This window comes from Streptomyces sp. NPDC107528 (assembly GCF_055639295.1).
Genome location: NZ_JBVKAV010000016.1, coordinates 56,588 through 170,747 on the forward strand (window position 1 = coordinate 56,588; position 114,160 = coordinate 170,747).

At 70.4% G+C, this 114,160-nt stretch carries 100 protein-coding genes, 2 tRNA genes, 1 pseudogene and 1 riboswitch (2 of these 104 cut by a window edge); of the genes and pseudogenes, 56 read left to right on the forward strand and 47 right to left on the reverse strand.

What is annotated here, in order from left to right:
* Both ACZ7L5_RS39820 and ACZ7L5_RS39825 read left to right on the forward strand, forming a co-directional pair.
* A protein-coding gene (locus ACZ7L5_RS39820; protein ID WP_471523372.1) for an MMPL family transporter crosses the window boundary here: on the forward strand, positions 1-1,629 show its 3' portion. Its footprint begins 624 nt before the window's first position; 1,629 of the gene's 2,253 nt are visible here — the last part of the coding sequence; its start codon lies beyond the left edge, outside the window; its stop codon occupies positions 1,627-1,629.
* A 225-nt stretch (positions 1,630-1,854) separates the two neighbouring features.
* Positions 1,855-3,012, forward strand: coding sequence for a serine hydrolase domain-containing protein (locus ACZ7L5_RS39825; RefSeq protein WP_471523374.1), 1,158 nt, complete (start codon positions 1,855-1,857; stop codon positions 3,010-3,012).
* Between the two features lie 51 nt (positions 3,013-3,063).
* On the opposite strand, the gene ACZ7L5_RS39830 is transcribed toward ACZ7L5_RS39825, so the two are convergent.
* Entirely contained in the window at positions 3,064-3,339 is a 276-nt protein-coding gene (locus ACZ7L5_RS39830) for a DUF1876 domain-containing protein (RefSeq protein WP_328881094.1), read from the reverse strand.
* A 265-nt stretch (positions 3,340-3,604) separates the two neighbouring features.
* Between ACZ7L5_RS39830 and ACZ7L5_RS39835 the strand changes: the two genes are divergently transcribed.
* The 3 genes from ACZ7L5_RS39835 to ACZ7L5_RS39845 all read left to right on the forward strand — a co-directional run bounded on the left by ACZ7L5_RS39835 (position 3,605) and on the right by ACZ7L5_RS39845 (position 6,262).
* Entirely contained in the window at positions 3,605-5,116 is a 1,512-nt protein-coding gene (locus ACZ7L5_RS39835) for a purple acid phosphatase family protein (protein ID WP_471523376.1), read from the forward strand.
* A 19-nt stretch (positions 5,117-5,135) separates the two neighbouring features.
* Positions 5,136-5,849 carry a class I SAM-dependent methyltransferase gene (locus ACZ7L5_RS39840; protein WP_471523378.1) on the forward strand — a complete coding sequence of 238 codons (714 nt, stop codon included), beginning with the start codon at positions 5,136-5,138 and terminating at the stop codon, positions 5,847-5,849.
* Between the two features lie 137 nt (positions 5,850-5,986).
* Positions 5,987-6,262 (forward strand): hypothetical protein, encoded by a 276-nt coding sequence (locus tag ACZ7L5_RS39845; RefSeq protein WP_362384608.1) that lies wholly within the window; start codon positions 5,987-5,989, stop codon positions 6,260-6,262.
* 43 nt (positions 6,263-6,305) lie between these two features.
* Here ACZ7L5_RS39845 and ACZ7L5_RS39850 read toward each other — a convergent pair whose 3' ends face one another.
* The 7 genes from ACZ7L5_RS39850 to ACZ7L5_RS39880 all read right to left on the reverse strand — a co-directional run bounded on the left by ACZ7L5_RS39850 (position 6,306) and on the right by ACZ7L5_RS39880 (position 11,329).
* On the reverse strand, positions 6,306-7,151 hold the full coding sequence (locus tag ACZ7L5_RS39850; protein WP_471523380.1) for an EamA family transporter: 846 nt from the start codon (positions 7,149-7,151) through the stop codon (positions 6,306-6,308).
* Positions 7,148-7,654 (reverse strand): YbaK/EbsC family protein, encoded by a 507-nt coding sequence (locus ACZ7L5_RS39855; protein WP_328881099.1) that lies wholly within the window; start codon positions 7,652-7,654, stop codon positions 7,148-7,150. Before ACZ7L5_RS39855 ends, ACZ7L5_RS39850 begins: the two co-directional genes overlap by 4 nt.
* A 66-nt stretch (positions 7,655-7,720) precedes the next feature.
* Complete coding sequence (locus ACZ7L5_RS39860; RefSeq protein ID WP_328881100.1) at positions 7,721-8,170, reverse strand: organic hydroperoxide resistance protein; 450 nt, start codon at positions 8,168-8,170, stop codon at positions 7,721-7,723.
* A gap of 123 nt (positions 8,171-8,293) precedes the next feature.
* Positions 8,294-8,755, reverse strand: a complete 462-nt coding sequence (locus ACZ7L5_RS39865) for a MarR family winged helix-turn-helix transcriptional regulator (RefSeq protein ID WP_471523382.1) — start codon at positions 8,753-8,755, stop codon at positions 8,294-8,296.
* Complete coding sequence (locus ACZ7L5_RS39870; protein WP_471523384.1) at positions 8,752-9,513, reverse strand: energy-coupling factor ABC transporter ATP-binding protein; 762 nt, start codon at positions 9,511-9,513, stop codon at positions 8,752-8,754. Before ACZ7L5_RS39870 ends, ACZ7L5_RS39865 begins: the two co-directional genes overlap by 4 nt.
* On the reverse strand, positions 9,501-10,262 hold the full coding sequence (gene cbiQ / locus ACZ7L5_RS39875; RefSeq protein WP_471523386.1) for a cobalt ECF transporter T component CbiQ: 762 nt from the start codon (positions 10,260-10,262) through the stop codon (positions 9,501-9,503). The genes ACZ7L5_RS39870 and cbiQ overlap by 13 nt, the downstream gene beginning before the upstream one ends.
* A gap of 8 nt (positions 10,263-10,270) precedes the next feature.
* The gene (locus ACZ7L5_RS39880; protein ID WP_471523388.1) at positions 10,271-11,329 is read right to left on the reverse strand and encodes an energy-coupling factor ABC transporter permease; all 1,059 of its coding nucleotides are present in this window, start codon (positions 11,327-11,329) and stop codon (positions 10,271-10,273) included.
* 166 nt (positions 11,330-11,495) lie between these two features.
* On the opposite strand from ACZ7L5_RS39880, the gene ACZ7L5_RS39885 reads away from it, so the two are divergent.
* Positions 11,496-11,906, forward strand: a complete 411-nt coding sequence (locus ACZ7L5_RS39885) for an SsgA family sporulation/cell division regulator (protein ID WP_471523390.1) — start codon at positions 11,496-11,498, stop codon at positions 11,904-11,906.
* Positions 11,907-11,909: 3 nt separating this feature from the next.
* Here ACZ7L5_RS39885 and ACZ7L5_RS39890 read toward each other — a convergent pair whose 3' ends face one another.
* From ACZ7L5_RS39890 to ACZ7L5_RS39900, 3 genes are all read right to left on the reverse strand, one after another.
* Positions 11,910-13,583, reverse strand: a complete 1,674-nt coding sequence (locus tag ACZ7L5_RS39890) for a penicillin-binding transpeptidase domain-containing protein (RefSeq protein WP_384188373.1) — start codon at positions 13,581-13,583, stop codon at positions 11,910-11,912.
* Between the two features lie 106 nt (positions 13,584-13,689).
* On the reverse strand, positions 13,690-15,330 hold the full coding sequence (locus ACZ7L5_RS39895) for a penicillin-binding transpeptidase domain-containing protein (RefSeq protein WP_471523393.1): 1,641 nt from the start codon (positions 15,328-15,330) through the stop codon (positions 13,690-13,692).
* Between the two features lie 111 nt (positions 15,331-15,441).
* A complete protein-coding gene (locus ACZ7L5_RS39900) occupies positions 15,442-17,184 on the reverse strand; it encodes a dolichyl-phosphate-mannose--protein mannosyltransferase (protein WP_471523395.1) in 1,743 nt (580 codons plus the stop codon).
* A gap of 62 nt (positions 17,185-17,246) precedes the next feature.
* Here ACZ7L5_RS39900 and rsmI point away from each other — a divergent pair, with 62 nt between their 5' ends.
* The 11 genes from rsmI to ACZ7L5_RS39955 all read left to right on the forward strand — a co-directional run bounded on the left by rsmI (position 17,247) and on the right by ACZ7L5_RS39955 (position 31,289).
* A complete protein-coding gene (gene rsmI / locus ACZ7L5_RS39905; protein ID WP_471523397.1) occupies positions 17,247-18,095 on the forward strand; it encodes a 16S rRNA (cytidine(1402)-2'-O)-methyltransferase in 849 nt (282 codons plus the stop codon).
* Positions 18,096-18,286: 191 nt separating this feature from the next.
* A complete protein-coding gene (locus tag ACZ7L5_RS39910) occupies positions 18,287-18,703 on the forward strand; it encodes a hypothetical protein (protein WP_471523399.1) in 417 nt (138 codons plus the stop codon).
* A gap of 47 nt (positions 18,704-18,750) precedes the next feature.
* Positions 18,751-19,632 carry a TatD family hydrolase gene (locus tag ACZ7L5_RS39915; RefSeq protein WP_471523401.1) on the forward strand — a complete coding sequence of 294 codons (882 nt, stop codon included), beginning with the start codon at positions 18,751-18,753 and terminating at the stop codon, positions 19,630-19,632.
* 141 nt (positions 19,633-19,773) lie between these two features.
* The gene (locus ACZ7L5_RS39920; RefSeq protein ID WP_471523403.1) at positions 19,774-21,180 is read left to right on the forward strand and encodes a ubiquitin-like domain-containing protein; all 1,407 of its coding nucleotides are present in this window, start codon (positions 19,774-19,776) and stop codon (positions 21,178-21,180) included.
* Positions 21,181-21,236: 56 nt separating this feature from the next.
* Positions 21,237-22,148 (forward strand): 16S rRNA (adenine(1518)-N(6)/adenine(1519)-N(6))-dimethyltransferase RsmA, encoded by a 912-nt coding sequence (gene rsmA, locus ACZ7L5_RS39925; RefSeq protein ID WP_471523405.1) that lies wholly within the window; start codon positions 21,237-21,239, stop codon positions 22,146-22,148.
* A complete protein-coding gene (locus ACZ7L5_RS39930) occupies positions 22,149-23,066 on the forward strand; it encodes a 4-(cytidine 5'-diphospho)-2-C-methyl-D-erythritol kinase (RefSeq protein WP_471523407.1) in 918 nt (305 codons plus the stop codon). It begins immediately after the preceding gene.
* Between the two features lie 164 nt (positions 23,067-23,230).
* The gene (locus ACZ7L5_RS39935; protein ID WP_471523409.1) at positions 23,231-24,349 is read left to right on the forward strand and encodes a peptidoglycan recognition protein family protein; all 1,119 of its coding nucleotides are present in this window, start codon (positions 23,231-23,233) and stop codon (positions 24,347-24,349) included.
* Between the two features lie 113 nt (positions 24,350-24,462).
* Positions 24,463-26,274 (forward strand): ABC-F family ATP-binding cassette domain-containing protein, encoded by a 1,812-nt coding sequence (locus ACZ7L5_RS39940; RefSeq protein ID WP_471523411.1) that lies wholly within the window; start codon positions 24,463-24,465, stop codon positions 26,272-26,274.
* Positions 26,275-26,533: 259 nt separating this feature from the next.
* Positions 26,534-28,375: an outer membrane protein assembly factor BamB family protein gene (locus ACZ7L5_RS39945; protein ID WP_471523413.1), complete on the forward strand. Its 1,842-nt coding sequence runs from the start codon at positions 26,534-26,536 to the stop codon at positions 28,373-28,375.
* Positions 28,376-28,458: 83 nt separating this feature from the next.
* Entirely contained in the window at positions 28,459-30,294 is a 1,836-nt protein-coding gene (locus ACZ7L5_RS39950) for an outer membrane protein assembly factor BamB family protein (RefSeq protein ID WP_471523415.1), read from the forward strand.
* A gap of 320 nt (positions 30,295-30,614) precedes the next feature.
* On the forward strand, positions 30,615-31,289 hold the full coding sequence (locus ACZ7L5_RS39955; RefSeq protein ID WP_328881119.1) for a helix-turn-helix transcriptional regulator: 675 nt from the start codon (positions 30,615-30,617) through the stop codon (positions 31,287-31,289).
* A 282-nt stretch (positions 31,290-31,571) separates the two neighbouring features.
* Here ACZ7L5_RS39955 and ACZ7L5_RS39960 read toward each other — a convergent pair whose 3' ends face one another.
* Positions 31,572-31,904, reverse strand: a complete 333-nt coding sequence (locus ACZ7L5_RS39960; protein ID WP_328881120.1) for a hypothetical protein — start codon at positions 31,902-31,904, stop codon at positions 31,572-31,574.
* Positions 31,905-31,923: 19 nt separating this feature from the next.
* Positions 31,924-33,615: a sodium:solute symporter family protein gene (locus ACZ7L5_RS39965; RefSeq protein WP_471523418.1), complete on the reverse strand. Its 1,692-nt coding sequence runs from the start codon at positions 33,613-33,615 to the stop codon at positions 31,924-31,926.
* A gap of 161 nt (positions 33,616-33,776) precedes the next feature.
* Here ACZ7L5_RS39965 and galT point away from each other — a divergent pair, with 161 nt between their 5' ends.
* From galT to galK, 3 genes are all read left to right on the forward strand, one after another.
* Positions 33,777-34,862, forward strand: coding sequence for a galactose-1-phosphate uridylyltransferase (gene galT, locus ACZ7L5_RS39970; protein ID WP_471523420.1), 1,086 nt, complete (start codon positions 33,777-33,779; stop codon positions 34,860-34,862).
* Entirely contained in the window at positions 34,859-35,821 is a 963-nt protein-coding gene (galE, locus tag ACZ7L5_RS39975) for a UDP-glucose 4-epimerase GalE (RefSeq protein ID WP_471523422.1), read from the forward strand. Before galT ends, galE begins: the two co-directional genes overlap by 4 nt.
* Before the next feature lie 125 nt (positions 35,822-35,946).
* Entirely contained in the window at positions 35,947-37,110 is a 1,164-nt protein-coding gene (gene galK / locus ACZ7L5_RS39980) for a galactokinase (RefSeq protein ID WP_471523424.1), read from the forward strand.
* A 5-nt stretch (positions 37,111-37,115) separates the two neighbouring features.
* Here the strand turns inward: galK and ACZ7L5_RS39985 are convergent, their stop codons facing one another.
* Positions 37,116-37,571, reverse strand: coding sequence for a GNAT family N-acetyltransferase (locus ACZ7L5_RS39985; RefSeq protein ID WP_363049979.1), 456 nt, complete (start codon positions 37,569-37,571; stop codon positions 37,116-37,118).
* Positions 37,572-37,843: 272 nt separating this feature from the next.
* Between ACZ7L5_RS39985 and ACZ7L5_RS39990 the strand changes: the two genes are divergently transcribed.
* Positions 37,844-38,617: a response regulator transcription factor gene (locus ACZ7L5_RS39990; RefSeq protein ID WP_362384653.1), complete on the forward strand. Its 774-nt coding sequence runs from the start codon at positions 37,844-37,846 to the stop codon at positions 38,615-38,617.
* 166 nt (positions 38,618-38,783) lie between these two features.
* Here ACZ7L5_RS39990 and tamR read toward each other — a convergent pair whose 3' ends face one another.
* Entirely contained in the window at positions 38,784-39,281 is a 498-nt protein-coding gene (tamR, locus tag ACZ7L5_RS39995; protein ID WP_059196100.1) for a MarR family transcriptional regulator TamR, read from the reverse strand.
* 102 nt (positions 39,282-39,383) lie between these two features.
* On the opposite strand from tamR, the gene ACZ7L5_RS40000 reads away from it, so the two are divergent.
* The 3 genes from ACZ7L5_RS40000 (at position 39,384) to ACZ7L5_RS40010 (ending at position 40,813) form a co-directional block, all read left to right on the forward strand.
* The gene (locus ACZ7L5_RS40000; RefSeq protein WP_471523426.1) at positions 39,384-40,193 is read left to right on the forward strand and encodes a trans-aconitate 2-methyltransferase; all 810 of its coding nucleotides are present in this window, start codon (positions 39,384-39,386) and stop codon (positions 40,191-40,193) included.
* Positions 40,193-40,576 carry a VOC family protein gene (locus tag ACZ7L5_RS40005; protein WP_471523428.1) on the forward strand — a complete coding sequence of 128 codons (384 nt, stop codon included), beginning with the start codon at positions 40,193-40,195 and terminating at the stop codon, positions 40,574-40,576. Before ACZ7L5_RS40000 ends, ACZ7L5_RS40005 begins: the two co-directional genes overlap by 1 nt.
* A gap of 63 nt (positions 40,577-40,639) precedes the next feature.
* Positions 40,640-40,813 carry a CsbD family protein gene (locus tag ACZ7L5_RS40010; RefSeq protein WP_328881128.1) on the forward strand — a complete coding sequence of 58 codons (174 nt, stop codon included), beginning with the start codon at positions 40,640-40,642 and terminating at the stop codon, positions 40,811-40,813.
* 59 nt (positions 40,814-40,872) lie between these two features.
* Here ACZ7L5_RS40010 and ACZ7L5_RS40015 read toward each other — a convergent pair whose 3' ends face one another.
* Together ACZ7L5_RS40015 and ACZ7L5_RS40020 are read right to left on the reverse strand one after the other, a co-directional pair.
* Positions 40,873-41,550 (reverse strand): TetR/AcrR family transcriptional regulator, encoded by a 678-nt coding sequence (locus ACZ7L5_RS40015; protein WP_363039608.1) that lies wholly within the window; start codon positions 41,548-41,550, stop codon positions 40,873-40,875.
* On the reverse strand, positions 41,547-42,554 hold the full coding sequence (locus ACZ7L5_RS40020) for an acyl-CoA desaturase (protein ID WP_471523430.1): 1,008 nt from the start codon (positions 42,552-42,554) through the stop codon (positions 41,547-41,549). Before ACZ7L5_RS40020 ends, ACZ7L5_RS40015 begins: the two co-directional genes overlap by 4 nt.
* A 308-nt stretch (positions 42,555-42,862) precedes the next feature.
* Here ACZ7L5_RS40020 and ppc point away from each other — a divergent pair, with 308 nt between their 5' ends.
* Positions 42,863-45,595: a phosphoenolpyruvate carboxylase gene (gene ppc, locus ACZ7L5_RS40025; protein WP_365065542.1), complete on the forward strand. Its 2,733-nt coding sequence runs from the start codon at positions 42,863-42,865 to the stop codon at positions 45,593-45,595.
* A gap of 75 nt (positions 45,596-45,670) precedes the next feature.
* Here the strand turns inward: ppc and ACZ7L5_RS40030 are convergent.
* The 8 genes and pseudogenes from ACZ7L5_RS40030 to ACZ7L5_RS40065 all read right to left on the reverse strand — a co-directional run bounded on the left by ACZ7L5_RS40030 (position 45,671) and on the right by ACZ7L5_RS40065 (position 52,033).
* Positions 45,671-46,275, reverse strand: a pseudogene (locus ACZ7L5_RS40030) (LPXTG cell wall anchor domain-containing protein).
* Between the two features lie 3 nt (positions 46,276-46,278).
* The gene (locus tag ACZ7L5_RS40035; RefSeq protein WP_471523432.1) at positions 46,279-46,767 is read right to left on the reverse strand and encodes a hypothetical protein; all 489 of its coding nucleotides are present in this window, start codon (positions 46,765-46,767) and stop codon (positions 46,279-46,281) included.
* A gap of 65 nt (positions 46,768-46,832) precedes the next feature.
* Positions 46,833-47,435, reverse strand: coding sequence for an aminoacyl-tRNA hydrolase (pth, locus tag ACZ7L5_RS40040; protein WP_328881134.1), 603 nt, complete (start codon positions 47,433-47,435; stop codon positions 46,833-46,835).
* Between the two features lie 190 nt (positions 47,436-47,625).
* Positions 47,626-48,225, reverse strand: coding sequence for a 50S ribosomal protein L25/general stress protein Ctc (locus ACZ7L5_RS40045; RefSeq protein ID WP_471523435.1), 600 nt, complete (start codon positions 48,223-48,225; stop codon positions 47,626-47,628).
* A gap of 170 nt (positions 48,226-48,395) precedes the next feature.
* The gene (locus ACZ7L5_RS40050) at positions 48,396-49,376 is read right to left on the reverse strand and encodes a ribose-phosphate diphosphokinase (RefSeq protein ID WP_328881136.1); all 981 of its coding nucleotides are present in this window, start codon (positions 49,374-49,376) and stop codon (positions 48,396-48,398) included.
* A gap of 133 nt (positions 49,377-49,509) precedes the next feature.
* On the reverse strand, positions 49,510-50,958 hold the full coding sequence (gene glmU, locus ACZ7L5_RS40055; RefSeq protein ID WP_328881137.1) for a bifunctional UDP-N-acetylglucosamine diphosphorylase/glucosamine-1-phosphate N-acetyltransferase GlmU: 1,449 nt from the start codon (positions 50,956-50,958) through the stop codon (positions 49,510-49,512).
* A 124-nt stretch (positions 50,959-51,082) separates the two neighbouring features.
* Positions 51,083-51,158: transfer RNA gene (locus tag ACZ7L5_RS40060), tRNA-Gln, on the reverse strand.
* A gap of 14 nt (positions 51,159-51,172) precedes the next feature.
* Entirely contained in the window at positions 51,173-52,033 is an 861-nt protein-coding gene (locus tag ACZ7L5_RS40065; RefSeq protein ID WP_471523436.1) for a hypothetical protein, read from the reverse strand.
* Positions 52,034-52,200: 167 nt separating this feature from the next.
* On the opposite strand from ACZ7L5_RS40065, the gene ACZ7L5_RS40070 reads away from it, so the two are divergent.
* Positions 52,201-53,553, forward strand: coding sequence for a sensor histidine kinase (locus ACZ7L5_RS40070; protein ID WP_471523438.1), 1,353 nt, complete (start codon positions 52,201-52,203; stop codon positions 53,551-53,553).
* 51 nt (positions 53,554-53,604) lie between these two features.
* On the opposite strand, the gene ACZ7L5_RS40075 is transcribed toward ACZ7L5_RS40070, so the two are convergent.
* Together ACZ7L5_RS40075 and ACZ7L5_RS40080 are read right to left on the reverse strand one after the other, a co-directional pair.
* On the reverse strand, positions 53,605-54,099 hold the full coding sequence (locus ACZ7L5_RS40075; protein WP_328881139.1) for an SUKH-3 domain-containing protein: 495 nt from the start codon (positions 54,097-54,099) through the stop codon (positions 53,605-53,607).
* 96 nt (positions 54,100-54,195) lie between these two features.
* Positions 54,196-54,720: a YwqJ-related putative deaminase gene (locus ACZ7L5_RS40080; protein ID WP_471523440.1), complete on the reverse strand. Its 525-nt coding sequence runs from the start codon at positions 54,718-54,720 to the stop codon at positions 54,196-54,198.
* A gap of 308 nt (positions 54,721-55,028) precedes the next feature.
* Between ACZ7L5_RS40080 and ACZ7L5_RS40085 the strand changes: the two genes are divergently transcribed.
* The 3 genes from ACZ7L5_RS40085 to ACZ7L5_RS40095 all read left to right on the forward strand — a co-directional run bounded on the left by ACZ7L5_RS40085 (position 55,029) and on the right by ACZ7L5_RS40095 (position 60,003).
* A complete protein-coding gene (locus tag ACZ7L5_RS40085; RefSeq protein WP_467479903.1) occupies positions 55,029-56,054 on the forward strand; it encodes an SMI1/KNR4 family protein in 1,026 nt (341 codons plus the stop codon).
* Positions 56,055-56,062: 8 nt separating this feature from the next.
* Positions 56,063-58,855 carry an SUKH-4 family immunity protein gene (locus tag ACZ7L5_RS40090; protein ID WP_471523442.1) on the forward strand — a complete coding sequence of 931 codons (2,793 nt, stop codon included), beginning with the start codon at positions 56,063-56,065 and terminating at the stop codon, positions 58,853-58,855.
* A 260-nt stretch (positions 58,856-59,115) separates the two neighbouring features.
* Positions 59,116-60,003, forward strand: coding sequence for a DivIVA domain-containing protein (locus ACZ7L5_RS40095; RefSeq protein ID WP_383248794.1), 888 nt, complete (start codon positions 59,116-59,118; stop codon positions 60,001-60,003).
* 51 nt (positions 60,004-60,054) lie between these two features.
* On the opposite strand, the gene ACZ7L5_RS40100 is transcribed toward ACZ7L5_RS40095, so the two are convergent.
* The 3 genes from ACZ7L5_RS40100 to ACZ7L5_RS40110 all read right to left on the reverse strand — a co-directional run bounded on the left by ACZ7L5_RS40100 (position 60,055) and on the right by ACZ7L5_RS40110 (position 62,847).
* Complete coding sequence (locus tag ACZ7L5_RS40100; RefSeq protein ID WP_365065568.1) at positions 60,055-61,665, reverse strand: sodium/solute symporter; 1,611 nt, start codon at positions 61,663-61,665, stop codon at positions 60,055-60,057.
* Entirely contained in the window at positions 61,662-62,114 is a 453-nt protein-coding gene (locus ACZ7L5_RS40105) for a DUF485 domain-containing protein (protein WP_471523445.1), read from the reverse strand. Before ACZ7L5_RS40105 ends, ACZ7L5_RS40100 begins: the two co-directional genes overlap by 4 nt.
* Positions 62,115-62,340: 226 nt before the next feature.
* Positions 62,341-62,847 carry a GNAT family N-acetyltransferase gene (locus tag ACZ7L5_RS40110; RefSeq protein WP_471523447.1) on the reverse strand — a complete coding sequence of 169 codons (507 nt, stop codon included), beginning with the start codon at positions 62,845-62,847 and terminating at the stop codon, positions 62,341-62,343.
* Positions 62,848-62,947: 100 nt separating this feature from the next.
* Between ACZ7L5_RS40110 and ACZ7L5_RS40115 the strand changes: the two genes are divergently transcribed.
* Positions 62,948-64,147, forward strand: a complete 1,200-nt coding sequence (locus ACZ7L5_RS40115; protein ID WP_471523449.1) for an alpha/beta hydrolase family protein — start codon at positions 62,948-62,950, stop codon at positions 64,145-64,147.
* On the opposite strand, the gene ACZ7L5_RS40120 is transcribed toward ACZ7L5_RS40115, so the two are convergent.
* Entirely contained in the window at positions 64,109-65,668 is a 1,560-nt protein-coding gene (locus tag ACZ7L5_RS40120; RefSeq protein WP_471523451.1) for an MFS transporter, read from the reverse strand. The genes ACZ7L5_RS40115 and ACZ7L5_RS40120 overlap by 39 nt on opposite strands.
* A gap of 432 nt (positions 65,669-66,100) precedes the next feature.
* Between ACZ7L5_RS40120 and ACZ7L5_RS40125 the strand changes: the two genes are divergently transcribed.
* Together ACZ7L5_RS40125 and ACZ7L5_RS40130 are read left to right on the forward strand one after the other, a co-directional pair.
* A complete protein-coding gene (locus ACZ7L5_RS40125) occupies positions 66,101-66,889 on the forward strand; it encodes an ABC transporter ATP-binding protein (RefSeq protein ID WP_328881149.1) in 789 nt (262 codons plus the stop codon).
* The gene (locus tag ACZ7L5_RS40130; protein WP_471523453.1) at positions 66,886-69,456 is read left to right on the forward strand and encodes an ABC transporter permease; all 2,571 of its coding nucleotides are present in this window, start codon (positions 66,886-66,888) and stop codon (positions 69,454-69,456) included. The genes ACZ7L5_RS40125 and ACZ7L5_RS40130 overlap by 4 nt, the downstream gene beginning before the upstream one ends.
* Positions 69,457-69,555: 99 nt before the next feature.
* On the opposite strand, the gene ACZ7L5_RS40135 is transcribed toward ACZ7L5_RS40130, so the two are convergent.
* Positions 69,556-71,007 carry a DUF2079 domain-containing protein gene (locus ACZ7L5_RS40135; RefSeq protein ID WP_471523455.1) on the reverse strand — a complete coding sequence of 484 codons (1,452 nt, stop codon included), beginning with the start codon at positions 71,005-71,007 and terminating at the stop codon, positions 69,556-69,558.
* A gap of 364 nt (positions 71,008-71,371) precedes the next feature.
* Here ACZ7L5_RS40135 and mfd point away from each other — a divergent pair, with 364 nt between their 5' ends.
* On the forward strand, positions 71,372-74,902 hold the full coding sequence (mfd, locus tag ACZ7L5_RS40140) for a transcription-repair coupling factor (protein ID WP_471523457.1): 3,531 nt from the start codon (positions 71,372-71,374) through the stop codon (positions 74,900-74,902).
* A gap of 94 nt (positions 74,903-74,996) precedes the next feature.
* Here mfd and ACZ7L5_RS40145 read toward each other — a convergent pair whose 3' ends face one another.
* Together ACZ7L5_RS40145 and ACZ7L5_RS40150 are read right to left on the reverse strand one after the other, a co-directional pair.
* Positions 74,997-75,416 (reverse strand): SgcJ/EcaC family oxidoreductase, encoded by a 420-nt coding sequence (locus tag ACZ7L5_RS40145; RefSeq protein WP_471523460.1) that lies wholly within the window; start codon positions 75,414-75,416, stop codon positions 74,997-74,999.
* A 46-nt stretch (positions 75,417-75,462) separates the two neighbouring features.
* Positions 75,463-76,062 (reverse strand): TetR/AcrR family transcriptional regulator, encoded by a 600-nt coding sequence (locus ACZ7L5_RS40150; RefSeq protein ID WP_471523462.1) that lies wholly within the window; start codon positions 76,060-76,062, stop codon positions 75,463-75,465.
* Between the two features lie 161 nt (positions 76,063-76,223).
* Here ACZ7L5_RS40150 and ACZ7L5_RS40155 point away from each other — a divergent pair, with 161 nt between their 5' ends.
* Positions 76,224-77,105 carry an SCO6745 family protein gene (locus ACZ7L5_RS40155; protein WP_471523464.1) on the forward strand — a complete coding sequence of 294 codons (882 nt, stop codon included), beginning with the start codon at positions 76,224-76,226 and terminating at the stop codon, positions 77,103-77,105.
* 187 nt (positions 77,106-77,292) lie between these two features.
* Here ACZ7L5_RS40155 and ACZ7L5_RS40160 read toward each other — a convergent pair whose 3' ends face one another.
* Positions 77,293-77,478, reverse strand: coding sequence for an Rv0909 family putative TA system antitoxin (locus tag ACZ7L5_RS40160; protein WP_328881156.1), 186 nt, complete (start codon positions 77,476-77,478; stop codon positions 77,293-77,295).
* Between the two features lie 193 nt (positions 77,479-77,671).
* Here ACZ7L5_RS40160 and ACZ7L5_RS40165 point away from each other — a divergent pair, with 193 nt between their 5' ends.
* The 15 genes from ACZ7L5_RS40165 (at position 77,672) to ACZ7L5_RS40235 (ending at position 94,859) form a co-directional block, all read left to right on the forward strand.
* The gene (locus tag ACZ7L5_RS40165; RefSeq protein WP_471523609.1) at positions 77,672-78,439 is read left to right on the forward strand and encodes an HNH endonuclease family protein; all 768 of its coding nucleotides are present in this window, start codon (positions 77,672-77,674) and stop codon (positions 78,437-78,439) included.
* A 63-nt stretch (positions 78,440-78,502) separates the two neighbouring features.
* Positions 78,503-79,228, forward strand: a complete 726-nt coding sequence (locus tag ACZ7L5_RS40170) for a GNAT family N-acetyltransferase (protein WP_471523466.1) — start codon at positions 78,503-78,505, stop codon at positions 79,226-79,228.
* 188 nt (positions 79,229-79,416) lie between these two features.
* Positions 79,417-80,082 carry a hypothetical protein gene (locus ACZ7L5_RS40175; RefSeq protein WP_471523468.1) on the forward strand — a complete coding sequence of 222 codons (666 nt, stop codon included), beginning with the start codon at positions 79,417-79,419 and terminating at the stop codon, positions 80,080-80,082.
* A gap of 38 nt (positions 80,083-80,120) precedes the next feature.
* On the forward strand, positions 80,121-81,614 hold the full coding sequence (locus tag ACZ7L5_RS40180; protein WP_471523611.1) for a protein kinase domain-containing protein: 1,494 nt from the start codon (positions 80,121-80,123) through the stop codon (positions 81,612-81,614).
* Positions 81,615-81,829: 215 nt separating this feature from the next.
* The gene (locus ACZ7L5_RS40185; RefSeq protein WP_471523470.1) at positions 81,830-82,474 is read left to right on the forward strand and encodes a SurA N-terminal domain-containing protein; all 645 of its coding nucleotides are present in this window, start codon (positions 81,830-81,832) and stop codon (positions 82,472-82,474) included.
* 112 nt (positions 82,475-82,586) lie between these two features.
* Positions 82,587-83,567, forward strand: a complete 981-nt coding sequence (locus tag ACZ7L5_RS40190; protein WP_471523472.1) for a nucleoside triphosphate pyrophosphohydrolase — start codon at positions 82,587-82,589, stop codon at positions 83,565-83,567.
* Between the two features lie 69 nt (positions 83,568-83,636).
* Positions 83,637-84,953, forward strand: coding sequence for a cytochrome P450 family protein (locus tag ACZ7L5_RS40195; protein ID WP_471523473.1), 1,317 nt, complete (start codon positions 83,637-83,639; stop codon positions 84,951-84,953).
* A 166-nt stretch (positions 84,954-85,119) separates the two neighbouring features.
* On the forward strand, positions 85,120-86,172 hold the full coding sequence (locus ACZ7L5_RS40200) for a transglycosylase family protein (protein ID WP_471523475.1): 1,053 nt from the start codon (positions 85,120-85,122) through the stop codon (positions 86,170-86,172).
* A 206-nt stretch (positions 86,173-86,378) separates the two neighbouring features.
* Positions 86,379-86,577, forward strand: a riboswitch (cyclic di-AMP (ydaO/yuaA leader).
* Between the two features lie 4 nt (positions 86,578-86,581).
* Positions 86,582-87,265 carry a transglycosylase family protein gene (locus tag ACZ7L5_RS40205; RefSeq protein ID WP_363039658.1) on the forward strand — a complete coding sequence of 228 codons (684 nt, stop codon included), beginning with the start codon at positions 86,582-86,584 and terminating at the stop codon, positions 87,263-87,265.
* A gap of 317 nt (positions 87,266-87,582) precedes the next feature.
* Positions 87,583-88,872 (forward strand): phosphopyruvate hydratase, encoded by a 1,290-nt coding sequence (eno, locus tag ACZ7L5_RS40210; RefSeq protein ID WP_471523477.1) that lies wholly within the window; start codon positions 87,583-87,585, stop codon positions 88,870-88,872.
* A 125-nt stretch (positions 88,873-88,997) separates the two neighbouring features.
* A complete protein-coding gene (locus tag ACZ7L5_RS40215; protein ID WP_328881165.1) occupies positions 88,998-89,474 on the forward strand; it encodes an FtsB family cell division protein in 477 nt (158 codons plus the stop codon).
* Between the two features lie 56 nt (positions 89,475-89,530).
* Positions 89,531-90,124, forward strand: a complete 594-nt coding sequence (locus ACZ7L5_RS40220; RefSeq protein WP_471523480.1) for a DUF501 domain-containing protein — start codon at positions 89,531-89,533, stop codon at positions 90,122-90,124.
* Entirely contained in the window at positions 90,121-91,074 is a 954-nt protein-coding gene (locus ACZ7L5_RS40225; protein WP_471523482.1) for a Ppx/GppA phosphatase family protein, read from the forward strand. The genes ACZ7L5_RS40220 and ACZ7L5_RS40225 overlap by 4 nt, the downstream gene beginning before the upstream one ends.
* Positions 91,075-91,958: 884 nt before the next feature.
* Entirely contained in the window at positions 91,959-93,347 is a 1,389-nt protein-coding gene (locus ACZ7L5_RS40230; RefSeq protein WP_471523484.1) for an NAD(P)/FAD-dependent oxidoreductase, read from the forward strand.
* Between the two features lie 213 nt (positions 93,348-93,560).
* Complete coding sequence (locus tag ACZ7L5_RS40235) at positions 93,561-94,859, forward strand: class I SAM-dependent methyltransferase (RefSeq protein WP_471523486.1); 1,299 nt, start codon at positions 93,561-93,563, stop codon at positions 94,857-94,859.
* A 51-nt stretch (positions 94,860-94,910) separates the two neighbouring features.
* Here the strand turns inward: ACZ7L5_RS40235 and ACZ7L5_RS40240 are convergent, their stop codons facing one another.
* On the reverse strand, positions 94,911-97,445 hold the full coding sequence (locus ACZ7L5_RS40240) for an ABC transporter permease (protein WP_471523488.1): 2,535 nt from the start codon (positions 97,443-97,445) through the stop codon (positions 94,911-94,913).
* Entirely contained in the window at positions 97,445-98,215 is a 771-nt protein-coding gene (locus tag ACZ7L5_RS40245) for an ABC transporter ATP-binding protein (RefSeq protein ID WP_328881172.1), read from the reverse strand. The genes ACZ7L5_RS40240 and ACZ7L5_RS40245 overlap by 1 nt, the downstream gene beginning before the upstream one ends.
* Positions 98,216-98,608: 393 nt before the next feature.
* On the opposite strand from ACZ7L5_RS40245, the gene ACZ7L5_RS40250 reads away from it, so the two are divergent.
* From ACZ7L5_RS40250 to ACZ7L5_RS40260, 3 genes are all read left to right on the forward strand, one after another.
* Positions 98,609-98,692 (forward strand) — tRNA-Leu (locus ACZ7L5_RS40250).
* A gap of 149 nt (positions 98,693-98,841) precedes the next feature.
* Positions 98,842-100,017 carry a 4-hydroxybenzoate 3-monooxygenase gene (locus ACZ7L5_RS40255; RefSeq protein ID WP_471523490.1) on the forward strand — a complete coding sequence of 392 codons (1,176 nt, stop codon included), beginning with the start codon at positions 98,842-98,844 and terminating at the stop codon, positions 100,015-100,017.
* A gap of 214 nt (positions 100,018-100,231) precedes the next feature.
* On the forward strand, positions 100,232-101,125 hold the full coding sequence (locus ACZ7L5_RS40260) for a Bax inhibitor-1/YccA family protein (protein ID WP_328881174.1): 894 nt from the start codon (positions 100,232-100,234) through the stop codon (positions 101,123-101,125).
* 90 nt (positions 101,126-101,215) lie between these two features.
* Here the strand turns inward: ACZ7L5_RS40260 and ACZ7L5_RS40265 are convergent, their stop codons facing one another.
* Positions 101,216-101,446 carry a DUF4287 domain-containing protein gene (locus tag ACZ7L5_RS40265; RefSeq protein ID WP_030049879.1) on the reverse strand — a complete coding sequence of 77 codons (231 nt, stop codon included), beginning with the start codon at positions 101,444-101,446 and terminating at the stop codon, positions 101,216-101,218.
* Positions 101,447-101,540: 94 nt separating this feature from the next.
* On the opposite strand from ACZ7L5_RS40265, the gene ACZ7L5_RS40270 reads away from it, so the two are divergent.
* A complete protein-coding gene (locus ACZ7L5_RS40270; RefSeq protein ID WP_328881175.1) occupies positions 101,541-101,852 on the forward strand; it encodes a hypothetical protein in 312 nt (103 codons plus the stop codon).
* Positions 101,853-101,940: 88 nt separating this feature from the next.
* On the opposite strand, the gene ACZ7L5_RS40275 is transcribed toward ACZ7L5_RS40270, so the two are convergent.
* From ACZ7L5_RS40275 to ACZ7L5_RS40285, 3 genes are all read right to left on the reverse strand, one after another.
* Positions 101,941-102,723, reverse strand: a complete 783-nt coding sequence (locus ACZ7L5_RS40275; protein ID WP_328884421.1) for a hypothetical protein — start codon at positions 102,721-102,723, stop codon at positions 101,941-101,943.
* Between the two features lie 295 nt (positions 102,724-103,018).
* The gene (locus ACZ7L5_RS40280) at positions 103,019-104,239 is read right to left on the reverse strand and encodes an acetyl-CoA C-acetyltransferase (protein ID WP_365064442.1); all 1,221 of its coding nucleotides are present in this window, start codon (positions 104,237-104,239) and stop codon (positions 103,019-103,021) included.
* Positions 104,240-104,567: 328 nt separating this feature from the next.
* A complete protein-coding gene (locus tag ACZ7L5_RS40285; protein WP_328881177.1) occupies positions 104,568-105,602 on the reverse strand; it encodes an SGNH/GDSL hydrolase family protein in 1,035 nt (344 codons plus the stop codon).
* Between the two features lie 159 nt (positions 105,603-105,761).
* Here ACZ7L5_RS40285 and ACZ7L5_RS40290 point away from each other — a divergent pair, with 159 nt between their 5' ends.
* Complete coding sequence (locus tag ACZ7L5_RS40290; protein ID WP_383248852.1) at positions 105,762-107,150, forward strand: cystathionine beta-synthase; 1,389 nt, start codon at positions 105,762-105,764, stop codon at positions 107,148-107,150.
* Positions 107,151-107,538: 388 nt separating this feature from the next.
* Here the strand turns inward: ACZ7L5_RS40290 and ACZ7L5_RS40295 are convergent, their stop codons facing one another.
* Positions 107,539-108,369, reverse strand: a complete 831-nt coding sequence (locus ACZ7L5_RS40295) for a helix-turn-helix transcriptional regulator (protein WP_471523495.1) — start codon at positions 108,367-108,369, stop codon at positions 107,539-107,541.
* A gap of 156 nt (positions 108,370-108,525) precedes the next feature.
* Here ACZ7L5_RS40295 and ACZ7L5_RS40300 point away from each other — a divergent pair, with 156 nt between their 5' ends.
* Positions 108,526-109,287, forward strand: a complete 762-nt coding sequence (locus tag ACZ7L5_RS40300; RefSeq protein WP_363039680.1) for an SDR family oxidoreductase — start codon at positions 108,526-108,528, stop codon at positions 109,285-109,287.
* 23 nt (positions 109,288-109,310) lie between these two features.
* Here ACZ7L5_RS40300 and ACZ7L5_RS40305 read toward each other — a convergent pair whose 3' ends face one another.
* From ACZ7L5_RS40305 to ACZ7L5_RS40325, 5 genes are all read right to left on the reverse strand, one after another.
* Positions 109,311-109,748: a hypothetical protein gene (locus tag ACZ7L5_RS40305; protein WP_471523497.1), complete on the reverse strand. Its 438-nt coding sequence runs from the start codon at positions 109,746-109,748 to the stop codon at positions 109,311-109,313.
* Positions 109,749-109,830: 82 nt separating this feature from the next.
* Positions 109,831-110,763: an ABC transporter substrate-binding protein gene (locus tag ACZ7L5_RS40310; protein ID WP_471523499.1), complete on the reverse strand. Its 933-nt coding sequence runs from the start codon at positions 110,761-110,763 to the stop codon at positions 109,831-109,833.
* 39 nt (positions 110,764-110,802) lie between these two features.
* Complete coding sequence (locus ACZ7L5_RS40315) at positions 110,803-111,465, reverse strand: ABC transporter permease (protein WP_328881182.1); 663 nt, start codon at positions 111,463-111,465, stop codon at positions 110,803-110,805.
* A gap of 1 nt (position 111,466) precedes the next feature.
* Positions 111,467-112,108, reverse strand: a complete 642-nt coding sequence (locus ACZ7L5_RS40320; RefSeq protein WP_365064448.1) for an ABC transporter permease — start codon at positions 112,106-112,108, stop codon at positions 111,467-111,469.
* Positions 112,105-113,163: an ABC transporter ATP-binding protein gene (locus ACZ7L5_RS40325; protein ID WP_471523502.1), complete on the reverse strand. Its 1,059-nt coding sequence runs from the start codon at positions 113,161-113,163 to the stop codon at positions 112,105-112,107. Before ACZ7L5_RS40325 ends, ACZ7L5_RS40320 begins: the two co-directional genes overlap by 4 nt.
* A gap of 141 nt (positions 113,164-113,304) precedes the next feature.
* On the opposite strand from ACZ7L5_RS40325, the gene ACZ7L5_RS40330 reads away from it, so the two are divergent.
* Positions 113,305-114,160, forward strand: partial view of an aromatic amino acid ammonia-lyase gene (locus ACZ7L5_RS40330; RefSeq protein WP_471523504.1) — the 5' portion only. 662 nt of this gene lie beyond the right edge of the window; 856 of the gene's 1,518 nt are visible here — the first part of the coding sequence; its start codon is at positions 113,305-113,307; its stop codon lies beyond the right edge, outside the window.

Here is a 114,160-nt window from a genome sequence, read left to right on the forward strand (position 1 = left end):
GGTGTCGGTATCGGCATCTCGACGATCACGGCCCTGGCGAGCGCGCTGGAGCTGGGCTCCACGACCTCGACGCTGGCGATGATGATCGGCCTGGCGGTCGGCATCGACTACGCCCTGTTCATCGTCTCCCGCTACCGCGCCGAACTGGCCGAGGGCCGCGAACGCGAGGAGGCGGCCGGCCGGGCCGTCGGCACCGCGGGCTCCGCGGTGGTCTTCGCCGGTCTGACGGTGGTCATCGCGCTGGTCGGCCTGTCGGTCGTCAACATCCCGATGCTCACGAAGATGGGCATCGCGGCGGCCGGCACGGTCGTGATCGCGGTGCTGATCGCGCTGACGATGATCCCGGCCCTGCTCGGCTACGCCGGCAAGAAGGTGCAGCCCGCCGGGAAGAAGAGCCGGTGGATGGGCGGCAACCGGGCCGCGAAGAAGGCGGCCTCCGGCACCGGCGAGGCGGACAGGCCGGCCAAGCCGAACCTCGGCACCCGCTGGGCCAGCTTCGTCGTACGCCGTCCGATCGCCATCCTCCTCCTGGGCGTCGTGGGCCTCGGCGCCGCGGCCATCCCCGCGAGCTCCCTCGAACTGGGTCTCGGCGACGACGGTTCGCAGCCGACGTCCACCACGCAGCGGCGTGCGTACGACCTCCTGTCCGACGGCTTCGGGCCCGGCTTCAACGGCCCGCTGATGGTCGTGGTCGACGCCAAGGGCAGCGGTGACCCGGACGCGGCCTTCAAGCAGGTCGGCGACGACATCAAGGGCATCAAGAACGTCGTGGCGGTGACGCCCGCGGCGCCCAACAAGGCGGGCGACACGGCGACGATCACGGTGATCCCGGACGCCAAGCCGTCCTCCGTCACCACCGAGGACCTGGTCCACGCCATCCGCGACAAGGGCGCGGAGGTCAAGGCCGACACGGACGCGACCGTACTGGTCACCGGCTCCACGGCGATGAACATCGACGTCTCCGAGAAGCTGAACGACGCGCTGCTGCCGTATCTGGCGCTGGTGGTCGGCCTCGCCTTCCTGCTCCTGATCGTGGTCTTCCGTTCGATCCTGGTCCCGCTGAAGGCGGCGCTCGGCTTCCTGCTGAGCGTGATGGCGGCGCTCGGCGCGGTGGTCGCGGTCTTCCAGTGGGGCTGGTTCGCGGGCCTGATGGGCGTGGAGGAGACCGGCCCCGTGATGTCCATGATGCCGATCTTCATGGTCGGCGTGGTCTTCGGCCTGGCGATGGACTACGAGGTGTTCCTCGTGACGCGGATGCGCGAGGCGTACGTCCATGGCGAGAAGCCGAGCCAGGCGGTGGTGACCGGGTTCAAGCACGGCGCGAGGGTCGTCTCGGCCGCGGCCGTGATCATGATGGCGGTCTTCGCGGGCTTCATCGGCTCGTCCGAGTCCATGGTCAAGATGATCGGCTTCGGCCTGGCGATCGCGGTGTTCTTCGACGCGTTCATCGTGCGGATGGCCATCGTCCCGGCGGTCCTGGCCCTGCTCGGCAAGAAGGCCTGGTGGCTCCCGAAGTGGCTGGACCGGGCCCTGCCGAACGTGGACGTGGAGGGCGAGGGCCTGCGCACGGACGCCGAGTCGAAGGGATCCGAGGACCCCGACGAGGACCGGGCACTGGTGCGCGCCTGACGGGCCGCCGCTGACGTACCACCCTTGAAGTAACAGGCCGGCCGGTGAGGGCTCCGTGGGGACGGGTTGCCCTCACCGGCTTCTGTGCGGGGAGCGAACCGCGGCCTCAAGACCGGCGAGACGTCGGCCACATAACGGAATCCAAGGTCGCGCACCCGTGTTGGGATGAGTGTCGAAGGCGGACGAACCGGCCGCGGAACGAGACATTCGCAGGGGAGCACGGGCGTGGACGTGAACGGCACAGTGGCCGAGGGCTTCGAGCCGGTCCGGGAGGCGTTCATACGGAACTACGGCACCCTCGGGGAGCGCGGCGCAGCCGTCGCCGTGTACCGGGACGGGCGCAAGGTCGTCGACCTGTGGGCCGGCACGAAGGACGTCGACGGCACGCAGCCGTGGCAGCACGGCACCGCGCAGGTCGTGCGCTCGGCGACCAAGGGCGTCGCCGCCGCCGTACCCCTGATCCTGCGGCAGCGTGGAGAACTGGACCTGGACGCGCCCGTGGGTGAGTACTGGCCGGAGTTCAAGGCGCACGGCAAGGAGCGGCTGCTGGTCCGGCACGTGCTCAACCACCGCGCCGGGCTCCCGGTGCTCGACCGCCCGCTCACGCCCGAGGAGGCGCTGGACCCGCACCGCGGGCCCGAGGCGGTGGCGGCTCAGGCGCCCGCGTGGGTGCCGGGCACCGACCACGGCTATCACGCGCTGACCTACGGCTGGCTGCTGGACGAGCTGGTGCGCCGGGTGACCGGGCGGTGGGCCGGCGAGTGGCTCGCGGCGGAGATCGCCGGTCCGCTCGGCCTCGACCTGTGGCTCGGGCTGCCGGAGTCCGAGGCGGGCCGGGTGGGCCGTACCGGCCGGGTCGAGGGGCCCGAGCCGGCGGGCGGGCTCCACGCACGTCCGAAGCGCACGGTCACCGAGGCCTACGCGGACCCGGACTCCCTCACGCGCCGCGCCTTCGCCGCGATCACCCCCTTCCCCGACCAGAACGACCCCGCCTACCTCGCCGCCGCCCTGCCCGCGACGAACGGCATCGCGACGGCCGACGGTCTCGCCCGCTTCTACGCCGCGCTCATCGGCGAGGTCGACGGGGTGCGGCTCTTCGACCCGGCGACGGTGGAACTGGCGCGGGCGCAGGAGTCGGCCGGCCCGGACCGCGTCCTGGTGGTCAACACCCGTTTCGGTCTGGGCTACATGCTGCACGGCAGCGCGTCCCCGCTGCTGGGCCCGGGCTCCTTCGGCCACCCCGGCCGCGGCGGCGCCCTCGGCTTCGCCGACCCGGAGACGGGGATCGCCTTCGGCTATGTGACGAACGGCTTCCGCAAGACGGTGACGGCGGACCCGAGGGCGCAGGGGTTGATACGGGCGGTACGGGCGGCACTCGCCTAGCGTGCGGTGGTCGCGCGGCGTGCGGCTCAGACGGGGGCTCAGACGAGGGGCTCAGACGTGGATGGGGTGGGACGTACGCCCCGACGCCTGGTCGATCTCGCTGTGCGCCTTGGTGAGCATCTGCATCGCGAGCTCGTTCAGCGCACGGGCGCCGGCGATCTCCTCACCGACGCGTGGCTGATTCGCGTCCGTGTGGTGCCGTGCGGCGTGTCCGTGCGCGCGTACCTCGCTGCCGTCCGGGAGCCGCACCATCGCGACCGCCCTCGTGTGGGTCTCGTCCTCCTGGAACTCCATCTCGACATGCCATCCCACAGTGGTCTGCATCATGACGATCACCTCCGGAATCTCTGCTTCCAGGGTGCGCCTCGGAGGGTGCCGCCGCACAGTCAATATGGGGCGCCTGTTGCCGTAGGGGACGCCGGTGCGCAAAGAGCGCAACCCGGGATCAGTGAGACTCGGCACATCCGCTTCGAGGACCGGCTTCGCCCTGCTTCCATGGAGATGTCGCGTTCCATGGAGATGTCGTGCGCCGGACCTGGCCCCGCCGTCACCGCCACCTCCCCCGTTAACCGCACAGGGCCATATCGAGGACATGCGCTGCTGCTTCTCCGCCCACCTCCCCTCTCTCGCAGCACTGTCGGCCTTCCCCGGCCCCTGCGAGGTGCTGCGCTCCGGTGCCCGCCTCGCCCCCGCCCTGCTGCGCTCGGCCTCCGCCGCCATGCAGCGGGCCCGCTCGCACCACCCCGACGCCCTGATCGCCGTCAACCTCGAACTGGTCACCCTCACCGAGGACAGCGCCGTCATCACCTGGTACACCGGGATCCCCGGCACCGACGACGGCCTGGGCCACCCCCTGCCCGCGATCACCGAGGGTGAGGTCGTCTACGGCACCCACCCCTCCCGGCTCAACCAGACCGCGTCCGTCGACCGGCCGACCGCCCATCACCAGGTCGAGCTCACCGGCCTGGAGCCGGGGCAGACGTACTACTACCGGGCCCGCTCACGGGGCGTGGCCGCCACCCCCACCCCGCTGCACCTCGTGCGCGGCAACGCGGTGGGCACGTCGACGTTCGGGTTCGGCACGAGCGGCGGGCCGTACTCCTTCACCACCCCGCAGCCCCCGCCCGGCCGGCACCTGCTCTCGGTCGCGCTCTGCAACGATCTGCACCTCGGCGAGACCACCGCGGGCCTCGTCGGCGGGCTGCCCCTGCTGCGGGGGGTGCCGCAGCAACCGGGACGGGCGCCGTATCCCGAGCTGATGAGCCGCGCCCTGGTCGAGGAGGCCCGGCGGCGCGGGGCGGACCTGCTGCTGGCCGGGGGCGACATCTCGGCCGGCGGTGCGGCCCACGACCTGGGCGAGGCCCGGCGGATCCTGGACGGCTTCGGCACCCACGGGCAGGACTACTTCGTCGTACGCGGCAACCACGACCGCTCCGCCGACAACTCCACCTTCCACACCGCCTTCCCGGGCCTGACGGGCAGCGGCGGACCCGGATACTTCGCCCGTGACCTCGGCGGACTGCGGATCATCGGCCTCGACACCTACGTCAAGACCGGCAACGGCGCCGACGCGGGCGGCCTCGGGCCCGATCAACTCGCTTGGTTCCAGGCCAGGTTGAGGGAGGAGCCGGACCAGCCGACGGTGGTGTTCGGCCACCATCCGCTGACCGTGCGGGACTCCGTCTTCCCGGTGACCCGCGGCCAGTGCCTGGAGCGCCGCCAGGCCCGCACCGTCGTCGACGCCTACGCGAACGCCCCCGGCGTCTTCCTCCACCACGCGGGCCACACCCACCGCAACAAGCGCACCGTGCTGGTGCGCGCCCCGCATGTCACCCAGCAGGAGGTCGCCGCCGCCAAGGAGTACCCCGGCGGCTTCACCCTGCTGCGCATCCACTCCGGCGGCTACGCGCTCAACCACTACAAGGCCGGCGACCTGGCGGCCCGGCAGTGGAGCGAGCGCAGCCGCCGGGTGGCCGCGGGCCTGTGGCCCCACCATGCCCTGGGCCGCTCGGTCACCGACCGCAACAGCGTTGCGGCACACGACCTCTCGGGCGTCACGCCGCTCCCACCCCTCTCACGGAGCGTGAATCGCGGGCAACGGTGAGTGTCCGTAGCATCGGAGCATGGCGACCCTCTGGGACCTCATGCGGGACTGCATCCCCGACGACCACGCCCGTCAGGTCACCTCGCGGTACTACGTCGACGAGGTGATGAGCGCCCCCGGCGCGCCCGGGCTGGTCGTCGACCTGGGATGCGGACGCGGCACGTCCGCCGCCCTCTTCCGCAAGCACGACCCCGAGGTGCGGTGGGTCGGCATCGACATCCGGGACTCACCGGAGGCGGGCCAGCGCACGCCCGGCGGTGACCCGGTGGTGCACTACGACGGCGTCCGTCTCCCGCTCGCCTGCGACTCGCTGCCGCTGATCTACTCGCACCAGGTCTTCGAACACGTCGCCCGCCCGCGCGAACTGCTCGCGGAGATCGCCCGGGTGCTGGCGCCCGGCGGCTGCTTCATCGGATCGACGTCCCAGTTCGAGCCGTACCACTCCTTCAGCCTGTGGAACTACACGCCGTACGGCTTCCGGATGCTGGTCGAGGAAGCGGGGCTCGCGCTGGAGGAGATCCGGCCCTCGCTCGACGGGGTGGCTCTGATCATGCGGAGCTACCTGGGCAGGCCGCCGGAGTACAGCCGGTACTGGGACGAGCAGTCCCCGCTCAACTCCGAGATCGACCAGTGGGCGCGGCACGGCCACCGCAGGACGGCCCTGGTGAACCTGCGGAAGCTCACCTACTGCGGCCAGTTCGCGTTCCGGGTGGGCAAGCCGACGCTCGCCTAGGGTGCCGCACTTCTGGCGCAAGATGTCGAAACTCGGCGCGCCGCAGGATGATTTGGGGCATTTCTTACTTAATCTCCCTTAATCGTAAGGGGTCACCCCTTCACGCATTGCATCCACCTCACTCCACCGGAGATGACATGCAGAAGCTTCGTAAGGCCGCCGTCCTGGTCGCCGCCCTGACCACCGTCGGGTTCCTGGGCGCCGGCGCGGCCCACGCCGACGGCGGGGACCAGTACAAGGTCCAGCAGAGCACCCAGTGCAAGTCCCACGACCTGAACATCGACATCCTCGGCGTCGTCGGTCTGCTCAACGGTGTGCTGGGCAACGGCCTCAACGGCGAGGGCGACTCGGGCAGCCAGGCCACGCACCTGGGCTCGACGATGGGCTGCAACAACAGCGCCTTCGGCGGCTGACCGCCTGACCGGTGAAGCCCCGGCCGACGGCCGGGGCTTTCACCTAACCCGTGTGCAGCATCAGCCCGATGCCCACCACCAGCAGCGCTGCCGCCGCGATCCGCGGCGCCCCGAACCGCTCCTTGAAGAACACCGCCCCGATCGCGGCCCCCACGATGATGGACGACTCCCGCAGGGCGGCGATCGGCGCCAGTTCGGCCTTCGTCTGCGCCCACAGGACCAGCGCGTACGCGGTGACGGACAGCGCGGCGCCGAGCAGCCCCAGCGCGGCGAACGGCCGCAGCACGGCGACCGTGTCGCCCCGCCAGCGCCAGACCGCGTACGCCGGGATGACGAGCCCCTCGGCCACCATCAGCCAGGCGATGTAACCGAGGGGCGACCCGGAGGCCCGTACGCCCAGCCCGTCGATGACGGTGTACGCCGCGATGCTCAGGCCGGTCGCCAGCGCGGCCCCGATCGCGGCCCAGTTGGGCCGGCTCCCGCGCAGCCCCCACAGGGCGACACCGGTCAGTCCCGCGCAGGACAGGGCGATGCCGGCGGCCGCCCAGCCGTTCGGCACCTCGTGCGCGAACACGGCCGCCAGTACGGCGACCACGAGCGGCGCGGTGCCGCGTGCGAGGGGGTAGGCCTGCCCGAAGTCCCCCAGCCGGAAGGACTTCATGAGCAGCGCGAAGTAAACGATGTGGACGACGGCGGAGGCGAGAAGGTACGGCCACGCCTCGGCCGCCGGGAACGCCCCGAAGGGTATGAGGGCCAGCCCGATCAGAACCCCGCCACCGGCGATGAGCGTGAATCCCACCAGCTTGTCGGTGATCTTGTGGGCGATGGCGTTCCAGCCGGCGTGCGTGACGGCCGCGAGCAGGACGGCGGCCGTGACCAGCGGGGTCACGAAGTCTGCTCGCGCACGTCCACCAGGGTGGCACCGGCATGGGCGACCAGGTCCAGGGGTGCCATGGGGAACACCACGTGCGGGTTACCGGCGGCGGCCCAGACGACGTCGTGCCCGAGCAGCGACCGATCGGCGAGCACGCGTGTCTTCGTCCGGTGCCCGAAGGGCGGCACGCCCCCGATGGCGTACCCGGTGGTCTCCCGTACGACGTCGACCTTGGCACGGGTGACCTTCTCGGCGCCGAGTTCCTTCCGCACCAGCTCCAGGTCGACCCGGGAGGCCCCGTCCATCAGGACGAGCACGGGGACGCCGTCGGCCGCGAAGATCAGCGACTTGCAGATCTCGCTGAGCTCGCACCCGATCGCTGCGGCGGCCTCCGCCGCGGTGCGGGTCGCGTCCGGGAACCGGCGCATCCGGGCGTTCAGGTCGCTCAGTCCGAGCTCGTGCAGAGCCTCGGCGAAACGTGGGTGGGCATGTGATTCCGATGCTTCCGAGGACGTCATGCCCGGCAGGCTAGCGGTCGGATACGTGTGCCACGAACGAATTCCAGGTGCTGAGAGGGCGGGGCCTCAGCCGAGCAGGATCGTGACGTCGATGTTGCCGCGGGTGGCGTTGGAGTACGGGCAGATCTCGTGCGCCGCGTCCACCAGCTTGGCGGCGAGACCCGCGTCCAGCACCGGCAGGGAGACGCTGAGCGCGACCGCGAGGCCGTAGCCGCGCAGCTTGTTGGGGCCGATGCCGACCTTCGCGGCGACCGTGGAGCCGGTGAGGTCGTAGCCCTCGCGGTTGCCGACGAGGATCAGCGCGTTGTGGAAGCAGGTGCTGTAGCCGGCGGCGAACAGCTGCTCGGGGTTGGTGCCGTTACCGTCGCCGCCCAGTTCCGGGGGCATCGCGACCTTGAGCTCGATCTGGCCGTCCTGGCTGGTGACATAGCCGTCCCGGCCGCCGTGCGCGGTGGCCTCGGCGACGTACATGATCTTCGTCGGACGGGTGTCGACGACGGTGCCCTCGTCGGTCATGGTTGGACCTCCCCCCAGACAGCGCGCATCGGAAAAAGGCGCGCACAAGTACATCGTGCACAAGGTACTGGCCGGTAAGTCGGGCCCCGTTACCAGGGGGTGGGAACCGGGGGTAACCCGAGTTCAGGGGGTGGGGTCCGCGGTGGGGTGTGCTCGGTGCGCGAGCTGCCACAACTCCTCGCGCAGTCGCGCGACTCCCGCCGCGTCGAGCCCCGTCGCGGTGAGCAGTGAGCCGGGCACGCACTTCGCGCGCTCCCGCAGCTCCTGACCGCGCCCGGTGACGGCCACGAGCACGGACCGCTCGTCCCGCGCCGATCGCTCACGCCGTACCAGGCCGGCCGCCTCCAGCCGCTTCAACAGCGGGGAGACGGTGCCGTAGTCGAGGCGCAGCGCGGCGGCCAGCTCCTTCACCGGCGTCTCGCCCCGCTCCCACAGGACCAGCAGCACGAGGTACTGCGGGTAGGTGAGGCCGAGGTCGTCGAGGAGCGGGCGGTACGCGGCCGTCACCGCCCGCTGGGCGGCGTACAGCGCGAAGCAGAGCTGGTCGTCCAGGGACAGCGACCCCACGTCCTCTTGATCCGTCACGCGCCCATTGTCACGGACCGCGGGTCGAATCCGAACGGCAGCTCAAGGCGATGGGCGCGCATGAGCTCGTCGTCCGCGAGGAGTTCGGCCGTCTTGCCGTCCGCCGCGATCACGCCCTCACTCAGGACCAGGGAGCGCGGGCACAGTTCAAGGGCGTACGGCAGGTCGTGCGTGACCATCAGGACGGTGACGTCCAACGAGCGCAGGATGTCGGCCAGTTCGCGTCGGGAGGCGGGGTCCAGGTTGGAGGAGGGCTCGTCCAGGACGAGGATCTCCGGTTCCATCGCGAGGACGGTCGCCACCGCGACCCGGCGCCGCTGGCCGAAGGAGAGGTGATGCGGCGGACGGCCCTTGAACTCGGCCATGCCGACCCGCTCCAGCGCCCGGTCGACGCGTTCCTCCAGCTCAGGATTCTTCAGTCCGGCCGCCGCCGGCCCGAAGGCGACGTCCTCCCGGACCGTCGGCATGAACAGCTGGTCGTCCGGGTCCTGGAACACGATCCCGACCCGGCGCCGGATCTCGGCCATGTGCTGCCTGCCGACGGGCAGTCCGGCGACCTGCACGCTGCCGGTGCCGCCGGTCAGGATGCCGTTGAGGTGCAGGACGAGGGTCGTCTTGCCGGCGCCGTTCGGGCCGAGCAGCGCGACCCGCTCGCCGCGCGCGATGGTGAAGTCCACGCCGAACAGGGCCTGGTGGCCGTCGGGGTAGGCGAAGGCGAGGCCGGAGACCTCCAGGGAAGCAGTACTCACAGGGCCCATCCCAACACGCAGACGACTAGGGCGGCGAAGGGCAGCGAGAGGGCGTACGACCACTGCGCCCGGGACGCGGTCACCTCGTCGATCACCGGCATCGAACCGGCGTACCCCCGGCTGATCATGGCCAGATGTACGCGCTCACCCCGCTCGTAGGACCGGATGAACAGCGCGCCCGCCGACTTCGCGAGCACGCCCCAGTGCCGCACGCCCTTCGCTTCAAAGCCGCGCGACTCCCGTGCGATGCGCATCCGCCGCATCTCGTCGGCGATGACATCGCCGTAGCGGATCATGAAGGACGCGATCTGCACGAGGAGGGGCGGCAGTTTCAGCCGCTGCAGACCCAGCAGGAGTTCGCGCAGCTCGGTGGTGGAGGCGAGGAGTACGGAGGCGGCGACGCCCAGGGTGCCCTTCGCGAGCACGTTCCAGGCGCCCCACAGTCCGCTGACGCTCAGCGACATGCCCAGCACCTCGACCTGCTCGCCCTCCGCCACGAACGGCAGCAGCACCGCGAACGCGACGAACGGCACCTCGATCAGCAGCCGCCTGAGCAGAAAGGCGGCGGGCACGCGCGCGACGACGGCGACGAGCGCGAGCAGCACGGCGTACAGGCCGAACGCCCACATCGCCTCCCGCGGCGTCGACACCACGACGACCACGAACGCGAACGTCGCGGCGAGCTTGGTGTGCGGCGGCAGACCGTGCACGGGCGAGTGCCCGTGCCGGTAGAGCCTGTGCGCGTGCCCGGCACCCATGTCGGGTCTCAGACGTTCGTGCTCGTGGGCGACACGTCGGCCGCCTCGTCCGTACGGCGCCGGCGCACCGCCCAGAAGATGCCGGTGCCCGCGACGACGGTCGCGCCGACGCCGATCACGCCGGCGAGGCCGCCGGACAGCCGGACGTCGTCGACGTCCTTGACGCCGTAGTCGGCGAGCGGGGAGTCGGCGTTCGCGTGCTCCTCCGCGGACTCGGCGAAGCCCTTGTCCTCGGCGACCTTCTCCAGGCCGTCGGGGCTGGCCGAGGCGTAGAAGCTGACGAACCCGGCGAGGACGAGGGAGGTGACCAGACCGCTGATCCACACGGTGCGGCGTGAGGTCCGGGCCGCGACCGGCTGCTCGGCCTCGGCGCCGGGAGCGTCGACGAGCTCGCCGCCGACCCGCAGCTTCAGCGGCTGCCGCAGATCACGGGCGCCGTGGACGAGGTCCGGCCGTACGGCGATGACGGCGCCGATCGTCAGCGCGGTGATCGCGGCCTCGCCGATGCCGATCAGGAGGTGGACGCCGCCCATGGCGGTGGCGACCTTGCCGATCGGGACGTCGGTGGTGCCGCCGATCCAGAACAGCAGGGTGAACGCGAGCGCCGCGGCCGGCACGGACACCAGCGCGGAGACGAAGGAGGCGGCGGTGATCGAGCGCCGGGTCTTCGGCAGGACCTTCACCAGGCCCCGGAAGACGGCGTAGGCGACGACGACGCCGACGATCGCCATGTTGGTGATGTTCACGCCGAGCGCGGTGAGGCCGCCGTCCGCGAAGAGGATGCCCTGCATCAGCAGGACGACGGAGATGCACAGCGCGCCGGTGTAGGGGCCGACGAGTATTGCGGCGAGGGCGCCGCCGAGCAGATGCCCGCTGGTCCCGGCCGCGACGGGGAAGTTCAGCATCTGCACCGCGAAGATGAACGCGGCCACCAGGCCGGCCAACGGGGCCGTTCGCTCGTCGAGTTCACGGCGTGCGCCGCGCAGGCTCACGGCGACGGCGGCAGCGGCGACCACTCCGGTCACGGCGGAGGTCGGGGCGTCTATGAATCCGTCAGGTACGTGCACCCTTCGATGGTGTGGCTTGATGCGAACTCTTTGCAAGAGCGTCTCAGTCTCTGTTGTAAACACGAGATAAGCCGCTCCGGAGGGTGTAATCCGGGAAATATGGGACATTGAAGGGGAAGCAGATGCACGGTTTCCGCGTACGTGACGCACGGTAAGGGGTCGTCCGATGTCCGTAGTCGAGCAGTATGCGCGAGCCCATATCGTCACTGACGCGGACCTCCTGGCGGAGGAACAGGACGCCGTTCCGGTCGTCCTGAAGTACGACCCCGAGACCGACCCGCGCTCGGTGTGCGTCCGGTTGCCCGGCCGCCGGGCACACGAGTGGACCTTCTCGCGCTCCCTGCTGGAACAGGGGCTGCGCGCCCCCGCGGGCAGCGGAGAGATACGGGTGTGGCCGTGCGGCCGGGTGCAGGCCGTGGTGGAGTTCCACTCCGCACAGGGTGTCTCGGTCGTGCAGTTCGACATGAAGGCCCTGATGAGGTTCCTGCGGCGGACCTACCTGGCCGCCGCACCCGCCGCACCCGCCGCATCCGCGGCCCCCGTCGAGCGTGAGGCTCAGGCTCAGCTGCGGGGCTGAGGCTCAGCCGCCCAGCTTCAGCAGTTCCGCCACGATCGGGCCCGCCGTCTCGCCGCCGTGGCCGCCGGCCTGGACGACGCCCGCCGCCGCGAGGTCGTTCCGGTACGCGGTGAACCAGCCGTTCGGATTCTTCTGGCCGTCGACCTCCGCCGAGCCGGTCTTCGCGCCGACGTCACCGGTCACCCCGGACATCGCCTCGGCCGCCGTGCCGTAGGCCGCCGTGTAGGACATCAACTCGCGCAGCTGCGACAGCGCGGACGCGGACATCGTGCGGGACGCCGTGGCGAGCGTGCGGTCGTCGACGCTCGGAGCCACCAGGTACGGCTGCTTGAAGGTACCCGTCTTGATGGTCGCGGAGACCGACGCCATGTTCAGCGGGTTCATCCGCACCCCGCCCTGGCCGATCAGCGAGGCGGCCATCTGGGCCTGCGACTGGACCGGGACGGAGCCGTCGAAGGTGGGCACACCGACGGACCAGCTGTTCAGGGAGAGGCCGAAGACCTGCTGGGCCTGCTTGGTCAGGCTGTCGTTGTCCAGCTCGGGCGCCTGGCTGATGAAGGCGGTGTTGCAGGAGCGGGCGAAGCTCGCCTTGAAGGTGCCGCCCTTGATCTCGAACTTGTCGTCGTTCTGGAACTTCCAGTGGCCGTACGTGAAGTACTTCGGGCAGGGGTGCTCCTTGTCCGCCGCCGCGAGGCCCTTCTCGATCAGCAGCGACGAGGTGATGACCTTCATGGTGGAGCCGGGCGCGAGGGAGCCCTGGAAGGCGATGTTGAAGCCGTGCGAGGAGTTCGCGACCGCCATGATCTCGCCGGTCGAGGGGCGCAGTACCACCACGGACGCCTTCGGCCTGGTGGCCACCTGCTTCTCCGCGGCGGCCTGCAGCGTCGGGCTCAGCGTCGTCTCCACCGTGCCCGGCGTGCCCTTGCTCAGCTCCACCAGGGTCTTGTCGGACAGCTCGGCCTTCTTGGACTCCTTGCCCCGGATCACCTGGAGCTCGATGCCCGCCTTGCCGCCCGCCTTCTCGCCGTACTTCTCGCGCAGCCCGTCCAGGACCGACCCCAGCGACGGGTACTCGTCCTCCGTCAGCTCACCGCCGTCCCGGTCGAGGGCCTTGACCGGCGGGGTGCCGGACTCGCCGGTGACGAGGGTGTCGCCGTCCTTCAGGTCGGGGTGAACGACCGCGGAGTGCCAGTCGACGAGCGGCCTGCCGTCCTCGGCCCGCCGCACGACCGTCAGCGAACTGTCGTACGTCAGCGGCTTGCTGGTGCCCTTGTACGACACCGTCCCCTTCACGGCGAAGGGGACCTTGGCGCCGGTGCGGGTGCCGGCGGTGAGGGTGACGTCCTCGATGTGGGCGTCCTTGGCGTAGCCGGCCAGCAGGGCCTTGGCAGCCGTCGCGTCGTCCGTGACGGCGGCCGCCTCGGTCACCTTGCCCTGCTGCCAGGCGGTGAGGAACTCCCGGGCCGCGGTCGTGACCTCCTTCGCCGACAGCGGGCCGGTCTTGACGGCCTTGGCCTTCTGCGAGCTGGACGACTGCGCACCGTTCTCAGCGGCGGATCCGCTGCCGAGCAGCGCGTAGACGCCGATCCCGGCGCCACCGAGAACCACGGCGATCATCCCGCCGAGCACGGCGGGGTTGGTCTTCCGTCGCTCGGCGACGCGCCTTCTGTTGCCCACTGCTTTCCGTTCCCTCGCGTATTCCAGGGGCCCCCGCCTGCCCCGCCTGCCTCACGCATACCAACGACGACGACCACCCTAGAGTCCCGTGCCGCGAGGGATAAGTTCACGTGGACGCTCGTAGCACGGCTGCGACAATCGGCCCGGCCGCGTCGCTGCCGTGGCCGCCCTGCTGGGACATGGCCGCGGCCGCCACATCGCCTCGGAAACCGGTGAACCAGCTGTCGGAGGTGGCCTCCCCGTCGACCTCGGCGGACCCGGTCTTGGCTCCGATGTCGCCGCCGAGCCCGGACATGACCTGCACGGCGGTGCCCTGGGGTGCGGTCGCGGCCAGCCGCATCATCTGCTTCAGCTGGGAGGCGGTGCTCGCCGGCAGCCCCTTGGCGGTGGCGAGTCGGCGGTCGTCGAGGTCGGGGGAGACCAGATACGGCTGCCGGAACTCGCCGGTGATCGCGGTGGCTGTGACCGACGCCATGTTCAGCGGGTTCATCTGGACCTGACCCTGGCCGATGGCGTTCGCGGCGCGGTCCGGGCCGGTGGCCGCGGGGACGCTGCCGTCGAACGAGGTGATGCCGGTCTTCCAGTCGCCGCCGAGCCCGAACCGCTCCTGGGCCTCCGTCGTCAGCGAGGCGTCAGTGAGCGGATCCTCGTCGACGAGCTTGATGAAGGCCGTGTTGCAGGAGCGTGCGAAGCCGCCCGCGAGAGTGGCGCCCGCGGTCTCGTCGGGCTTGAGTCCCGTGAGGTTCTTGAAGGTCTGGCTCTGCCAGGTCGCCGTGTCCGGGCAGGGCGCGGGGCCGTTCATCGTGGTCACGCCGTTGTCGATGAGCATCGCCGCGGTGATGATCTTCATCGTGGAGCCGGGCGGGACGCGTCCCTCGAAGGCCGCGTTGAAGGCGTCCGCACGGTGGTTGGCCACCGCCAGCACCTCGCCGGTGCTCGGCTTGAGGGCCACGACGGAGGACTCGGCGTACCGCTTCACCGCCTTCTCGGCGGCTGCCTGCACGCTCGCGCTGAGCGTCGTCCGCAGCTTGCCCGGCTTGCCCTTCGCGAGGGTCAGCAGCGAGGTGTCCGGCGACTCGTCGGCGTGCCGGATCGCCAGCTCGACGCCGGGTGAGCCGCCCGCCTTGCTGCCGTACCTGTCGCGCAGGGTGTCCAGGACCGGGCCGAGGGAGGGGTACTTCTCCTTCGTCAGCACGGTGTCGTTGCGGTCGACGGCCTCGATGGGCGGGGCGGCCGCCTCGCCGGTGACGAGGGTGTCGTTCCGCTTCAGCTGCGGATGGATCACGGTGGGCTGCCAGTCCACGAGGGCCCGCCCGGTGGTGCGGCCGCGAACGACGGTGAGCTCGCTCTTGTAGGACAGCGGCTCGGACTTGCCGTCGTACGACACCTTCGCCTTCACCGTGTAGGGCACGGTGTCGCCGTTCGTCTTGCCGGGCGTGATCTTCACGCCGGTGATGTGGGCGTCCTGACCGTAGGACCTGAGCACCGAGGCGGCTGCCGCGTTGTTGTTCGTCAGGTCCGCCGCCTGTGCCGCCTGCCCCTTCTCCCAGGCCGCGAAGAACTTCGTGGTGGTCTCCTCGACCTCCTCCGAACTCGGCGGCCCGGACCGCACCGGCGCGGGCCCGCCCTGCCCGGTCGCCCCGCCGCCGTTCAACGCCGACATGATGTTGTAGGCGCCGTACCCGGCACCGCCCACCATCACGGCGAACACGCCGCCTATGACGGCGACTTTGACCCCCTTGGACATGGTCCCCTCCCCGTTTTCGTCCACCGCACTGTAAGTGGCGTGGGGGAAAGGTGTGGGAGGTGTTTTCTTTTGTTGGCCGAACTATTGACCGAAGAGTGACCGTTTGGCCGGTCAGACCCAGGTGTCCAGCCACATCCGCGACCGCCAGTCGTCGACCGGGATCGCGGTGCCCGTGTAGATCGGCCAGAAGTAGATGAAGTTCCAGGCGATCAGCAGCACCAGCACGCCCGCACCCGTGGCGCCCGCCACCCGGCGGGTGTCTCCGGCGCGCGGTGGTCCGATGATCGCGCCCAGGAGCATGGCCACGGCGAGGCAGAGGAAGGGCAGGAAGACGATGGCGTAGAAGAAGAAGATGGTGCGTTCCTGGTAGAGGAACCAGGGCAGATAGCCGGCCACGACCCCGCAGGCGATGGCGCCGGCGCGCCAGTCGCGGCGGAAGGCCCAGCGCCACAGGACGTACAGGACCGCGAAGGCGGCCACCCACCACAGCAGTGGCGTGCCGAGGGCCAGCACCTCGCGGGCGCACTTCTCGCCCGCGTCGACGGGGCAGCCGTCCTTGCCGGGCGTGGGGGACTCGTAGAAGTACGACACCGGGCGGCCGACGACCAGCCAGCTCCACGGGTTGGACTGGTAGGTGTGCGGGGACGACAGGCCCACGTGGAAGTCGTACACCTGGTGCTCGTAGTGCCACAGGCTCAGCCACCAGTCGGGGAACAGCCAGGACCAGCCGCTGCTGCGGCCGTTCGCGCTCGCCCAGTCGCGGTAGTAGCCGCCGCTGCCGTCCGTGGGGGAGAGGATCCAGCCGGCCCAGGAGGCGATGTAGGTGACGATCGCCACCGGCACGGTCGCGAGGAAGGCGAAGCCCAGGTCGTGCTTGAGTACCGCCACGTAGGGGTGGCGGGCACCGGCGACCTTGCGGGCGCCGACGTCCCACAGGACCGTCATCAGACCGAACGCGACCAGGAAGTACAGGCCGTTCCATTTGGTGCCGATGGCCAGGCCCAGCATCAGGCCCGCCGTCCAGCGCCAGGGGCGCCACCCGAGGCGCAGGGTCTCGGCGATGTGTGCGTCGGGGCGGACCCGGCCGTCGGGGTCGGCCGGGAGCGCGGCCGCGAGTTTCGCGCGCGCCCTGTCCCGGTCGAGGACCAGGCAGCCGAACGCCGCCAGCACGAAGAACATCAGCACCCCGTCGAGCAGTGAGGTGCGGGCCATCACGAAGGCCAGCCCGTCCACCGCCATCAGCGTGCCCGCGAGGCAGCCGAGGAACGTCGAGCGGAAGATACGGCGGCCGATGCGGCACAGCATCAGCACGGCCAGCGTCCCCAGCAGCGCCGTCATGAACCGCCAGCCGAACGGGTTGAACCCGAACATCAGCTCGCCGATCCCGATGACGTACTTGCCGACCGGCGGATGCACCACGTACGCCGCGTCCGTCGGGATCTGGACCTGGTCGCCGACCTTGAGGATCAGGTCGTTGGCGTTCTTGTCCCAGTTGACCTCGAAACCGCGGTGGACGAGCGCCCAGGCGTCCTTCGCGTAGTACGTCTCGTCGAATATCACGGCCTTCGGGTTGCCCAGGTTCCAGAACCGCGTCACTCCCGCCAGCAGCGTCACCAGCAGCGGACCGATCCAGCCCGACCAGCGCGCGATCCGCTCGGCGAGCGGGCGCGGCACGCCGAGGAACTGCCACATCCGCGGGCTTGGCTGAACATACGGCGGCACGAGCCGGTCGCGGACGTCGCTGCCGGGCGCCGCCGTGTAGCCGAATCGGCGCAGCCGCTGCTGCCACGACGGCCGCTGCTCGTGGATCGCCTGGCCCTGCCGGGTGTCCGTGGAGGACGCGGTACTGGTCACCGCGCCATCGTAGGGAACACGTCTGTGACAGTCGCGCGGATGCGCCCTGCGAGGATGGAAACGTGACAGGAACCCTTGTTTTGGCAGGCACTCCCATCGGCGACGTCAAGGACGCCCCGCCCCGGCTGGTCGAGGAGCTGGCCGGCGCGGACGTGGTCGCCGCCGAGGACACCCGGCGGCTGCGGCGCCTCACCCAGGCGCTGGGCGTGCAGCCGGCCGGGCGGGTCGTGTCGTACTTCGAGGGCAACGAGTCGGCCCGGACGCCCGAGCTGGTCGAGGCGCTCCTGGAGGGCTCGCGGGTGCTGCTGGTGACCGACGCGGGGATGCCGTCGGTGTCCGACCCCGGGTACCGGCTGGTCGCGGCGGCGGTGGAGAAGGACATCAAGGTCACCGCGGTGCCGGGGCCGTCCGCGGTGCTGACCGCGCTCGCCCTGTCCGGGCTGCCCGTCGACCGGTTCTGCTTCGAGGGGTTCCTGCCGCGCAAGGCGGGTGAGCGGCTCTCGCGCCTGAAGGAGGTGGCCGAGGAGCGGCGCACCCTCGTCTACTTCGAGGCGCCGCACCGGCTCGACGACACGCTCGCCGCGATGGCCGAGGTGTTCGGCGCCGAGCGGCGGGCCGCCGTGTGCCGGGAGCTGACCAAGACGTACGAGGAGGTCAGGCGCGGCGAGCTCGGGGAGCTGGCCGAGTGGGCGGCCGAGGGCGTGCGCGGGGAGATCACCGTCGTCGTCGAGGGGGCGCCCGAGAAGGGGGCCGAGGAGGTCGACGCCGCCGAGTTCGTACGGCGGGTTCGCATCCGCGAAGAGGCGGGGGAGCGGCGCAAGGAGGCCATCGCGGCGGTCGCGGCGGAGGCCGGGGTGCCCAAGAGGGAGGTCTTCGACGCCGTGGTGGCGGCCAAGAAGGCGGGGGCGTGAAATGCCGTGTGAGCAGGGCGTATATCGCATGAGCGTGCGCCCCATGCCGGGGTAAAGCAACCCGGCCCTTTCGGCAAGGAACGTCCAAGTCGGCGCCAACACTGGACAGATTCCGTGCGTTCACTCCTGCGGAGGAGTCCACTGGGTTGTGGGACGCGACCCGTCCCACCCAGCGGACCACAGGAGCTGGCATGAGTGAGATCGCACAGCAGACCACGGGCCTTCGCAGCGCCGCGACCGCCGTCGTCCACGAGTCGTATTCGTTCGCCTGCATGCGCTGCGGGCATGGCTGGGAGCAGTCGTACGAGATAGAGCACCACATGGACGGTGACGGACGGGAGTTCGTCGTGTACGTGGCGAACGGCCAGGTGGTGCCGTCCCCGCTCAGCCGGCCCACGTGTCACAACTGCGACGGCCACGTCGTGCGGATCATGCGGCCCGGCCAGGTGTCCTCCGTGCAGAACTCCCTGCACCGCACCGGCACCGTCCCCACCCAGCCGAAGGCGGAGCCCGAGCCCGGGGCGGATGCGGCGTCGGCGCCGACCGAACCGCACCACCACTGGCACCTGTCCGACCTTCTGCACGTCTTCCACCGCAAGGCGGGCTGAGCCGAGCACCCGGCCGCTCGGGCATGCCCCTTTCGTAGGATCGGGGCATGCCTTCGAACGCCGCCGACAAGCACGCCGCCCCGCCGCTCCCGGACCCGCTGCGGGTGCCGGTCGCCGACTCGCACACCCACCTCGACATGCAGTCCGGCACGGTCGAGGAAGGGCTCGCCAAGGCCGCGTCGGTGGGCGTGACCACGGTCGTGCAGGTCGGCTGCGACGTACGCGGCTCGCAGTGGGGGGCCGAGACGGCGGCGCAGTACGACGCCGTGCACGCGACCGTCGCCCTGCATCCGAACGAGGCGCCGCGCATCGTGCACGGGGACCCCGACGGCTGGTCGCGGCAGGGGGCGCGTGAGCCGGGTGGTGCGCGGGCGCTCGACGAGGCGCTCGCCGAGATCGACCGCCTGGCCGCGCTGGCGCAGGTCAAGGGCGTCGGTGAGACCGGCCTCGACTACTTCCGCACCGGGCCCGAGGGCAAGGAGGCGCAGGAGGCGTCCTTCCGCGCCCACATCGAGATCGCCAAGCGGCACGGCAAGGCCCTCGTCATCCACGACCGCGACGCCCACGCGGATGTGCTGCGGGTGCTGAAGGAGGAGGGCGCCCCGGAGCGGACCGTCTTCCACTGCTACTCCGGGGACGCCGAGATGGCCCAGGTGTGCGCCCGCGCCGGATACTTCATGTCCTTCGCCGGCAACGTCACCTTCAAGAACGCCCAGAATCTGCGGGACGCGGTGGCGGTGGCCCCGCTGGAGCTGCTCCTCGTGGAGACCGACGCTCCGTTCCTCACGCCGGCTCCGTACCGCGGACGGCCCAACGCTCCGTATCTCATTCCGATCACGGTGCGCGCCATGGCTGCCGTACGGGGGATCGACGAGGACGCGCTGGCGGCGGCCCTGGGCTCGAACACGGCACGTGCCTTCGGCTACTGACGGATAACCGCTCGATAACGCTCGCACGGGTTCACCACCACTCCGTCGCAACTGTGCGTAGTCGCGTCGCCTTGGAGAGTAATCGACGCTCCGCTAGGTTCTGGGGGCCCTAAACGGACCCCTCCGCTGGAGCGTGTCGTCGTGAGCAACGCGCAGTTCGAGACGTATGGCCCGAGCCCGGCCCACGAGCCCCCGGCGTACGGCGGCTTCGACCCGCACACCGCGCAGACGCTGGGGTACGGGGTGCAGGGGGCGTACGAGACGCACGACGCGTACGGCACATACAGCGCATACGGCACGGCCCGCGTCCCGTACGAGGACACCTACCGGCCCGCCTACGAGGCGTCCGAGACGGCGTACGAGACGGTGTACGAGGAGGCGTACGAGCCGGTAGTGCGCCCCAGGAGCGGACGTCGCGCCGCCCACCGGCGCAGGGGAAGGATCGCCGAACGTGGCGACGGGCCCATGCGCCGGCTCGTCCCGCAGGCGCTGGTCGTGGCGTTTCTCGCGGGCGGCACGAGCGCCTTCGTCGCCAAGGACAAGGCGATCGAGCTGAGCGTCGACGGCACACCGCGCACGCTGCACACCTTCGCGGACGACGTCACCGAACTGCTCACCGAGGAGGGCGTCGACGTCGGCGCGCACGACGTGGTGGCGCCCGCTCCCGATGCGGCGCTCACCAGCGGTGACGAGGTCGCGGTGCGCTACGGCCGCCCCGTGCGGCTCACGATCGACGGCCAGCGGCGCGAGGTGTGGACGACGGAACGCACCGTGGAGGCGGCGCTCAGGCAGATCGGGGTGCGCGCGGAGGGGGCGTATGTCTCGGCGTCGCGCTCCAGACGCATCGGGCGTGAAGGGCTCGCGCTGGATGTGCGCACCGAGCGCGCGGTGACGGTCATGGCGGACGGGCGGGCGCGCACCATCCGCACGAACGCGGCGACCGTGAGCGAGGTCGTGGAGCAGGCCGGCATCACTCTGCGTGGCCAGGACGCGACGTCCGTCCCGCCGGAGAGCTTCCCGCGCGACGGGCAGACCGTCACGGTCCTGAGGATCACCGGACGCAAGGAGATCCGCGACGAGGCGATCCAGTTCGCCGAGCAGCGGATCGAGGACCCCTCAGTCTTCAAGGGCACGGAGGTCGTCGAGCGGGCGGGGCAGCTGGGGCTGCGGCGGGTCACGTACTCGCTGCGCACCGTCAACGGCGTCCGGCAGAAGCCGCGGCGGACGAAGTCCGAGGTGGTGCGCGAGCCGCGGACGCAGGTGGTGAAGGTCGGCACCAAGCCGCTGCCGACCTCCGTGAGCGGCGCGGGAGGCCTGAACTGGCAGGGCCTCGCGGCGTGCGAGTCCGGGGGCCGGGCGGACGCCGTGGACTCGTCCGGGACGTACGGCGGGCTGTACCAGTTCGACACGCACACCTGGCGCAGCCTCGGCGGCAAGGGCCGCCCGCAGGACGCGCCGGCGGCGGAACAGACGGCACGGGCGAAGAAGCTGTATGTGCGGCAGGGGGCGAGTCCCTGGCCGCACTGCGGGGAGCGGTTGCACGGGTGAGCCGCGTGCGGTGACGGGCGGCCGGTGGCAGCTGTACGGCCCCGTACCCTTGTCGGGTGAGCAGCCCCACCCCCGACGCCCTCCTGGGCCCCGCCGACATCCGTGAACTGGCGGCCGCCCTCGGTGTGCGCCCCACCAAACAGCGCGGCCAGAACTTCGTGATCGACGCGAACACGGTCCGCCGCATCGTCCGCACCGCGGACGTCCGCCCCGACGACGTGGTGGTCGAGGTGGGACCCGGACTCGGCTCGCTCACCCTGGCCCTGCTGGAGGCGGCCGACCGCGTCACCGCCGTCGAGATCGACGACGTCCTCGCCGCCGCGCTGCCCGCGACCATCGCGGCCCGCATGCCGGAGCGCGCCGACCGGTTCGCGCTGGTGCACTCCGACGCGATGCAGGTCACGGAGCTGCCGGGCCCGCCGCCCACCGCGCTGGTCGCCAACCTCCCCTACAACGTGGCCGTCCCGGTCCTCCTCCACATGCTCGAAACCTTCCCGAGCATCGAACGCACCCTCGTCATGGTGCAGTCGGAGGTCGCCGACCGACTGGCCGCCGCGCCCGGTTCGAAGGTGTACGGCGTCCCCTCGGTCAAGGCCAACTGGTACGCCGAGGTCAAGCGGGCCGGCGCCATCGGACGCAACGTCTTCTGGCCCGCGCCGAACGTCGACAGCGGGCTGGTGTCCCTGACCCGGCGCGCCGAGCCGATCAAGACCACCGCCTCCCGGCGTGAGGTCTTCGCCGTCATCGACGGCGCCTTCGCCCAGCGCCGCAAGACGCTGCGTGCCGCGCTCGCCGGCTGGGCGGGGTCGGCGGCAGCCGCCGAGGAGGCCCTCGTCGCGGCCGGCGTCTCACCGCAGGCCCGCGGAGAGGCCCTGACGGTCGAGGAGTTCGTACGGATCGCCGAGCACAGGGCGGCGCCCGCGGAACCCCCCGCCCGGCCCGCCGACCAGCACAAGGAGTCCGAGTAAGTGAGCGCGAGCGTCACCGTACGTGTCCCCGCCAAGGTCAACGTCCAGCTCGCGGTCGGCGCCGCGCGGCCCGACGGCTTTCACGACCTGGCCAACGTCTTCCTGGCGGTCGGCCTGTACGACGAGGTCACCGTGACCCCCTCGCCCGACGGGCTGCGCGTCACCTGTGACGGCCCCGACGCCGACCAGGTCCCCCTCGACCGTACGAACCTCGCCGCCCGCGCGGCGCTCGCCCTGGCGCAACGCCGTGGTCTGGATGCCGCCGTCCACCTCCACATCGCCAAGGACATCCCGGTCGCCGGCGGCATGGCGGGCGGCAGCGCGGACGGCGCGGGCGCGCTGCTGGCCTGCGACGCGCTGTGGGGCACGCACGCCTCCCGCGAGGAACTCCTCGACATCTGCGCCGAGTTGGGCAGCGACGTGCCGTTCAGTCTGGTCGGCGGGGCGGCTCTGGGCACCGGGCGGGGCGAGAAGCTCCGTACGCTCGACGTGGGCGGCTCCTTCCACTGGGTGTTCGCGATGGCCGACCGGGGGCTTTCGACGCCGGCCGTGTTCCGTGAGTTCGACCGGCTCGGCGAGGGCACCGACATCCCCGAGCCCGTCGCCTCCGAGCCGCTCCTCGCCGCCCTCGCGAAGGGCGACCCCGACGCGCTCGCCGCGGCCGTCTCCAACGACCTCCAGCCCGCCGCCCTCTCCCTCTTCCCGGAACTGGCCGACACCCTCGCGGCCGGCCGCGCCGCCGGTGCGCTCACGGCGCTGGTCTCCGGCTCGGGTCCGACGACGGCGTTCCTCGCCCGCGACCCCGAGTCGGCGGTGAAGGTGGCCGACACCCTGCGGGCGTCCGGCACCTGCCGCTCGGTGCGCACCGCGTCCGGGCCCGCGCAGGGCGCCACGGTCGTGCGGGCCGCCGGAGCGTGACGCCGTACTCACAAGTACGCGTTCTTCGCCCGATCTCCACACGGAAGTACTGCGAGCGCAGTACTCGTGGGGCGGCTGAGGCGTTTAAGGTCGCTTGACGTTTCAACTTTCGGGCTGTCGTGCCCGGCTCACCGTCAAGTGCCCTTCTGGAAGGGGACACTCCTGTGTCCGAATCCCCCACGCCCGCCCAGTCGTCTCACCGTAGAAAGCGCTCCCTTTCCCGTCGCGGCATGATGGCCGCGGGCGGGGCGGTGGCCGCCGGAACCGCGCTCACACCGATGGTGTTCGCCGCGGGCGACTCCGGCGAGACGGACAACTCCACCTCCGCTTCGGTTGGTTCGGGCACGACGCCGGAGAGGTTCCCCGCCACCCGGACCGAAGCCGCCACCGGTACCGGCGAGGCCACCACCGCCTTCGCCGCCTCCTACGTCGGTGTGCGCTGGTCCGGCGCCAAGGACGGCGCCGCCATCCGGCTCGCGGACGGCAACTGGCAGAACCTGGCCCACGGCTGCGCGACCGTCGAGGACGGCGGTACCGCCCTGGTCGCCGCCGACAACGCCACGGCCTACGAGGTGAAGGTCCCCAGCGACATCAACGGCGTGCGCTCGCTGGCCATCGACACCACCGACGGCCCCGAGCGCACCTACCAGGTGCCGAGCGAGCCCACGCGCGTACGTGGCGTCGGCTACCTCTCGCGGCCGGCCTGGGGCGCCGACGAGTCCAAGCGGTACAAGGACGGCAAGGTCAACTCCCCCGAGACGTACTACCCGCTCCAGATCATCACGGTCCACCACACCGCGACGCCCAACGACGACCCCGACCCGGCCGCGACGGTGCGCGCGATCTACGAGTTCCACGCGATCACCAACGACTGGGGCGACATCGGCTACCACTTCCTCATCGACGAGGCCGGCACGGTCTACGAGGGCCGCTACTCCGGCGACGACGGCATCCCCGCCTTCAACCCCGACGGCGACCTCGTCACCGGCTTCCACTCCGTGGGCTACAACTCCGGCGCCCTCGGCATCGCCCTGATCGGCAACCTCGACCAGAAGGCCCCCACGGACGCGGCCAAAGCGTCCCTGATCCGGCTGATCAAGGTCATATCCCGGTTCGAGGGCCTGGACCCGCGGGCGCGGGTGACGTACACCAACCCCGTCAACGGCACCAAGAAGGACACGAACACGGTCGGCGGTCACCGCGACTACTTCGACACCGAGTGCCCCGGCCAGGTCATGTACGGCCTCCTCGCCGAGGTCCGCGCGGCGGCCGCCCGCCGCTGACGCCCGACCGCCACGGCGGAGCGCCCCGGGGGCCGCCCATCCCCGGGGCGCACGGGGCTGTCGTACGGGCCGACTAGGCTGGGAGGCTGACCGACCCCCTGGGCAGGAGAAAAATGGCCGTCAATCTGGTCAATGTCGAGAACGTCAGCAAGGTGTACGGCACCCGTGCCCTGCTCGACGGTGTGTCGCTCGGCGTCTCCGAGGGGGACCGCATCGGCGTCGTCGGTCGCAACGGCGACGGCAAGACGACCCTGATCCGGATGCTGGCCAAGCTGGAGGACGCCGACACCGGCCGGGTCACGCACTCCGGCGGACTGCGGCTCGGGGTACTCACCCAGCACGACTCGCTGGACCCCGAGGCGACCGTCCGGCACGAGGTCATCCGGGACATGGCCGACCACGAGTGGGCGGGCAACGCCAAGGTCCGGGACGTGCTCACGGGCCTGTTCGGCGGCCTCGACCTGCCCGGCTTCCCGCAGGGCCTCGACACCGTCATCGGCCCCCTGTCCGGCGGCGAGCGGCGGCGGATCGCGCTCGCCAAGCTGCTCATCGAGGAGCAGGACCTCATCGTCCTCGACGAGCCCACCAACCACCTCGACGTCGAGGGCATCTCCTGGCTGGCCCAGCACCTGCGCGAGCGCCGCTCCGCGCTCGTGTGCGTCACCCACGACCGGTGGTTCCTCGACCAGGTCTGCACGCGCATGTGGGACGTGCAGAAGGGCGACGTCTACGAGTACGAGGGCGGCTACTCCGACTACGTCTTCGCCCGCGCCGAGCGCGAGCGCATCGCCGCCACCGAAGAGGTCAAGCGGCAGAACCTGGTCCGCAAGGAACTGGCCTGGCTGCGCCGCGGCGCCCCCGCGCGCACGTCCAAGCCGCGCTTCCGCGTCGAGGCCGCCAACGAGCTCATCAAGGACGTCCCCCCGCCCCGGGACAGCAGCGAGCTGATGAAGTTCGCCTCGTCCCGGCTCGGGAAGACCGTCTTCGACCTGGAGGACATCACCGTCCAGGCCGGCCCCAAGGTGCTGCTCAAGCATGTGACATGGCAGCTCGGCCCGGGGGACCGGATCGGTCTCGTCGGCGTCAACGGCGCCGGCAAGACGTCCCTGCTGCGGGCGATGGCCGAGGCGGCGCGCACGGAGGGCGAGGTGCAGCCGGCCGCCGGGCGGATCGCCGTCGGAAAGACCGTCAAGCTCGCCTATCTGTCCCAGGAGGTCGCCGAGCTCGCCCCGAACCTGCGGGTGCTGGAAGCCGTGTCGCAGGTGCGCGAGCGCGTCGACCTCGGCAAGGGGCGCGAAATGACCGCCGGGCAGCTGTGCGAGACGTTCGGCTTCAGCAAGGAGAAGCAGTGGACGCCGGTCGGAGACCTGTCCGGCGGTGAGCGGCGCCGGCTCCAGCTGCTGCGCCTGCTGATGGACGAGCCCAACGTCCTCTTCCTCGACGAGCCCACCAACGACCTCGACATCGAGACGCTCACCCAGCTGGAGGACGTCCTCGACGGCTGGCCCGGCTCGATGATCGTCATCTCCCACGACCGGTTCTTCGTCGAGCGGACCACGGACCGGGTGTTCGCCCTCCTCGGCGACGCCACCCTGCGGATGCTGCCGCGCGGCATCGACGAGTACCTGGAGCGCCGCCACCGCATGGAGGCCCAGGTCGCCGCCGGCGCCGCGTCCGCTCCGGCCGCCGAGAAGGCCGTACCGGAGAAGAACGCCGCCGATGTGCGCGCCGCCAAGAAGGAGTTGCAGAAGATCGAGCGGCAGCTCGACAAGATCTCCGAGAAGGAGACCAAGCTGCACACCCAGATCGCCGAGCACGCCACCGACTTCGGAAAGGTCGCCGAACTCGACGCGGAACTGCGCGACTTGGCCGGCCAGCGGGACGAGCTGGAGCTTCGCTGGCTGGAACTCGCGGAGGACGCGTAGCACGGGCAACGGCCTCGGGTACGGCGTCCGGAGGGGCTCGCGAGGGCAACACGCGCCCTGCGTGAAGGGCGTGTGAAGGCGCATAACGGGGGCATCACAGGCCGGTCCTCCCTTGGGAACAGGGGACGACGGGGCCCGGTGCACTGTCGTCGGCGGGTGATAGAAAGAGCCGTCTGAGAACAGTCTGAGAACCGTCGGTGTGGCGGAAACGCGACGGCACATGACGTGGCACCACACCGGTCACGAGGGGGAACCGCTCATGAGCCAGCCGCCCAACCAGCCGCCCCAGGGCGGTTTCGGCGCACCGCAGGACCCGAGGCAGGGCGGCTTCGGCGCCCCGCAGCCTCCGCAGCAGGACGCGCCGCAGACCCCGCCCCCGCCGCAGGGCGCCCCCCAGACACCCCCGCCGCCGCAGGGTCCGCCGCAGACGCCGCCGCCCCCTCAGGGCCCGCCGCCCGGCGCCCCGCAGCCCGGCTACGGCTACCCGCAGCAGCCGCCGGCGCAGCCGGGCCCGTACCAGTCCGGCCCGTACGCGCAGCCGCAGCAGCAGCCGGGGCCGTACGGCTATCAGCAGCAGCCCGGTCCCTACGGCCAGCAGCCCGCCCAGGGTTACGGCTACCCGGGCCAGCCGCAGTACCCGGGCGTACCCGGGGCCCCGCAGCCCGGCTCGCGCAACCCCTTCAAGGGCAAGCCCGCCCTCGCCATCGGTGCCGCGGTGGCGGCGCTGCTCGTCATCGGCGGCGGCGTGTACGCGGTGACCAGGGGCGGTGACGACGACCCGAAGAAGCCGGCCGCCCAGGAGAGCGGCGACTCGAAGAACACCGAGTCCCCGTCCGAAGACCCCGAGGGCGGCGGTGGCAGTGGCGGCGGCGCCGACCCGGAGAACCTCAACGGCGGTCGCCAGTCCGGCGACTCGAAGGTGCTCTGGTACAAGCCCGCGCCCGACGCGCCCGCCTCCGGCGCCGACGCCCCCGGCATGTGGATCACCGACAAGGCCGCGGTGAAGGCGGCGTACAAGCAGCTCTTCGCCTACAACGTCGGTGACGGCGAGTCCACTTGGGACCCGATCACCTTCCCGCAGAAGATCTGCGCGGTCACCCCGCAGAAGTCGTCCGACGACAAGATCGTCGTCGCGTACATGAGCGGCAGCAGCGACCGCGCCAAGTGCAACCAGCTCCAGCAGGTCGACCTCAACACCGGCGCCAAGGGCTGGAAGGCCTCGGTCGCCAACGGCGCCCTGTTCGACAGCACGCTCGACGTCGAACTGTCCATCACCGGCAAGACGCTGATGGTGGGCCGCTCGCAGTCGGGCACGGCGTACGACGTCAACAGCGGCAAGAAGCTGTGGGACAAGACGCGGTTCGGCGACAAGTGCTTCCCGGACGCCTTCGCCGGCGGCGACAAGCTGATCGCCGTGGCGGGCTGCGACGCCACCGGCAGCAACGAGCACGACGAGGTGCAGGAGCTCGACCCGGCGACCGGCAAGGTCAAGTGGACCTGGCAGTTCGACAAGGGCTGGAAGGTCGCGCGCGTCTTCTCCCTCGACCCGCTGGTCCTCTACAGCACCAACGAGGACAAGAAGCAGTGGAACATCTCGACCTTGGGCGACGACGGCAAGCGCCGCTCGCAGGTCGAGGTCGCTCTGGAGATCGGCGCCCAGTGCGGCTGGGCCATCCTCCAGCGTGACCTCCAGGGCTGCAGCGGTGTGGCCTCCGACGCCGACACCCTCTACATGCCGACCAAGGCGACCACCGGGGCCAACGAGATCGTCGCGATCAACCTGGCCAACGGCAAGGAGAAGTGGCGCGTCAAGTCCCCCGCCGAGGAGCCGATGCTGCCGATCAAGGTCGAGGACGGCAAGCTCATCGCCTACGTCGACGCGTCGTACGACGCGGGCGGCCAGGTCGTGTCCATCCCGGTCGGTGGCAGCAACCCCAAGCCGACGACGCTGCTGCAGAACCCGGCCGGCGCCGCGGACGTGGAGAACGGCTTCTTCTCGAAGGCGTTCGACTGGGCCGACGGGCGCTTCTACCTCTCGAGCACCCGGCTCAGCGGCAACGACGAGGCCAAGGAGAAGCTGATCCTCGCCTTCGGCAAGTGAGCCGGGCGGCAGTCCTTCCCCGCGCCGTCGTCCCCCATGTTCCCGCCGTGCCCGCCGTCCCCCTCCCCTGAGGTACCCACGCCATGACCCAGCCGCCGCCTCCGCCGCCCAACCAGCCCCCGCAGGGCGGGTTCGGCCCGCCGCAGGACCAGCCGCCCCAGCAGCAGGGGGGCGGCTTCGGCCCGCCGACACCGCCGCCGCCCGCGCAGACGCCGCCGCCCCCGCAGGGTCCGCCGTCCGGGGCCCAGCAGCCGGGGTACGGCTATCCGCAGGCACCCCACGGGGGCCAGGGGGGTCAACCTCCCACTCCGCCCGCCGGGTACGGCTACCCCGGCCAGCAGCCCGCCACCTACGGGCAGCCGCAGAACCCGTACGGCCAGCAGCCGAACCCCTACGGTCAGCCGCCCGGCTACGGCTACCCGCAGCAGACCGCGCCGATGCAGCCCGCCGGGCCGGGCGGCGGCGGGCAGCGGTCCAGCGGGCAGCTCGCCGTCATCGTGGCGGCGGCCGTCGTGGTGATCTCGCTGATCGTCGGTGGCGTGCTGTACGCCAAGTCCGGTGACGAGGGCGGCAAGGACGACACCGCCAGCTCCAGCGGCGGCACCGGTGGCGGGGACAACGGCGACGGTGGCGGCGGAGTCGACGCCCCCGACGGCACCGAGAAGGTGCCCGCCGACACCAACGCCGACGTCCTCTTCCAGGTCAAGGCGCCCGACGTCGAGGACGACACCAGCGTCGTGGTGTCCGGCTCGTGGCTGACCGACGACGCGTACGTCAAGAGCGGCGTCGCCGAGATCGTCGGCTACGACCGCGACAAGGGCACCAAGCTGTGGACCGTCAAGTTGCCGGGGCCGGTCTGCCAGGCCAGTAAGCACGTCAACGAGGACGGGCTGACGGCCGTCGCCTTCCAGCCCGACATGCCGACCAAGGAACGGCCCTCGTACGGCTGCACCCAGGTCGCGGCGATCGACCTCGACGCCGGCAAGAAGCTGTGGACGAAGAGCACCGAGGTGGAGGACAGGCCGCTGCGCTTCGACAACGTCACCGTCAGCGGTGGCACCGTCGCCGCGGGCGGTACGAGCGGCGGCACCGCGTTCGACCTCAAGACCGGCAAGCAGCTGTGGGTGCCGAAGGCCGAGGACGGCTGCTACGACCTCGGGTACGCCGGTGGCGAGAAGCTGGTCGCCGTGCGCAAGTGCGGTTCCTACGAGCAGCCTCAGCTGCACATCCAGACCATCGACCCGACGTCCGGGAAGGTGATCTCCGAGTACAAGATGGCCGAGGGCGTCGAGTACGCGAGTGTGGTGTCCACCGAGCCGCTCGTCGTGGCCGCCGAGGCCGGGCAGTCGGACGCCGTCGGCATCTCGGACGTCTTCGCCATCGACAACAAGACCGGCAAGCTGCGCATCCGCATCTCCGTGCCGGCCGACCAGTTCGCGGCCAAGTGCTCCGGCGTCACCACGATCGAGCAGTGCAAGGGCGTCGTGGTGGGCAACGACCGGCTCTACGTGGAGACCGAGCAGCACAGCAGCGGCGGTGCGCGCGGCCGGACCAACGAGATCGTCGCCTTCGACCTGGCCACCGGCAAGCAGACCGGGCAGCGGGCGGACGCGGGGGACGGGTACACGATCACACCGCTGCGGATGGACGGCGGCAACGTGATCGCGTACAAGCGACCGCCGTACGACAAGGGCGGGCAGATCGTCAGCGTGGACGGTGGCAGCTTCAAGGAGACGAAGCTGCTGGAGAATCCTGCGGCGCGGTCGGTGCGGGACGTGGAGACGCGGATGTCGCCGGAGTACTCCGAGTTCATCTACTCGCAGGGGCATCTGTACATGTCCGCCGTGTTCGCGAGCGAGTTGACGAGTTCCGCCGACCCCAAGGCTCATGTGATCGCGTTCGGTACGACCGACGAGTGAGCTGACCCCTTCGGCGACCATGGCCCCGTTCCTGTTCAGGAGCGGGGCCGTGTGCGTACCGTCGTACCGTCTCATCGTCCTCGAATGCGGGGAAAGCCAGAAAATCCGCCGTTCCGGGGCACTTCTCACCAGTAGGGGGAGCGTAACGTCGAACAAGCGTGTAGCTTCCGGGGGCATGAAGGGCGGGGGAGCCGGGAGGGGGCTCCTGTCCGCGCGGCCAGTGGGTATCCACGGTGGGCTCCGTAGGGGGCGTGCACGTTCACCGGGATTCCATTGGGGGCTGGGGACCGGGGGACTTGGGGGACTTGGGGGGTTGCTCGATGGGAGTGCGGCTCATGGTGGTCGACGACCACCGATTGCTCGCGGAGGCGCTGGCTTCGGCGTTGAAGCTGAGGGGGCACCGGGTGCTGGCCGCGGCGGCGCCGGCCGCGGGGGCGGCGGAGCTGGTGATCACGCGGGCGCCTGAGGTGTGCCTGCTGGGGACCGCGACGCCTGCGGAGCCGGGGATGTTCGATCCGGTGGTGAGGATCAAGCGGGAGCGGCCGCAGGTGGCTGTGCTGGTGCTGGGGCCGGTGCCCAGCCCGCGGGGGATCGCTGCGGCGTTCGCGGCGGGGGCCTCCGGCTATGTGCGTCATGACGAACGGATAGAGGGTGTCGAGCGGGCGATCATGAAGGCCAGGGCGGGGGAGGCGGCGGTGGCGCCGCAGCTGCTGCAGGGGGCGTTCAGCGAGTTGCTCAACCCTGCGGCGCAACCGGACGACGAGGGGCAGCGGTTGCTGTCCATGCTCACGCCCCGGGAGGTCGAGGTCCTGGTCCGCGTCGCGGACGGCGAGGACACCCGGCTGATCGCTGCGGGCATGGGCATCGCACCGTCTACTGCGCGCACCCATGTCCAACGGGTGCTGATGAAACTCGGCGTCGGGTCGAGGCTTGAGGCGGCTGCCTTGGCGGCGCGGACGGGGTTGTTGGATCGGGCGGGGGAGGGTGGTGTGTGACGGGCGCGATGCCTGCGGCGGCCTGTGGCTGTTCCGGTGGGGGTTCGCGTAGCGCCTGCGGGTGCGTGGCGGGTCGGGGCCGTGCCGGGGGTGCGCCACCGGCACGGCTACTCCGCCGGTCACTTGTCGGCGCCGGCCAGGGTCATTCAGCCCGTCCGGCGTTTGAGGACGAGGCCCGTTCAGGGCCGATAGCGGGGGTCTGGGGGAGGCAGCCCCCCAGGTACGGGACGGGTAGGGGCGGCGGGGGCGAGGAGTTGGGGGTCGCCCCCGCCGGGGGCGGCGTTACGGGGCCGGCTCGTCCTCCGGTGAGGTCTTCGGAGGTGGCGGCGCCGCAGGCCGTAGCTTCAGCCAGGCCAGGAAGAACAGGCCCAGCAGCAGCATCCCGAGCCCGGTCCAGAGGTTGATGTTGATCCCCTGCGCCTTGTCGATCGCGGCGTCGTCGTCGGTGAGGCCGGTGATCGTGACGATGACGCCGTAGAGCACGAAGAGGCCGCCGATGATGCGCCGGATGTCGAAGAGCCGGGCGGCCGTCGTGGACTTGCCCTCCAGGTCCGTTACTTGTCGCAGCAGGTCCTTCTCGGAGGAGCCGGGGCGTTCGGAGTGGTGGTCGGTCATGAGTCTCGGACCTCCGTCGTCAGAAGGAGAACGGGATGTAGCAGGCCGCAGCGAGGACCACCGCGCCCCAGCCCAGCAACGCCGGTTTGCGGTACCACGCCTCGTCCCCCGGCGCCGGCGGCTCGGCCATGCCGGGCGAGCGGGTGCCGTAGACCAGGCCCTGGAGTTCCTCCGTCGGCTTGGGGGCCGTGAAGAGGGAGACGGCCACCATGACGACCCCGCCGGCCACGAAGCCCGCGATCGCGGAGACGAAGTTCGCGCCCTGGTCGGAGGGGATCGAGATGATGTCCTGCTTGTAGAGGACGAAGTAGTTGACCATCGCCGCCGTCGTGCCGGCGAGCAGGCCCCAGAAGCCCGACTTCATCGACGCCCGCTTCCAGAACATGCCGATGATGAAGACCACGAACATCGGCACGTTGAAGAAGGAGAAGAGGGTCTGGAGGTAACTCATGATGTTGGAGAAGGACGACGCCAGGAACGCCGTGCCGATCGACGCCAGCACCCCGATCGCGGTGATGAGGCGGCCGAAGCGGACGTAGTAGCCGTCCTCGCGGTCCGTGACCACGTACCGCGCCCAGATGTCGGTCGTGAACACCGTGTTGAAGGAGGACACGTTCGCCGCCATGCCCGCCATGAAGGCGGCGAGGAGGCCGGTCACCGCGATGCCGAGGACGCCGTTCGGCAGCAGGCCCTCCATCAGGTACGGGATGGCGTCGTTGTACTGATAGCCCGACTCCTCGGTGCCGAAGCCGGGGACCAGGGCCGCCGCCGCGAGACCCGGGATCATCACCAGGAACACGATGAAGATCTTCGGGAACGCCGCGATGAGCGGAGTGCGCTGGGCCGCCGAGAGGTTCTTGGCCGACAGCGCCCGCTGGACCTCCGCGAAGTTCGTCGTCCAGTAGCCGAAGGACAGCACGAAGCCGAGGCCCAGGACGATCGTCAGCCAGTTCGCGCCCAGCGGGTTGGCGTCGCCGATGCCGGTGCCGCCCCAGGCGGTGACGAAGTCGTCGCCGTGGGACTTGTTCAGGGTGTCCGTCAGGCCGTCCCAGCCGCCCACCTTCTTCAGGGACAGGATGGTGATGGGGATCAGGGCCGCCAGGATCACGAAGAACTGCAGGACTTCGTTGTAGATCGCTGAGGACAGTCCGCCGAGGGTGATGTACGCCAGGACGAAGAAGCCCGCCACGACGATCGCGACCCATTGGGGCCAGCCCAGCAGGGCCTCGACCACGATCGCCAGGGCGTAGAGGTTCACCCCGGCGATCAGGATCGCGGCGAAGGCGAACAGGATCGAACTGAGCAGATGCGCCGCCCGGTCGAAGCGCAGCAACAGGAACTCGGGGACCGAGCGGACCTTGCTGCCGTAGTAGAAGGGCATCATCACCAGGCCGAGGAAGACCATGGCCGGGATGGCGCCGATCCAGTACCAGTGGACGGTGTACGCGCCGTACTGCGCACTGTTGGCGGCCATGCCGAGGATCTCGGTGGCGGCCAGGTTGGCGGAGATGAAGGCGAGGCCGGTGACCCAGGCGGGCAGGGAGCGGCCGGAGAGGAAGAAGTCGAGGCTGGTCTTCACCGAGCGGCGGGCGGCGAAGCCGATGCCCAGCACGACGACGAAGTAGATGCCCAGCAGCGTGTAGTCGAGCCAGTTCGTGGGGAGCCGTAGCTCGGCGGCGAGGTAGGTGGGGGAATGTGTGGGGGTTTGCATGAGTACTCGCTTCGTTGCGCGAACCGATACAGAGCGGAACCTACGCCGCCGTGTTCAGTAATTGAACACGTCAGATGATGGTCTTTGTTTGATTGTGATGTTGACTGAGGTGGTGAGTTGTGTTTCTCTGTGTTTAGTTATGTTTGATGGAGGAGTCCAGCGTGAAGAAGACCTCGACCCGCCTGGCCGACGGTCGTGAGCTCGTCTATTACGACCTGCGCGACGACACCGTGCGGGACGCCGTCGACCGGCGGCCGCTGGACCGGACCGTCACCACGTCCGAGGTCCGCCGGGACGCACTGCTCGGGGACGCGGTCGCCATCGCCTCGCATCGGCAGGGGCGGACCTATCACCCGCCGGCCGACGAGTGCCCGCTGTGCCCTTCGCAGGGTGAGCGGCTGAGCGAGATCCCCGACTCGTCGTACGACGTCGTGGTCTTCGAGAACCGTTTCCCCTCGCTCGCCGGTGACTCCGGGCGCTGCGAGGTCGTCTGCTTCACCTCCGACCACAACGCCTCCTTCGCCGACCTCACCGAGGAGCAGGCCCGGCTGGTCCTGGACGCCTGGACCGACCGGACCTCCGAGCTGTCGGTGCTGCCCTCCGTCGAGCAGGTGTTCTGCTTCGAGAACCGCGGCGCCGAGATCGGTGTCACCCTCGGCCACCCCCACGGGCAGATCTACGCCTACCCCTTCACCACCCCGCGCACCGCCCTGATGCTGCGTTCGCTGGCCGCCCACAAGGACGCCACCGGCGGGGGGAACCTCTTCGACGCCGTCCTGGAGCGTGAACTCGCCGACCGGCGGGTCGTCCTGGAGAGTGAACACTGGGCGGCCTTCGTGCCGTATGCCGCGCACTGGCCGTACGAGGTCCACCTGTACCCGAAGCGCCGGGTGCCCGATCTGCTCGCGCTCGACGAGGAGGCGCGCTCAGAGTTCCCCAAGGTTTATCTGGAACTCTTGAGGCGCTTCGACCGGATCTTCGACGGACGGGATGGAGGGGCGAACTCCGCGGGTGAGCCTCCGACGCCGTACATCGCCGCCTGGCATCAGGCGCCGTTCGGCACACTGGAGGAATTCGAGGGCGTGGTGCGTGAGGACTTCGCTCTTCACCTCGAGCTTTTCACCGTCCGCCGCACTTCCGGCAAGCTGAAGTTTCTCGCGGGTTCCGAATCCGGCATGAACGTGTTCATCAACGACGTGCCGCCGGAGCGCGCGGCCGAGCGACTGCGAGAGGTAGCGAGTTCATGAGTGGGAAGTACCTGGTCACCGGTGGCGCCGGCTATGTGGGCAGCGTGGTCGCCCAGCATCTGCTGGAGGCGGGAGACGAGGTCGTCGTCCTCGACAACCTCTCGACCGGGTTCCGCGAGGGCGTGCCGGCCGGGGCTTCCTTCATCGAGGGCGACATCCGCGACGCCGCCAAGTGGCTGGACTCCTCCTTCGACGCCGTGCTGCACTTCGCCGCGTTCTCGCAGGTCGGCGAGTCGGTCGTCAAGCCGGAGAAGTACTGGGACAACAACGTCGGCGGCACCATGGCGCTGCTCGGCGCGATGCGTGACGCCGGCGTGCGCAAGCTCGTCTTCTCCTCCACCGCCGCCACCTACGGCGAGCCCGAGGAGGTGCCGATCGTCGAGTCGGCCCCGACGCAGCCCACGAACCCGTACGGCGCCTCCAAGCTCGCCGTCGACCACATGATCAGCGGCGAGGCGGCGGCACACGGACTCGGCGCCGTGTCCCTCAGGTACTTCAACGTGGCGGGTGCCTACGGAGACTGCGGCGAGCGCCACGACCCCGAGTCGCACCTCATCCCGCTCGTCCTCCAGGTCGCCCAGGGCCGGCGCGACGCGATCTCCGTCTTCGGCGACGACTACCCGACGCCGGACGGCACCTGCGTGCGCGACTACATCCACGTCGCCGACCTCGCCGACGCCCACCTGCTGGCGCTCAGGGCCGCCAAGCCGGGCGAGCACCTCATCTGCAACCTCGGCAACGGCAACGGCTTCTCCGTCCGCGAGGTCGTCGAGACCGTCCGCCAGGTCACCGGGCACCCGATCCCCGAGGTCGTGGCCCCGCGCCGGGGCGGCGACCCGGCGATCCTGGTCGCCTCCGCCGACACCGCCCGCGAGCGGCTCGGCTGGAACCCGTCCCGCGCGGACCTCGCGGGGATCGTCGCCGACGCGTGGGAGTTCGCCCAGCGGAGCGCAGGCTAAGTTCTACGGCCGGTAAGCACGGCCGTACGTTCCACGGCTGTCCGGCCGGTCAACTCACCGGCCGCTTCGGCCCCCGCCGCGCAGCGGCAGTCGGATGCAGCAGCAGGGAAGGTCAGGGTCAGGGGATGAGCGTCGACACGGCAGCCGCGGTCGCCGAGCGGTTCAGGGAGCTGTACGGGGCGGAGCCGGAGGGGGTGTGGGCCGCGCCGGGCCGGGTCAACCTGATCGGCGAGCACACCGACTACAACGACGGCTTCGTCATGCCGTTCGCGCTGCCGCACACCGCGGTCGCCGCGGTCTCACGGCGCACGGACGGCGTCCTGCGGCTGCACTCGGCGGACGTCGAGGGCGGCGTCGTGGAACTGCGCGTCGAGAAGCTGGAGCCCGAGTCCGACCGGAACTGGACGGCGTACCCGTCGGGTGTGCTCTGGGCGCTGCGCCAGGCCGGCCACGCGGTGCCCGGCGCCGACATCCACCTGGCCTCGACGGTCCCGGCGGGCGCGGGCCTGTCGTCGTCGGCGGCGCTGGAGGTCGTCGTGGCGCTCGCCCTGAACGACCTCTACGACCTCGGTCTGAAGGGCTGGCAGCTGGCCCGCCTGTGCCAGCGCGCGGAGAACGTCTACGTCGGCGCCCCCGTCGGCATCATGGACCAGACGGCGTCCGCCTGCTGCGAGGCCGGGCACGCCCTGTTCCTCGACACCCGCGACCTCTCCCAGAAGCAGATCCCCTTCGACCTGGCCGCCGAGGGCATGCGTCTGCTCGTCGTCGACACCCAGGTCAAGCACTCCCACAGCGAGGGCGAGTACGGCAAGCGGCGCGCGGGCTGCGAGAAGGGCGCGGCGCTGCTGGGCGTGGACGCGCTCAGGGACGTGGCGTACGACGAGCTGGACGCGGCGCTCGACCGGCTCGGCGACGACGAGGAGGTGCGCCGGCTGGTGCGCCACGTCGTCACCGAGGACCAGCGCGTCGAGCAGGTCGTCGCCCTGCTGGAGAGGGGTGAGACCCGCGCGATCGGCCCGGTCCTGACGGCGGGCCACGCCTCACTGCGCGACGACTTCCGCATCTCCTGCCCCGAGCTGGACCTGGTCGTGGACACCGCCCTGGCCGGCGGCGCCCTGGGCGCTCGCATGACCGGCGGCGGCTTCGGCGGCTCGGCGATCGTGCTGGCCGAGGCGGCCGACGTCGAGACCGTCACCAAGGCCGTCGAGGAGGCGTTCGCCGCCGCCGCCTTCACGGCACCGCGGGTGTTCGAGGCGGTGCCGGCGGCGGGCGCGCGGCGGGTGCGCTGACCTGCTCACCCCAGCCGTTTGGTGAGGGTGTACTCCGTGATCCCCGGCGGATAGTCGGGGATCACGCACACCACGTCGTACCCGCGTTTGCGGTAGAACTCCGGCGCCTGGAAGTCCCATGTCTCCAGGCGGGCCGCCGTGCAGCCCCGTTCGTCGTGGGCCAGGCGCTCTGCAGTTGCGAGCAACTGTGAACCGAGGCGGGCACCGCGGTGGCGTTCGTCGACCCAGAGGTAGGTGACGTGGAGCCAGGTGGTCCAGGTGTGGCCGACGAGCCCGCCGGCCACGGCGCCCGAGTCGTCCAACGCCCAGACCTGGAGCGGATGTTCGCGTTCACCTGGGGTTCCGCGCAGGGCGCGCAGGATGGGGGAGGCCGCGGTGTTGGTGTCCCGCAGTCGCCGACGGAGCAGATCCTGGCGAGATTTGTCGACTTCTGTCTCCAGACGAAACATGCGGCTCACCATAAACGCGTCGGCCAACCAGTTCTGCAAATTACCTTCCGCTCCTGCCCCCCGCCCGTACTCTGATGGACAGCACCGGTGGGGGCCGGTGCTGATCAGGGGGCGAGACAGGTCGGGTACGACGCCCGAAGTGGGGGTAACAGTCTCTGCACGGCGGCGGCCGTGCGGCCATCCACGCTTCGGGCGCCGCGCCCGCGACGGTGTTCGTCTCCCGGTGTCGTCCTCATGACGATGGGGTATCCCCTGCTCTTCGGGAGCTTGGGGAAGGGGGTTTCGTGGTTCGCATCCGAGTCCTGGTCGTCGACGACCATCGCATCTTCGCCGAGTCACTCGCCGCCGCGCTGGCGGCCGAGCCCGACGTCGACGTCTCCGCCGCCGGCAGCGGTCCTGCCGCGCTGCGCAGCCTGGAGCGCGCGGCCGCCGAGGGGCGCCGGTACGACGTGCTGCTGGTGGACGCCGATCTGGGCGGCAACGTGCCGGGCGTCCGGCCCGCCATGCCCGTTCAGGAGGTGGGCGAGGACGGGCTCGTCGACGGCATCTCGCTGGTCGTCGGCGTCCGCTCCGCGCAGCCTGCGGTACGGATCGTCGTCCTCGCCGAGAAGGACGATCCGCGCCGCGCCGCGCTCGCCCTGCAGGCCGGGGCCTCCGGGTGGGTCGCCAAGGACTGCTCACTGTCCCGGCTGCTCACCGTCATCCGCGGGGTGCTGCGCGACGAGACGCATCTGCCGCCCGCCCTGCTCACGGGTGTTCTGCGGGAGCTGACGGCCGCGCGCAAGCACCGCACCGAGAGCGAGCGGCTGGTGGAGTCACTGACCCCGCGCGAACGGGAGGTCCTGCGGTGCATGGTGGCGGGACTGGGGCGCAAGGCCGTCGCCGAGCGCCTGTATCTCTCCCCGCACACCGTCCGCACCCATATGCAGAACGTCCTCGGCAAGCTGGGCGTCCACTCCACACTGGCCGCGGTGGCGCTCGCGAGGCGAGCGGGGGTCGGCCCGGTCGACTTGGGACCAGCCGCTCGAATCCTGCCGGAGGAAAGCAGCAGCGCCTGATCAGCGGTGCCTGATCAACGGGGCCGAGCGGCAGCGCCCCTGTCAGGGGCGCGGGGCTGTGTCGATTTGCGGCTACCGCCGCGTGGGCGCGACCAGCCACAACGGCGCCGCAGACAACGAACGACACAACCCGGCACTACCCATCCGGCTTTCCCAGTGGGAGCGTTCACCCAGGGATGTTGTCGAACGGCGCCGTCAGCTGACGCAGCAGCCCCGCCAGTTCCCCCCGCTGTGCACGCGACAGCTCCGCGAGGATCGCGCGCTCCTGGTCCAGCAGCCCGGCAAGGGCCTGGTCCGCGCGGTCGCGGCCCTCGTCCGTAAGGCGGACCAGGACGCCGCGCCGGTCGCTGGGGTCGGGGAGGCGCTCCACCAGGCCCTTCTTGGCCAGCCGGTCGATGCGGTTCGTCATCGTGCCCGAGGTGACCAGGGTCTGCGTCAGCAACTGCCCCGGTGAGAGCTGATACGGGGTCCCCGCGCGCCTGAGCGCGGTCAGGACGTCGAACTCCCAGGGCTCCAGGCTGTGCTCGGAGAAGGCCAGCCGGCGTGCGCGGTCCAGATGCCGGGCCAGTCTGCTCACCCGGCTGAGCACCTCGAGCGGTTCCACGTCGAGGTCCGGGCGCTCCCGGCGCCATGCTGCGACCAGCCGATCGACCTCGTCCTCCATGACGATCAGTGTAGTGGTTGTGTCGACGTGAAGTCTCTTGACGTCAAGATACTTTGCGGGGCAGGCTGGAGACGACAGAAGCGACAGACAGGAGACCCCGCCATGTCCGCTGCCGCCATCCCCACCTGGGACCCCGCCCAGTACCTGCGCCACGCCGACCACCGCGCCCGCCCCTTCACCGACCTCCTCGCCCGCATCCCCGATCTCCCGGGCGAGCGGCCCCGCATCGCCGACCTCGGCTGCGGCCCCGGCAACGTCACCGCCGTGCTCGCCGAACGCTGGCCCACCGCGCACATCACCGGTCACGACAACTCCGCCGAGATGCTCGACAAGGCCCACGTCGAGTACGAAGGGCCGACAGCCGGTGGAGGCCGCCTCGACTTCGCCCACGCCGATGTACGGACGTGGACGCCGGGTGAGCCGTACGACCTGATCGTCAGCAATGCCACGCTGCAGTGGGTGCCGGGGCACGCGGACCGCTTCGGCGACTGGGTGCGGGGCCTGCGCCCCGGCGGCACCTTCGCCTTTCAGGTCCCCGGCAACTTCGACGCCCCCAGCCACCGTCTGATGCGCGACCTCGCCCATCGCCACGGCCTCTCCGACACCCTGCGCCACACCGACGCCGTCCTCACCCCGCGGGACTACCTCGCCCGCCTGGCCGACCTCGACTGCACGGCGGACGTGTGGGAGACGACGTACATCCATCTCCTCACCGGCGACGACCCCGTCCTCGACTGGGTGAAGGGCACCGGGCTGCGCCCCGTCCTGACCGCCCTCGCTGACGCTCCCGACCGGCGGGAGGCCTTCCTGCACGACTACCGGGAGGCCCTGCGCGAGGCCTATCCGCCGGGCGCCCACGGCACGCCCTTCCCGTTCCGGCGGATCTTCGCCGTGGCACGCAGGGGAGCCTGATGATCACTGCCGTCGACCATGTCCAGCTCGCGGCGCCACCCGGCTCGGAGGACGGGCTACGGGCGTACTACGCGGGCGTCCTCGGGATGGCCGAGATTTCCAAGCCGCCCGTGCTCGCCGCACGCGGAGGCTGCTGGTTCCAGGCCGGGCCGGTGCAGCTGCACCTCGGTATCGAGACGGACTTCCGGCCCGCGAAGAAGGCCCACCCCGGGCTGCGGGTCACCGGCATCGAGGCGTACGCCGCCCGGCTGGCGGCCCGGGGAACGGCCGTGACCTGGGACGACGACCTGCCGGGGCACCGTCGGTTCTACTCGTACGACCCCGTGGGCAACCGGCTGGAGTTCCTGGAGCCGATCGCCGTGAGGCCGGGGACCCCTGTTTGAGGGCCCCGTGACGGGTCACCCGCTGCGGTGAAACCGACGTCGAGCCTTACGGGAGTGAGGAACGTGGCGAAGGAAGAGAAGAGCCGGGCCAAGAAGGAACAGCTCAAGGGCAAGGCCAAGGAAGCGATGGGTCGCATGGCCGGCAACGAGCGAATGACCGCCGAAGGCAAGGCCGACCAGATGAAGGGCGACGCGCGCCAGGCGAAGGAGAAGGGGAAGGACACCTTCAAGCACTGAGCGCGTCAAGCGCTCAGCCTGACCCTCAAGCGCTGAGTGCGCCGGCACCGCGGAGCGTGTCAGCTCTTGCGGTGCCCTATCAGCCGCGGCTTCGGCTCCAGCCCGTCCAGCCCGTGCCACGCCAGATTCACCAGGTGGGCGGCGACTTCCGCCTTCTTCGGGCGGCGGACGTCCAGCCACCACTGGCCGGTCAGGGCGACCATCCCGACCAGGGCCTGCGCATACAGCGGGGCCAGCTTGGAGTCGAAGCCGCGGTTCTTGAACTCGCGGCCCAGGATGTCCTCCACCTGGGTCGCGATGTCTGAGATCAGCGAGGCGAAGGATCCCGTCGACTGCGGGATGGGCGAGTCACGAACCAGGATGCGGAAGCCGTCCGTGTACTCCTCGATGTAATCCAGAAGAGCGAACGCCGCCTGCTCGCACAGTTCACGCGGGTGGCCGGCCGTCAGCGAGCTGGTCACCATGTCCAGCAGCCGCCGCATCTCGCGGTCCACCACCACCGCGTACAGCCCCTCCTTGCCGCCGAAGTGCTCGTACACCACCGGCTTGGACACCCCGGCCTTCGCCGCGATCTCCTCGACCGACGTGCCCTCGAAGCCCTTCGCGGCGAACAGGGTCCGACCGATCTCCAGCAACTGCTGGCGGCGCTCCGCACCGGTCATCCGGGTACGGCGCGCCCGCCGCTGCTTCTCGTGGCCGGTGTTGCTGCTGGAGTCGGTCGCCATTCCGTCAATCATGCCGCCTTCGCGGGCTCCTTCCGGCGCCGGGAGTCGCCTTCCCCGGTGTTCCGGCGGGAATCGATACGCGAGCGTGACGGCCAGCGCACGTCGTAGGCCAGGCCGAGCTGCTCGCACCAGCGGATGATCCGCGCCGAGGAGTCGATCTGCCCGCGCTCCACACCGTGCCGCGCCGACGTCGGGTCCGCGTGGTGCAGGTTGTGCCAGGACTCACCGCAGGACAGGACCGCCAGCCACCAGACGTTGCCGGACATGTCACGCGACTTGAAGGGCCGCTTGCCGACCGCGTGGCAGATCGAGTTGATCGACCACGTCACGTGGTGCAGCAGCGCCACCCGCACGAGCGAGCCCCAGAAGAAGCCCGTGAACGCGCCCCACCAGGACATCGTCACCAGACCGCCGATCAGCGCCGGCAGCGCCAGCGACAGGATCGTCCACCAGATGAACTGACGGGAGATCGTCCGGATCGCGGTGTCCTTGATCAGATCCGGCGCGTACTTCTCCTGCGAAGTGCGCTCCTCGTCGAACATCCAGCCGATGTGCGCCCACCACAGGCCCTTCATCAGGGCCGGGACCGTCTCGCCGTAACGCCACGGGGAGTGCGGGTCACCCTCCGCATCGGAGAACTTGTGGTGCTTGCGGTGGTCCGCGACCCAGCGGACCAGCGGGCCCTCCACCGCCATCGAGCCGGCGATGGCGAGCGCGATGCGCAGCGGGCGCTTCGCCTTGAAGGAGCCGTGGGTGAAGTAGCGGTGGTAGCCGATCGTGACGCCGTGGCAGGCGAAGAAGTAGAAGAAGACCAGCAGACCGAGGTCGAGCCAGCTCACGCCCCAGCCCCAGGCCAGCGGCACCGCGGCGCCGAGCGCCAGGAACGGGACGACGATGAAGAGGAGGAGGGCGAACTGCTCGAGCGATCCCTTCTTCTCACCGCCGAGCGTGGCTGAGGGAGTGGTGTCGTCGTTCGCCTTCGGGGCGTCTTCGATCACATCGGAGCTCGTGGTCATGGGCGTCCCCTGTGGGGTTCGAGGGTTGTGGCAGGTGCCGGGTCGCAGGAACTGTTCCCAGGTTCCGTTACATCGGTCCCTACGGCTACGTAACCTACGGCGTCGTAAGTATGGCAGTGCGTCGCCCGGCGGCAAGAGCCCGAGAGTCTGCGCGTCCGCATGGACACCTATCCTTGGAGTCGGTCGGACAGCGCGGTCCGCTCTGAATTCTTTCCGGATGCCAGGAGCCGTATGCGGCCCCCGCCGCGCGGCCCCCGGGCGCCGAGTTCCCTCCCGGACGAGCTTCAACACTGCAAGGAGCCGCACCTGTGAGCAGTGCCGACGACCAGACCACGACCACCAGCAGTGAGCTGCGTGCCGACATCCGCCGACTGGGTGACCTCCTCGGGGAGAGCCTCGTCCGGCAGGAAGGCCCCGAGCTCCTCGACCTGGTCGAGAAGGTCCGCCGCCTCACCCGCGAGGACGGCGAGGCCGCCGCCGAACTGCTGCGTGGCACGGAGCTGGACACCGCGGCCAAGCTGGTCCGCGCCTTCTCCACCTACTTCCACCTGGCCAATGTCACCGAGCAGGTCCACCGCGGCCGTGAGCTGCGCGCCCGCCGCGCCGCCGAGGGCGGCCTCCTCGCCCGTACGGCCGACCGGCTGAAGGACGCCGACCCCGAGCACCTGCGCCAGACCATCGAGCACCTCAACGTGCGCCCGGTCTTCACCGCGCACCCCACCGAGGCCGCGCGCCGCTCCGTCCTCAACAAGCTTCGGCGTGTCGCCGCGCTCCTGGAGACTCCCGTCCTCGAAGGGGACCGGCGCCGGCACGACACCCGACTGGCCGAGAACATCGACCTCGTATGGCAGACGGACGAGCTGCGCGTTGTGCGCCCGGAGCCCGCCGACGAGGCCCGCAACGCCATCTACTACCTCGACGAACTGCACGCCGGCGCCGTCGGTGACGTCCTGGAGGACCTCACCGCGGAACTGGAGCGCGTCGGCCACCGGCTCCCCGATGCCACCCGCCCCCTCACCTTCGGCACCTGGATCGGCGGCGACCGCGACGGCAATCCCAACGTCACCCCCCAGGTGACCTGGGACGTCCTCATCCTCCAGCACGAGCACGGCATCAACGACGCCCTGGAGATGATCGACGAGCTGCGCGGCTTCCTGTCGAACTCCATCCGCTACACCGGCGCCACCGAGGAACTGCTGACCTCCCTCCAGGCCGACCTCGAGAACCTCCCCGAGATCAGCCCCCGCTACAAGCGCCTCAACGCCGAGGAGCCCTACCGGCTCAAGGCCACCTGCATCCGGCAGAAGCTGGAGAACACCAAGACGCGCCTGGCCAGGAACATTCCGCACGAGGCAGGCCGCGACTACCTCGGCACCGGCGAGCTCCTGCACGACCTGAAGCTGATCCAGACCTCGCTCAGGGAACACCGCGGCGGCCTCTTCGCCGAGGGCCGCATGAACCGGACCATCCGCACCCTGTCCGCGTTCGGCCTCCAGCTCGCCACGATGGACGTTCGCGAACACGCCGACGCCCACCACCACGCTCTCGGCCAGCTCTTCGACCGCCTCGGCGAGGAGTCCTGGCGCTACGCCGACATGCCCCGCGACTACCGCGCCAAGCTGCTGGCCAAGGAACTGCGGTCCCGCCGCCCCCTCGCCCCCACCCCCGCACCCGTGGACGCGGCCGGCGAGAAGACCCTCGGCGTGTTCCAGACCGTCAAGCGGGCCCTTGAGGTCTTCGGACCCGAGGTCATCGAGTCGTACATCATCTCCATGTGCCAGGGCGCCGACGACGTCTTCGCGGCAAGCGTGCTCGCCCGCGAGGCCGGCCTGATCGACCTGCACGCCGGCTGGGCGAAGATCGGCATCGTGCCGCTGCTGGAGACCACCGACGAGCTCAAGGCCGCCGACACCATCCTGGAGGACATGCTCTCCGACCCGTCCTACCGGCGCCTCGTCGCGCTCAGGGGCGACGTCCAGGAGGTCATGCTCGGCTACTCCGACTCCTCCAAGTTCGGCGGCATCACCACCTCGCAGTGGGAGATCCACCGCGCCCAGCGCCGGCTGCGCGACGTGGCCCACCGCTACGGCGTCCGCCTGCGCCTCTTCCACGGCCGCGGCGGCACCGTCGGCCGCGGTGGCGGCCCCTCCCACGACGCGATCCTCGCCCAGCCCTGGGGCACCCTCGAAGGCGAGATCAAGGTCACCGAACAGGGCGAGGTCATCTCCGACAAGTACCTCGTGCCCTCCCTGGCCAGGGAGAACCTGGAGCTGACCGTCGCGGCCACCCTCCAGGCCTCCGCCCTGCACACCGCGCCGCGCCAGTCCGACGAGGCTCTCGCCCGCTGGGACGCCGCCATGGACGTGGCGAGCGACGCGGCCCACGCCGCCTACCGCAAGCTCGTCGAGGACCCGGACCTGCCGTCCTACTTCCTCGCGTCGACGCCGGTGGACCAGCTCGCCGACCTGCACCTCGGATCGCGGCCCTCTCGCCGCCCCGGCTCGGGCGTCTCGCTCGACGGCCTGCGCGCCATCCCGTGGGTCTTCGGCTGGACGCAGTCCCGGCAGATCGTGCCCGGCTGGTTCGGCGTCGGCTCCGGCCTCAAGGCGCTGCGCCAGGCCGGCCTGGACACCGTGCTCGACGAGATGCACGAACAGTGGCACTTCTTCCGCAACTTCATCTCCAACGTCGAGATGACCCTCGCCAAGACCGACCTGCGGATCGCCGCCCACTACGTCGACACCCTCGTGCCGGACGACCTCAAGCACGTCTTCGACGCCATCCGCGCCGAGCACGAACTCACCGTCGCCGAAGTCCTGAAGATCACCGGCGAGAAGGAACTCCTCGACGCCGCCCCGGTCCTCAAGCAGACCTTCACCATCCGCGACGCCTACCTGGACCCGATCTCCTACCTCCAGGTCACCCTCCTCAAGCGCCAGCGCGACGCGGCGGCCGCCGGCGCCGAGCCCGACCCGCTCCTCGCCCGGGCGCTGCTGCTCACCGTCAACGGCGTGGCGGCGGGCCTGCGCAACACCGGCTGAGCCACCCGCACATGACGGTGCCCCCGTGCTCGTACGAAGAGCACGGGGGCACCGTTCGTTTCACCGCCGTGGCGGTCAGGCCCCGCGACGCCGGAACACCATGTACCCGCCCGCACCCAGCAGCGCCGCGGCGGCCGCGGACAGCAGGCCCACCGGCGCGCCGTTCCCGGTCTCGGCGAGGTCGCCCTCGGTGCCGCCCTGCGGAGACGGGGACGACGACGGGACGGCGGCCGGTTCGGTCGAGTCGCCCGGCGTGGGCGTGTTGTCGCCGCCCTGCCCCTCGTCCTCGCAGTCCGTCCAGAACACCTTGTGCTTGGCGGACCCCTTCTCGCCCTCGAAGTTCCAGAACAGCTTGTAGTGCCCGTCGGGCAGCGTCATGTCCGCGGTCCGGCCATGACCCTCGCCGTCCAGGGTGATCGCACCTGACTTCACGGTCTCGCCCTTGACGGCGGCCGTCGGGGCCCAGGCATCGATGTGCCAGGAGACCTGCTGGACGCTGTCGAAACCGAAGGCGTCCACGTAGAACTCGCACACGTGCGGCCGTTCTTGCGCAGTTCCTCGCCAGTGGAGGCGTCATGGATCTTGACGGTCCCGTTGTCGCCGGGAGCTGTGGCGTGGGCGGCGGCCGGAGCGGACAGCAACGCGGCCGCGGCGACGGCGGACAGTGGAGAACGGCACACACCTCAGACCGTCACGAACGCCGCCGTCAGCAGCGCGACCCCCGACCCCGCCATCACCCACGCCAGCCGCGTCCGACGCAGCCCGCCCGCGACCACGACCGAGGCCAGCAACAGCGCTCCGCCCAGCGGAACCCAGGAGTACAGGACCCCCGCGGGTCCGGACCGCACGACGGAGTCACCGCCCGGCTTGATCACGACCGTGTACGTCTGCCCCTTGCGCACGGCCACGTTCTTCTCGATGACGACCGATTCGCGCGGCTGCGACCCCGCCGAGATCGGCGTGTACGGCCCGCTGCAGGAGTCCGCACCACACCGGGTCACCTCGATCGTGCCGCTCTCCCGGCCCTTCGTGAGCATCACATGCTGAGCGCTGCCCCACGACGCCCACACACCCGCGATCAGAATCAGCACCGCGACCGTACCCATCGCCGCGAGCCGTCCGAACCGCAGCGCGGTGAAAGCGCCCTGACTGGAGACAACGGCAGAAGGCATGGCCGCGATCCTTGGCCATGCCCCTACTGCCGGTCAACCTGGGCCTGTTCGCCCGGGCGGACAAGTCAGGAGTTGTACGTGCTTTGCGCCCGCTCCAGCCCCTCGATCACCAGAGCCTCCACCGCATCCGACGCCCGGTCCACGAAGTAGTCCAGCTCCTTGCGCTCCGCCGCCGAGAAGTCCTTCAGCACGAAGTCCGCGACCGGCATACGTCCTGGCGGCCGCCCGATCCCGAACCGCACCCGGTGGTACTCCGGCCCCATCGCCTTCGTCATCGACTTGAGCCCGTTGTGCCCGTTGTCCCCGCCGCCCAGCTTCAACCGCAGCGTGCCGAAGTCGATGTCCAACTCGTCATGAACGGCGACGATATTGCCCACCGGCACCTTGTAGAAGTCCCGAAGAGCGTTCAACGGACCGCCCGAGAGATTCATGTACGACATCGGCTTCGCCACGATCACCCGCCGGTTCAACGGCCCCGGCGGCCCGATCCGCCCCTCGACGACCTGCGCCTGAGCCCTGCCGGCCCGCTTGAACTTCCCCCCGATCCGCTCCGCGAGCAGATCCACCACCATGAACCCGACGTTGTGCCGGTTCCTGGCGTACTCCGGTCCGGGATTGCCGAGGCCGGCGATCAGCCAAGGGGCGCTCGGGTCGGTCGTCACGTCCATGTCTCCTTGCTGTGCTTTCCCGGGGAATAACCCCCGGACCCTGAGCAGAAACGCCGGTCCGCCGGGATGACCGGCGCGGATACTGCCAGGCAAGCTTGAGTGATACACGCCAGCCGCTGCCCCCATCGGGAAACAGCGGCTGACGAACCGATGACAGAGCCGAGGATCAGGCCCCTGCCAGAGCTGAGGATCAGGCCTCGGCGACTTCCTCGCCCTCGGCGGCCTCGTCGCCCTCCGGGGCCTCCTCGGCCTGCGCGGCCAGGACCTGCAGGACGACAGTGTCGTCCTCGACGGCCAGCGTGGTGCCCTTCGGCAGCGTGATGTCCTTGGCCAGGACGGAGGCGCCGGCCTCCAGGCCCTCGACAGACACGGTGAAGGACTCGGGGATGTGCGTGGCCTCGGCCTCGACCGGAAGCGCGTTCAGTACGTGCTCCAGCAGGTTGCCGCCGGCGGCGAGCTCGCCCTCGGCGTGGACCGGGACCTCGACGGTGACCTTCTCGCCGCGCTTGACCAGCAGCAGGTCGACGTGCTCCAGGAAGCCCTTGATCGGGTCACGCTGCACGGACTTCGGGATGGCAAGCTCGTTGGTCTTGCCGTCGATGTCCAGGGCGATCAGGACGTTCGGCGTACGCAGGGCGAGCAGCAGGTCGTGGCCCGGAAGGGTCAGGTGCAGCGGGTCGGAACCGTGGCCGTACAGAACACCGGGAACCTTGGAGTCACGACGGATACGACGGGCGGCACCCTTGCCGAACTCGGTGCGGGTGGCGGCGGAGATCTTGACCTCGGACATGATCACTCCTCGTAGAACTGGAGACGGACGTGGTCACCCGGCCACGAACGGCCTGCTACGAAGAGCGCGTCGATAACGGATCGCCGACACCTGCGCGAACAGGTACGGCCTCCCTCGCCGAGCAACTGAAGCAGTCTACGCGGACAGGGAGGCCGTTCCCAAAAGGATCTCTACTGCTCGTCGAACAGGCTCGTCACCGAACCGTCCTCGAACACCTCACGCACCGCACTCGCGATCGTCGGCGCGATCGACAGCACCGTCAGCTTGTCCAGGTCACGGCTCAGCTCACCCGGCGTCGGCAGCGTGTTCGTGAACACGAACTCACTCACCCGCGAGTTCTTCAGCCGGTCCGCCGCCGGACCCGACAGCACACCGTGCGTCGCCGTCACGATGACGTCCTCGGCGCCGTGCGCGAACAGCGCGTCGGCCGCGGCACAGATCGTCCCACCGGTGTCGATCATGTCGTCGACCAGCACACACACCCGGCCCTTGACCTCACCCACGACCTCGTGGACCGTCACCTGGTTCGCCACGTCCTTGTCGCGACGCTTGTGCACGATCGCGAGCGGCGCACCCAGCCGGTCGCACCACCGGTCGGCCACCCGCACACGCCCCGCGTCGGGAGACACGACTGTCAGCTTCTCCCGGTCGACCTTCCGGCCCACGTAGTCCGCGAGGAGCGGCAGGGCGAAGAGGTGGTCGACGGGACCGTCGAAGAAACCCTGGATCTGGTCGGTGTGCAGGTCCACGGTCAGAATGCGGTCCGCACCCGCCGTCTTCATCAGGTCCGCGATCAGACGCGCCGAAATGGGTTCACGGCCACGGTGCTTCTTGTCCTGACGCGCGTAACCGTAGAACGGCACAATCACAGTGATGGAGCGCGCCGACGCACGCTTCAGCGCGTCGATCATGATCAGCTGCTCCATGATCCACTGATTGATCGGAGCCGTGTGGCTCTGGATCACAAAGCAGTCCGCACCACGCGCCGACTCCTGATAGCGGACGTAGATCTCACCGTTCGCGAAGTCGAAGGCCTTCGTCGGGACAACCCCGACATCCAGCTGCTGGGCGACCTCCTCGGCAAGCTCGGGGTGGGCGCGGCCGGAGAAGAACATCAACTTCTTCTCGCCGGTCGTCTTGATCCCGGTCACAGCACTGTCTCCTCAGAGGTGTCTCAGCTGCCTGTAGAGCGACCTCGGCTGGGCATGGTGGAGGCCGTCTCAGCTGGTGGGGTGCGGGTGTGCACTTATCACGGTACGCCGTGTTTGACGCACGTGTTTCCGGTCAGCCCTCGCCGTCCTCCTGGCGAGACGCCGCCTCAGCCGCCTTCGCGGCCGCACTGCCCGGACGCTTACGGGCCACCCAACCCTCGATATTCCGCTGCTGACCGCGGGCCACAGCCAGCGAACCGGGCGGCACGTCCTTCGTGATCACGGACCCGGCCGCCGTATAGGCACCGTCCCCGACCGTGACAGGCGCCACAAACATGTTGTCCGAGCCGGTGCGGCAGTGCGAGCCGACCGTCGTGTGGTGTTTGTCCTGTCCGTCGTAGTTCACGAAGACACTCGCGGCGCCGATGTTCGTGTACTCGCCGATCGTCGCGTCACCCACGTAAGAGAGGTGAGGCACTTTCGTCCCCTCACCGATCGAGGCGTTCTTCGTCTCGACGTACGTGCCGATCTTGCCCTTGGCGCCCAGCCGCGTCCCCGGCCGCAGATACGCGAACGGCCCCACCGTCGCGTTCGCGCCCACATGCGCACCCTCGGACACCGTGTTGTCCACGCGGGCACCCGCGTCGACACGCGTGTCCTTCAGCCGGCTGTTGGGGCCGACCTCCGCGCCCTCGCCGAGATGGGTGGACCCCTGCAACTGCGTACCCGGCAGGACGACGGCATCCTGCTCGAACGTGACGGTCACATCGACCCAGGTCGTCGCGGGGTCCACGACGGTGACGCCGGCGAGCATCGCGTCGGTCAGCAGCCGGTCGTTGAGAATCCGGCGGGCCTCGGACAACTGCACACGGTTGTTGATCCCGGCGATCTCACGGTGATCGCCCGCCACGGAGGCGCCCACGCGATGACCGGCCTCGCGGAGGATCCCGAGCACGTCGGTCAGGTACTCCTCGCCCTGCGAGTTGTCCGTACGGACCTTCCCGAGAGCGTCGGCGAGCAGCTGCCCGTCGAAGGCGAACACACCCGAGTTGATCTCCCGGATCGCCCGCTGCGACTCGCTCGCGTCCTTGTGCTCCACGATGGCCGTCACCGCACCCGAGGCGCCGTCGCGCACGATCCGCCCGTACCCGGTCGCGTCCGGGACCTCGGCGGTCAGCACCGTCACGGCGTTGCCGTCGGCGGAGTGGGTGGCGGCGAGGTGGGTCAGGGTCTCGCCGGTCAGAAGGGGAGTGTCGCCGCAGACGACCACCACGGTCCCGTCGACCGCCCCGCCGAGCTCCTCCAGGGCCATCCGTACGGCGTGGCCGGTGCCGTTCTGCTCCGCCTGTACGGCGGTGCGTACGCCGGGGTCGATCTCACCGAGGTGCGCGGAGACCTTCTCGCGGGCGTGCCCCACGACCACGACCAGGTTCTCGGGCTGCAACTCACGCGCGGCGGCGAGCACATGACCCACGAGGCTGCGTCCGCAGATCTCGTGCAGGACCTTCGGTGTGGCCGACTTCATACGGGTGCCCTCACCCGCTGCGAGAACGACGACGGCTGCCGGGCGAATGGCGCTCACGGGATGCCCTTCGGCTGTGGAGGGGGTGGGGGTGACATCCGCAGGATACCGGGGTGTTTCGTGGGGGACATGGGAGCGGGCCCTGACTTGGCTGTCAGAGCCCGAACCGAGGTCTTGTGTGCTGTGGCTCCCCCGCAAGGATTCGAACCTTGTCCTGCTGGTACCAAAAACCAGTGTGCTGCCAGTTACACCACGGGGGACAGCGATTCAGACCTTACCGGAGGCGGGATTGTGCGTGGGACACGATGCCGCCCCACCAGCCTTCGATGCGGTTGTACAAGTCGGCGCTGCGCGCCACGGCGATGACCAGGCAGCCGTGGTAGTCGTCGCCGACGTTCTTGCGGACCGTCTTCGGGTTGTGCTTCTTGATCGTTGGTTTCGCGAAGACGGAGACGTCGATGTCGGTGATCTCCGCCCAGAACCGGTGAGCGGCGTCGACATCCGCAGACTCGTGGATGAGCAGGCGGAAGCGCAGGCGCTCCCGGTCCACATCGAGCAGGTCCAGCCAGGCAAGGTAGGTCTGGATCACGCCTGGGTCGCTGTTGACGAAGACCGCGCGCTCTCGGCGGTCGTAGGGCTTGCTCTTGGAGCCTTCGGCCCAGTACAGAGCGACTCCTGTCAAAAACAGCTCGCGGTCCGTGAGCTCGTCGACCTCCCGGCGAGCTCCGAGCTTGGCCCTCTTTCGCTCCTCGTTGTCCACCGCACGCCGCTTTGCCAGCCCTTCCTGCATGAGGGCCCGTCGTTCGTCCGGCGTGTAGCGAGGCTTGGGCCTTGGCAGGTCCCTCACCCACAGCGACACCGAACTGCGCGAGCACCCCAACGCTGCCTCGATCTGGTCGTACGTGCAGCCCTGAAGCCGTAGCTCCCGTGCCCTCTCCCTCAGGTCGTCCTTCGCGTTCGGCCTCTTCGTCCACTCTGGCGGAGGCTCCCCTTTGACCAGCTGGTTGAGGATGTCGTTGTTGAAGATCTTCAGCTCGTCGCGGATCTGCCGAAGGCTGTAGCCCTGCCGCCGCAGCGCCACCGCCCGCTCCCGCAGCCCTTCGAAATCGGCGTACTTGCCAGACGAATGTGCCATGCGCACATCGTTCGGGCGGAATGATCCCCTCCAGGGTCGAACGGTGTGCGATTCAGCAGTTCGAGGGATACCGGGTCGTTTCGCTTACGTTCGGTTACGGAGTGTGGTGTAGGCCAGTCCACAAAAGTCGCCGGAAAACCACGGCTGCCCGCCCGTAGGCTGGAGGCATGACCACGACGGGGGAAGAGCAGGCCGGGGAACCGCCACCGGGGGCGGGGCCATGGTGGTGGGGCAGGTTGCGCAGTGCCGTGCTGGACGTGAGTCTGGCCGTCGCGTCCGCGCTGGAGTGCGGAGCGGAGGGGGTTCGGTTCGCGCGGGATGCCGGTATTCCGGTGGCCGCGGGGGTCGTGTTCGGGGTTCTGGCCGGGTCGGTGCTCCTGGTGCGGCGCCGGTGGCCGATAGCCGTGGTGCTCGTGTCCATCGCCGTCATGCCCGCCCAGATGGGCATCCTGCTGGGCATCGTCGGCCTCTACACCCTGGCCGCGACCGAGCTGCCGCGGCGGATCATCGCGTCGCTCGCGGGGATGTCGTTCGTCGGGATGCTGATCGTGACGTTCGTGTGGGTGCGGCAGGACGTGGCACGGGGGAATCTGACCTTCGGGGACTGGGTGATTCCGTTCGCGTCGGTCACCACAGCTCTCGGTGTGACGGCGCCTCCGCTGCTGCTCGGGCTGTATGTGGGCGCCCGGCGGCGGCTGATGGAGAGCCTGCGGGAGCGGGCGGACAGTCTGGAGCGGGAGCTTCAGTTGCTCGCGGAGCGGGCGGAGGAGCGTGCCGAATGGGCGCGGAACGAGGAGCGCACCCGGATCGCGCGGGAGATGCATGACGTCGTCGCGCATCGGGTGAGCCTGATGGTGGTGCATGCGGCGGCGCTCCAGGCCGTGGCGCGGAAGGATCCCGAGAAGGCCGTGAAGAACGCCGCGCTCGTGGGGGACATGGGGCGGCAGGCGTTGACCGAGTTGCGGGAGATGCTCGGGGTGCTGCGCAGCGGGGCTGCCGTGCGGCAGCCTTCGGATGTGGACCGGCCTCGGGGCGCTGCCGTACCGCTTGCCGCTGTCGGGGCCGCTGCCGCGGCGGCGGCCGATCGGGGGCGGGGTGTCGGCGGGGACGAGGTCGGCGCCGAGGGGCCTTGTCTGTCGGAGTTGGACGAGCTGATCGAGCAGTCGGCCGCGGCGGGGATGGTGGTGGATCTGTCCGTGGAGGGGGACTCGCGGGCGTATGCGCCGAAGATCGAGCAGACGGCGTTCCGGGTGGTGCAGGAGGCGTTGACGAACGTCCACAAGCACGCGGCGGGCGCGAAGACGCATGTACGGCTCGCGCACCGGGTGTCGGAGATCGCGATGCAGGTGGAGAACGAGCCGCCGCCGGAGCTGTCGTCGGCGTCGCTGGCCCGGCTGCCGTCGGGGGGCAACGGCCTGGTGGGGATGAAGGAACGGGTCGCGGCGCTCGGCGGGGTGTTCGTGTCGGGGCCGACGGATGCGGGGGGTTTCCGGGTGTCTGCGGTGATTCCGGCGGCGTAGCCGCAGTCCACGGTCGCTGGGCCCTGTGGCCGTCGCGGCCGGTGCCGTGTGTCAGCCCGCTGTGAGCCGTGCCGGTTCTATGCCGGCGACGAGGCCGGCGAGAGCCTGGTCGATATCGGGGCCGAGGTACCAGTCGCCGGTGTGGTCGAGGGCGTAGATACGGCCTTCGGTGTCGATGGCGAGGAGCGCCTCGGTGTCGGTTTCGGCGCCGAGGGGGCAGACCTCGGTGTCGAGGGCGCGGCCGAGGTCGCCGAGGGTGCGGGCCATGTGCAGGCCGTGCAGCGGGTCGAAGTGGAGGGCGGCGGGGGCGACCTGGCGGCCGGGGCCCGTGGGTGCGAGGTGGAGGCCGCCGAATTCGGCCCACGCTTCCACGGCGGCGGGGAAGACGGCGTGGCGGTGGCCGGCCGGTGAGGTGTGTTCGCGCAGGGTGTCGGCCCAGATCTCCGCTTGCTTGATGTCCCAGCGTCCGGGTTGCCAGCCGGCGGCGCGCAGGGCGGCGTCGACGGGGACGGGGAAACGGGTGGTGGAGGTGCGGTCGGTGTGCATCTGCCCTTCGTTCGTCGGTGCCTATGGGATGTGCGGGATGTGCGGGATGTGCGGGTGTGGTGGGGGGTGGGTCGGCGGTCTGTTGCGGGAGTCGGGTCAGCCGTCTGTCGCTGACGGGTCGACGACGCGGACGCCGAAGTGGGCGCTGAGGGCGGTGCAGGCGCGACACGGGGTGGCGAAGCTGCCGTGCAGGGGGTCGCCGTCCTCGCGGATACGGCGGGCGGTCAGTTTGGCCTGTTTGAGGGCTTTGCGGGCTTCGCCGTTGGTCATGGGTTTGCGCGCGGCACGTTTGCTGCGGGTCGCGTCGGCCGCGGCGATGTGGCGTGAGATCAGGATCGTCTCGGCGCAGCGGCCGGTGAAGCGGTCGCGCTGTCCGCTGGTGAGGGTGTCGAGGAAGTCCTGGACGAGGTGGTGCAGTGCGGGGGGCTGGTCGCCGCGGGCCGCGGTGCCGGTGAGGGTTTCGCCGCGGACGGAGAGGGCGGCGGCGACGGTGGGGAGTATGCCGTCGCGGCGGTGGCGGAGGGCGGGCGCGTGGGGGTTCTCGGTGGCGCTCCAGCCGATGCGGGGGTCGCCGGACCTGGCGGCGGGTTGGCCTGTCTGCGTCGCGTTCATCTTCATCATCCCCTCCCGAGCATCCCCCGGGCATGCTCTCGGACGTCACAGAGTGCCAAACGGCGTGGCAGGTGCGGAAGCTGGGGCGCCGCGACACGCCCGGGTTTGGGCGGGCTGTCACGGCAGGGTGACGGCTGGTCACGGAAGCGGAGGGGGTCACAACCGGCGCCGGTGACCGGTGTCGTCGTACCGCATAGGCTGTCGGCACCGCTTTCCATGCGGTGACGCTTGGATGGGGACGAGACAGGTGATACAGGGCGTTGTGACCGAGAGTGGTCATGGCGGACCGTATCTGAACGCCGCAGGGGGCAACCGCCATGACGACAGGTCGGCTCGGGCTGGGGGCACCTCCCGGCCGCCAGGCCGGGGGACACGCCGCGCCGCCGAACGCGGCCTACGCCGGGCAGGTCGTGAATTTCCCGGATCCGGTTCGCGCGTCGCGTCACCCGAGAGGAGTACGGGTGGACGAGCGTGGTCACCCCGACTTCTCCCCGTATGCGCGCGCGGCGGTGGAGATCGCCGAGCCGCCGGAGGGCTTCGGCGTCGACGAGTTGCGGCTGACGGACTATGTGTCGGCGAACGCCGCGCTGGCGGCGTCGCGGCACGAGTTGTGGGACACGGTGCCGGCGGTGGCGACGCCGCACGGCTGGACGTGGCACCACGTGGTGGGTTCGCGGCGGCTGGAGCTGGTTCCGGTCGAGGTGAAGGCGTTGCTGCGGCATCACGGCGGTATCGCGACGTCGACGGTGGACCATCACAAGCGGGGGACACGGCCGTTGCAGGAGACGCGGCCGGCGCACTTCCGGCTGCCCAAGTCGGGTGTGGCGGTGACGGAGGCGCAGGCGCTGGGTGTCGAGGAGGATCTCGGGTACCGGCTGCCGGGCGCGTATCGGTCGTTCCTGAAGGCGGCTGGCGGGTGCGCCCCGGTGGGCACGGCGCTGGACGCGGAGTTGGGCCTGCTGGTCGACCAGCCGCTGTTCACGGTGCGGGACGAGGCCGCGGTCAATGACCTGGTCTACGTCAACAAGTGTCTGCGCGACCATCTGACCAAGGACTACCTGGGTGTCGGGTTCGTGCAGGGCGGGTTGCTGGCCGTGAAGGTGAAGGGCGACCGGCTGGGTTCGGTGTGGTTCTGCGCGTACGACGACGCGCGGGACGCCGATCCTTCGTGGTCGCCGGCGGAGCGTGTGGAGCGACTGCTGATGCCGTGCGGTGAGGACTTCGACGCGTTTCTGTCCCGGCTGGCGGGTTCTCCGCCGGAGTTGGAGACGGTGGCGAATCTGATGGTGGACGGTGGGTTCGCGCGTGTGGTGCCCGTCGCTGCCGCGGCTGTGGGGGAGTGAGCTTCGCGATGGTGACGTTCGCGCAGGCGCAGGAGCGTGCGGAAGAGTGGATCAACGGCGAGGTGCCGGCGTACCAGCATCGTGAGGTGCGGGTACGGGAGTTCGGGCTCGGGTTCGTGGTGTGGGCCGAGGACCGTGCGGACGGGCCGCGTTCGGACGGCGGCGCACAGCGGCTGGTGATCGCCCGGGACAGCGGGGAGGCCACGCTGTGGCCGGCGCTGCCGGTGGGCGAGGTGATCCGTCGGTACGAGGAGGAGTACGGCCGTGAGGACGCGGCTGCGGCACCGACGCCGGCGGCTCCGGCGCGGGTGGATCTGAATCAGACGTCGTTCCTCCTGACCCCGCCCGAGTGGTTGCAGGAGGCAGCGGACCGGATAGGGGTTCCGGACCGGCGGGACGGGGGTTCGGGCTCCGGTTCGGGCTCGGCTTCGATTTCGGACTTCGACACCGGTGCGGTCGCCGGTACGTCGAGTGCCGGGTCGTTGCCCGAGACGCAGGGCGGGGTGCCCGTGGGCGCCGCGTCCTCGTCGACTCCTCAGCGGAGGGAGCCCGGGGTGCCCGAGGGGGCGACTCCCTGGGCCGGTACGGACACCAACGCCGATCCCGGTGAGGACCGTTCGGTGCCGCTGCCGGAGACGGTGTTCGCGCCGCCGCTGAGCGGTGACGACGCCACGCCGTCCGACGCCAAGACGGCACTGATGTCGGGCGGCAGCCAGCTTCCGAAGACCGCGGTCTCGCCGGCGCTGGACGGTTCCGACACGCCGGGCGCGACGCCTCCGCCGCAGGAGGCTCCTTCGTACGGGTACCCGCAGGGTCCGGGTACGCCGGGCGTCCCCGCGCCCGGTGCCACGCCGCCGCCTGCGCCCTCCTACGGCTACCCGCAGGGTGCTCCGCAGGCTCCGGGTGCGCCCGGGCGGTCGCTCGCGCCCAACGCCGGGGACATCGCCGATGCCGCGACGAGCAAGGCGGCGCCTCCTCGCGCGCGGGGTGGGGCCACGCCACCGCCTCCGCCGGGTGCTCCGGGTACGCCGGGTGCTCCGGGTACGCCGGCAGGCGGGTACGTTCCGACGCAGATGGTGCCGGGGCTCGGCCCCGACGGGCCTGCGGGTGCTGCCGGCGGGCCCGGCATTCCGCAGCCGCCCGGTGCCCCGGGTGCGCCCGGTATGCCCGGCGCGCCGCAGCCTCCGGGCGCCCCCAACCCGCCCGGCACGCCTGGCGGTACGCCCCCGGGCGGTGTGCACCATGCCGCGACCGTGCTGGCCGACCCGAGCCAGATGGGCGGCGCTCCGCAGCCACCGGGACCGCCTGGACTCCCTGGGGCGCCTGGTGCGCCCAATCCGCCCGGTCTTCCCAACCCGCCCGGTGCTCCGGGCGCTCCGGGTATGCCGGGTGCTCCGCAGCCTCCGGGTGCCCCTGGCGCGCCAGGCGCCCCGGGTGCCCCCGGCGGCGCTCGCGATGGTGTTCACCACGCGGAGACGGTGCTGGCCGCGCCCCCGGTGGGCGGACCCGGTGTGCCGCCTCCGCCGTCCGCGCCCGGCGCGCCGCAGCCGCCCGGAGCTCCGGGCATGCCGCCGGGTGCCCCGGGTACGCCACCCGGAGCTCATGGGGTGCCGCCGGGTGCCCCCGGTACGCCGCCGGGCGGACCCGGCATGCCGCCCGGCGCTCCGGGCATGGCCCCCGGCGCCCCGGGTATGCCGCCGCCCGGCGCCCTGGGTACTCCGCCCGGCGCCCCCCAACCCCCGATGCCGCCCGGCGCGATCCCCCCGCCCGGTCAGCCCGGTCCGGGTCAGCCTCCGGCGTACGGCTACCCCCAGCCGCCCGCCGGTCAGCCGACCGTGGGCCCCGGCTACCAGGCCGTTCTCCGTTACCGTGCGCAGGACGGGTCGGAGCAGCAGCTCATCCGGCGTTCGGCGCCGGGCACGCCGCATCCGGAGTGGCAGATCTTCCACGAGCTGCGGGGCATGAACGTGCCCCCGGACCAGGTGCTGGAGCTGCACACGGAGTTGGAGTCGTGTGAGCTGCCGGGCGCGTACTGCGCGCGGATGATCCGGGAGCAGTGGCCGCAGGCGCGGATCACGTCGATCGCGCCGTACGGCACGGATCATGCGAGCCGGCAGCAGGGCATGCAGCAGCTGATCGCCCATCAGGGCGAGCTGCACCAGGTGGCCGACGGGCCCGCCCGGCCGGCGCCGGTGCGTGTCCCGGTGCAGCCGGTCCAGCCGGTGCCGCCGATTCCGCCGGAGGGCGTGGCGCAGGAGCTGGCGGGCGCGTTCGGGCCGGGGCTCTTCCGGTTCGAGCAGGCCGCCGTGTCCCGGCAGGGCGTGCCGCCGGTCGTGGCGCACTGCCTGGTGGTCGGTGGTCTGCCGATGGACACGGGTCCGTTCTTCTGGGCGCAGGCCCAGCCGGGGCGGCCCGTTCCGACGCTGGCCGAACTGGCGCAGGAGCGCGGGGTGCAGCCGGCGTCGGACGCGGGGTCGTACCTGGTGATGGGCAGCGACTTCGGCAAGGCGATCTGTGTGCAGTACGGCACGGCGAACATCGTCGCCGTGCCCGTGGAGGCGGGCCCGGGCGGCGCGCCCGTACCGCCGCAGTTCGTGAACACGGGCCTGCTCGAGTTCCAGCGCTGCCTGGCGCTGCTGGGCCGGATGTGGCGTCTTCGCTTCGGCCTGAACCAGGAGCAGGCGGGTCGTTGGACCGTCGACTTCCAGGCCCAGCTCGCCGCGCTCGACCCTGCGGCGCTCGGGTCGCCCGAGAGCTGGTGGTCGGTGTTGCTGGAGCAGATGTGGGACGGGCTGTTGTGACGCCCCGCGGCTGCCTGATGTGAGGTGATGTCACCCGACTGCCGCTGACGGCGGCGTGCGGGTTGTGAAAGGGCCGGCTCCCGGTTGTGCGACCGGGGCCGGCCCTTTGCGTATGCGCTACTCGTCGCGCCTTCGTGCCTCTGCGCCCACCGCGCCGTGCCCCCTGCGCGGAGTGTCGCGTTATGAACGCTTCCGCCCGATACATCAAGATGTGCGCTAAATCATCATTTCGCATCCGTTCGGCGGAGAGGGGTTCAAGGATGAGCAGCGCACCGGTCCCGCTCTACGACTTCGTGGTCGTACGAGGGCGTGGCTACCGTCCCGAACAGGTCGACGCCTACATCGACGACCTGTTTCGCGACCGTGACGCCGCCTGGGAGCGGGCTGCCCGGCTCACCGTGCTCGCCAGGGAGATGGATGCGGAGGCGGAGCGGCTGCGCGAGGTGGTGGAGGAGCTCGACCCGCAGACGTACGAGGAACTCGGGCACCGGGCGTGGCGGCTGTTCGAGATGGTGCAGGAGGAGGCCGCGGCCGTGCGGGAGGGGGCGCGCAAGGAGGCGAAGCGGCTGATGGAGGAGGCTCAGACGTACGCGGACGAGGTGCGTGACGCCGCGCAGGCGCACGCCGATGCCGTGAGCGCCGAGGCCGAGGAGTGCGCCCGTCAGCGGTTGCTCACCGCGCGCGGTGAGGCGGGCGAGATCCGTATCGCCGCCCGGCGTGAGGTGAAGGAGGAACGCGGGGAGGTGCTCGGCCCGATGCGCGAGGCACGCCAGCGCACCAAGGTGTTGCTCGCCCAGCAGGCCAAGGAGCACGCCGAACGGGAGGCGGAGTTCGAGCGGGAGACCGAGAAGGGGCTGGCCGCGGTGGCGGCCGCGGAGGAGGAGGGGGTGGCGCGGGCCGAGGCCGCGTTGGCCGAGGCTCAGCAGGAGCTCGCTGACGCGGAGACGTCGGCGAAGACCCTCCAGGAGGAGGCGCGGGCGCGTGCGGAGGAGGTGGTCGAGCAGGCCCGGCAGCGGGCGGAGGAGATCGCCCGGGACACGGAGCAGGTGCTGCGCGAGCACGGGGAGACGTGGGACGAGGTGCGGATGCAGATGGACCAGATGCGCAACAGCCTGTCGACGCTGGAGCGGCAGGCGGCCCTGGAGTGAAGCGGGGTCGGGATCCGGAGCGGACCCCGACCTCGGCTCCGTGCGGCAGGCTCAGTTCCCCCTGCGTACCGCCCCCGCCAGAATCCACCCCTCGACGGCCTCGTACTGCCGCCGCTGTTCCTCCGACTTGTTCCGCCCCGACACGACCGTCCCCAGCCAGCCGAGGAGGAACCCGGCCGGAATCGACACCAGCCCGGGCGTGGTGAACGGGAACCAGTTGAAGTCGGCTTCGGGGAAGGCCGAGACCGGCGACCCGGAGACCAGATTGGTCCCCGGCATCATCACCAGCACGACCAGCGAGCCGCCGATCAGCGTCCACAGCAGACCGGTCCGTGTGTACCGGCGCCAGAAGAGGCTGTAGACCAGGGCAGGGGCGATCGCCGAGGCGCCCAGCGTGAAGGACAGCGTCACCAGCGGCTGAAGGCTGCGGTGCTGGACCATCGTCGCCAGCACGATCGCCGGGACGCCCACTGCCAGCGCCGCCAGCCGGGCCACCATCATCTCGCGGCGCCCGGACAGCTCCCGCAGCCGAGTGGCGAACACGTCGTGGGCGAGAGAGTTGGCGCAGGCGAGGATCATGCCGGCGACCGAGGCGAGCACGGTCAGGAAGATGGCCGTGGTGACCGCCGTGAACAGCAGGGTCTCCGCGGTGGAGACCTCGGCGCCGAACGCGGCCCTGGAGCCCAGCAGAAACGCCGTGTTGCCCTGCGGGTCCGCCGCGGCGATCACCTCACGTCCGATCAGTGCCGTCGCGCCGAAGCCGACCACCGTGATCACCAGCACGAACAGCGCCACGCTCGACACCGCCCACGACATGGAGCGGCGCACCTGACGGGCGCCCGACGCCGTGTACATGCGCATGGTGATGTGCGGCAGGACCCCACCGCCGAGGACGACCGCGAGCTGGGAGCTGATCATGTCGAGCCGGGGATGCGGGCCGCCCGCGAACTGCAGACCCGACTGCAGGAACGCCGGGCCGACCCCGCTGCCGTCCGCCGCCGCGTTGAACAGCGCGCCCGGATCCCAGTCGAACCGGTCCAGCACCATGACGGCGACCACGGCGCCCGATCCGAGCAGCATCACCAGCTTCAGGATCTGGATGAGCGCGGTGCCCTTCATCCCGCCGATCGCCGCGTAGCTGATCATCAGCACGCCCAGGCCGACGATGCACCCGGTCTTCAGGGTGTCGCTCGAGAATCCGAGGATGAACGCCAGCAGCTGCCCGGTCCCGGCCAGTTGCACGAGCATCAGCGGCACCAGCGCGGCCAGCGTCACCGCGCAGGCCGCGATCCGTACGCCCCGCCCCGGCATCCGGCGCGCGAGCGCGTCGCCCATGGTGAACCGGCCTGCGTTGCGCAGGGGTTCGGCCAGCAGGAACATCAGCAGCATCAGCGACAAGGCGGTGCTCAGGGCCAGCACGATCCCGTCGTAACCGCACAGCGCGACCACACCGGTGGTCCCGAGCACGGTGGCCGCGCTGATGTAGTCGCCGCCGATCGCCAGGCCGTTGCGCATCGGGGACAGGGAGCTGTAGCCCGTGTAGAACTCGTCGAGGTCGTCCCGGTCCGGGCCCGTCATCACGCACAGCAGCAGCGTGACGGTGGCCACCGCGCAGAAGGCGACCAGCGACATCGCCTGCGCGTTATCGCTGAATTCCGTCATCGCCACGTCTCCCTCTGCCCCGTGCCCCGCCTGTCCGCCTCCCGCTTGCCCGACTCCCGCTTGGCGTCCACCGCTGCCTCCTTGCGGATGCGGTCCGCGAGCGGGTCCACGTACCGGCGGGCGGTGTGCTCGTACAGCCATATCGCCAGCCAGGTGACCGGCAGTTGGAGCAGTGCGAGCAGCAGGCCTGCGGGCAGGCCGTCGGTGACCGTGTCCGACATGAACCCGGGCGCGAAGGCGGACAGGATCAGGAAGAGCGTGAAGTAGCCGAGCGCGGTGAGCGTCGCCACGCGCCGCTGCCAGCGGTACGCGGTGCGCAGGACCCGCAGGTCACGGTGGTGTCCGAGCGGTGGGTGATCGGGGGTTCGGTGCTGCGGGGGTGGGGGTGGTTGCGGCGGGTCGGGGGTTTGCCAGGGGTACCCGGCGTATGGGTCGTACGGGGAGGACATCCCGGTGCTCCTTGCGTGACTCGGGTCCGGTGCGGCGGACCGCAGGGAGTGTGGGGGGCGGGCGAGCCACGCACGTTACTTCGGAGTACCTATTGAGCGCGAGGGTTTCTTCAAACTGAGTGGTCGGTATGCACTTCCTTCACCGAACCGTGTCTGACCTGGAGTGTTACCCCCGTTAACTCAGACTTTTTGAGCGACTGATGGGCTACAGCAGGCAACGACAGCGCTACTTCAGGTGAACCATCACGTCAGGTGAGAGCCGGTAGCGGAGCCCGGGCCGGCCGTCGATGGTGACGTCCTCCACGGCGGTGAAGTCATTCCTCTCCAGGACGGTCCGGGAAGCGAGGTTGTCCAGGGTGGTCCTTGCGACCAGGGACGTCAGTCGGTACGTCGTCGCGGCCATCCGGCACAGTTGTGCCACCGCCGCCGTGGCGACACCCTTGCCGGCCTCCCGTTCGCCGACGCGGTAGCCGAGTTCGGCGCAGCCGTCCTCGACGTCGACCAGGTTGACCCGCCCCACGATGCGTCCCTCGGCGTCCAGCACGAGATGGAAGTGGCAGATCCCGGCGTCCTGCTCGGCCAGCAGGGCCTGGTGCCTGGCGGCGAACCCGGCGGCTTCGAAGTACGCGTCGCCGCGGTCCGGGATCGTACGCGCGAAGTACTCCCGGTTCTCCGCCTCGAAGGCGAGAAGGGCGGGCGCGTGGTCGGCTCGCAGGCGTTCCAGGGTCAGCATGACGGCCAGGGTATGTGTCCGCCCGCGGTACCACCGGGCGTCCGGAGGAGGGGACTTCGGGTCGATGCCCGATCAGCGACCGCGGCCTACCGTCCTCTGCATGAACCGATCACGCTTCTTAGCGGTCGCCGCGTCCGCCGTCCTCGCGCTCGGGCCCGCCCTGACCCTGCCCGCCGTCGCCGCGGGGCCCGCCTCCGCCGCCGGGCCCGCCTCCGCTGCCTCTGCCCTCACCGACTCCGCGGCCTCCGCCACCCCCGCCGCGTCGGCCCGGCTCCCGCGTCCCACCGGCCCGCACGCCGTCGGCCGCGACACCCTCCACCTCGTCGACCACGACCGACCGGACCCCTGGGTGCCGTCCGCCGGCGCCCGTCAGCTGATGGTGTCCATGTACTACCCCGCCCGCCCCGGTACGGGCGGACCGACGGCTCCCTACATGACCGCCGAAGAGGCCCGTCTGCTGCTGGAGTTGAGGATCCCGGACGGCACGGTTCCGCCGGAGACGATCAGCGGCGTACGCACCTGGGCGCGCACCGAGGCCCGTCCGGCGCACGGCAGGTTCCCGCTCGTCGTGCTCTCGCCCGGGTTCACGTTGCCGCGCGCGACCCTGACCGGTCTGGCCGAGGACCTCGCAAGCCGCGGCTACGTCGTCGCGCTGGTCGACCACCCGTACGAGAACGCCGGTACGAGCCTTCCCGACGGGCAGACGCTGCCCTGCGCCATCTGCGACGAGTTCCCCTCGATCGGCGGTTCGACCGTTGCGAAGAGCCGTGCCGAGGACGTCTCCTTCGTGCTCGACCGGCTGACCGGGCGGCACCCTGCGTGGCGGTACGCGCGCGTGATCGACGCGAAGCGGATCGGCATGGCCGGGCACTCCATCGGTGGCAACGCCGCCGCCGCGACGATGGCCGCCGACGCGCGCGTGCGGGCCGGCGTGAACATGGACGGCACCTTCTTCGCCCCGGTACCCGCAGACGGGCTCGACGGCAGGCCCTTCCTGATGATCGGGGCCGAGAACAGGCCGCCGCAGGACAAGACGTGGGACCGGACCTGGGCCGACCTCGACGGCTGGAAGCGCTGGCTGACCTTCGCCGGCACCGACCACGGCTCCTTCACCGACGCACCCCTGCTCGGGGAGCTCGTCGGCATCCCGGACACCGCGCCGCTGCCCTACGGGCGTTCGCTGGCCCTCACGCGCACATACGTCGCCGCGTTCTTCGACCAGCACCTGAAGGGCGTCCCGCAGCCCGTCCTCGACGGGCCGTCACCGGCCCACCCCGAGGTCACCGTCCGTCGTCCGTGAGTCGTCCTCCTTCAGCACCGGGAACCGCTTCGGTGCCAGGAGCAACAGCATCAGGAAGGCCAGCGCCGCCGCAGCGGACGCCCCCAGATACACGGCGTGCACCGCGTCGGCGATGGCCCGCCTGGTCGCCTCCGGTGCCGCGCTGCCGGAATCCAGGGCCCGGGTCACCGAGTCCAGGTCGCTCGCCCCGCCGAGCCGTGACGCCAGCACCCCGTTGGCGACCGCGCCGAAGAGCGCCGCGCCCAGCGTCTGCCCCGTCTGGCGGCAGAACAGTACCGACGCCGTCGTCGTGCCCCGCTCCGACCAGCCCACCGTCGACTGCACGCCCACGATCAGCGGCAGTTGGAACAACCCCAGTGCCGCACCCAGCAACAGCATCAGCAGCGTCGGCTGCCACGCCTGCCCGGGATACGGCAGGAACGGAAACGCCAGCAGGATCAGTGACGCCGTCCCGATCCCCAGCATCGCCGTGTTGCGGAAGCCGATCCTGCGGTACACGTGCTGGCTGAACGCCGCCGACACCGGCCAGCTCAACGTCCACACGGACAGCACGAATCCGGCCGCCACCGGCGCCAGACCGAGCACCGACTGGGCGTACGTCGGCAGGAACACCGTCGGCGCCACCATCAGCAGCCCCAGCGCGCCCAGCGCCAGATTCACCGCCGCGATCGTCCGGCGCCGCCACACCCACCCGGGGATGATCGGGTCGGCCGCCCGGCGCTCCACGATCACCACGACCACCGCGAGCGCAAGTCCCGTGGCGAACAAGGCGATCGACGGCATCGACAGCCACGGCCACGCCACCCCGCCCTGCACCAGTGCCGTCAGCAGCGCGCCCCCGCACGCGAACACCGCCAGCGCGCCCGCCCAGTCGACACGCGCGCGCGTGGCCGTCGTCCGCGCACCCGCGTCCTTGGTGCGCTGCGGCTCGTGCAGACAGCGCACGATCAGCCACAACGCGACCGCCCCGACGGGCAGGTTGATCAGGAAGATCCAGCGCCAGTCTGCGTACGCCGCCAGAACTCCGCCCACCCCGGGACCGGCCACTGCCGAGACCGCCCACACCGTCGACAGCCTGGACTGGATCTTCGGGCGTTCCTTGAGCGGGTACAGGTCGGCGGCCAGCGTCTGCACCGTCCCCTGAAGGGCCCCGCCGCCCAGCCCCTGCACGATCCGGAACGCGATCAGCGCCCCCATGTTCCAGGCCACCGCGCACAGCAGCGACCCCAGCAGGAACAGAGCAGCGCCCGCGATCAGCACCGGCTTGCGGCCGAAGGTGTCGGAGAGCTTGCCGTAGACCGGGAGGGTCACCGTCACGGCCAGCAGATAGCCGGAGAACAGCCAGGAGAACACGGAGAAGCCGCCGAGATCGCCGACGATCTGCGGTACGGCGGTGGAGACGATGGTGGCGTCGAGTGCCGCCAGCGCCATCGCGAGCATCAGGGCCGCGACCACGGCTGACCGCTTGTGGGTTCCGGTGCGCTGTGCGGTGTCGCGTATCGCGGGTCTCGTGCTGCCCACCGGGGTCCTCTCCTGTTGCTTTCCCCTTGCACCTATCTGCCGCCGAACAGCTTCCCACTTGACCCTCACGTGGCGGGAGGGTGGAGGCTCGATGGGTCCGAGGGAGGAGACGACCCCGAGACGCTCTCCATCGAAGGGTGGAGTGCCCCTAGGGGTACCTCCGTACCAGGGGTCGGGGAGGGTTCGTACCGGCGGAGGACGAGACACCCCGGTGTCCGTCCTTAACCTGGCTTTACGCCGCTGGGGGGCGGCTCACTGAACCGGCGGGGGTGGGGTTTTCCCCCGCACAAGAGGGGGCTGGGCACCAGCGCGCCGGCCCCTCTCCCACGACGAGACTGACGGTCGTAGCAGTGACCGGCCGTCGCAACGGTCTTCCCGATCCATCCGCTGAGAACAACTGATCCACCTGCTGACCGACATAGGAGACATACCGTGACATCGGCTGTGACCATTCCCAGGCACGGGGGTACTGGAGGGCGTACGGCCGTTGCCGCGCGGGCGCGGCAGGTCGTCAAGGCGTACGGATCGGGGGAGACCCGGGTCGTCGCACTCGACCACGTCGACGTGGACATCGCACGTGGCCAGTTCACCGCGATCATGGGCCCCTCGGGGTCCGGCAAGTCCACCCTGATGCACTGCCTCGCCGGGCTCGACACCGTCACCAGCGGCCAGATCTTCCTCGACGAGACCGAGATCACCGGGCTCAAGGACAAGAAGCTCACGCAGCTGCGCCGGGACCGGATCGGCTTCATCTTCCAGGCGTTCAACCTGCTGCCGACGCTCAACGCCATCGAGAACATCACGCTGCCCATGGACATCGCCGGCCGCAAGCCCGACCGGGCCTGGCTGGGGCGCGTCGTCGACACCGTGGGCCTCTCCGACCGGCTCAAGCACCGGCCCACCCAGCTCTCCGGCGGCCAGCAGCAGCGCGTCGCCGTCGCCCGTGCCCTCGCCGCACGGCCGGAGATCATCTTCGGTGACGAGCCGACCGGAAACCTCGACTCGCGCGCGGGCGCCGAAGTCCTCGGCTTCCTGCGGCGGTCCGTCACCGAGCTCGGGCAGACCATCGTGATGGTCACGCACGACCCCGTCGCCGCCTCGTACGCGGACCGGGTGCTGTACCTCGCCGACGGGCGCATCGTCGACGAGATGTACAAGCCGACCGCCGAGGCCGTCCTGGACCGTATGAAGGACTTCGACGCCCGGGGACGTACGTCATGACCGTCCTGAAGACCTCGATGCGCAACTTCTTCGCGCACAAGGGGCGCATGGCCCTCTCGGCCGTGGCGGTGCTCCTGTCGGTCGCCTTCGTGTGCGGCACGCTCGTGTTCACCGACACGATGAACACCACCTTCGACAAGCTCTTCGCCGTCACCTCCTCCGACGTCACCGTCAGCCCCAAGGACGCCGAGGACGAGGACAACGGCGGCGGCACGGGCAAGCCCGTCTCGCTGCCCGCCTCGACCGTCGAGCAGGTCACGGGCGTCGAGGGCGTCAGGAAGGCGGAGGGCGCGGTCGCCTCGACGAGCGTGACCGTCGTCAACTCCGAGAACAAGAACATGGGTTCCTCCACCGGCGCGCCCACCTTCGCCGGCAACTGGACCGAGAACGACAAGAAGTCCATGGAGATCACCTCCGGGCACGCCCCGCGCGGGCCCACCGAGGTCATGGTCGACGCGGACACCGCCGACAAGCACGACCTCAAGCTGGGCGACGAGTTGCGCACCATCGCCGCCACCGGCGACATCCGCGCGCGGATCGTCGGCATCGCCTCCTGGAAGGTCACCAACCCGGGCGCGGCCGTCGTCTACTTCGACACCGAGACCGCCCAGCGCACCCTGCTCGGCGCCACCGGCCGCTTCACGCAGATCTCCGTCACCGCGGCGAACGGCGTGAGCGACGCGCAGCTCAAGCGACACGTCGCACAGTCCCTGGACGGCGCGTACAAGATCCAGACGGCCAAGGAGACCGCTGACGAGAACCGCAAGGACGTCAGCGCGTTCATGGACGTCATCAAGTACGCCATGCTCGGCTTCGCCGGGATCGCGTTCCTCGTCGGCATCTTCCTGATCATCAACACCTTCTCGATGCTGGTCGCCCAGCGCACCCGCGAGATCGGCCTGATGCGGGCGATCGGCTCCTCCCGCCGGCAGGTCAACCGGTCCGTCCTGGTGGAGGCGCTGCTGCTGGGATTCGTCGGCTCCGTCCTCGGCGTGGGCGCCGGCGTCGGCATCGCGGTCGGCCTGATGAAGCTGATGTCGATGGCCGGCATGAACCTCTCCACCGACGACCTCACGGTCAAGGTCACGACCCCTGTGGTCGGTCTGATCCTCGGCGTCGTGGTGACGGTGCTGGCCGCCTACCTCCCGGCCCGCCGTGCCGGCAAGGTCTCCCCGATGGCCGCCCTGCGCGACGCCGGCACTCCGGCCGACGGCAAGGCGGGCTGGATCCGCGGCCTGGTCGGACTGGTCCTGACGGGCGCGGGCGTCTTCGCCCTCTACGCGGCCGCCACCGCGGACAAGGCGAGCGACGGCGCGCTGATGCTGGGCGGCGGCGTGGTGCTGTCCCTGATCGGCTTCGTGGTCATCGGCCCGCTCCTCGCGGGCGTCGTGGTCCGCGTGATCAGCGCGGTGCTGCTGCGCGCTTTCGGGCCCGTCGGCCGCCTGGCCGAGCGCAACGCCCTGCGCAACCCGCGCCGCACCGGTGCCACGGGCGCCGCCCTGATGATCGGCCTCGCACTGGTCGCCTGTCTGTCGGTGGTCGGCTCCTCGATGGTCGCCTCGGCGACGAGCGAGCTGGACAAGTCGGTGGGCGCGGACTTCATCGTCATGCCGCAACAGGGGCTGATCGTGGCGCAGGCCGAGAAGGCCATGCAGCAGACGCCGGGCCTCGCCCACGTCACCCGCAACAAGGAGATCAAGGCCACCCTGACCTCGCCGGACGGCAAGACCGACGACTCCGGGCTCACGGCCGCCGACCCGACGTACGCCGAGGACCTGCGCCGTGCGACCACGGAGGGCACCCTGTCCGCCGCCTACGGCAAGGACGCCATGTCGGTCGGCTCCGACTACGCCAAGAAGCACGGCGTGCGGGTCGGCGACACCATCTCGGTCGCCTTCAAGGACGGCGAGACGGCGAAGCTGAAGGTCGCGGCGATCACGAAGGACGACACCGCCTTCGACCAGGGCGCGCGCTACATCAGCATGGAGACCGTGCAGAAGTACCTCCCCGCCGACCGGATCCCGCAGAGCCAGATCATGTTCGGAAAGGCGAAGGAGGGCCAGGAGGAAGCGGCCTACGCGGCCCTGAAGAAGTCGCTGCACGACTACCCGCAGTACCAGGTCCGCGACCAGACCGACTACAAGGAGGAGCTGAAGGACCAGATGGGCCAGCTCCTGAACATGGTCTACGGCCTGCTCGCCCTGGCGATCATCGTCGCGGTCCTGGGCGTGGTGAACACCCTGGCCCTGTCGGTGGTGGAACGCACCCGCGAGATCGGCCTGATGCGCGCCATCGGCCTCTCCCGCCGCCAGCTGCGCCGCATGATCCGCATGGAGTCCGTGGTGATCGCCCTATTCGGCGCCCTGTTGGGCCTCGGACTCGGCATGGGCTGGGGCGCCACGGCCCAGCGGCTGCTCGCCCTGGAGGGCCTGAACGTCCTCGACATCCCGTGGCCGACGATCATCGGGGTCTTCATCGGCTCGGCCTTCGTGGGCCTGTTCGCGGCCCTGGTGCCGGCGTTCCGGGCGGGCCGGATGAACGTACTGAACGCGATCGCGACCGAATAGCCACCGCACACGGGGGTTGCGGGGGACGGGCCCGGTCCGAAGGCGACACCTTCGGACCGGGCCCGGACGTATGCGGGGCGCCCCTTGCGGCGCCGGCCGCTATCCCGTGCGGCGTTCCAGGAGTACGACTCCGTAGGCGGTGCCCTTGATCGTGTACCGGGCGTCGGGGTGCAGGGTGCGGGCGTAGGCCTCGACATCGCGGTAGCGCTTGCGGGAGTTGTCGAGAGCGATGAAGTCCGGGTCGATGCCCTGCGTGTTGGTGACCCAGAAGACGCGGCAGCGTGAGGTGAGCCGGCTGATCGGGGCGATGTTCGCCTCGACGGAGGCGCCGTCCGGAACCGTGCCGAGGAGCCGCTCGACGGCACTCACGCGCGCGGGCTTGCGATAGATCTCCCCCTCGGTCAGCACCGACAACGGCAGCGAGGTCGTCAGCGCGACCGAGGCCGCGGCGACGGCGGCCGGCAGGTGCCGGACGTACGACCGCAGCCACGCGCGCGTGCTGTGCCGGGCGGTGTCGAGGGCGTCGACGAGCGCGAGGGTGACGACGGGCATGAGGACGGCGCTGTAGTGCCAGTCGGTGCCCCAGTACTGCGAGTAGGAGGAGACGAAACGCCAGCCGATGGTGGGCAGGGCGATGAGCAGGATCGGGGACCGCAGCGCGAGCAGCCCGGTGGTGGGGATGAGCAGCCAGCACAGCGTGCGGAGCTTGGTGTCGAGACCGTCGAGGGGGCCGCCGCCACCGGACTCGCTCACCTTGTTCCAGTAGTCGTAGGTGCCGGCGGAGTTGAAGCTCGGTATGACCACGAGCAGCGTGAGAGCGACGGCCACCACGCCGAACACGGCGACGCCGAGCGCGTACCGGCACGCGCGCGGCGAGAGGTGGCGTGCCCGCCAGGCGACGACCACGGCGAGGGCGGTGACGGTGAACCCCAGGTCCTCCTTCACGAGGACGAGCGGGACCGCCCACAGCAGAGCGGCGCGCCAGCGCTGCCCGAGAAGCGCCTCAAGGCTGAAGGCGATGAGGGGCACGGCGAAGCAGATCTCGTGGAAGTCGAAGTCGACTGCCTGCTGAAGCCCCCACGACAGCCCGTACGCGATACCGATCGCGAGCCCCCGCCGCCGTCCGAGCAGCCGGGCCGCGGCGCGTGTGACGGGCACGGCGGACAGCGCGAACAGCGCCGCCTGCGCGACGAGCAGCGTCACCGACGAGGGGAAGACCCGGTACAACGGCGCCAGCAGCACGGTCACCGGGCTGAAGTGATCCCCCAGGATGTTGAACCCCGGCCCCTTCAGATCGGCGACGGGGGCCTGAAGATGCGCGTACGACCGGATGACCTGCTCGAATATCCCCAGATCCCACGACCGCTGCCCAAGATGCCGATAACGACCGACCGAGACGACCGCATACCCGACGAACAGCGCGACAGCCAGCAGCCACGGATCACGCCGCCCGGGATCGGGCTGCGCGCGCCCCGGCTCGCGCGGGGCGGGCGCCGGTATGTGGGGGTCCGAGGACGTGTCCCGGGTCGGGGAGGTGGCGGGGGTGGGCATGGGGGGACCTTACGCGGTACGCGCGTTCGGGTTTTCGTCCACCCGTGCGAGTCGGTCACTTCCTGGCGCCGGTCTGCGCGCTCCGGCCGGTCGGACGTGTGAGGCGCCGGTCCGCACGATCCAGCCCGTCCGGCGTTCGAGGACGAGGCCCGTCCAGGGCCGAAGCTGGGTCCGGGGCGACAAGGCCGGCGGGGTCGAAGGGGCGGAGCCCCTTCACGACGTCACGTCAACGCCGGCGACCAGAGAACGGACGTTATCCACAGCCCCGGCACCCGCCCGCGCAGCGACGTACGCTGGAAGCCCCCGGCCCGCAACACGTGTCGGGATCTTCGTGTTGCCCACCCAGGACGGAAAGCCCCCCTCCATGAGCCTGCACGGTCTGCTCGACGCCGTAGTCAAGGACACCGCCCTCGCGGAAGCGATCACGGCGGCCGCAGACGGCAACCGCATGCACGTCGACCTGGTCGGCCCCCCGGCGGCCCGTCCGTTCGCGATCGCTGCCCTGGCCCGCGAGACCGACCGCCCGGTCCTCGCGGTGACGGCGACGGGCCGGGAGGCCGAGGACCTCGCGGCAGCCCTGCGCTCCCTCCTCCCCCCGGAGGGCGTGGCGGAGTACCCGTCCTGGGAGACCCTCCCGCACGAGCGCCTCAGCCCCCGCAGCGACACCGTCGGACGCCGCCTCGCGGTCCTGCGCCGGCTCGCCCACCCCAGCACCGACGACCCCGAGACGGGCCCGGTCTCCGTGGTGGTGGCGCCCGTACGCTCCGTCCTCCAGCCGCAGGTCAAGGGCCTCGGCGACCTGGAACCGGTGGCCCTGAGGACCGGCCGGACCGCTGACCTGAACGCGGTCGTGGACGCCCTCGCGGCCGCCGCTTACGCGCGCGTGGAGCTCGTCGAGAAGCGCGGTGAGTTCGCCGTCCGAGGCGGCATCCTGGATGTCTTCCCGCCCACCGAGGAACACCCTCTGCGCGTCGAGTTCTGGGGCGACGACATCGAGGAGATCCGCTATTTCAAGGTCGCCGACCAGCGCTCCCTCGAAGTCGCCGAGCACGGCCTGTGGGCCCCGCCCTGCCGCGAGCTCCTCCTCACCGACGACGTGCGCGCCCGCGCGCGTGCCCTCGCCGAACAGCACCCGGAACTCGGCGAACTGCTCGGCAAGATCGCCGAGGGCATCGCGGTCGAGGGCATGGAGTCCCTCGCCCCCGTCCTCGTCGACGACATGGAGCTGCTGCTCGACGTCCTGCCCAAGGGCGCCATGGCGGTCGTCTGCGACCCGGAGCGGGTACGCACGCGTGCCGCGGACCTCGTGGCGACGAGTCAGGAGTTCCTCCAGGCGTCCTGGGCCGCCACGGCCGGCGGCGGCGAGGCGCCCATCGACGTCGGCGCGGCCTCCCTGTGGTCCATCGCGGACGTCCGCGACCGGGCGCGCGAGCTGGAGATGATGTGGTGGTCGGTGTCGCCGTTCGCCGCGGATCTCGTCCAGGAGGCCGACACCCTCAAGCTCGGCATGCACGCCCCGGAGACCTACCGCGGTGACACCGCGAAGGCCCTCGCCGACACCAAGGGCTGGCTCGCCGACGGCTGGCGCACGGTCTTCGTGACCGAGGCGCACGGCCCCGCGGCCCGCACGGTCGAGGTGCTCGGCGGCGAGGGCGTGGCGGCCCGCCTGGAGGCCGACCTCGGGGAGATCTCCCCGTCGGTCGTCCATGTCGCCTGCGGCTCGATCGACTACGGCTTCGTGGACCCGGCGCTCCGGCTGGCCGTCCTGACCGAGACCGACCTGACCGGGCAGAAGGCGGCCGGCAAGGACGGCGCCCGCATGCCCGCCCGCCGCCGCAAGACGATCGACCCGCTCACCCTGGAGGCGGGCGACTACATCGTCCACGAGCAGCACGGCGTCGGCCGCTACATCGAGATGGTGCAGCGGACCGTGCAGGGCGCCACGCGCGAGTACCTCGTCGTGGAGTACGCCCCCGCCAAGCGCGGCCAGCCCGGCGACCGGCTGTACATCCCCACCGACCAGCTGGAGCAGATCACCAAGTACGTCGGCGGCGAGGCCCCCACCCTGCACCGCCTGGGCGGCGCCGACTGGACGAAGACCAAGGCACGGGCCAAGAAGGCCGTCAAGGAGATCGCGGCCGACCTGATCAAGCTCTACAGCGCGCGCATGGCGGCCCCCGGGCACGCCTTCGGCTCGGACACCCCCTGGCAGCGCGAGCTGGAGGACGCCTTCCCGTACGCCGAGACCCCCGACCAGCTGACGACCATCGCCGAGGTCAAGGAGGACATGGAGAAGTCGGTCCCGATGGACCGCCTGATCTGCGGCGACGTCGGCTACGGCAAGACGGAGATCGCGGTCCGCGCCGCCTTCAAGGCGGTCCAGGACGGCAAGCAGGTGGCCGTCCTGGTCCCCACGACCCTCCTGGTGCAGCAGCACTTCGGGACGTTCTCCGAGCGCTACTCGCAGTTCCCGGTCAACACCCGGGCCCTGTCCCGCTTCCAGACCGACACCGAGGCGAAGGCGGTCCTGGAGGGCCTGCGCGAAGGCTCGGTGGACATCGTGATCGGCACGCACCGGCTGTTCTCGTCGGAGACCAAGTTCAAGGATCTGGGCCTGGTCATCGTCGACGAGGAGCAGCGCTTCGGCGTCGAGCACAAGGAACAGCTGAAGAAGCTGCGCGCGAACGTCGACGTCCTGACGATGTCCGCGACCCCGATCCCGAGAACCCTGGAGATGGCGGTCACGGGAATCCGGGAGATGTCGACGATCACGACACCCCCCGAGGAACGCCACCCGGTCCTGACCTTCGTCGGCCCGTACGAGGAGAAGCAGATCGGCGCCGCGATCCGCCGTGAACTGCTGCGCGAGGGCCAGGTCTTCTACATCCACAACCGGGTCGAGTCGATCGACCGGGCAGCCGCACGCCTGCGCGAGATCGTCCCGGAGGCCCGTATCGCGACGGCACACGGCCAGATGTCGGAGCAGTCGCTTGAGCAGGTCGTCGTCGACTTCTGGGAGAAGAAGTTCGACGTACTCGTCTCGACGACGATCGTCGAGTCCGGCATCGACATCTCCAACGCCAACACCCTGATCGTGGAGCGCGGCGACAACTTCGGCCTGTCCCAACTGCACCAGTTGCGCGGCCGTGTCGGACGTGGGCGCGAGCGCGGGTACGCGTACTTCCTGTACCCGCCGGAGAAGCCGCTGACCGAGACCGCCCACGAGCGCCTCGCCACCATCGCCCAGCACACGGAGATGGGCGCGGGCATGTACGTCGCCATGAAGGACCTGGAGATCCGAGGCGCGGGCAACCTCCTCGGCGGCGAGCAGTCCGGGCACATCGCCGGCGTCGGCTTCGACCTTTACGTCCGCATGGTCGGCGAGGCCGTCGCGGACTACCGGGCGTCCCTGGAAGGCGGCGTCGAGGAGGAGCCTCCGCTCGAGGTCAAGATCGAGCTCCCCGTCGACGCCCACGTCCCGCACGACTACGCACCCGGCGAGCGCCTCCGCCTCCAGGCGTACCGCGCCATCGCCTCCGCCAACACGGAGGAGGACGTCAAGTCCGTACGCGAGGAACTCGTCGACCGCTACGGCAAGTTGCCCGAGCCCGTCGAGAACCTCCTCCTCGTGGCAGGCCTGCGCATGCTGGCCCGCGCGTGCGGCGTCGGCGAGATCGTCCTGCAGGGCACCAACATCCGCTTCGCCCCCGTGGAACTGCGCGAGTCCCAGGAACTCAGGGTCAAGCGCCTGTACCCCGGCACCGTCATCAAGCCGACGGCGCACCAGCTGCTGGTCCCGCGCCCGAAGACGGCGAAGGTGGGCGGAAAGCCGTTGGTCGGGCGGGAGTTGCTGGGGTGGGTCGGAGAGTTCCTGGCGTCGATTCTGGGGTCGTGAGGGCGGTCCCGGGATCGTGAGCAGGGCGGTCCCGGGATCGTGAGCCGGGCGATCGCAGGGGCGTGAGCGGGCGGTCGGCGGGCGCGAGCGGGTCCTAGTCGACCCGCACTTCGGTGTTCTGGCAGGCGTGCAGCAGCCACCGTCCGTCGTCCTGCTTGGTCATGACGTACAGCGGTGCGCCCTCCGTGTCGCCGCTCGGTGAGTGGTACACCTGCCGGACCTTGACGGCCGCCACGTCGGGCCGCAGGAACTGCGCGTGCGCCACCTCGTAGGTGACCTCGCCGTCCCAGGTGGCGGCGGGCAGCACGGCGCGAGTGAACTCGGCGATGGCGTCGAAGCCGATGAGGACCTTGCCGTGGGCGGTCGTCCACAGCGCGTCGGGGTGGAAGAGGGCGAGAAAGCCTTCGGCGTCCTTGGCGCGCTGGGTGCGCTCGACGGTGGCGACGACGTCGGCGATGGCCTTGATGTCGGCTGTCTCGGCTGTCTCAGCTGTGTCGGCTGTTTCGGTGGTCATGCCGATCACTCTGGGACCTCAAGTGGACTTCAGGTCAAGCGTCGGCTCAGGACTCGCTCACGGGCAGGCTTTCGAACAGCATCGCCGCCAGCGTCCGGAACACCTCCTCCGGATCCTTGTCGCCGACCGGCCCGTCCAGGTTGTGGCTGAGGAGCAGCGTGGCGAAGCCGTGGGCCAGGGACCAGGCGGCAACTCCGGCCAGGCGGGCGTCGATGCCACGGTCCTCGGGGATGACGGTGGAGACGGCGCCGCGCAGGGCGTCGCCGGCGAGGGCGCGAGCCGTGGTCAGCTCCAGATCGTCGGCGCGGAGCAGCTCGGGCGTGAACATCACCTGGAAGTGTGCGGGGTGCTCGCGCGCGAAGCGGACGTAGCGCACACCCGCGTTCCTCAGGTTCTCGGCCTCGAAGAGCGCGGTCGCCAGCAGCCCGAATCCTTCGGCGGCGATCGCCGTGAGCAGGCCGGTGCGGTCCCGGAAGTGATGGGCGGGCGCAGCGTGCGAGACACCGGCCCGGCGGGCGAGATCGCGCAGACTCACAGCCGACGGGCCGTCGACGGCGATGGCGTCCAGCGCGGCGGTGAGGAGGGCTCGACGCAGGTCGCCGTGGTGGTAGGGGCGGCGGGGGGACGGCTGTCGCGCGGGTGTCATGGGTGGCAGCGTACGCCGAATCTAGGCGGCGACAAGTTTCTGAGATCTAGGCATTGACAAGTTCTGGTTGGGTGGGCAATCTAGTCAATGTCAAGTTATGGGTCGCGGAGGTCGATGGTCCGCGGCTTCGGGGTTCGGGCTTTGTGCTGAGGGGGCGCGTGATGGTGAAGCACGAGGGCGGTCTGGAGTCGACTCGGGTACGTCAGCTCTGGCATCTGCTGGAGCCGCTGCACGCGGTGCTGTACTACGCGCCGGAGGTCTTGGAGGAGGCGGTCGCGCTCGGCTACGACACGACGGATCGCTGGCCCAGCTACTTCCCGTACCGGGCCGCGCCGTTGGGAGCGGTGGGCGCGGAGCGCGTCGCGTCCGCCTTCTACAGCTTCAGTCCGCGCATGGTCGCCGAGAACATCGAGCCCGCGTGGAAGATCGCGAGTCCTGAGGCCCTGTTGCAGGCGAGGGTGCGCGGGATGGACCGGGCCTACCGCGCGATATTCGGCGCCCGTACGGACAGCCCCGAGCTGGCGGAGGCCGCGGCTCTCGCCCGCCGTGCCGCCGAGGCGGCGAACACCGCGGGCCGCCCGCTCGCCGCGGCCAACGCCGCCCTGGACTGGCCTGAGGCTCCGCACCTCCAGCTCTGGCATGCGGCGACGATCCTGCGCGAACACCGGGGCGACGGCCACATAGCCGCTCTGCTGGTGGCCGGACTCGATCCTGTCGAGTCGCTGGTGTCGTTCGCCGCGATAGGTGCCGCATCCGTCGAGCGCTTCGAAAGCCGTGGCTGGGGCCGTGCGGAATGGGCCTCCGCCCGTGACCGCCTGACCGCCCGAGGTCTGGTCGGCGCCGACGGTACGGCCACGGAGGCCGGCCGCGAACTGCGTCGCACCGTCGAGGAGCGGACCGACCAACTCGCCGCCGCGCCCTGGCAGTCGCTCTCTGTGGACGAGGTCGACCGCCTCGCTTCTCTGCTCGGCGAGTTCTGGGTGGCGGTGCTGTCCTCCGGGCTGCTGCCGACGGAGACGACGCTGGGGATCGGGAAGGTCTGACGGCCGGCCCGGAGGGAACGGGCTCAGCCGGTTCGGCTCGGCTGGATCGGCGTGACTCGATCGGCTCGAGTTGGTTGGTCCGTCTCGGTCGGCTCGCTCCGCCGGACATCGCGAAGCCGTCCGCGGGGAGTTGGCTCTCCGCGGACGGCCCTGTTCTCAAGGTGGTCCGCTCCGTGGGCCCTGGGCCCTACGGCTGCTCGGGCGGCCGGTCGCGATCCATGCCCATTCCGCGCTCCATCCGTTGCTGCGCGTCGTCGACCTGGCTCTCGTACTTGTTGCCCGTCTTCTCGTTCGCCTTCCGTTCCGCGGTGTCGGACATGTCCTTGGTCTTGTCCTGCGCGTGACGGTTCTTGAACTTGTCGAAGATGCCCATGCAGAGCTCCTTCCCGAGGTGACTCTCCACCGACGATACGCCCGGGTTGCGAAGTATGCCCGCCTGGTGCCTAGGTGGTCTGGACCTCTCGAATGCCGCCGTGCGCCGGGTCGCTACCGTGTGCGCGACGGTGTACCTGGGAAAGCCGCCTGTGCGTGGCGGCAACGGGCGGCAGGGGAGGGGACGCATCGTGATGCGTCGAAGGGGCGGGGCGGCGAGCGCCGCGGCGATGCTCGGCATGGTGCTGATGCTGGCGGGGTGCGAGAACGTCGATCTGTCCGTGGACGACGAGCCCTCCGGCTCCACCCCGGCCGCGGGCACCGGCCGGGCAGTGAGCCCACTGGACAACCCGGACGGCACGAAAGCGGGGCTCGCGCCCCTCACCTCGGAAGCCGACCGGGCCGAGGCACGGGCCCTGATCGAGAAGGTCGCGACCAAGGGTCGCGGCCCGAAGACGGGCTATGACCGCGACGAGTTCGGCTACGCCTGGATGGACTCGGCCCCGGGCGGCATCCCGTTCTCCCGCAACGGTTGCGACACCCGCAACGACCTCCTCAAGCGCGACGGCGAGGAGGTCCGCTTCCGGTCCGGCTCCGACTGCGTCGTGGCCTCCATGACCCTGGACGACCCGTACACGGGCCGGACGATCGAGTGGGCCAAGTCCCGCGCCACGACCGTACAGATCGACCACGTCATGCCGCTGTCGTACGACTGGCAGATGGGCGCCGCCCGTTGGCCGAAGGGCAAGCGCCAGGACATCGCCAACGACCCCCTCAACCTCATACCGGTCGACGGCCCGACCAACAGCTCCAAGGGCGACTCCGGCCCCGCGTCCTGGCTGCCCCCGAACAAGCGGATCCGCTGCTCGTACGCGGTGCGTTTCGCTCAGGTCTCGCTGAAGTACGAACTTCCGGTGACGACCGCCGACAAGGAGATGATGCTGAACCAGTGCGGCGGGTGACGCCCTGGTCCGCCCCCGAAAACGGCTTCCCGGCGCGGGCGTCCCACGCCTACGGTGACCGGCATGGAGCTGAAGGTATCGAGCCTCGCAGAACGCCCCGAGATGCTCGATCGGGTCATGGAAATGCCGGACACCTGGCACCAGTTCACGACCCAGGACCCGGTGGGCAACGCCCACTACGGCAGGATCCCGCGTGAACTCCCGCAGTACGCGCTGTTCGCCGAGGACGAGCGCGGCGAGGTCGTCGCCCACGCCTACAGCGTCCCGTTCGCCCTGGCCGCAGAGGGGCGTGGCCTGCTGCCCGCCCGCGGCTGGGACGAGGTGCTCGTGCGTGCCGGCGTCCGCCCCGACACGGTCAGCGCCATCTCCGTCGTCGTCGCCCCGCATGCCCAGGGCGGCGGCCTGTCCGCGCGGATGCTCTCCGCGATGCGCGACAACGCCCGGGCCCACGGCTTCAGCGAGGTCGTCGCCCCGGTCCGTCCCAGCGCCAAGCACCTCGAACCGCACACCCCCATCGAGGAGTACGCCCACCGCGTGCGCCCCGACGGCCTGCCCCACGACCCGTGGCTCCGCGTCCATGCCCGCGCCGGCGCCACCATCGACTCCATCGCCCCGGCCTCCATGACCGTCGCCGGCTCCCTCGAGCAGTGGCGCCGCTGGACCGGGCTGCCCTTCGACGCGGCGGGCGACATCGAGGTGCCGGGCGCGCTGGTGCCGGTGCGCTGCGAGCCGGAGCGGGGGCACGCGGTGTACGTGGAGCCCAACGTGTGGATGCGGCACCCGCTGTGAGCCGGAAGCGGGGCCTCCGCGACCTCCGCCGTCGTACGAAGTGATCAGCTCGGCAACGGTTCGGTACAACCGGTGACCGTATGTCGGTGTCGGCCTATACGCTCGAAGCGACAATCGCACGACCGAGGTTGCCCGGCACTGGGCAGGACCGGTCGACCGTACGCCCACTTCAGGCATCAGGAGCAGCCATGCAAGGCCACGGCTACACGCAGCCGGTGAAGCAGCCGCCGCCCACCGGGTGGCTGGTCTTCCTGCGCCTGCTGTTCGTCGTGGTCTCGGTGCTGAGCTTCGGCCTGCTGACGTGGACGATGATGCTGCGGCTGGCCATCGTGACCCGCAAGCCCCTCGACTGGGGCCTGTTCGCGGCATCGATCGTGGTGGAATTCCTCAGCCTGTACATGATCGGCTCCGAGCCCGGCGACGAGATCCACACCGCGGGCGGCTGGACCGGCCTCCTGCTCCTCCTGGGCGGCCTCGTTGCCGCGATCGCGTACTACCTCTCCGCGGACATACGCCACTTCCACCAGCTCCGCTTCCCGGGCTACACCCAGCGGCCCTCCGTCCCGGCCCAGTCCTACGGCTATCCGCAGGCCGGGTCGCCGTACACCGCCACGACGGTGTCGCAGTCGGCGCCGATACCCGGGACGCCGATACCCCAGGCACCGGGCCCCCAGACCCCGACATCCCAGACCCCGACATCCCAGACCCCGATGCCCCGGACCCCCGTCCCGCCGCCCCCGCAGCGCCCCGCGCCCGCGCGCATCGACCAGGTCCGCGCCGAGCTCGACGAGCTCAGTGACTATCTGCGCAAGCACGACGGCCGCCAGGACGGCAACCACGAGGGCGACAGGTGACCGTGACGACAGGACGTGTCGTCGCCGACCGCTATGAACTGTCCACGCTCATCGGTCAGGGCGGCATGGGACAGGTCTGGACGGCGTACGACCAGCGGCTCGACCGGCGCGTTGCCGTGAAACTGCTGCGCCCCGACAAGGTGGCCGGGCAGGAGGCGGGCGAACTGCGCCGCCGGTTCGAGCGCGAGTGCCGGGTCACCGCGCAGGTCGACCACCCCGGGCTCGTCACCGTCCACGACGCGGGCAGCGAGGGCGAGGAACTGTTCCTCGTCATGCAGTACGTCGACGGCGTCGACCTCGCCGGCCACCTCGCCGAGCACGACCCCTACCCCTGGCAGTGGGCCGTGGCGGTCGCCGCGCAACTGTGCGCCGTACTGAGCGCCGTGCACGCCGTGCCGATCGTCCACCGCGACCTCAAGCCGCGCAACGTGATGGTGAAGCAGGACGGCACCGTCACCGTCCTCGACCTCGGCGTCGCCTCCGTCATGGACGCCGACACCACCCGCCTCACCCACACCGGCACCCCCATCGGCTCGCCCGCCTACATGGCCCCCGAGCAGGCGATGGGCGGCGCGGTCGGCCCGTACACCGACCTGTACGCGCTCGGTGTGGTCCTGCACGAACTCCTCAGCGGCGACGTGCCGTTCTCCGGTTCGACCGCGCTCGGCGTGCTGCACCGGCACCTGTACGAGCCGCCGCTGCCTGTGCGCCGTATCCGTCCCGAGGTCCCCGAGGAACTCGAAGCCCTGGTCCTGCGCCTGCTCACCAAGGACCCGCAGCACCGCCCCGCCTCCGCGCAGGAGGTGTACGAGGACCTGGCGCCGCTCCTGCCCGCGCGCGGGACACCAACAGGCTCGCCCCTCGACCCCACGCGCCCCTTCCTGCGCCCGCACGCACCCTGGCCGGACCGCGCCCGCACCCCCGCGCCCCAGCCCGCCCCGGCCGCACCCGACCCACCCGCCGCCGACAAGCCGGACGTCGCGCGCGCCGTCGACGAGGTCAAGCGCCTCCTCGGCGAGGGCCGCATCACCCAGGCCGTCGACATCCTCGGCTCGATCCTGCCCGCTGCCGCCGAACAGCACGGCGAGCACTCCCCGGTGGTGCGCACCCTGCGCAAGCAGTACGCGGCCACGCTCATGGACGACGGCCAGTACCGGCGCGCGCTGCCCGAACTGCGCCGCCTCGCCGATGAGCGCGCCGCCGAGGCCGGCCAGGCCGACCCGCAGTCCCTGCGCTTCCGCTACGACGCCGCCCAGTGCCTGGAGCAGCTCGGCGAACCGGCGGCCGCGCTCGCGGAATACCGCCGGCTGCTGCCGTACTACGAGAACCAGTACGTCTCCGGCGACCCCCAGCTCGCGCACGACGTCCGCCGCCGCATCGGCCACCTCCTGCTCGCCCTCGGCGACCGCCCCGCCGCCCACGACACCCTGGCCCGCCTGCTGCACGACGTGGAACGCCTGCACGGCCCCGGCCACCCCCTCGCGACGGACGTACGGCGGACGCTGCAGTGGCTGGGGCAGGTGCGCGGCTAGTCCCTGCCCGGCCGCCCCGGCGCCGGTGGGCCGGGCGGGGGTGCTTCGGTGCCCGAAGTCCTGGCGAATCGTTGGTCGAATGGGTTGGCCAGAGCTTGCCCACTGCCTACCATCGATCACCGCAAGACTTTGTGCGCCCGCCCGTCGCCCGACCACCACCCCTGGTGGAGGTGCTGCGCACCGCACCTGTTGTTGCGCTCCCTCAGGAGGTCTCCTTGCACCGCCGCCGTCGTACCGCGCTCCTTCTCTCCGCCGCGATCGTCGCGGCGCCCCTGCTGACCGCCTGCGGAAGCGACGCGCATCCGGGTGCGGCGGCCGTCGTCGGGGGCCAGCGGATCACCGTCGCGCAGCTGGAGAACCGGGTCGGCGAGGTACGCGCCGCACAGCGTGAGGCCGTCCCCGACGACGCCCAGTACGCGCAGGTCATCGCCAAGTCCGGCACCCTCCCGCGGGACGTCCTGCACACGATGGTTCTCGACCAGGTGCTGCACCGGGCCGCCCAGGAGGCGGGCGTGACCGTCACCCGCAAGGAGCTCCAGGAAATGCGCGGCGGCCTGGAGAAGCAGGTCGGCGGCGCCAAGGCGCTGGAGACGGCCTGGCTCCAGCAGTACGGCATCCCGCCGCAGCGCCTCGACGAGAACCTCCGCCTCCAGCTGGAGGCCCAGAAACTCGCCACCTCCCTCGGCACCGACACCGGCAAGCCCGCCTTCTGGAACGCCCTGGCCGAGGCGTCCAAGAAGCTCGACATCGACCTCAACCCGCGCTACGGCACCTGGGACGTCCAGAAGAGCGGCCGGGCGGACGCGAAGACGCCGTGGGTGCGCGAGGTGACGGCGACGGGGACGCAGCAGACGGCGTAGCGGCAGGGCAGCCGCCCCATGTGAACAGGCGAGGGCATCCCCACCCAGCCTGTGGACAACTTGCCTGTGGATAACTCGGGGGCCCGTCGGCGACGTGGGTTACGTTCGGATCGTGAACGCAACCAGTCCCGAAGCCGCCCCCGGCCGCATCGTCCTGCTCACCACCAGCCACCGTGTCGCACCCGGCCTGCTGTCCTGGCCCGCCTGGCAGGCGCTGCACGCGGCCGACCGTGTGCTGTGCGCGGACGGCGCGCACCCCCAGCTGCCGTATCTGCGCGAGGCAGGCATAGCGGTCGACGAGACCGCCCCGGCCGCCGAGCAGCTGATCGCCGCGTGCGCCGGCGGCCGCACGGTCGTGGTCGTGGCGACGGGCGAGGGCGAGCCGGCCCTGACGGACGGCCTGGCACGGCTCGCGGGCTCCGGACGGGTCAGCATGCCGGACCTGGAACTGCTCCCCGCCTCCTACGACCTGCCCGGCGCCCGCCTCCTCGACCTCGTCCAGGTCATGGACCGCATCCGCGTCGAGTGCCCGTGGTCCTCCCAGCAGACCCACAAGGGCCTGGCGAAGTACGGGATCGAGGAGGCCTACGAACTCGTAGAGGCGATCGAGGACGGCGACCGCGACGAACTCCGCGAGGAGCTGGGCGACGTTCTTCTGCAGGTCGTCTTCCACGCCCGTATAGCCGAGGAGGACCTGGAGTCCCCCTTCTCCATCGACGACGTGGCCGGCGGCATCGTCACCAAGCTCATCCACCGCCACCCGCACGTCTTCGGCGACGAGACGGCGACGACCCCCGAGGAGGTCAAGGAGCACTGGCTGCGCACGAAGGCGACGGAGAAGCAGCGCGAGTCGGTGACGGACGGGATCCCGCTCGGACAGCCGGGCCTGGCACTGGCCGCGAAGCTGGCGTCCCGGGTGCGTACGGCGGGCCTGGAGGTACCACTGCCGACGGGGGACGGCCTCGGCTACGAACTCCTCGCGATGGCGGTGCGCGCGGAGGCGGCGGGGGTGGACCCGGAGGCGGCCCTGAGGGTCGCGGCTCGGACCTTCCGGGATGCCGTGCGGGCCGCCGAGGGGGTGTCCCCTCAGTAGGGAGCGAGGCCGGACCGGCAACGGTTGGCGGGGAACAGGGGCCGGACCGGCAACGGATACCGTCAAGGAGTGACCAACCAGCCCACCCCCACCGGCACCACTCCCGGACTCTCCGGACCCTCCGGACCCTCCGAACCGTCCGGACCCCCCGACCTCTTCACCTGGGAGTTCGCGACCGACCCCTACCCCGCCTACGCCTGGCTCCGCGAGCACGCCCCGGTCCATCGGACCCGGCTGCCCAGCGGTGTGGAGGCCTGGCTGGTCACCCGGTACGACGATGCCAAGCAGACCCTCGCGGACAACCGGCTCTCCAAGAACCCCGCCCATCACGACGAGCCCGCGCACGCCAAGGGCAAGACCGGCATCCCCGGTGAGCGCAAGGCCGAGCTCATGACGCATCTGCTCAACATCGACCCGCCGGACCACACCAGGCTGCGCAGGCTGGTCTCCAAGGCGTTCACGCCCCGCAGGGTCGCCGAGTTCGCGCCCCGGGTGCAGGAGCTCACGGACCAGCTGATCGACCAGTTCGCGGCGAAGGGAAGCGCCGACCTCATCCACGAGTTCGCCTTCCCGCTTCCCATCTACGCCATCTGCGACCTGCTCGGCGTCCCCCGCGAGGACCAGGACGACTTCCGGGACTGGGCGGGCATGATGATCCGCCACCAGGGCGGCCCCCGCGGCGGTGTCGCGCGGTCGGTGAAGAAGATGCGCGGCTATCTGGCCGACCTCATCCACCGCAAGCGGGAAGCCCTGCCCGAGGAGCCCACGCCCGGTGAGGACCTCATCTCCGGACTCATCCGGGCCTCCGACCACGGAGAGCACCTCACCGAGAACGAGGCCGCGGCGATGGCCTTTATCCTCCTGTTTGCCGGTTTTGAGACGACCGTGAACCTGATCGGCAACGGCGTCTACGCGCTGCTCACACACCCCGAGCAGCGCGCCCGCCTGCAGTCGTCCCTCGCCGCCGGGGAGACCGGCCTCCTCGAAACCGGCGTGGAGGAACTCCTGCGCTACGACGGCCCCGTGGAGCTCGCCACCTGGCGCTTCGCCACCGAGCCGCTCACCATCGGCGGGCAGGACATCGGGGCCGGTGACCCCGTTCTCGTCGTCCTGGCCGCCGCCGACCGGGACCCGGAGCGGTTCGCCGACCCCGACGTCCTCGACCTCGGCCGCCGGGACAATCAGCACCTCGGCTACGGCCACGGCATCCACTACTGCCTTGGCGCCCCGCTGGCCCGCCTGGAGGGCCAGGCCGCCCTCGCCACACTCCTCACCCGCCTCCCGGATCTCCGACTCGCCGTGGACCCGGGGGAGTTGAGGTGGCGCGGAGGTCTCATCATGCGTGGGCTGCGCACACTTCCGGTGGATTTCACACCAGTTGGGTGAGTGCGTCCACCTCGTCAAACGTGACGCGCGCTCAACTCTGTGATCTTCACGTGATCTACGCGGCATTAACTTGTGACAAGTGATCGAATGCCTATACGTTCACGGATCAACGACGGCGCCAGGTTTAAAGCGCCGCGGTCACTGCTGCCTCGTGAAAGGTCCCCGCATGCTCTCCGGGAACGGTCGTCACCGTCGCCCCCGTCAGGCGCCGGCTCTCCTCGTCGCGGCCGGAGTGACCGGGTCCGCCATCGCCATCCCGCTGCTCGGCGCCGCGAGCGCGAGCGCCGCCGACGGCACCGTGTGGGACAAGGTGGCCGAGTGCGAGAGCGGTGGCTCCTGGAGCACGGACGAGGGCAACGGGCGCTACGGCGGACTGCAGCTGACCCAGGACGACTGGGAGCAGTACGGCGGCCTCGACTTCGCCCCGCGTCCCGACCTGGCGAGCCGTTCCCAGCAGATCGCCGTGGCGCAGGAGATCCTCGCCGACCAGGGAACCAAGCCCTGGGGTACCTGTGCGGTGCTCAACGGGCTCACCCCGAAGAACGGCTTGGTCGACCTCGACACCGGAGTGGACGACGACTCGCCGTCCGATGTGTCCGGGTCCTCCGGCTTGCTTGATTCGTCCGGCTCATCGAGTTCGTCCAATTCGTCCGACTCCTCGGGTTCCTCGAACTCGTCGGACCCGGCCGATGGCTCGTCGGGTTCGTCGAGCGAATCGCCCAGCGCTTCGTCCGAATCGCCCCAGGACTCATCCTCTTCCCCCTCTTCCCCCTCTTCTTCCTCTTCTACGTCTTCGTCCCCTTCGTCGTCCAAGGCGGACAGCTCCGCGAAGGCCGATGCGTCACCCGACGCCAAGGCCTCGAAGTCGCCCGACAGCTCCCCCGTGGAGACCTCGGACGGGGACAATCAGGACAACTGGGTGCAAGATGTGGGCGCCTGGAGCCTCGTCGACACCGGCGCGCTCACCGGCGAGGAGGCCGGCTCCGGTCGGCACCGCGGGCCCAGTGCCGATGAGAGCGAGACCGTGGACCCGGCCCCCGAGTCCTCCGGTCGCCACGCCTCGTACAAGGTCCGCGCCGGCGACACTCTGGCCTCCATCGCCGACTCCCTTGACCTCGACGGCGGGTGGCGGGCGCTGTACGACGCGAACAAGGGCGCCATCGGCGGCAACGCGAACGACATCGTCCCCGGTCAGACCCTGGACGTCCCCGTCGAATAAGGGCCGAACGGGGCGAAAAACAACGAGAGTTCGCGTCACCTTTCGCACCTGAATGTCCGTTTTGAATGCGGTGAGAGATAGATCTCAGAAGCCCTGATCGTCTTTGTAATTCCGGGAATCGGGTGTCTACGGTCGTGATCGCTCGTCACCACGAGCCCCGGCTGCCGCAACGCCGAATCCTGCCAGTGGCCGCACGGGAACAGTCGTCGCGTCAAGCGCCGTAGGCAGGAGCGGGGGACCCAAGGTAAGCGCCGGGTCCGGCAGTTGAGGCCTTTCGGGGCCGCACGCCGGAGTCGGCTTGGGGTGAAGCCGCGCAACGCGAGCCGAAAGGCGGACGAGCGCGGCCGGGCAACTCAACCGGCCCGAACCCGACAGCTCACCTCGCAGGCGTCGGTGAGGGGATCCAACCATGCTGTTTTCCAGCAAGGGCAAGCACCGTCGTCCGTCCAAGGCCGCCCGCGCCATAGCCGTCGTCGGCGTCACCGGCGCCGCCGCCGTCGCCGCCCCGCTGATGGCGGCCGGCAGCGCCTCCGCCGCCACCGCCTCCGAGTGGGACGCCGTCGCCCAGTGCGAGGCCGGCGGTAACTGGTCCATCAACACCGGCAACGGCTACTACGGCGGCCTGCAGTTCTCCGCCTCCACCTGGGCCGCGTACGGCGGCACGGCGTACGCCTCCACCGCCGACCAGGCCACCAAGGCGCAGCAGATCGAGATCGCCGAGAAGGTTCTCGCGGGCCAGGGCAAGGGTGCCTGGCCGCACTGCGGCACCGGCCTGTCGAGCGCCGCGTACAACGGCTCCGGCTCCTCGCAGAGCACCGAGGCCACCCCTCGCGCCACCGAGGAGCAGCCGGCCTCCCGCTCCGCCGACCGTCCGGCGGCCGAGAAGAAGTCGACCAAGACCGTCACCACCCCGACCGGCAAGAAGGTCAAGAAGGGCGACGGCGAGTACAAGGTCGTCAAGGGTGAGACCCTCAGCTCGATCGCCGAGAAGAAGAAGGTCAAGGGCGGCTGGGAGAAGCTGTTCCAGCTGAACAAGGACATCGTCGAGGACGCCGACCTGATCTACCCGGGTCAGCAGCTGCACCTGAAGTAATACGCGGCCACAAGCTGAACCACAGAGCCCTCACATCCGTGGAACTCATCATGAAGACCTCGTGAGGGTCACCCCCGTCCCCCACGGGCTCCCCGCTCCGGTGCGTGTTCCCCCGTACGCACCGGGGCGGGGCTTTTTCTTTCCCTGTTGGTCACCCACCCTTTGTTCCGGTAGGGAACAATGGGTACGGTTCGGTCCTGTCCACGGGACGGTCGGTCGGCTGCCGATGTCCCCGGGGCGGTTAGGCTCTAGTCGCAAGGCTCACAGCCCCGCACCACCAGCGACACAGTGCTTCACATCCCAAGAAGGAGATACTCGTGCCGTCCATCGACGTCGTCGTAGCCCGGGAAATCCTGGACTCCCGAGGCAATCCCACGGTCGAGGTCGAGGTCGGCCTCGACGACGGCAGCACGGGTCGTGCCGCCGTTCCGTCCGGCGCTTCGACGGGCGCCTTCGAGGCCATCGAGCTCCGCGACGGCGACTCGAACCGCTACCTCGGCAAGGGCGTGGAGAAGGCCGTCCTCGCCGTCATCGAGCAGATCGGCCCGGAGCTGGTCGGTTACGACGCCACCGAGCAGCGCCTGATCGACCAGGCGATGTTCGACCTGGACGCCACCGACAACAAGGGCTCCCTCGGCGCCAACGCCATCCTCGGCGTCTCCCTCGCCGTCGCCCACGCCGCCTCCGAGGCCAGCGACCTCCCGCTGTTCCGCTACCTGGGCGGCCCCAACGCGCACCTGCTGCCGGTGCCGATGATGAACATCCTGAACGGCGGCTCGCACGCCGACTCCAACGTGGACATCCAGGAGTTCATGATCGCCCCGATCGGCGCGGAGTCCTTCTCCGAGGCCCTGCGCTGGGGCGCCGAGGTCTACCACACGCTGAAGAAGGTCCTGAAGAGCAAGGGCCTGGCCACCGGCCTCGGCGACGAGGGCGGCTTCGCCCCGAACCTCGGCTCCAACCGCGAGGCCCTCGACCTCATCCTGGAGGCGATCAAGGAGGCCGGCTACACCCCCGGCGAGCAGATCGCCCTCGCGCTCGACGTCGCCGCGTCCGAGTTCTACAAGGACGGCGTCTACACCTTCGAGGGCAAGGACCGCTCGGCCGCCGAGATGACCGAGTACTACGCGGAGCTCGTCGACGCGTACCCGCTCGTCTCCATCGAGGACCCGCTGTTCGAGGACGACTGGGACGGCTGGAAGACCATCACCGACAGGCTCGGTGACAAGGTCCAGCTCGTCGGAGACGACCTGTTCGTCACCAACCCCGAGCGCCTGGCCCGCGGCATCGACGAGGGCGCCGCCAACGCCCTGCTGGTGAAGGTGAACCAGATCGGCTCGCTCACCGAGACCCTGGACGCCGTCGAGCTGGCCCAGCGCAGCGGCTTCAAGTGCATGATGTCCCACCGCTCCGGCGAGACCGAGGACGTCACCATCGCCGACCTGGCCGTCGCCACCAACTGCGGCCAGATCAAGACCGGCGCCCCGGCCCGCTCCGAGCGCGTCGCCAAGTACAACCAGCTGCTGCGCATCGAGGAGATCCTCGACGACGCGGCGGTGTACGCCGGCCGCAGCGCGTTCCCGCGGTTTCGCTCTGCGAACTATTAAGCACAGCAAGGGCTGAGCCGGCTGAGCCCCAACCTGGGGTGAGGCTTAGCCAGTCGTACGTACGTCCCCGTACTCGGTCCCGTACCGTGTGCGGGGACGTACGCATGTGAAACGGGAGGCGGGACATGGCCGTCAAGGATCGGGACCGGTTCTCCACCGCGACCAGGATCCGGTTGCTCGGCGAGCAGACGGCGGCCCGTGTCTACCGCTCCCAGACGAAGCGGCAGGCCCGGCGCTCCAGGCTCACCGGACGCGCCGCGCTGCTCGCGCTGGTCGTCTGCACCATGGTCGTCGCGCTCGCCTACCCGATAAGGCAGTACGTCTCCCAGCGCGCCGAGATCGCGGACATGCAGCGGGAGAAGGAAGACGCCGCACAGCGGGTCGAGCAACTGCGCGACGTCAAGGCACGCTGGCAGGACGACGCCTACGCCGAGCAGCAGATCCGGCTGCGGCTGCATTATGTGATGCCGGGGGAGACCGGCTACATCGTGATCGACCCGGACGCGGCCAAGCAGTCGCGCGCCGAGCTGGGTGCGGCCGACCGCCCCTGGTACGCGAACATCTGGGACGGGGTCGACAAGGCCGACGCGTCCCGGCAGTGAACCGATCGTCCGGACCGGTCGTAAGACCGCCGACGAGAACAGACAGAAAGACAGGCATGGAAACCGCCCCGCCGCCCACCCCGCGCACCGAGCCCACCGACGCGGACGTCGAGGCCTTCAAGCAGCAGCTCGGGCGTCCCCCGCGCGGGCTGCGCGCGATCGCGCACCGGTGCCCCTGCGGGCAGCCGGACGTCGTCGAGACGGCCCCGCGGCTGCCCGATGGCACGCCCTTCCCGACGCTGTACTACCTGACGTGCCCGAAGGCGTCGTCGGCGATCGGCACGCTGGAGGCGAACGGCGTGATGAAGGAGATGACGGCGCGGCTGGAGTCCGACCCCGAGCTGGCCGCGGCGTATCGCTCGGCGCACGAGGACTACATCCGGCGGCGCGACGAGATCGAGGAGCTGACGGGCTTTCCGAGCGCGGGCGGTATGCCGGACCGGGTGAAGTGTCTGCACGTGCTGGTCGCGCACTCGCTGGCCGCGGGGCCCGGTGTCAATCCGCTGGGCGACGAGGCCATCGCGATGCTGCCGCAGTGGTGGAGCAAGGGCGCGTGCGTGACGCTCCCCGAGAAGTCCGGGGCGACCGGGAACTCCGAGGCGTCCGGGGAGTCCGAGGCGCCTGGGGAGTCCGAGGAGGACGGCCGGTGACCCGTGTCGCCGCCATCGACTGCGGTACGAACTCCATCCGGCTCCTCGTCGCCGACGTCGACCTGCGGACCGGGGAACTCGTCGACCTGGACCGCCGTATGACCATCGTGCGGCTCGGCCAGGGTGTCGACCGCACGGGGCGGCTCGCGCCCGAGGCGCTGGAGCGGACCTTCGCCGCCTGCCGTGACTACGCGGCGATCATCAAGGAGCACGGCGCCGAGCGGCTGCGGTTCGTCGCCACGTCGGCCTCCCGGGACGCCGAGAACCGGGACGAGTTCGTCCGCGGGGTCATGGACATCCTCGGCGTCGAGCCCGAGGTCGTCACAGGGGACCAGGAGGCCGAGTTCTCCTTCACGGGCGCGACGAAGGAGCTCGTGGGACGCGAGGACCTGCACCGCCCCTACCTCGTCGTGGACATCGGCGGCGGGTCGACCGAGTTCGTCGTCGGCGAGGAGCACGTCCGCGCGGCGCGCTCCGTGGACGTCGGCTGTGTGCGGATGACCGAGCGCCATCTGGTCCGCGACGGCGTCGTCTCCGACCCGCCCTCCGAGGAGCAGGTCGCCGCGATGCGGGCCGACATCGAGGCGTCCCTCGACCTGGCCGAGGAGACGGTGCCGCTGCGCGAGGCCAGGACGCTGGTGGGGCTTGCCGGTTCGGTCACCACGGTGTCGGCGATCGCGCAGGACCTGCCCGACTACGACTCGGCCCGCATCCACCACTCCCGGATCGGCCACGACCGGGTCCGCGAGATCACCGACTGGCTCCTGCGCTCCACCCACGCCGAGCGCGCGGCCGTACCGTCCATGCACCCGGGGCGAGTTGACGTCATCGCGGCGGGCGCGCTGGTGCTGCTCGCGATCATGGAACGGATCGGCGCCGAGGAGGTCGTCGTCAGCGAGCACGACATCCTCGACGGCATCGCCTTCAAGGTGGCGGAGGCGGCCCGGTAGGGCGGGCGTGGCCACCGAGCCGCGGGGCGCCCGCGGATGGCGCGAAGATGCGCAACGGCCCCGGTACCTCTCCACGAGGTACCGGGGCCGTTGCGTCAAAGCCCGTGCGGGCTGTCCGTCAGTTGCAGAGGAGGACGAGGAGGCCGCTGCACCCTCCGTCGTCGCCATGGCCGCCGTGGGCCGGACTGGACTGTACGGCAGTGGCGTTCATGGCGGCGGGCGCCGCTGTCGCAGTGGATGCGGCAGCCGTACCCAACGCAAGGGCGATACCAAGGGCAGCGCCGACCGAGACTATTCGCTTGGCAGCCCGCAGGGGCGCCTTCTGTGAGGTGATCATGGCTGCACGTTATGTGCCCTTCTGATCATTTTCGCGCGGAGTGTGGCCGACCGGGTGACGGTGCCTCAGATTGCCGCCGCGGGGTAGTCCGGGTCTCGATTTATTACCAGTGGGTAGCTTTCGGTTGAGCAGGTCGGCTAGCGTATGAGCGCCCCCGAGGGGGCTTTCGGGGTCGCCGTCGACCTGCCGCGGGGGCTCGATCGAGAAAGTTCGTGAAGTTCTTCACAAGGAATTCGGCCCTGTCGGACCACGGATCGGTGTCGGTTGACCCTTCCGAGGGGTGAACAGCCCCTTGAACATGTTCAGATGGCCGGTGTAAAGAGGCTCTGGGAGCTGCTCGCCCGAGGGTGTTCCGGTCCGCTCACAGGGGCCCCGGAGGGACAGAGAGGCAGCTCACGCGGCATTGACAACGGGGCGTATCGCATCCCGGTTCCCGATCGTGACCATGACCTGCGTCACGCGGGCCGGGGAGTGTAGCACAGGGGCTGCAAGAGCTTGTGAAGGGGCGCACGAGCGACCCCCCTGGGGCAGGTGGATACTCGATGGCATGAGCACCACGGAGCGTCCCAGGATCCTCGTAGTAGGCGGTGGGTACGTAGGCCTGTACGCAGCTCGGCGCATCCTCAAGAAGATGCGCTACGGAGAGGCGACCGTCACGGTCGTCGACCCCCGGTCGTACATGACCTACCAGCCCTTCCTCCCCGAAACCGCCGCCGGCAGCATCTCCCCGCGCCACGTCGTCGTCCCGCTGCGACGCGTGCTGCCCAAGGCGGAGGTCCTCACCGGCCGGGTCACCACCATCGACCAGGACCGCAAGGTCGCCACGATCGCCCCGCTGGTGGGCGAGGCGTACGAGCTGCCTTTCGACTACCTGGTCATCGCGATGGGCGCGGTCTCCCGCACCTTCCCGATCCCCGGCCTCGCCGAGCAGGGCATCGGCATGAAGGGCATCGAGGAGGCCATCGGCCTGCGCAACCACGTCCTCGAGCAGCTCGACAAGGCCGACTCCACGACCGACGAGGAGATCCGCCGCAAGGCGCTCACCTTCGTCTTCATCGGCGGTGGCTTCGCGGGTGCGGAGACCATCGGCGAGGTCGAGGACATGGCCCGCGACGCGGCGAAGTACTACACCAGCGTGTCCCGTGAGGACATGCGGTTCGTCCTCGTCGACGCCGCCGACAAGATCCTGCCCGAGGTCGGCCCGAAGCTCGGCCAGTACGGCAAGGAGCACCTGGAGGCCCGTGGCGTCGAGGTCTACCTCTCGACCTCCATGGACTCCTGCGTCGACGGCCACGTCGTGCTGAAGAACGGCCTCGAGGTCGACTCCAACACCATCGTGTGGACGGCCGGTGTCAAGCCGAACCCGGCCCTCACCCGCTTCGGTCTGCCGCTCGGCCCCCGCGGTCACGTCGACTGCGAGCCGTCCCTCCAGGTCAAGGGCACCGACTACATCTGGGCCGCAGGCGACAACGCCCAGATCCCGGACCTCGTCGGCCGCAAGGCGGGCAACGAGAACGCCTGGTGCCCGCCGAACGCGCAGCACGCGCTGCGTCAGGCCAAGGTCCTCGGCGACAACGTGATCTCCGGTATGCGGGGCTTCCCGCAGAAGGACTACTCGCACGCCAACAAGGGCGCGGTGGCGGGCCTCGGCCTCCACAAGGGCGTGGCGATGATCGTCATGGGCAAGGTGAAGATCAAGCTCAAGGGCCGCCTCGCCTGGTACATGCACCGTGGCTACCACGGCATGGCGATGCCGACCTTCAACCGCAAGATCCGCGTCTTCGCCGACTGGACGCTCGGCATGTTCCTCAAGCGCGAGGTCGTCGCGCTGGGCGCGCTGGAGTCCCCGCGCGAGGAGTTCTACGAGGCCGCGAAGCCGGCCCCGGTCGCTCCCGCGAGCAACGCCGAGAAGGGCGAGAAGGCCAAGGCCTCCTGACCTCCGGTCACTTGAACGACCCCGAAGGGGGCCACCCGCCATCCGTGGTGCGGGCGGCCCCCTTCGGGCCGTCCGGGCGGCCGCCGCGGTGCCGGGCGCGTACGCCTTCCCAGGGTTTGCCCAGCTGTAACGCGCGTGGGGGACTGCGCGGGGCGCTTGCAGGTGTTTACGTGGTGTTGGACATTCCGGGATCCCATCACGGAGGTGTGCGCCATGCCAGACGCCGCGGTGCGGCTGAAGGGCCTGCTCGAACAGTTGCTGGGGGTTCCGCTCCCGGTGCGCATTCGCGCCTGGGACGGTTCGCAGGCGGGCCCGCCGGGCGCGCCGACCCTCGTCGTACGCAATCGCCGCGCCGTGCGGCGGCTGCTGTTCAAGCCCGGCGAGCTGGGACTGGCCCGGGCCTGGGTGGCCGGGGACCTCGACATCGAGGGCGACCTGTACACCGCCCTCGATCTGCTCGCGGGGCTCGTGTGGGAGCGCGGGGAGGATGCCCGCAGCCTGGCTCAGGCGCTCAGGGAACCCGACGTACGCGCCGCCGTCCGCGGCCTCGTCAAGCTCAGCGGTCTTCCCCTGCCGCCCGCGCCGCCGCCCGAGGAGGTGCGCCGGGCCCGTGCCCACCTGCACACCAAGCGCACCGACAGACGCGCGATCAGCCACCACTACGACGTCGGCAACGACTTCTACGAGATCGTCCTCGGCCCGTCCATGGTGTACTCCTGCGCCTATTGGCCGGCCCCGCCCCCGCACGGCACCCTAGAGGCCGCCCAGCACGACAAACTCGACCTGGTCTGCCGCAAGCTCGCGCTGCGGCCCGGCCTGCGGCTGCTCGACGTCGGCTGCGGCTGGGGCTCGATGGCGATGCACGCGGCCCGCGAGTACGGCGTGAGCGTCGTCGGCATCACTCTCTCCCAGGAGCAGGCGGCCTACGCCCGCAAGCGCATCGCCGACCAGGGGCTCACCGACAAGGTGGAGATCCGCGTACAGGACTACCGGGACGTCGGCGACGGGCCCTACGACGCCGTCTCCTCCATCGGCATGGCCGAACACGTCGGCGCCGAACGGTATCTGGAGTACGCCGACGTACTGCACCGGCTGCTGAAGCCCGGCGGGCGGTTGCTCAACCACCAGATCGGGCGCCGTCCGCAGCGGGACGAATCCACGTACGAGGTGGACGAGTTCATCGACTCCTACGTCTTCCCCGACGGCGAGCTCCAGCCCATCGGCGTCACCGTCACCCAGCTGGAACGGGCCGGTTTCGAGGTGCGCGACGTCGAGTCGATCCGCGAGCACTACGCCCTGACGCTGCGCCGCTGGGTCGCCAACCTGGAAGCCGACTGGCCGCGGGCCGCCGGACTCACCGGCGTCGGACGCGCCCGTGTCTGGCGGCTGTACATGGCCGCCTGCGCGCTCGCCTTCGAGCGCAACCGCATCGGCGTCAACCAGGTGCTGGCCGTCAGGACACCCGACTCCGGTGACTCCGGGATGCCGCTGCGGGCCCGTACCTGGGGCTGAAACGCCAGGGCCCCGTTCCCTACCGGGAACGGGGCCCATGAGCTCGTACGGCTATTCCGCCTTGATCGCGTTCAGCATGTTCAGCCGTGCGGCGTTACGGGCCGGCCACAGCGCGGCGAGGACGCCCACCAGTCCGGCCAGCACCAGGAAGATCCCGATGCGGTCCCAGGGCAGGACCAGCCGGTAGCCCGGGATCTGCTCGGCGATGGTCTCGCCGATCGCCCAGCCGAGGAACGAGCCGAGACCGATGCCGACGATCGCTCCGAACACCGAGATGACCACGGCCTCCAGGCGGACCATCCGCTTCACCCGGCGCCGGTCGAGACCGATCGCACGCAGCATGCCGATCTCCTGCTGCCGTTCGAACACCGACATCGCGAGGGTGTTGACGACGCCCAGCACCGCGATGATCAGGGCCATCGCCAGCAGGCCGTACATGATGTTCAGCAGAGTGTTGATGGCCCCGCCGAACTCGTTGCGGATGTCCTGCTGGTCCATGACCTTGATCGCGGGGTTGTCGCCCAGCGCGTTGACGAGGGCCTTCTCGTTCGCCGCGGACTGGCCGCCGTCCACCTTCACGAAGATCTGCTGGATGTACGGCTGCACCTCGTGCGGGTTCACGACCTTCGTGTCGACGAGGACGGGCGAGAGGAACTCGCTGTCCTTGAAGACAGCGCCGACCTTGAGCGTGCCCTTCTTCTCGTCGTTGAACGTGACGGGGACGCTGTCGCCGGGCTTCCAGCCCTTGCTCTTGGCCGTCTTCTCGGCGACCGCGATCCGGCCCTCGGCGAGCGAGTCGATGTTGCCGCTGACGACGTCGACGTTCAGGACCTGCTGGATGTCGCCCGGTGTGACCGCCGAGGCGGACACGTAGTCCTCGTCACCGGCCTGGAAGTAGACGCTCTGCTGCGGCGAAACCGCCGAGACGCCCTTGGCCTTCTCCAGCGCCGTCAGCGCGGACTGGTCGAGGTCCCCGCCGTTGGCCATCGAGACCATGTAGTCGGCCTTGATGTTGTCCGTGGTCATCTTGTCGATGGCCGTGCCGACCGTGATGCCGAGCACCGACAGGCCGGTCACCAGCGTCAGTCCGATCGCCAGCGCCGAGGCGGTGGCGCCGGTACGGCGCGGATTGCGGACCGCGTTCTGGCCGGCCAGCTTCCCGGCCACCCCGAACGGGCCGACGAGCAGCGGACGGACGAGCGCGATCACGGGCCGGGACAGCAGCGGGATCAGGATGATCACGCCGATCAGTGCGAAGAACGCCCCCGCCCCGATGAGCATCCGGCCGTTCTCGCCGCCGGCCGAGGCACCCGCCACGATCCCGGCGGCGCCGAGGGCGGTGATGGCCGCGCCGATGGAGTTGCGCACCACCAGCGACTTGGTGGTGGCGATGGCGTGGACGCTGCTCATGGCCGCCACCGGCGGGATCTTCGCGGCCCGGCGGCCGGGCAGCCAGGCGGCGAACATCGTGATCAGCACACCGACGCCGATCGCGGCGAGCACCGGAGTGGCGGACAGGACCAGTGGGCCGTCCGGGATCTTCATCTCGAACGCGGCCATGCCGGAGCGCAGCCCCATCGCCAGCCCGATGCCGAGGACGAAGCCGATCGCCGACGCGACCAGGCCCACCACCGCGGCCTCGGCGAGCACCGAGCGGGTGATCTGCTTGCGCGACGCACCGACGGCGCGCATCAGGGCGATCTCCTTCGTGCGCTGGGCGACCAGCATCGTGAAGGTGTTGGAGATCAGGAAGATCCCGACGAAGAGCGCGATGCCCGCGAAGCCGAGCAGGACCTGCTTGAGCGAGCTCATCCCCTGTTCGATCTGCTCGGCCTGCTCGTCGGCGAGCGCCTGGCCGGTCTTGGCCTCGGCGCTCTCCGGCAGCAGCGGCTTGACCGCGTCCAGGATCTTCTTGTCGTCGGCGCCGGGGGCGGCGGTGACGGTGGCGCTCTCGAAGTAGCCCGGCTTGAGGTACTGCTTCTGGGCGACCGCGGTGTCGAAGAGGACGAGGCTGCCGCCGGCGTTCACGGCGCCGTCCTCGGTGGTGAACACGCCGCTGAGGGTGTACTCCTTCACCGGCCCGTTCGTGGCGACCCGGACCCGGTCGCCGACCTGGTACTCGCCCTTGGCCGCGGACTCCTTGTCCAGGGCGATCTGATCGTCCTTCACCGGGCCCGAGCCGTCGGTGAACGTGTAGGCGGAGTCCTTGCCGTCCTTGCCGGGGGCGAAGTTGGAGCCCTTGTTGGACCAGCCGACGCCGATCAGCTTCCCGTCGGGGTCGGCGACCCCGGCGAAGCCGTCGACGCGGCCGTACGCGGCTTCGACGCCGTCCACCGCGGAGATCTTGTCGAGGGTCTTGCGGGAGAGCCCGGGCTCTTCCTTGGCGTCGTCCGGGTTCGCGTACGAGGTGATGGCGACGGCGACGTTGTCGTAGCTCTTCGCCGACTGGTTGCGGAAGGCGTTGGAGAGGGTGTCGGCGAAGACCAGGGTGCCGGAGACGAACGCGACGCCGAGCATGACGGCGAGCACGGTCATCAGGAGCCGGGCCTTGTGCGCCAGTACGTTGCGCAGGGCGGTGCGGAACATCAGCTGGTGCGGCCCTTCGCGTCGAACTGCTTCATGAAGTCGAGGACGTTGTCCGCGGTCGGCCGGTACATCTCGTCGACGATCCGGCCGTCGGCGAGGAAGACCACGCGGTCCGCGTAGGCGGCGGCCACCGGGTCGTGCGTGACCATCACGACGGTCTGCCCCAACTCCCGTACGGAGTTGCGCAGGAAGCCCAGCACCTCGGCGCCCGAGCGCGAGTCGAGGTTTCCGGTGGGCTCGTCGCCGAAGATGATCTCGGGCTTGGAGGCCAGGGCGCGGGCGACGGCGACGCGCTGCTGCTGCCCGCCGGAGAGCTGTGCGGGGCGGTGGCTGAGGCGGTCGGCGAGGCCCACCATGCGGATGACCGAATCCAGCCACTGCTTGTCGGGCTTGCGGCCCGCGATGTCCATCGGGAGGGTGATGTTCTCCAGGGCGGTCAGCGTCGGCAGCAGGTTGAACGCCTGGAAGATGAAGCCGATCTTGTCCCGGCGCAGCTTGGTCAACTGCTTGTCCTTCAGGGAGCCGAGCTCGGTTTCGCCGATTCGGACCGAACCGGAGGAGAAGGTGTCCAGGCCGGCCACGCAGTGCATCAGCGTGGACTTGCCGGAGCCGGACGGGCCCATGATCGCGGTGAACTCGGCCTGCCGGAATTCGACGGTGACCCGGTCCAGGGCGACCACCTGGGTCTCGCCCTGTCCGTAGATCTTCGACAGATCCGTGGCACGCGCGGCCACGGAGGTGGCCCGGCCGGCGATGGATGCGGTGGTCACGAGAAGGCACTCCTGAGGGACGACGGTGTGTACGAGGGGACGTCGTCCATCCTCCCGGCCGAATCGCGCCGTGTAGTCAGTCGCTGTTCCGGTTCCGAAGGCAGACTGCGGATGGACCGGACCCCGCCGCGTCATACCTGAGGATGACGAGGACCCCTGACGGCCGTTCGCGTCAAGAACAGGTGGAGCGTCCTCGTTCGGACGGTGAAATTCCGTCATTCCGTATGCGCCGTCGACTGGCGCACGTAAGGCTATTGGCAAGTGCGGATGGCGTGTTCCGTGGGCTGATGCACCCTCAGACGTCAATAAAATAAGACAACATCGGTCCGCCCGTCCGCTGTTCGGGGGATGTATCCCGATAGGCTCGGAACCTCGATGCGGAGCCCATGGCCTGCCCAGATGGTGGAATGCAGACACGGCGAGCTTAAACCTCGCTGCCCCTTCGCGGGCGTGCCGGTTCAAGTCCGGCTCTGGGCACTTCCGACGTTCTCCTTCCCTCCGAGCTTCCCGCAAGCTCCCTTCAAGACTTCACCGAACCGTTGACAGCGGGCGGGTGCGGTCGGAGACTCGCGTCAGGAAATGGTGAATGAAATTTCACCTGGCGAACAGCGAAGGGAAGGCGACCGATGCGCACCACCGTCGGCATCATCGGAGCGGGCCCGGCCGGCCTCCTCCTCGCCCGTCTGCTCCACAACGCCGGCATCGACTCGGTCGTCCTGGAGAGCCGCGACCGCGCCTATGTCGAACACCGCCAGCGCGCCGGAATCCTGGAGCAGGGCACGGTGGACGTGCTGCGCGCGGCCGGCGCCGGAGAGCGCATGGACCGCGAGGGCCTCGGGCACGACGGCATCGAGCTGCGGTTCGCCGGGAAGCGCCACCGCGTCGACTTCCCCGCGCTCACCGGTGGCCGGTCGGTGATGGTCTACGCCCAGACCGAGGTCTGCAAGGACCTCATCGCCCTCCAACTGAAGGAGGGCGGCCCGCTGCTGTTCGAGGCGGAGGCGCTCGCGGTCGAGGGCGCGGACACCGACACCCCGCGCGTGCGCTACCTGCACGAGGGGCGCGAGGACGTCCTGGAGTGCGACTACCTCGTCGGCTGCGACGGCTTCTGGGGAGTGTCCCGCAAGGCGATCCCCGCCGAGCTGACCCGGGTATTCGAGCGGACGTACCCCTTCGGCTGGCTCGGCATCCTCGCCGACGTACCGCCCTCCCACGACGAACTGGTCTACGCCCGCCACGACCGAGGCTTCGCCCTCCTCTCCATGCGCTCCCCGTCGGTCTCCCGCCTCTACCTCCAGGTGGCGGACGGCACCGACGCCGAGCACTGGAGTGACGACGAGATCTGGGCGGAGCTGGAACGCCGCTTCGAGACGGACGACGACTGGCGGCTCCGGCGGGGCCCGATCACCCAGAAGTCCGTCACCCCCATGCGCTCCTACGTCCACGAACCCATGCGGTACGGCCGCCTGTTCCTGGCCGGTGACGCGGCACACATCGTGCCGCCCACGGGCGCGAAGGGGCTGAATCTGGCCGTCGGGGACGTCGTCACCTTCGCGCGCGCACTGACGTATCAGCGGGAAGAGGGCTCGGCGGAGCTGCTCGACGCCTACTCCGAGACCTGTCTGCGCCGCGTCTGGCAGGCCGAGCGGTTCTCGTACGACATGACGACGCTGCTGCACCGGACCCCCGGCGCAACGCCGTTCGAGGACCGGCTCCAGCTGGCCCGGCTGGAGCGGATCGCGTCGTCGCGGGCCGCCGAGACGGACCTGGCCGAGGGGTACACGGGCTTTCCGTTCGGGTGAGCGCCGGTGCGGGCCGGGGGAGTGATCTCCGACAGGTTCCGGCCACGTCCCAGGTTGGTCATGAATGATCCCGTCCATGGCCGGGAATCACCCAGCCGCGTACCGTGTTGCGCAGCACGAAGAGGGAAAGATCCTCCGCAGGTATTAGGGTCGATCCTTTGCCAACCTATTACTCTTGAGCCAAGGCCACGCACGGTGGCCATGGAGGAGTGAAATGAGGAGCAGCAACCCGGTCTTCTCGCGACGGGGGTTCAGCCGCGACAACGGCTACGCGGGCTTCAACACCGCGCCGCAGGCCGGGGGCGCCGCAGTAGGCACGCAGGGCAACCCGTATGCCCAGCCGGCCGGCAACCCGTACGCGCAGAACCCTTACGCCCAGACGGACCTTCAGCACGGCGCACCGCCGCAGGCCCCGGCCACCACCGGCCGGATGACGATGGACGACGTCATCCTGCGCACGGGCACCACGCTCGGCACCCTGATCGTCACGGCGGCCCTTGCCTGGGCGCTGCTGCCGGTCGACGACGCGAACATCAGCCGGTCGTACGGCATCGCCATCGTCGCCGGTCTGATCGGCATGGTGCTGGCGCTCGTCCAGTCCTTCAAGCGCAAGGCCTCGCCCGCGCTGATCCTGTCCTACGCCGCGCTCGAGGGTGTGTTCCTCGGCGTCGTCTCCAGCGTCGTCGACAACCGCATCGCCAGCGGTGCGGCCATGCAGGCGGTGATCGGCACGATGGCGGTGTTCGCCGCCGTGCTGGTCGCGTACAAGGCGGGCTGGATCCGCGTCAACCGGCGCTTCGTCGGCTTCGTGATGGCGGCCGCGCTCGGCTTCATCCTGCTCATGGCGGTCAACCTGCTGTTCGCCGTCTTCGGCGGCGGTGACGGCCTCGGCTTCCGCAGCGGCCCGCTCGGCATCGTGTTCGGCATCGTCGGCATCCTGCTCGGCGCCTGCTTCCTCGCCCTGGACTTCAAGCAGGTCGAGGACGGCCTCGCCTACGGCGCGCCGCGCGAGGAGGCCTGGCTCGCCGCCTTCGGCCTCACGCTGACGCTGGTGTGGATCTACATGGAGTTCCTGAGGCTCATCTCGATCCTCAACAGCAGCGACTAGTCTGCGACGGCTTTGCAGCAAAGGGCCCCGGCGCTCACATCATGCGGCTACCGCCGCGTGGTTCCGGGGCCCTTCGTCGTGTGTGCGCGCCTAGAGGAATTTGCGCGCCGCCCTCCTCAGGTCGTACTCGTGGACGATCGCCTTCGCGTGGCCGTACGCGAGGTCGTATTCGTGGCGAAGCCAGCTGACCTTCTCCTCGAAGCGGACGAGGGCCGGGCCTTCTTCTACCGTGCGGAGCCAGTCGGAGACTTCACGACCGGTGCAGTGGGGAATGCGGGCGAGCATGTTGCGGTGGGTCTCCTCGGAGAGGACGTGGGACATCGGCGCCTCCGGACGCAAAGGGGATGTAAGCCGGTCCTTCAGGTCACCGTGCCTGAGCGTTCGCCCGTTGGCAACAGTCGCGTACGCTCACGGCGTGGTTGATACGACGCGTCTGACCCGAGCCGTAGATCACTTCGCCGACCGGTTGCGGGCGGCGCCGCAGAGCCGGTTGCAGAGAAGCGCGGCCGCGGAGGCGCTGGCGCTGGCCAGGGAGTTGGCACGTCGGGCCCAGGTTCTGGAAGCGCCCGAGGTGGAGCCCCGGGTCATGCCCGACGCCGGGATGTTCGCCGCTGCCGACCAAATCACCGTCGCTGTTCACGACTTGGCAGTCGTACTCACGAACGAGGGTGAGGTCGAGGACGCGGTGCGGCTGGTGGAGGAGGCGCAGAAGAGGGCGGGGGTCTGAGCGTCATGGGCGACTGGCGGCCGTGTGTGGCTGGTCGCGCAGTTCCCCGTGCCCCTGAAGGGGCGCTCCACCTCCCGGCGTCACCAGCTCAGAGGGACGCTATGACCCGGTCGGCCAGGATGTAGACGTTCTCCTCGCCGCACGCGAACGTCAGCGTGTACGCGCCCGAGACTCCCGAGCCGCCCAGCAGTACCGGCGTCTCGCCCGCGCGCAGGGCCGTCGCGAGGCGTTCCGCCGTCTCACGGTGGCCTGGGGTCATGCACAGGGTCGTGCCGTCCGCGAAGACGTAGACGTCGAGGGTGCCCAGCGGGCCCGGGCGGACGTCGGTCAGTTCGGTGGCGGAGGCGGCGAGGTCCTCAAGGGTGGCCACCGTGCGCTCGTGATCGTTCACGGCCGGTGAGGAGACCGGGACGAAGTCCGGGTGAGAGGGGTGCCGACGGCGGGCCGCGGCCAGTTCTGGGGACTCCCCGGCGAACTCGTCGGCGTCCGCGGTCGACTCGGTCACCGGCTCCAGGTGCTCCAGGCCCGCGAAATCGGCCTGGCGGGGCAGGAACAGCTCACTGTCGGACAGGCCCAGCAGCGTGGGCGCGTCACCGGCGTCACGGGACTCCTGGGCGGCCCAGAAGGCCCGCGCCTCGGCCAGCTCCCGTTCGCGCTCCTCGGCGAGTGCCTCGGCCACCGCGGCGCGTATCTCATCGGCGTCCGCGGAGAGGCGGGCCGGCGGAACGAGACCGCGGGCGGAGCCCGCGTTGGTCCGAGCCAGCTCGGTGTGCAGGGCCGCGACCTGCCGGCGCAGCACCATGAGGGTGCGCAGGACGGCGACGCCCACGGCGCCGGTGGCGGCCGTGGTGAGCAGCAAGGCGATCGGCATGGCGCTCACTGACGTACTCCCGGTTCAAAGTCGACCCCCGACTTCCTACATCAGCTTGAAGGGCGGACTATCCAGCTGTCAGTGCGTAACGTCACCAAACGGACAGGACTTTGGGCCTGATGTTTACTGGTGAACGGCTCTGACCTGCGTAAATCCCTCTGTCGAGGGAGATAGGTCACATCCTGGGGGAGATTGGATCACAAAACGGCCCAGAACCGCGGGGTTTCCCGGGTTCTGGGCCGAAGGCTCACACTGGGTCGTGAGTTGACTACCCAGGGGCTCGAAATGGCCGGTTTCAGCTCAGGCGCTCGATGACCATCGCCATGCCCTGGCCGCCGCCGACGCACATCGTCTCCAGACCGAACTGCTTGTCGTGGTGCTGGAGTGAGTTGATGAGCGTGGTGGTGATGCGGGCGCCGGTCATGCCGAAGGGGTGGCCGACGGCGATGGCGCCGCCGTTGACGTTCAGCTTGTCGATGTCGATGCCCAGGTCGCGGTAGGAGGGGATCACCTGGGCGGCGAACGCCTCGTTGATCTCGACCAGGTCGATGTCGTCGATGCCGAGACCGGCGCGGCGCAGGGCCTGCTGGGAGGCCTCCACCGGGCCGAGACCCATGATCTCGGGGGACAGGCCGGACACACCGGTGGAGACGATGCGGGCGAGCGGGGTGAGGCCGAGCTCGCGGGCCTTGGTGTCGGACATGATCACGAGCGCGGCGGCGCCGTCGTTGAGGGGGCAGCAGTTGCCGGCGGTGACGAGGCCGTCGGGGCGGAAGACCGGCTTGAGGCCCGCCACGCCCTCCACGGTGACGCCGGCGCGGGGTCCGTCGTCCTTGCTGACGACGGTGCCGTCGGGGAGGGTCACCGGGGTGATCTCGCGCTCCCAGAAGCCGTTCTTGATGGCTTCCTCGGCGAGGTTCTGCGAGCGGACGCCGAACTCGTCCAGTTCCTGTCGGGTGATGCCCTTCATCCGGGCGAGGTTCTCGGCGGTCTGGCCCATGGCGATGTACGCGTCCGGGACGAGCCCGTCCTCGCGCGGGTCGTGCCAGGTCGTGCCCTCCTGCTGGGCGACCTCGGCGGTGCGGGCCTCGGCTTCCGCGAAGAGGGGGTTGTGCGTGTCGGGGAGGCTGTCGGAGTTGCCCTTGGCGAACCGGGAGACGGTCTCCACGCCGGCCGAGATGAAGACGTCGCCCTCGCCGGCCTTGATGGCGTGCAGGGCCATGCGGGAGGTCTGCAGGGACGAGGAGCAGTACCGGGTGACGGTGCAGCCCGGGAGGTGGTCCATGCCCATCTGTACGGCGACGATGCGGCCGAGGTTGTTGCCCTGCTCGCCGCCGGGGAGGCCGCAGCCGAGCATCAGGTCGTCGATGTCGCGCGGGTCGAGCTCGGGAACCTTGGCCAGCGCCGCCTGGATGATCGTGGCGGTGAGGTCGTCCGGGCGCAGGTCTTTGAGGGAGCCCTTGAAGGCGCGGCCGATGGGGGAGCGGGCGGTCGAGACGATCACGGCTTCGGGCATCACGGCTCCAGTTGAAAGGTGCGGCGCGCAGCGCCTCGTTGAGGGGTGGCGGTCGGGCGACGGGTGGGCATACCGGGGGGTCGGGCAGGGCTGTGATGGAAGTTACCCGTACGTACCCATCGGGTCACGGGGATGGGCATGTGACCTTTGCCGCAGCTTTCTAAGCGCTTGCTTGGGCCTCCGGCGGTTGAGCCGGAAGGCGTGCGGGTGAGCGGGGCCGCTGACCCTTGGGGCTGTCCCCCCACACTCTGGTGGGTTGGGGAGGTCGTCCCGGCTGCAGCGCCCCCGACCCCGCTGCGGCGCTGAAGGGGCCTTGTCCTCCTTGTCCTCAGACGCCGGACGGGCTGGGTGGTGTGGAGGTGGGCTCGGCCTCCTGTACCCGCCGGCGGCGGCGTCGTTTGAGTAGGGCCCAGGGGCCTTTCGGGCCCGTCGGCATGGCTGCTGTGACTTCCGTGCCTGCTTCCGACGCGGCTTCGGCCGCTGCTCGGGCCACTGGGAGGAAGCCCTCGCGGCGGGTGACGTCGGGGCGCTCCTCCTCCGCCGGCCACAGGCCCAGGGCCGCGCAGAGCGTCGGCAGGACGGCCATCGCCGCCGTGGCATAGCCCTCCGCTGAGGGGTGGTAGTTGTCGGGGCCGAAGAGCTCGCGCGGGTTCGCCGCGAACTCCGGGCCCAGCAGGTCGCCCAGCGACACCGTGCGGCCGCCCTGTTCGACGACACCGATCGTCTGGGCGGCCGCCAGCTGGCGTGAGGCCCGTCTGGCGAGCCAGCGCAGCGGCTGCTGGACCGGTTCGATCGTGCCGAGGTCGGGGCAGGTGCCCACCACGACCTCCGCGCCGGCCGTGCGCAGGCGCCGTACCGCCGTGGACAGGTGGCGCACCGAGCGCGTGGCCGGCATGCGGTTCGTGACGTCGTTCGCGCCCACCATGATCACGCAGATGTCGGGCACCAGGGCCGGATCGGCGAGCACCAGGGCCACCTGGCGGTCCAGGTCGTCCGAGCGGGCGCCCGGCAGAGCCACGTTGCGCAGCACCACCTGGCGTTCCGCCACCGCCGCGAGCCCCGACGCCAGCAGTGCCCCCGGTGTCTGCCCCGCCCGGTGCACGCCCTGCCCGGCCGCCGTGGAGTCACCCAGGATCGTCAGGCGCAGAAGCGGTTCGCCCGGGGTGGCGTACAACCGGCCGTAGCGGCCGTCGGCGTTCGGTACGTGGTTGCTCGTGCCGTTGCCCACGTGGCGCCGGGCCATCCGCACCTCGGCGAGGACCAGACCGACGGCCGCCGCCCCCGCCAGACCGATGCCGCCGCCGCCGTACGCGGCGCCCGCCGCGATCCGCCGTGCCACCCTCGCCCTCGACATGCTCGTCATGCGTCGCCGCCACCTCCTCGTAGCCGTACATCAACTGATTGCCCCGCACGGACCGTGGCCCAATCCCAACGAGGAGTGAACGACCGTCATGGGCCCCGTGCAGGCCATAGGCTGGCGGAACCACTAAGACCACTTCTTTTGCAGCATCCGGAGACAACGGTGCATTTCCACGACTCGATGATCAGTCTCGTCGGCAACACCCCGCTGGTGAGGCTCAACAACGTGACCAAGGGCATCCGGGCCACCGTCCTGGCCAAGGTGGAGTACTTCAACCCGGGCGGATCCGTGAAGGACCGCATCGCTCTGCGCATGATCGAGGCCGCGGAGGAGAGCGGCGCGCTCAAGCCCGGCGGCACGATCGTCGAGCCGACCAGCGGCAACACCGGTGTCGGCCTCGCCATCGTGGCGCAGCAGAAGGGGTACAAGTGCATCTTCGTGTGCCCCGACAAGGTCAGCACCGACAAGATCAACGTGCTGCGGGCCTACGGTGCCGAGGTGGTCGTCTGCCCCACCGCCGTCGATCCCGAGCACCCGGACTCGTACTACAACGTCTCCGACCGGCTGGTCCGTGAGACGCCGGGCGCCTGGAAGCCGGACCAGTACTCCAACCCCAACAACCCGCTCTCCCACTACCACTCCACCGGCCCCGAGCTGTGGGAGCAGACGGAGGGGAAGATCACCCACTTCGTGACGGGTGTGGGGACGGGCGGCACCATCTCCGGTACGGGCCGCTACCTCAAGGACGCCAGCGACGGCAAGGTGCAGGTCGTGGGCGCCGACCCCGAGGGCTCCGTGTACTCCGGCGGGTCCGGGCGGCCGTATCTCGTCGAGGGCGTCGGGGAGGACTTCTGGCCGACCGCGTACGACCGGAACGTCGCCGACGAGATCGTCCCCGTGTCCGACAAGGACTCCTTCCAGATGACCCGGCGGCTGGCCAAGGAGGAGGGCCTGCTGGTGGGCGGTTCGTGCGGCATGGCCGTCGTGGCCGCGCTGCGGGTCGCCGAGCGGCTCGGCCCGGACGACGTGGTTGTCGTGCTGCTGCCGGACAGCGGCCGCGGCTACCTCTCCAAGATCTTCAACGACGAGTGGATGGCCGACTACGGCTTCCTCGAGGACACCGGCCCGAGCGCCCGCGTCGCCGACGTCCTCAACGACAAGGAGCACGGCGCCATCCCGTCCCTCGTCCACATGCACCCGGACGAGACGGTCGGCGAGGCCATCGAGGTGCTGCGCGAGTACGGCGTCTCGCAGATGCCGATCGTGAAGCCGGGCGCCGGTCACCCCGACGTCATGGCCGCGGAGGTCGTCGGGTCCGTCGTCGAACGCGAGCTGCTCGACGCCCTGTTCGCCAAGCGGGCCTCGCTGGTGGACCCGCTGGAGAAGCACATGTCGGCCCCGCTGCCGCAGGTCGGCTCCGGTGAGCCGGTCGCGGACCTGATGTCCGTGCTGGGCTCGGCCGACGCGGCGATCGTCCTCGTCGAGGGCAAGCCGACCGGTGTGATCAGCCGTCAGGACCTGCTGGCCTTCCTCGCCAAGGGCGGGAAGTAGCGGCAAACCTGCGGTGAACGGCCCGTGTCCGCGGCGAACTTGCGGTGACCGGCGCCGCTCGGGCCGTCGCGGAACTGGTACGAGCGCGTCACGTCCACGCAGCACCCGCTTAACACTGGTCGGGCACATTAGTGGGTGTCGGCAGGGTGGTGGGGTACCTCCCAGGCGTTAAGCACTGGGGAGGCTCCCCGCCCCGGCCGGCGCCGAACGTCCAAGGACCTCCGGAGCGGCTCCCGGACCTCCATGGACGCCCGGACGTGAGACCTGGCCCTGACCCGGTCGACGTCCCTCGCGGGGACCGCCGTCGTCCCGCCCCCCGGAAACGGGGGTGCGGCGGTCCCCGCGCCCAGCTCTGTCCGACGGTCGGTCGAGGTCGTCGGCTGCTGCCTCAGTGCGCCTCCGCCGCGGCCCAACTCCCGAGCAGCGCAAGCCTCTCCGCCGTCTCCGAGCCCGGCTGCGGTGTGTAGACCACCATCGTCTGGTCCGGTTCCGTCTGGATGGTCATCGTCTCGTACGGGAGGGTCAGCAGGCCCACGAGCGGGTGGTGGATGCGTTTCGTGCCGGACATGCAGGGCTCGACCTGGTGGTCCGCCCACAGCCGACGGAAGTCCTCGCTCCCGCCGGACAGTTCGCGGACGAGCGCACGCAGCTCGCCGTCGTCCGGGCGGTGGCCGGCGTTCAGCCGGAGGTGGGCGACCGCCTGCGCGGCGATCGCGGGCCACTCCGGGTAGCGGGCCCGGGAGGCGGGGTCGAGGAAGACGTGCCGGGGAATGTTGCGGTCGGCGGGAGCCGTACGGCCGTAGTCGCTCACCGCGTCGGCCAGGGCGTTCCAGGCGAGGACGTCCATGCGGGGGCCGATGACGAAGGCGGGCGTGCGGTCCATGCTGTCCAGCAGCGTCTGGACGCCCGGGCGGACGCGAGCCGTGTCCGGGCGGCGGATACCCCGGTCGCGGGGCCGGGCCACCGTACGCAGGTAGGCGTGCTCCGTCTCGTCCAGCCGCAGGACCCGCGCGATCGCGTCCAGGACGGCGTCCGAGACGCTCTGGCCCCGGCCCTGTTCGAGGCGGACGTAGTAGTCGACGCTGACTCTGGCCAACTGCGCCACCTCCTCGCGACGCAGACCCGGAACGCGGCGCCGCCCGTACGAGGGCAGCCCCACCTCCTCCGGCTGGATGCGGCCGCGGCGTGAGCGCAGGAAGTCTCCCAAATCCCCGTCCATGGGTTCGAGCGTAGACGCACGGCGGGCCGTGAGCCTGGTACTGCCAGACACAGGAACAACGCAGCCCTGGGTAGGGCGGGCGAGGCGGCGGAGGGTGAGTGGTGTCCGCAAGTCGCAGGGACACGCCCCGGCGGCTCCCTCACCTGGAGGAATCCCATGTCGTACGAGAACCTGACCGGCCGTACCGCCGTCGTGACCGGCGCGGCGAGCGGGATCGGCGAGGCCGTCGCCGTGCTGCTCGCCGAGCAGGGGGCGCGGGTCGCGCTGCTGGCCCGGCGCGGGCAGCGGCTGGACGAGCTCGCCGCGAAGATCACCGCGGGCGGGGGCACGGCGCTGGGCGTCGTCGCCGACGTGACCGACGACGCGTCCGTGGCCGCCGCCGCGGAGCGGATCCACGAGGCGTACGGGGCCGTGGACCTCGTCGTCAACAACGCCGGCGTCATGCTGGGCAACCCCGTCGAGGCGGGACGGCTCGACGAGTGGCAGCGGATGATCGACACCAATGTGACCGGGGTGCTGCGCGTCGTCCGGGCGTTCACCGGCGACCTGGTGGCGACGGCCGCCGAGGGCCGCACCGCCGACCTGGTGAACATCTCGTCCGTCGGCGCGCACCTCGCCTTCCCCAACTACGCGGTGTACGGGGCGACGAAGGCCGCGATCACCCACCTCTCCCAGTGCCTGCGCACCGAGTTCGGCCCGCGTGACGTACGGGTCACCAACATCGAGCCGGGGTTCGTGGAGAGCGAGCTGCGGCTGCACACCGACAACGACGAGATCTCGGCGCAGGTCGACGGCATGGTGGAGGCGATGGGCACGCTGTCGGCGGCGGAGCTCGCCGATGTGGTGGCCTACGCCGCGAGCCGTCCCCGGCATGTGAACCTGCGGCAGATCATGGCCATGCCGACCCGGCAGGCGTGAACCTCATGGGCCGGTGCGGAGGGTCAGTCCTCCCAGCGGTCCTCGCCCTTGGCGTTGCGGCGCCAGCCCCGGAACAGGCCGGGGTTGGTGCGCGCCGCCTGGACGACGTTCACGCCGACGATGCCGACCCAGGCGACGAGCAGGCCGGGGAGGTGGGCGACGCCGCCGCCGATCGCGGAGAGCGGGACCGCCAGCACCAGCGAGACGATGCCGAAGCCGAAGCGCTCGCCGAAGGAGTCCGTCGGCCGCGGCGACCGCGAGCCCCGGGCCGCCACCATCTGCTGCTCGGCCATCTGACGCCGCATGCGGCGCTCGACCGCCCCGTCGATGCGCTGGTCGACCTTCTCCATGAATGAGTCGACCAGCGCGGACTCGTACTCGTCGCCCAGCTCCCTGCGGGCCTGCAGGGTGGCGTTGAGTTCCTTCTTGAGCTCGGTGTCCCGCGCGTCCATTCCGGTCATGGGATCCAAGGTAGGCAGCGGCGGCGGGGGCCGCACTGGGGTTAGCCCCCCTGTTCGGGTGGGGGTGTACGGCAGTGCGCCGTCACTTCGCCAGCCCGTGCTCCCTGACGTACTCGTCCGCCACGTCCTCCGGATCCTTCTTGTCCTTGTCGACCAGCCGGTTCAGCTCCGTGAGCTGGGCGGTCGTCAGGGTGTTGCCGAGGCGGGCGAGGGCCTTGCGGACCGTGGCGTCGGCCTTGCGGTCGGCAATGAGAGGGACGACGTGCTGGCCGGGGATGAGGTTCTTGGGGTCGGTCAGGACCACCCAGTCGTTGGCCTGGATGTCGGTGTCCGTGGTGAAGAGGTTGGCCACGTCCACATCGCCCTTCTTCAGGGCGCCCTTGACCAGCGGACCGGAGGAGTCGAGGGACTTGAACTCCTTGAACTCGACCCCGTAGACGTCCTTGAGGCCCACGGCACCGACCTCCCGCTTCTTCACCTCGGGCGCCGCGCCGATCACCAGCTTGCCGTTCTGCTTCTTCAGGTCGGCGAGGGAGGTCAGGCCGTACTTCTCGGCAGTCTCCCGGGTGACGGCGAAGGCGTCCGAGTCCTCGGCCAGGCCGTACGGCAGCACCTGGAGGCCGCTGGGGAGGGCGATCGTGAGGGCGTTCTGCATCTCGCCCTCCTCCGTGGCCGTCGCCTTGGGGGAGACGTAGTGCAGCAGGGCGCCCTGGTACTCGGGGAGCAGGTCGATGTCGCCGCCCTTGAGGGCGGGGATCAGGATCTCGCGGGTGCCGAGGTTGGGGCGGACCGTGACCTTCACGCCGGCCGCCTCCAGGACGGCCGCGTACAGGTAGCCGAGCACCTGGTTCTCGGTGAAGTTGGCGGTGCCGATGGTGAGGCCGCCCTTGCTGGAGCCGCCGCCGGAGCCGGCCGAGCCCTGGCCTTCGAGGGACGTGATGCCGCTGGAGCAGGCGGCGAGGGCGGGAACGGAGGCCGCTGCGAAGAGGCCGCCGAGGAGGGTGCGTCGGTTCATCGCGCGTCCGTTCGTCGAGCGTCGGTTCATCGAGGGTCCCTAGGCAGTGCGGTGGCGGAAGAGGAAGCGCTGGAGGCCGGAGAGCAGCAGGTCCAGGGCGACGGCGACCACGGCGACCAGCACCGCGCCGCCGAGCACCTGCACGAGGTCGCGCTGGGCGAGGCCGTCGAAGACGTAGCGGCCCAGGCCGCCGAAGGAGACGTATGCGGCGATGGTCGCCGTGGCCACGACCTGGATCAGGGCCAGGCGCAGGCCGGTCATGATCAGGGGCAGGGCGAGCGGGAGTTCCACCTGGAGGAGGACCTGGTGGGCGCGCATGCCCTGGCCGCGTGCCGCGTCCTTCACGTCCGGGTCGACGGCCGTCATGCCCGCGTAGGTGTTGGTGACGATCGCCGGGACCGCGAGGGCGACCAGGGCGACGTAGACCGGGAGCATGGACAGTCCGCCGGCCAGGAAGACCAGCACGACCAGGCCGACGGTCGGCAGCGCGCGGCCGAAGGACGCGAGGTTGATCGCGACGAAGGCGCCCTTGCCGGTGTGGCCGATCAGCAGGCCGAGGGGGAGGCCGATCGCCGCCGCGATGAGCGTGGCGAGCAGCGAGTACTGGAGGTGCTCGGCGAGGCGGTGCGCGATGCCGTCCGAGCCGGCCCACTGCTCGCCGCCGACCAGCCAGTCGCCGAGGTTCTTGAAGAGTTCGAACATGTCAGGCTCGCCGCCTCTGCCATGGGGTCAGGACGTACTGCAGGGCTACCAGCGCCGCGTCCGCGACCACGGCCAGCAGGAGGGTCAGGACCACTCCGACGATCACCGGGGTGGGGAAGTTGCGCTGGAAGCCGTCGGTGAAGAGCTGGCCGAGGCCGCCGTCGCCGATGTAGGTCGCGACCGAGACCAGGGAGATCGACATGACCGTCGCGATCCGCACTCCGGCCATGATCACGGGGAGCGCGAGCGGGAACTCGACGGTCAGGAGCGTGCGCAGGGGGCGCGTGCCCATCGCCTTCGAGGCCTCCTTGACCTTCACGGGCACCGAGTCGAGGCCCTCGACCGTGTTCCGGAGCAGGACGACCAGGGTGTAGATCGTCAGGCCGATCACGGTCGTGGTGCGGGTGAGGCCGGAGACCGGGAGCAGCAGGACGAAGATCGCGATCGACGGGATCGTGAACAGCACGTTCGACAGGCCCAGCAGGAAGCCGCGCAGGGGGCGTATCCGGTGGGCGATCACCGCGAGGGGCAACGAGATCAGTACGCCGAGCAGGACGGCGCTGAGCGCGGCCTGGAGGTGGGAGACGGTGAGGGTGGTGAGGTCGTCGGTGTGGTCGCCTATCCACGACCAGTCGATGGTCATGCGGCCACCTCGGTCTCCGAGGAGTGGGCGCGGGCCTCGGTGTGCGCCTGGCCGGCGTGCTCGTGGATGTCCTCGCGGGACGAGACGCCGCTGAGGACACCGTCGGCGTCGACGCGGGCTATCAGCCCGGTGGGGGAGGCGATGGACTCGTCGAGGGCCGCGAGGAGGGAGTCGGAGTCCTTGAGCGGCCGCACCGGGATCTCGGCGCCGTCCGTGGAACGCCAGTGCAGCGGCTTGCCGGCCTCGTCGCTAACGAGGCTCCAGGCGCCGCCCTCCGGCGCCGGGCCCTGCGGGACGTCCGCGAGGGTCCGCAGCGACAGCAGCTTCAGGCCGCGCTCGGCGCCGAGGAAGTCCGCCACGAAGTCGTCGGCCGGGCGGGCCAGGAGCTCGGCGGGGGAGGCGCACTGGACGAGGTGGCCGCCGGTGCGGAAGATCGCGATCTGGTCGCCCAGGCGTACGGCCTCGTCGATGTCGTGCGTGACGAAGACGATGGTCTTGCTCAACTCCTTCTGCAGGCGCAGAAGTTCGTCCTGGAGCTGGGTGCGGACCACCGGGTCGACCGCGCCGAACGGCTCGTCCATCAGCAGCACGGGCGGGTCGGCGGCGAGTGCGCGGGCCACGCCGACGCGCTGCTGCTGGCCGCCGGAGAGCTGGTGCGGGTAGCGCTTGCCGGTGTCGGGGGTGAGGCCCACGGTCTCCAGCAGCTCGGCCGCGCGGGCCCGGGCCTTCCTGCGGCCGTGGCCCAGCAGCAGGGGCACGGTGGCGACGTTGTCGAGCACCGTGCGGTGCGGGAACAGGCCCGCCTGCTGGATGACGTACCCGATGGAGCGGCGCAGCTCGGCGGCGTCCTGCCGGGTGACGTCCTTGCCCCCGACCCGGATGGTGCCGGAGGTCGGCTCCACCATCCGGTTGATCATCCGCAGGGTGGTCGTCTTGCCGCAACCGGAGGATCCGACCAGGACGGTCACGCCGCCCTCCGGCATCTCCAGGGAGAGATCGTGGACTGCTGTCGTGCCGTTGGGGAAGCGCTTGTGGACCGCGTCGAACTGGATCATGAGTTGTCCCTTGCCCGGCTGTATAACGTCATGCAGAGTTCTTGGTAGCTGAATAGGTTGTCAACGGGTTGGTGTAAATCCGAAGTAACGGATGGCCGACAGGCAAGACCCGATGTCCGGATTGAGGGGAGTTTGGGCTTTATGTCGTCTCGGATCGTGGACGCGCCGAGTGCTGTGACTGCCGGGCACACCGCCCTGGTCGTCCTCGACGGGATCGGGCTCGGCGTCGAGGACGTCGTCCGTCTCGCCGACGGGGCCGCGCGGCCGGTCGCCGCGACCGACGCGATGAAGCGGGCCGAGGAGTCCTGGGACGCCGCCCGCCTGATCGCCGCGACCGGGCGGGTCTACGGCCGTTCCACCGGCGTGGGCGCCAACCGGAACGAGGACGTGCCCACCGAGGCCGCCGCCGAGCACGGCCTGCGCCTGCTGCGCAGCCATGCCGGCGCCATCGGTGCGGAGCTGCCCGCCCGGGAGGTGCGGGCCATGCTCGCCGTACGCGCCAACCAATTGCTGGCCGGCGGCGCGGGCCTCAGGCCCACCGTCATCACGGCCATGTGCGAGGCGCTGGAGAGCGGTGCCCACCCGGTCGTGAACGAGTTCGGCTCGGTCGGCACCGGCGACCTCGCGGCGCTGGCGCAGACCGGCCTCGCGCTGGCCGGCGAACATCCGTGGCGGGGCGCCGGCGCCCCCGAGGCGCAGCCGCTCGACAACAACGACGCCCTCGCCTTCATCAGCAGCAACGCCCTCACCCTCGGTCAGGCGGCCCTCGCCCTGCACGAACTGCGCGGGCTCGTCGCCGCCACCCAGGTCGTCGCCGCCCTGTCGCTGCTCGCCGTCGACGGCTCCCATGAGGCGTACGCCGCTCCCGTGCACACCGCCCGACCGCACCGGGGCAGCTCCGAAGTCGCCCGCGAGATGCGGGAGTTCATCGGCGCCGAGGACCGGCCCACCCCTCCGCTGGGCAGGCTCCAGGACCCGTACGGCTTCCGCTGCCTGC

Coding starts and splice junctions, on each gene's coding strand:
- tamR (WP_059196100.1), bottom strand. CDS start 39,281: ATGGAGGACGAGGTCGATCGGCTGGTCGCAGCATGGCGCCGGGAGCGC.
- ACZ7L5_RS39965 (WP_471523418.1), bottom strand. CDS start 33,615: ATGCAAACCCCCACACATTCCCCCACCTACCTCGCCGCCGAGCTACGG.
- ACZ7L5_RS40295 (WP_471523495.1), bottom strand. CDS start 108,369: ATGGACGGGGATTTGGGAGACTTCCTGCGCTCACGCCGCGGCCGCATC.
- ACZ7L5_RS39855 (WP_328881099.1), bottom strand. CDS start 7,654: ATGACGTCCTCGGAAGCATCGGAATCACATGCCCACCCACGTTTCGCC.
- ACZ7L5_RS40015 (WP_363039608.1), bottom strand. CDS start 41,550: ATGATTGACGGAATGGCGACCGACTCCAGCAGCAACACCGGCCACGAG.
- ACZ7L5_RS40315 (WP_328881182.1), bottom strand. CDS start 111,465: ATGTTCGAACTCTTCAAGAACCTCGGCGACTGGCTGGTCGGCGGCGAG.
- ACZ7L5_RS40095 (WP_383248794.1), top strand. CDS start 59,116: ATGAGCAGCGCACCGGTCCCGCTCTACGACTTCGTGGTCGTACGAGGG.
- ACZ7L5_RS40115 (WP_471523449.1), top strand. CDS start 62,948: ATGAACCGATCACGCTTCTTAGCGGTCGCCGCGTCCGCCGTCCTCGCG.
- ACZ7L5_RS39910 (WP_471523399.1), top strand. CDS start 18,287: ATGAGTGAGATCGCACAGCAGACCACGGGCCTTCGCAGCGCCGCGACC.
- ACZ7L5_RS40135 (WP_471523455.1), bottom strand. CDS start 71,007: ATGCCCACCCCCGCCACCTCCCCGACCCGGGACACGTCCTCGGACCCC.
- ACZ7L5_RS39915 (WP_471523401.1), top strand. CDS start 18,751: ATGCCTTCGAACGCCGCCGACAAGCACGCCGCCCCGCCGCTCCCGGAC.
- ACZ7L5_RS40235 (WP_471523486.1), top strand. CDS start 93,561: ATGCCAGACGCCGCGGTGCGGCTGAAGGGCCTGCTCGAACAGTTGCTG.
- ACZ7L5_RS39895 (WP_471523393.1), bottom strand. CDS start 15,330: ATGTCCAAGGGGGTCAAAGTCGCCGTCATAGGCGGCGTGTTCGCCGTG.
- ACZ7L5_RS39950 (WP_471523415.1), top strand. CDS start 28,459: ATGACCCAGCCGCCGCCTCCGCCGCCCAACCAGCCCCCGCAGGGCGGG.
- ACZ7L5_RS40065 (WP_471523436.1), bottom strand. CDS start 52,033: ATGGCACATTCGTCTGGCAAGTACGCCGATTTCGAAGGGCTGCGGGAG.
- ACZ7L5_RS39835 (WP_471523376.1), top strand. CDS start 3,605: ATGCGCTGCTGCTTCTCCGCCCACCTCCCCTCTCTCGCAGCACTGTCG.
- ACZ7L5_RS40205 (WP_363039658.1), top strand. CDS start 86,582: ATGCTGTTTTCCAGCAAGGGCAAGCACCGTCGTCCGTCCAAGGCCGCC.
- ACZ7L5_RS40280 (WP_365064442.1), bottom strand. CDS start 104,239: ATGCCCGAAGCCGTGATCGTCTCGACCGCCCGCTCCCCCATCGGCCGC.
- ACZ7L5_RS39940 (WP_471523411.1), top strand. CDS start 24,463: ATGGCCGTCAATCTGGTCAATGTCGAGAACGTCAGCAAGGTGTACGGC.
- ACZ7L5_RS40110 (WP_471523447.1), bottom strand. CDS start 62,847: ATGCTGACCCTGGAACGCCTGCGAGCCGACCACGCGCCCGCCCTTCTC.
- ACZ7L5_RS40240 (WP_471523488.1), bottom strand. CDS start 97,445: ATGTTCCGCACCGCCCTGCGCAACGTACTGGCGCACAAGGCCCGGCTC.
- ACZ7L5_RS40275 (WP_328884421.1), bottom strand. CDS start 102,723: ATGCCGATCGCCTTGCTGCTCACCACGGCCGCCACCGGCGCCGTGGGC.
- galK (WP_471523424.1), top strand. CDS start 35,947: ATGAGCGTCGACACGGCAGCCGCGGTCGCCGAGCGGTTCAGGGAGCTG.
- ACZ7L5_RS40000 (WP_471523426.1), top strand. CDS start 39,384: ATGTCCGCTGCCGCCATCCCCACCTGGGACCCCGCCCAGTACCTGCGC.
- ACZ7L5_RS40130 (WP_471523453.1), top strand. CDS start 66,886: ATGACCGTCCTGAAGACCTCGATGCGCAACTTCTTCGCGCACAAGGGG.
- ACZ7L5_RS39955 (WP_328881119.1), top strand. CDS start 30,615: ATGGGAGTGCGGCTCATGGTGGTCGACGACCACCGATTGCTCGCGGAG.
- ACZ7L5_RS40305 (WP_471523497.1), bottom strand. CDS start 109,748: ATGACCGGAATGGACGCGCGGGACACCGAGCTCAAGAAGGAACTCAAC.
- ACZ7L5_RS40005 (WP_471523428.1), top strand. CDS start 40,193: ATGATCACTGCCGTCGACCATGTCCAGCTCGCGGCGCCACCCGGCTCG.
- ACZ7L5_RS40310 (WP_471523499.1), bottom strand. CDS start 110,763: ATGAACCGACGCACCCTCCTCGGCGGCCTCTTCGCAGCGGCCTCCGTT.
- ACZ7L5_RS40260 (WP_328881174.1), top strand. CDS start 100,232: ATGAGGAGCAGCAACCCGGTCTTCTCGCGACGGGGGTTCAGCCGCGAC.
- ACZ7L5_RS40325 (WP_471523502.1), bottom strand. CDS start 113,163: ATGATCCAGTTCGACGCGGTCCACAAGCGCTTCCCCAACGGCACGACA.
- ACZ7L5_RS40300 (WP_363039680.1), top strand. CDS start 108,526: ATGTCGTACGAGAACCTGACCGGCCGTACCGCCGTCGTGACCGGCGCG.
- ACZ7L5_RS40075 (WP_328881139.1), bottom strand. CDS start 54,099: ATGCACACCGACCGCACCTCCACCACCCGTTTCCCCGTCCCCGTCGAC.
- ACZ7L5_RS40150 (WP_471523462.1), bottom strand. CDS start 76,062: ATGACACCCGCGCGACAGCCGTCCCCCCGCCGCCCCTACCACCACGGC.
- ACZ7L5_RS39830 (WP_328881094.1), bottom strand. CDS start 3,339: ATGATGCAGACCACTGTGGGATGGCATGTCGAGATGGAGTTCCAGGAG.
- ACZ7L5_RS39960 (WP_328881120.1), bottom strand. CDS start 31,904: ATGACCGACCACCACTCCGAACGCCCCGGCTCCTCCGAGAAGGACCTG.
- ACZ7L5_RS40155 (WP_471523464.1), top strand. CDS start 76,224: ATGGTGAAGCACGAGGGCGGTCTGGAGTCGACTCGGGTACGTCAGCTC.
- ACZ7L5_RS40045 (WP_471523435.1), bottom strand. CDS start 48,225: ATGTCCGAGGTCAAGATCTCCGCCGCCACCCGCACCGAGTTCGGCAAG.
- ACZ7L5_RS39845 (WP_362384608.1), top strand. CDS start 5,987: ATGCAGAAGCTTCGTAAGGCCGCCGTCCTGGTCGCCGCCCTGACCACC.
- ACZ7L5_RS40035 (WP_471523432.1), bottom strand. CDS start 46,767: ATGCCTTCTGCCGTTGTCTCCAGTCAGGGCGCTTTCACCGCGCTGCGG.
- ACZ7L5_RS39945 (WP_471523413.1), top strand. CDS start 26,534: ATGAGCCAGCCGCCCAACCAGCCGCCCCAGGGCGGTTTCGGCGCACCG.
- galE (WP_471523422.1), top strand. CDS start 34,859: ATGAGTGGGAAGTACCTGGTCACCGGTGGCGCCGGCTATGTGGGCAGC.
- ACZ7L5_RS40070 (WP_471523438.1), top strand. CDS start 52,201: ATGACCACGACGGGGGAAGAGCAGGCCGGGGAACCGCCACCGGGGGCG.
- ACZ7L5_RS39840 (WP_471523378.1), top strand. CDS start 5,136: ATGGCGACCCTCTGGGACCTCATGCGGGACTGCATCCCCGACGACCAC.
- ACZ7L5_RS40165 (WP_471523609.1), top strand. CDS start 77,672: ATGCGTCGAAGGGGCGGGGCGGCGAGCGCCGCGGCGATGCTCGGCATG.
- ACZ7L5_RS40080 (WP_471523440.1), bottom strand. CDS start 54,720: ATGATGAAGATGAACGCGACGCAGACAGGCCAACCCGCCGCCAGGTCC.
- ACZ7L5_RS39985 (WP_363049979.1), bottom strand. CDS start 37,571: ATGGTGAGCCGCATGTTTCGTCTGGAGACAGAAGTCGACAAATCTCGC.
- ACZ7L5_RS40285 (WP_328881177.1), bottom strand. CDS start 105,602: ATGACGAGCATGTCGAGGGCGAGGGTGGCACGGCGGATCGCGGCGGGC.
- cbiQ (WP_471523386.1), bottom strand. CDS start 10,262: ATGGGTGCCGGGCACGCGCACAGGCTCTACCGGCACGGGCACTCGCCC.
- ACZ7L5_RS39860 (WP_328881100.1), bottom strand. CDS start 8,170: ATGACCGACGAGGGCACCGTCGTCGACACCCGTCCGACGAAGATCATG.
- ACZ7L5_RS40020 (WP_471523430.1), bottom strand. CDS start 42,554: ATGACCACGAGCTCCGATGTGATCGAAGACGCCCCGAAGGCGAACGAC.
- ACZ7L5_RS40215 (WP_328881165.1), top strand. CDS start 88,998: ATGGCCGTCAAGGATCGGGACCGGTTCTCCACCGCGACCAGGATCCGG.
- pth (WP_328881134.1), bottom strand. CDS start 47,435: ATGGACGTGACGACCGACCCGAGCGCCCCTTGGCTGATCGCCGGCCTC.
- ACZ7L5_RS40175 (WP_471523468.1), top strand. CDS start 79,417: ATGCAAGGCCACGGCTACACGCAGCCGGTGAAGCAGCCGCCGCCCACC.
- mfd (WP_471523457.1), top strand. CDS start 71,372: ATGAGCCTGCACGGTCTGCTCGACGCCGTAGTCAAGGACACCGCCCTC.
- ACZ7L5_RS39885 (WP_471523390.1), top strand. CDS start 11,496: ATGTCCGTAGTCGAGCAGTATGCGCGAGCCCATATCGTCACTGACGCG.
- ACZ7L5_RS40170 (WP_471523466.1), top strand. CDS start 78,503: ATGGAGCTGAAGGTATCGAGCCTCGCAGAACGCCCCGAGATGCTCGAT.
- ACZ7L5_RS40100 (WP_365065568.1), bottom strand. CDS start 61,665: ATGACGGAATTCAGCGATAACGCGCAGGCGATGTCGCTGGTCGCCTTC.
- ACZ7L5_RS40265 (WP_030049879.1), bottom strand. CDS start 101,446: ATGTCCCACGTCCTCTCCGAGGAGACCCACCGCAACATGCTCGCCCGC.
- ACZ7L5_RS40255 (WP_471523490.1), top strand. CDS start 98,842: ATGCGCACCACCGTCGGCATCATCGGAGCGGGCCCGGCCGGCCTCCTC.
- ACZ7L5_RS40145 (WP_471523460.1), bottom strand. CDS start 75,416: ATGACCACCGAAACAGCCGACACAGCTGAGACAGCCGAGACAGCCGAC.
- ACZ7L5_RS40090 (WP_471523442.1), top strand. CDS start 56,063: ATGGTGACGTTCGCGCAGGCGCAGGAGCGTGCGGAAGAGTGGATCAAC.
- ACZ7L5_RS40085 (WP_467479903.1), top strand. CDS start 55,029: ATGACGACAGGTCGGCTCGGGCTGGGGGCACCTCCCGGCCGCCAGGCC.
- ACZ7L5_RS40200 (WP_471523475.1), top strand. CDS start 85,120: ATGCTCTCCGGGAACGGTCGTCACCGTCGCCCCCGTCAGGCGCCGGCT.
- ACZ7L5_RS40160 (WP_328881156.1), bottom strand. CDS start 77,478: ATGGGCATCTTCGACAAGTTCAAGAACCGTCACGCGCAGGACAAGACC.
- ACZ7L5_RS40320 (WP_365064448.1), bottom strand. CDS start 112,108: ATGACCATCGACTGGTCGTGGATAGGCGACCACACCGACGACCTCACC.
- ACZ7L5_RS40230 (WP_471523484.1), top strand. CDS start 91,959: ATGAGCACCACGGAGCGTCCCAGGATCCTCGTAGTAGGCGGTGGGTAC.
- ACZ7L5_RS40105 (WP_471523445.1), bottom strand. CDS start 62,114: ATGTCCTCCCCGTACGACCCATACGCCGGGTACCCCTGGCAAACCCCC.
- ACZ7L5_RS39870 (WP_471523384.1), bottom strand. CDS start 9,513: ATGGGCCCTGTGAGTACTGCTTCCCTGGAGGTCTCCGGCCTCGCCTTC.
- ACZ7L5_RS40220 (WP_471523480.1), top strand. CDS start 89,531: ATGGAAACCGCCCCGCCGCCCACCCCGCGCACCGAGCCCACCGACGCG.